The following is a 115,343-nucleotide window of genomic DNA, read 5'->3' as shown; positions in this document are numbered from 1 at the left end:
AGCAGCGGCTCCAGCAGCGCAACCAACAACTTACCGCGAACATGGCATGACGATCACTCAAGCCCCATTTTTTATTGCCTTGCGCGGCGAGCAGCCCAACGAATTGTTGGAACTGTGGGAGCGACTGGCAGTTGAGGCAACAATCATCGAGCCAATCGCCCAATCGCCATGGGCGCAGCTCTTTGGGATGCTGACCGACCAGTTTGGGGTTACATGGAGCTTTGATGTCGCCTAAACGGTAATCATCAAAAGCCCCTAAATTAAAGGCTCCTCGTTATAGACGAGGGGCCTTTGGCATACCGCCTACAACAAACGACCGATATTCAATTCATTGCGCTCTGCTAAATTAGATTAATAATAAGATTGGCGAAGGAGAAAGTCTCATGGATACCCTCACACCCGACCACTATGCGCTGATTGAAATCTTGCAAGCGGCTCCTGATGAAGTATTACTAGCAATCCTGCAACGAGTTTTTGCAGACCGAACCTTAACCGGAACCGATGTTCCAATTGTCCAATCGCATTTTTTCCTAGGAAGCGCAACCCGGCTTTATGAGCAAATGCCCGATGGAACCCTTGCTTGGGAGCCATGGGAAATCCACGCGATTGCCTATCCTGATTTTGCCACGTATAACGAAACATATAACACACAGGTAGATCCAGCATGGGTTGGCCCTGATTATGGGTTTTGTCAATTCGCGATCTGCCGCACCTGTGGCACGCAACTCTACTGTAATCTCAAGCAGGGAATCTGTCCGATTTGCAATACCAGTGTCTATCTGACTTAACCATGCAGATTGCGCGCTGAAAATTATTCAAATCCTATTGGCTAAGCTGCTCAATCGTGCTCAGATAAATACCAAGATTACACAACTAAGCATTATTAGCACAAGAACAAGATTAAATAGAGCAATGCCTCGGAGCAATGCGTAATGGGCTGGAGTTGCCTGGCTGGGGTCGCGGAAAAAAGTCAGTTGAAAAAATAGCTTAGGATAGCGAAGTTGCAGTATTGCTACCACGCTAAAAACTAGAATTAGCAGCATATCCCGCATGAAAAAAGACTCCTATTCAGATCAAGATTGGGTATTTCAGGATTTTTTAATTATTCTATTGACAAAAATATGATCATGCTAGTAGTATGTTTTTGAGAGACTCCAGCCTTACATCCTCCACTTTCTCAAATCAATCGCTGCATGTTGATGAAGAGACGGTTTGATGTTATTTCAACTATTTAAATTTTTAGCATTAATTGGCCCAAATTTATACATAACCTATGGTTCTAGTTATGCCTTCAAGGTAATTTCGCCAGGAACATTGAAAGCTGCCTGCTGGAATACAAGTTCAAATTCTATAACCGCAAAATGTGATTATTTTGATGCCGAAACTCGATAAAAGGATGGGTTTATGCTACGTTCACGCAAACGCGAAAGCATTCAAATTACTACCATTTTTAGTCTTTCTATCGTTGTGATTGGAATTATAGGTGTCCTTGCGCTAATCCCAACAAATGGTAGTTCTGCAACTTCGGGTAAAGAGCTGCCACAGCCTCATATAGCTATTTTGCAACGCCCTATGACCAATCGCGATAAACTTCCTGAGGGGTTTCAGCAACTCCCAGTCAATGATCGGCTTCAAGATGTGTCGCGGGTACGGCTGGCGATCGCAGATGCTGAGCGCCACTATTATATAGCCCCAGCAATCAACGATGAGCTATGCCTATTATCTACATCTGGGTCGGGGGAGCAACTTATGGCTTCCGGAACATGTGAGAAATCAGCTCGACTGGTCACTTCGGGCATCTATCTTGGTGAAACCGATGCTTCTGGGTTGGTCAAGGTAGCAATGATTGTACCTGACGGGGTTACAGCTATCCGTACCGATCAAGGGAATATATACGATGTCAAGAATAATGTTGCCCTGATTCCAGCGAGTAGTCCAAAGACGCTGCAATTTGTCGGTGGCGCATTCGATGGCGTTATGTTCAAAACCAATTTCGGCGGCGTGCCAATCGAATCAAAATGAGCACTTAACCAAAAACGCACTGCTCACTTAATCACCTGAGCAGTGCGTTGCTTGATAGATATACTTAGGCTATTGGTAGCTCGGAACTCATGGTCGGAATGCAAATCGTAAAGCAACTGCCGATGCCCTCTTGTGATTCGACTTCGATGCTGCCACCGTGAGCCGCCACAATTTCCTTCACCACATACAAGCCAATCCCAGAGCCAGAAATCATATTCATTCGTTCTGAGGGCACGCGATAAAAACGTTTAAACACGTGTGGCATGGCTGTTTTAGGAATCCCAATTCCTTGATCGTGAATTTGGATGCGAACCTCGTGGGCGTACATTGTTGCCTCGACAGTAATTGTGCCACCGTCGGGGCTATATTTAACCGCATTTTGCAGTAAATTCACCAACACCTGCTCTAAGCGCCGCGCATCGCCATACACCATCATCGAGCCAGGCGCTGAGACTTGGACAATGTGATGGCGGGTGGTCATGGCTTGCATCGCAATCAACACATCATCAAGCAACGAACCAAGGTCGACTGGCTGACGCTGGATTTCGAGTTGGCCTTCGGTCAGGCGCGAAATATCAAGCAACTCGCTCAGCAAGGTATTTAGCCGATTGCCTTGTTCGAGAATCATCGTCAGATCGGCTTGCATCTGGGCGAGCGGTGCTGAGCGTGCCATGCGCCGTTGTAACAATTGGGTGCGCCCGAGCAACCCAGCCAACGGATTTTTGAGTTCATGCGAAGCAATCGATAAAAAGGCTTCACGATCGGCAATTGCGGTTTGGGCATCGCGATAGAGCGCCGCATGCTCGAATGCATTGGTTAGGCGCAAGCAAATCTCTTGCAGAAACTGCGGCTCAATCGTACCAGGCTCAAGCGGTGCTGGCTGATAAATACCAAATATCCCATAGCAATGATGGGCTGATTGCAAGGCAAACAGTTGGCTTACGCCATCAACTGGAAAAAGCGTGGTTGTGCTGACCAATTCCAGACTATCGGATGCCAGAATAATGCGCGTTAAGCAGCCTTGAACATGGGGTTCGCTTGCATAAGCATGCATCATTTGCGCGCCAACTGTTACACAATCGGGAGCACTCGCCAGTGCCAGTTCAGGCAACCATTGCTCATCACGATCAAGCAGGGCAACAAAACAGATCCAGCCTTGGCCAAGCGTCTGAATAATTCGTTCTAATACGCCAGTAATGCTGGCTGGGTCGGTTTGCAACCGATACAGAAGCATGCCAATTTCGGCCAAACAGGTAGCTTGGGCCTCAGTGCGGGCTTGGATAATTAACGCTTCGCGCAATTGCTGATTGGTTGCCTGTAACGCTGCTTGCTGGGCCACAATTTGCCGCCGCAACTGCACCCGCTCGATCGTTTTCTGCAACGTAATCACAAATGTCTGATCAAGCGCCGTCGATTTTACAACGTAATCGTAGGCTCCATGCTTCATGGCCTCAACCGCAACCTGTTCGTTGCCAACGCCAGTGAGCATAATACAGGCCACTTCATGGTCGTGTGGATAGGCAAGAATCTCCATCAACACTTGCAGGCCATCGGTCGGCGGCAGCGAATAATCAAGAATCAGCACATCCAACGCAGTTGTCTGCCAAATCTGCCGCGCTTGGTCAGCAGTTTCGGCTTCGAGCAGCCGATAGGTCGCGGCCTGATCGCGCTGAATCAAGCGCCGATAGCGATAACGATCAGCCTCCTGATCATCAAGAATCAAAATAGTCCAAGCATGTGAATCGAGCATTCGTTACCGTCCATAAGGATGACACACGACCTCAAACCAATAACGATAGAGGACATGCATCGTCTGTTGAAAGCCTGCGACATTAAGCGACTTAACCAGGTAGCTATTGGCCCCATCCTGATAGCAACGGGTGATCGCATCAGGATTAGCCGAGGTGGTGAGAATAACAACCGGAATTTGGCGCAACACTGGTGAGGTTTTGATCTTAGCTAAAACCGTAAACCCATCCATTGCTGGCAAATTCAAATCCAAGAGAATCAGGTCGGGCAGCGTGCCACGCGGCAGCGCCACCGATGTTTCGTGCAAAAAATGGAGTGCTTGATCGCCATCGGCACACCGCACAATCTCCAGCGCAGCATTAAAGCGCGAAAAACTGCGCTCAATCAGAGCACAGTCTTCATCACTATCATCAATGACTAAGAGTTGGCGTTTGCGTAATGCTTGGTACATACTAGGCTCCACGGAGGGTAAAGGTGAAGGTTGTGCCCTTCCCGAGCGTTGATTGCACCCCTAATATACCACCATGACGCTCGATGATCTTTTTTGCAATAGTCAGGCCAACGCCCGTGCCGCCGCCAAAATGATCGCGTCCGTGGAGGCGTTTGAAGAGCCGAAAGATCGTTTCATAATGTGCTTCAGCAATCCCAATTCCATTATCTTGGACTGCAATCCGATACCAAGGCTGCTGCTCTGCATCCAATGGCAGGGCTATGGCGGTAATTTCAACCCATTTTTGGGCTGCTTGCGAATATTTGAGTGCATTGCTCAGCAGATTTTGCATTACCTCGCTCAGATGCAGCGGATCGGCAAACAACATCGGCAACGGGCTAGGAATCCGAATTTCAAGCATGTCTGGCTGGATCATTAAGGTATCACTAACATCGTGAATTAATGTAGCTAGATCAACTGGCTGAAATTGCAATTCAACCCGCCCAAGCCGCGAATGATGCAGCAGCGAATCGAGCAAGGCATCCATGCGTTGGGTCAAGCGCAACATCGTTTGCAGCTTAGCTTGGCCAGCATCATCAACTTTATCGGCATAATCTTCGAGCAGAAAATGGGCATAGGTGTGAATGCCGCGCAAGGGTTCTTTTAAGTCGTGCGAGGCGCTATAGGCAAAGGCATCAAGCTCGGCGTTGCTTTGCTCCAACGCACGATTAAGCGTTGTCAAGGCGGTAGCTTGTTGTAAAAGCAGGGTCCGAATCGTATCGCGCATTGTCCGTGCAACAGACAGCTCTGCATCTGTCCACGCAACACTATGCAAGGCCCGCTGCTCTTTCCATTGGGCAAACGATTGACGCGGGCTAATTCGAATGCCATCGTCGGCGATTGTGACGGCTTTGGTTGGTTCGCCAGCCCAGGTAATCGTTTGAATCTCTTCTGGGCGAAACCAGAGCAGATATTGATCAGTTGCGCCAACCAAGGGAAATGCCAGCACGCCACTGGCCACCGCAGCCAAAGCCGCAAATGGCGGATGCTTGCTTGCCAACGAGGCAGTGTGATAGCCATCATCAATCGTTGCTGGCTGCGCCCGAATCCAGCTAATAATCGCCCGAATATGTTGGATACTGGGCGTGTGGCCAAGCACTACCAGCTCATCGTTGGTATGAATCGCAACTCCACCAGCGGCAATTAAATCCAGTAGCGTATGTTGGCCTTCAACCAAGCCATCCATCCAGCGCTGAGCGGTCGTCATCTGCTGAAGCAAGCTGGTTTGAATGCCCACGAGCTGCTGGGTAGCTGCATGATCGTGGTGGTGAACTTTACTGGTAAGCGCCAACGATACCGACTGGCCTAAAACCTCGCACGCAGAACGTAGGGTGCACGAAAGATAGTGTGGCTCGGCATGATGACAGGCAATCAAGCCCCATAACTGGCCTTCATAAACCAATGAAACCGACATCGAGGCCCGCACACCCATATTGGCGAGATATTCGCGATGCACTGGCGAGACGCTGCGCAAAACGCTATAACTCAAATCAAGCGGCTCATGGTCGGGCTTAGCTGCGGCCACAATCGCAACTGGCGTATAACGCGCATCGGGAATTAGCCGCAGCCAATTGCGCAGATACAACGCCCGTGCTTGGGGTGGAATATCAGAGGCCGGATAATGCAAACCGAGAAACGATTCTTGGTTGGAATCAACCGCTTCGGCAATCACTGTTCCATGGCCATCAGCATCAAATTGATAGATCATCACCCGATCAAAGCCAGTCAGTTGGCGCACTGCGCGCACAGTTTCATCGCAAAATGGCTGAAACTCAGGAATCTGTTGCAAACGGGCAACGATGCTGCGCACCATGCGGTAACCATCGTGTGGCCCCGTACCGCTGGTGAGTGCAGGCTCGAATTCAAGAATCAGCTGCCCCTGATGGCGGTGTAAAATCCCGTCACATACCTTTTGCGTGGCTTGCAGCGGAACCGTCCAAAGATAGAGCGGATTTTGATCAAGCTGTTCGTGGGCCACAACTGAGCGCAAATACTCAAGTTGCTCGCTGGTAATCAGCAACGCTAACGATTGATTTAACAGCTGTTCAGGCGTATAGCCAGTAAAATCCAAACTATTAGCACTAATTTGCAGAATCTGAAAATCCGGCTCGCTCAGCACCAGCAACAAGCCATGCGCCTGAATCATGCCTGGAATATGAATGGGTTCGGTTGCACACTGGTCGAGATCGCTTACGGTCATGATCTATCCTTTCAGCAGAGAACCTACCCCTAATGCTAGCACTAGTTTGATCATACGCTAGATTGCATTCAGTTTTTATCCTCGCCCAATCCCATCCGCCGATTGCGATTGAACCCTCGTTTGGGCTATCTCGTCTTAATAGCATCGGCAGATTTATGGGGAGCAAACGATGGATATTCAGATTAAACATCTGGTTAAACAATACGGTAGCTATCGCGCATTGGATGATATTTCGCTCTCAATTGGCGCGGGAATGTTTGGTTTGTTGGGGCCAAATGGCGCTGGCAAAACCACATTCATGCGCATTCTGACCACTCAACTTGTGCCGACCTCGGGCGAGGTTGTGGTTGGCGGAGTAGACGTTGAGCGCGAACCAAGCACAATTCGCCAGCAGCTTGGCTATCTACCGCAGGAGTTTGGCTTTTATCAGAGCCTGAGTGCATTTGCGATGCTCGATTATGTTGACGAGCCAACAGTTGGGCTTGACCCAGAAGAACGGATTCGCTTTCGCAACGTGTTAGCCCGCATTGCGGGCCAGCGCACAGTGGTGTTATCGACCCATATTGTGGCCGATATTGAAGCCAGTTGTAGTGGCGTTGCGGTGCTCCGACGCGGCAAATTGCTCTTCAGTGGGCCGCCTGCCGAGCTTGTGCAAGCAGCGACGGGGCGTGTATGGCAAGTTGTGGTAAGTTCAGCAGAATGGGAGCGCTTGACGCAACAGCTGCAGGTAATTTCGAGCAGGCCGCTGGGCGCACAATTGCTGGCGCGAGTGGTGTCTGCTGAAAATCCGTTTGGGCGGGGCGAGTTGGTTGAAGGCACTTTAGAAGATGGGTATATGGCAGTGATGGCGCAGGGGGTGGCTCATGCATAAGCGCATTACTCGTGGCCTGACCGCCATGCGGCTTGAGTTAGGCTTAATCATCGGTCATTGGAGCTTTTGGCTGATAGCTGGGTTGTGGTCGGCATTTCTCGCGTATACCGGCTATAGTCACCAATTTGGCACGCTGCAAGCAGCCTTGAAAGCCGATATCGGCAATTTTGGCATTGGCTTGCTCTCGCTGGTGGCGCTCTTTCTGACTGGAGCGAGTGCATCTCGGCCACAACGCATACGCTTTAGCGTGCTAGATGCGGTGTTGCCAACTGGGGCTGAGGTGTTGATTGGCCGCTGGCTTGCTAGCCTGGCCGCGAGTTGCCTCTTGCTGCTTCCGGTGGTTGTTGTTGCGATATGGCGCGGCTCATTGGTTGGATTTTGGTCGAGTTTGCCAGTATTTGCTGCTGAGTCAGGGCTGACCTTGGCATTTTGCACAGCGGCAGCTTATTGGCTTGTGACCAGATTTAGCCAACGCCGTTGGGTGTATCCGTTGCTCGGGATTGGCTGGTTGCTGTTTCTGGCGCTGCCTCATTTACCGCTCTTTGACCGCACCAGCACCGGAATGCGCGGCATGACCTTGCTGAGCTTTATGCGCATGGAAACCGTCACCTACGATGAGTTGTGGGGCCAGATGGTTCACGGCGGATTGCCTACATGGTTCAATGGATTTTATCTTGGGTGCACTGCGCTGCTGATTGCTGGCGTTATTCGCTACGAACAGCAAAACCGCAGGCGGCGTACTGCTGCTTGGACATGGCTCGCACTAATCGTTGCGGTGAGCGTTGCCGGCGGCAGTGCAGTCGGTTTTTGGCAAACGACCGCGGCCTTAGCCAGCCATGAAAGTGCCAATTCACGCTGTAGTGACCCGTTGATCGCAAGCACAGCCAAACCGCCTGTGCAGATCGCGGCTTATACAATTAACGCCGATTTGCGCGAACCAAGCGCGCCAGCCTTTCGGGCCAAACTTGTGCTGAGCAACCAGGCAGCTACGCCGATTAATGAGGTTGTGTTGACCTTGCAGCGTGATTTGCTGATTAGCGAGGCAAGTGTTGCCTTTGAACAACAGGATGATCGCCTATTGCTTCGTTTGCCTACACTACTAGCCGCCAATCAAAGCCTAGAGGTTGATCTGGCGTATGCAGGGAATGTGCTGCTGACTGGTAGTTTTTCGGGGCCACCGCAAGCGATTTACTTTAGCAATGAGCAGGGCGTGCGGTTAGCTTCGGCTGGGGCTTGGTATCCGTTGGTTGGCGAACAATTGCTTCAGCCGCTGTGCCGCAATGGGTTGCATGCCCCCGCAGTGTTTGAGCTAGCGGTGCAAGCGCCCAATGATTGGCAAATTGTCTCCAATCTTGATCAACAGCAGCCGAACCTGTGGCGCTCGAACAACGCCCAATGGGCCTTCTTGCTGGCAGTGCCAGGCTTGGTCAATGAGCAAGTTGGCAGCGTAAACGTCATCACCATGCCCGAATATCTGGACTTGGTGCGACCCTATGCATTGCGCTATCAAGCACGGCTTGAGCAGTTGGCACGCTTTTTCCCCGCTGCGGCGCACGATCGCATGACGCTCGCCGTGCTTGATGCTGGCGAAGGCTTGCCAATGAATGCGCCAGCTGCCGATCATCCGTTTATCTATCAGCGTTGGGAGCGTTTGAGTGAGCATGCCCAAAATCCAGCCAATGAAGAACTCTATCTGACAACGACGCTGGTCAATAGCTTGTGGCAACGCGATCCAAGCCAAGCTGGGAATGGCGCACGGATTAATCCAATTCAGCGCCAAGTTGACACCTTTTTAGGCCAGTTGCTCAGCGGCGACCCTGCAAAAACGCGGGAGCGAGTCGACGCATACTATCGCACTTCAAACAAAGATATTGATCCGGCGTTATACAACCCAATTGTGTTTGGCTTGGTCGATAGCTACGAACAACAAGGAGCGCAGGGTGTAATTCGCTTAATAACCAAACTTCAGCAGGAACAAAACCAACTATTGCGCCTTTCGCAAGCACAGCTGGCCGAGTGGCTAGAGCAGGCCAGCCATGAAAACTAAATCATTGGTGTGGTATGAGTTGCGCATTATTTTTGGCTTATCTGCGTTGCTTCCAGCGCTCTTGCTGCCGCTTGGTGGGCTGCTGGCATGGTTGGTTGGCGCTGAACTTGCGGTTGAACAGCGGGTCGTTGAGCTGAGCAGAGCCTTTGAACTAGTTGTACCGCTAACCAGCGGGCTGGCAGTTTGCCACTTGATGGGGGTTGAGCGTGAGCAGCATTTTGCCGAGCTACGCGCGACCTATCCCGAAAATCCATGGCGATTGCCACTCATGCGCATTGGCGGGGCACTCGGCGTGCTGGCACTGATCGTGATCCTGAGTACGATACTCTTGCTGGGCGCATTTGGCACGTTCGATCTGCAACGTGTGGTCGTGCCTGCATTCGCCCCTGCCATCTTGCTGATGGGCTTGGGCCTCTTGATAAGCAGTATCAGCGGTAGCTACTGGGCAGCTACGGGCGTTGTGATGAGCTATTGGTTTATTGAACTGCTGACCAAAGGCGGACTGAGCGGCCCAATCTTCCTGTTTGAGCGAACCTGGCCAACCAAAACCCATGCCTATGCAACCAATCGCTGGCTCTTAATCAGCATCGGCATGGGATTGCTAATTGCGACGGTTGTGGTCAGTGTCTGGCGGCGCATTTCGCGCATCCAGATCCAAGGCCAGCGCCCGCGCGTGGGTTTCGATGCACCCAGCAACCAATAAAGGACGATAATGGAACCAAGTGACGAATATCTGTATCAACGCTTGCAGGCTGGTGATGAGGCGGCGCTTGAACCGTTGCTGAACCGCTACCATGGCCCAGTGCTGCAATTTTTCACTTGGCAGCTTGGCAACCAAAGCAGTGCCGAGGATGTGTTGCAAGAAATGTGGACGCGCATCATTACTTGGAATGGTGCGCCGCCCCAGCGCTTTAAAGCTTGGATGTGGAAAATTGCCACCAATCTGGCGCGTGATTATCTGCGCTCGGCAGCTTATCGACGCGAACACCCGCATTATGAGTATGCCAATGATGCAGAGTACCCGCCGCTCCACATGCAGGCAGAGCCGACCGACGAGTGGTTATTGCGCAATGATGATCGGCGCAGCGTGCAACAGGCATTAGCCCAGCTTTCGCCAAATCACCGCGAGGTTGTTGTGTTACGTTTTTATCAGGAACTGAAACTCGAAGAAATTGCCGAAGTCGTTGGAGTGCCGCTTGGAACTGTCAAAAGTCGGCTTTTTCACGCGCTCAAGCAGCTCAAAGCTGTGCTCGAACAACATAAAGGATGGGTTTATGATGCCATGGCATAAACTAACCGATGGCCTTGATGCCACACAACAACGCGAACTGGGCGATTTGCAGGGTGTTGCCGAACAGCTGGCAAGCGCCGCTGGCCCCACCCCAAGCGCCGCCGATCGCGCGCGCCTTTTGGCTAACCTGCGCCCGTTGGTCGCTGCCCGTGCCCAACATGCCGCCATCTGGCCAACTCCAACCCCGCCAAGCATCCGCTCTTGGCTAAGGCTGATCATGGCCCAAACCAGCTTGATGGAGCCACTCTTTTGGTGGTTGAACGTCGCGCTTTGGGGCCTTGGCTTGCTCGTAGGCATGATCAGCGGCGCTGATACGCTGATCACCGTGTTGGTGGTTGGCTCGCCAGTGCTGACCGCAACCGGCATTGTTTATCTCTTTCGGCCTGCTACGCGCTCGTTGCGCGAGCTAGAAACCACTTATCCAACCAGCCCGCTTGAGTTACTGTATGCGCGGCTCTGCTTAATGATGGGCCTGAATGGAATAATAGCAGTGGGCTTTTTGAGTATCATTTGGCTGCAAACTCCAAGCCTTATCCTTTGGCGGCTGGTGATCGCTTGGCTGGGGCCAATGCTTGGCATCGCAGGCCTTGCCTTGGTTACCTCGGTGCGCTGGGGAACGCTGGTTGGTAGTGCTGCACCAGTAGTCGTATGGATTGGCTTGGTGCTACTCGGCTGGCGTTCATTGGATAATGGCCTCGTGCAAGCTCAGACCAGTTTGCTGGGGGAATCAGTCAGGGTAGCGATTAATCAGTCGAATACAGTGCTATGGGGCGGAATTTTCGGCTTAGGCGTGGGCATTGGCTTGCTGATCTATGCTGGGCGCTTGGTCGGGAAGGAGCAAAGGTGGAACTTCGGGTCAGCAATTTAAGCTATTGTTTTGGCAACACGCAGGCCCTACAGAAGGTTTCGTTTGCTTTTACAAGCGGAATTATTGGCCTGCTTGGGCCAAATGGCTCAGGCAAATCGACCTTGTTACGCTTATTGGCAACGGCATTGCCGCTTGGAGTAGGGGAAATTTGCTTTGCTGGGCGTTCCTATCATGCTGATTTGCGTCCGCTACGCAGCGTGCTTGGCTATAGCCCCCAGCAAATCGAATTACCAGATCAGCTAACGCCGCTGCGCTTGCTTGAATATATTGCCAAGCTCAAACAGCGCGCCAAGCCCGATTGTGCTGGGCTGCTTGCAACCCTAGGCTTGGCTGAGGTTGCAAGCCAGCCACTGAGCCAGCTTTCTGGCGGCCAAATTCGCTTAGTTGGGATTTCACAAGCCCTGATCGGCGCGCCGCGCTTGCTGATTCTTGATGAACCAACAGCAGGCCTTGGGGTCGAAGAACGGAGCTTGGTGCTGCAAGCATTGGCTCGCCGTGCTCAGGAATGTTTAATTGTGCTTAGCTCGCATGTTCCTGCTGAAATTGAAACAATCGTGACCAATCTGCTGGTGCTCAACCATGGGGCTGTGAGCTTTGCAGGAACCGCCGCTGAGTTGGCAAGCCCAGCAGTTGGCTTGGTGCACGAAATTGTTGTGCCAATTGAGGCAATTAACGGCTGGCTGGAAAGCGGGCGAGTCAGCAGCATAACCCAGCATGGCGCAACCGCAACCTTGCGCGTGCTGGGCGAGCCACCACTGGGCAGCGTCGGAGTCGAGCCAACCATGGAAGAAGGCTATTTGCTGCATCTGCGCACCCAAACCGCGCGGCGATCAGCCAGCAGTGATTGAGGATGCTTTAATTAGGTGCTGTCATTGGCATCGGTGCCAGCGGGTGCTGTGCCAGGGCTTGACCAACCATCGAGCAAATCGGCCCATGGCGGCGTGCAGCCAGCTCGTTCCCATTCGGCAGCATAGCGCGCCAATTGGTCTGGTCGATGCTGCTGCATCCAACGCAGATTCTCGATCATGGCGGGGGTAATTTGGTTGCGGACAGCTCGATACGCCTCCTGAACGGTCATCCCCGCCTGCATGAGGGTTTCAAGCATTGGCATATGCATTCCTTTCTGTGCAACGATTAAGCGCTTTAGCCAGACCATAGCAAGAAAATCGCGCTGCGTCAATCACCATTTTAAGGTTAATTAAGACATATTTATTATGTAAAATAAAATTAGCTTTTTATGCATCCCATTCCTGTTTGCCAAAACAGGCCTAAAACCACAAACAACCCCCGTGGGAGTCGTTTGTGAGCGCACTATGCAGGTGATGGTTTAAGCTGGGATTGCCGACGCAAATTCGGCAGGCTCCCAGCCGAGTTGGTCGGCATTGGCAACAACTCGGCCAACCCCAGGAAATGGAAAATGATACGCCATCAGCATGGTATTGGCAGCGGTTGGTTGGGCAATCGTTCGCCGCGTCGCAATTGCCTGATCAGCATCAGCATCATATTTCAGAATTGCATCGACCACATTCAGCTGGAGCGGCACATGGATCGCATCGACAACGTGCAACAGGCGTGCGCCTTGCGGTTCAAGCAAAACACCACTATGGCCGAGGGTATGGCCGGGCAAATCCACGTAGCTGATGCCTGGCACAAGCTCCTGATTGGCAGCAAGCGGCTCCAAGCGCTGCCCATAAAACTCAACGATTTGGCGCAAGAAGTTTGCATTACGCGGTTTCATCTTCGCCAGCGATTCCTCGCTTATGGCCGCTTCATGTTCACGCTTGGGCACAATTAAACGGGCATTCGGAAAACATAGGTTATTGTCTGCATCGAATAATCCGCCAAGATGATCGCCGTGATAATGCGAGATGATAATTGTTTCAATTGCCGTAGTTGGAATTGCCAGCTTGGCCAGCAGCTCGCTCATGTAACCAGGATCATTCGGATCGATGGAGCCTTGGCCGGTATCAATCAGCACATACTTGCCAGCATGTTCCACCAATAAAACATTGCGGCTAATCGAAAGTGGGCTGGATAGCGCCCGAAATCCGCTAATTAGCTCGGCACTATTGCTTAAGAAAATTGATCTAAGCATTGGTTCGGCGATTGGACTTGTGCCATCACAAAGTACGGTGCAGGTAAAATCGCCAAGCTTAAACTGAACACTTGCAGGAGTCATGCTTCCACCTTTCATTAACACGATTCGTCAATCAGCGAAAGGCCGTGCCCAATCAACCCGTCTGCAAAACATCGTTGGCTACGCGCCAAATCAGCTCGGGCAGCGTCTTGAGCAAATAGGGCATGTAGACCCGTTCCAGCCGCTGATGATAATCGCGGCCCCAAGGCCCAATATTGATTGTAGGCAGATTGAGCGTGCGCACAAGGTTGTAATCAAATTTCAGGCGTGAACCCCAGAGCGGCGTGTTGGCAGCAACAATCGTTTGATCGGCGTGTTCCATCGCGCTACCATAAAAGCTCATATCCGAAATTCCAGCGAAAAATGGCCGCAGCTTAATGGTGGTGGCATGGTCGGCGGCCAGCGCTTGAGCGTGGCGTTCGCAGGCGGCTTGGAGGTGGCGTTCACGCTCGTTATGCCCAGCAACCAAACTATGTGGATAATGCAACGAGCCAAAGCAGACCACCGCTGCCGGACCACTCAGCCCAGCGCAACGCCAAAGATAGGCAACCAGTTGGCGGCTAAAATTCGGGGCATCGAGGGTGCGATCAGCCTGCAACTGAGCAGTGAATGCTGCCAAATTGCGAGCAAATGTAGGGCCGCTATGCTGCTGCGCGCGCACCACAAGGTCGGCATAACTCAGCACCTGCGCTTGCCAACGTACTGGTGCAGCCGAGCCAACCAACGCTGCATAGCGCTGGGCCTGCGCAAATTGGGTTGCGAGCACCGCATCGAGGGCTTCGCTAGTCACAGCCATAAATTGATCGAGAACGAGGTTCGCTGGGCGGCCATGGGTCAAATAATTAAAATAGCACCATGCAGTACTTGGGGTTGTCACATCGTAGAATGTTTTGAGGTCGCTCTGTTTGAGGCTAATTGGTGGAGGTGCAAGCTCACCCTCGGCCTCATCGCAGAGATCGATATTACACTCAATTGCTTGGGTTACTGCTGCCGCCATGCGATTAACATTAATGCCATCGAACGGATAGCCAGCGTGGGTTTCGCGCCCAACTAAATAAATTAATGGCAGAAACTTGCCCACCGTGCCCAAAAATATCGCTTGGCCTTGCTCGCCAGCAGCTTGATCGCTGGTAGCATCAAGGTTAATTGCTGCTGCCAGCTCAAGGCCCCACTCCTTGGCCAGTTCATGCAAGTGTATCGCCGCTGAGCGCGCGCCATGCGAGGCTTCCTCTTCGTCGGGTGTGGCAATAAACAGCAAATTACCACGCCGCTCTGGTTGGGCGGCAAAGTGCAGCAGCACCGCTAAGCCAACCGCCAAGCCGCTCTTCATATCCAACGCGCCACGCCCAGGCAGAAAATCGCCTGAACGCAAATCCTCAAGCGCCAGCTGGTCGCTTGGGCTAGAGCCATTGGCCTCTAAGCTGGCAATCAAGCGCGGCAGCAACGCCTCTGGATCAGTCGCCCATTCGGCTAAACTGGCATAATTCTCGATACTGACCACATCATAGTGGCCAGCCAAAACAACCGTGGTTGGGCCAGTCCCCCGCACGAGTGCATACAGATTCGAGCGCTCATAACCATCGTCGACGGTGCGCTCTAGGCGCAGCTGGCTCGGATGAGCGGCAAAATAGGGCTGTTGGCCCAACCATTCTGCCAACTGCTGTGACCACTGACACTCACCAGCGGTATTGGTGACACTCGGCCAACCTACGAGCTTAAGCGTAAGCTCGCGGACAATCTCAGACCATGCGTCCATTGCGATCTTCCTTTGCGTCAACGCCCAAACAACAGCGTTTGGGTTCAGGGTTTGCATCAAGCATAGCGCTTTTTGCGAAAGCTGGCTATTGGTTGGTACGGAATGTGCCAGTAGCGCTGTAAGAGAATTCGGTTATAACCACATAGGAGGAAGCGCAATGGCACACCGCCGCGTTGGACGATTGCTTGGCATCGCGAGTATTGCACTGCTGCTGAGTATGCAAGGCCACGTTTTTGCCGAAAATGCACCCCCACCCCCGAATGGCGAAATTGTGGAGCCAACCAAACTGCCTTTTGACCCAGCCCTAGTGCAGCAACTGCGCGTGCCAGCTGGATTTTGGATTGATGTCTGGGCCAAGGATGTTGGTAATGCCCGCATGCTGGCCATGGCTCCCAATGGCATTCTTTACGTGACTCGCCGCGAACAAGGCGATATTTTGGCGCTTGAAGATAGCGACCAGAATGGCCAAGCAGACCGCATTTGGACGGTCGCAAGCAACTTGCCCCTCGCCCATGGGCTGACGATTCATGAAGGCTGGTTGTATCTTGCCACCGATAAAACCGTGCAACGAGCAGCCTTGCGCGCTGATGGCTCGCTTGGCGAATGGAACGTGTTAATTGATGATTTGCCTGATGCAGGCCAACATCCCAATCGCACGCTGGCGGTTGGCCCCGATGGCAAGCTCTACATTACGGTTGGCAGCACATGCAATGCCTGTGCCGAACCAAATCCTGAAAGCGCAACGATCCTTGTTGCCGAACTCGACGGCAGCAATCGCCAAATTTATGCGAGTGGGCTGCGCAATACGATTGGCTTCGATTGGCATCCTGGCAGCCAACATCTCTGGAGTTTTGACCATGGTTCTGATTGGCGTGGCAATGATCAGCCACCAGAAGAGTTGAATTTGCTCCAGCAAGGCGGCAATTATGGCTGGCCATGGTGTTTTGCCAACCAACAAATTGATCCCTATATTCCCAATGCCCCAAAAGATCAATCCAAGGCTGAGTTTTGCGCCAAAACCCAAGCGCCGATTTTGACGTACACCGCCCATAGTGCCCCAATTGGCATGGCCTTTTATGATCAAACCCAGTTTCCTGCTGAGTACCATGGCGATGCCTTTGTGGCAATGCGTGGTTCGTGGAATCGCAACCCACCAACGGGCTATAAAGTGGTGCGGGTGCGCTTTCAAAATGGCTGGCCAGTGGCAGTTGATGATTTCTTGACTGGCTTTTTGCTGGAGCAAAATGGCCAATATGCCCAATTTGGGCGGGTTGCTGGCATTACGCTCGCGCCGTATGGCTCGTTGTTTGTGAGCGATGATATGAATGGAGTTATTTATCGCATTTCGTGGGCTGGCACACCATAAGTTGCTATAAATTAATGAATTTATCAAACCAAGACAGGCATAGACACACGGCTCTATGCCTGTCTTGCTTAACAATTTAATCAACCAGCAAAGGGCAAATGCTGCCTAACAATTGGCTAATTTAAGTTGCATTGAGCCTAATTTACCCGCTATACTATCCTCACGAAAGCGATCCCATGGTGGCCAATTCACCGTTTTAGTCATTCGTTTTAGCCGATCGTGAGGATTCCATGGACCCTTCCATGACGATGTTGCAAACCTGTCTTGTTTCCTATCGTACCTTCCTTCAGCGTTTGCCGCCAAGTCAGTACACCGACTTTTGCCGCTGGGTTTTGCAACCTGCCAATCCGGTCTTAACTGAATTTCTCCACCTCAGTAGCCTCACCCAAATGTGCTCACTCTTTACCTACCTCTTTGGCCCCGCCAGTAATGATCTTGATCGCTGGGATCATCTGTGTGCTGAGTTTAGTTCGTTGCTGCTCTACCAACGCTATGAAGTTGTTTCGGATAACCTCGCCATGGGCTTGGCATTAAGTAGCGCTGCCCACGGCGAGGTGGTTACAACCTTCAATACCATGTTAATTGATGTGCTAACCGATACCGCCCCAATTGTGCTCCCGCGCTTACAACAGATTGTTACCGCGATTCCATGGCTTGACCATCACCTTGCAGCAGATCGCTATCGAGCGATTGTGCAGGCCTTCCGTGCTGATGCCGATCTTGAAGCGTGGGTTGCGCTTTCGGCCAATATCGTGGCCTGCCGTGATGTGCTAAACCAGATTTTGCATCCAGCCGCCAATGCACGCATTCGCCAAACCTTGATTGCACGCTACTATGCCATGAACACGTTGTGTAGCCCTGGTGTACGCAGTATTCAGGAGTTGCTTGCCCTGCAAACCGCAACGATGCTAGTCATTCCAACCTTAGAGTATTGTGTCAATCTGTGGAGCCAGATCTATCTTGATGATCGCACGGCCCAAAATCGGATTGCAACTGATCCAAAGTTGCGGATGTTAATTAACGATGCTAATAGCTTGGTGCGGTGTCTTAACGATTGTGGTCCGTTGCTACTCAGCGCCGATGCCCAAACGATTGCCCAGCACTACCGCCGTTTATCCCAGAGCGTGCCAGCCCGTGACGATGAAGATTGGATCGCATGGTTTGTGCGTGCTGCTGATCGCGTGCCCCACTTTTTCCGTTTGCATAAAGATGTTACCTTCCGCGAGTTTAATCTCCTGTTTGCAGCAATTACTGCTGAGCAACCGATTCCAAGTGTGATTGAGCAATTAATTATCAACACCCAAACAATTGCCCAGCACTACCAAATTATCCTGCGCCACTTCGAGGCTGCCAGCCAGCAACTTAACCAAACGCCACTGTATAGCATTCCAGTAGGCATCATCACCCGCATGGTTAGCTTCCACCAGCAGTTATATGCCAACCACTATGGCGATATTATGGGCGAATATGCGGTTGCCGCTGACTGAGCCACACTAGGCTCGGCGTTCAAGTCGCTGCGGAAAAGCCTTGGCCGGAAGCATTGTGGCGCACATTGGCCGCCACTCAACCGTAAATGCACCCTGATAGCCAAAAACCGGTCTCCACAGTGGATTCGTCACCACCACATTAATGCGAAATTGCGCCGCTGCCTCGTCGTACCATTCGCAAACCTCGGCATTGCCCGAGAGGATGCGCGGGAACTTAAAGCCCAACCAGCCTTCGTAAAACCGTTGTGCGCCTGAGCGCAAACACATGCCGCCGCGCTGATCAACCCACATGGCTAAATCGACAGCAAAATGCTGATGCGTTCCAAGATAATCGACAATACAAGCCCGTTGGTCGCTATAAACCATGTAGGCATCGAAGCGGCGCTTGGTCTGCGGATTGACCTGAAATGTGCGTAACCATGTGACTGTCTCGCGCCCTGCCGCATCGCGATAGGCATAATTTTCAAGCGTAAACGGAATCTGCGCGCCCCATTCAGCAAACATGATGTGGCGCGCTTGCCCAGCGTGCAACAATGGCCGCAGTGGCAGGCCACCATTCCAAATCATGCTCATCTGGCCTTGACCAATCGCCGCCATTTCGCTACTGCTAGTCAGCCCAAAGCGGCGCTGAATTTGCGGATGCAGGCGCTCAAAATCAGCACCTAAAGCCTGTTGATAAATTGATTGAGTTTGCATCTTAGCGCTCCTTGTAGCTCCAAAAACAATGCTTTGCCGCAGGAATATGGGCTGAATGGGCTTTGCGCCGCCACGTCATGCCAACTGCCAGCAATACAGCGCACACCAAGCCAAACTGCCAAGCAACCCACGCGAAGCAACTCAATAGCAGGCCAAATGCGCCAAGCCCAACAATGCCTTGGTTAAGCCACATGCGCAAGGCAAGCGCTGGATCGATCTGCTGTTCGAGCCACAAGCGTAGGCGATCGAAACTCCATGCCGTGGCCCACGCCATCAGCGGGCGAAACAATAAGCGATCAATCAGCCACCCCAGCAGCCCAAAGCGGGTCTGATAATCGTAGCTGGTCGAAAAATCAATCCCGTCGCTCGTTGGGGTGTAGAGCCAATAGCCCGCTCCAGCCCGAATCAGCGACAGCGGATGGTCAGACCAAAAACGCAAGGCTGAGATCATTCGGCCATCGGCGAGTTGTTTGGTGCTCGTTTCGCCGCGGCCTGTAATCTGGAGGCCAAAGCCAATCCGCGTGGTATAGAGAAAGGCTTGGGGTTGCGCAGGGTCAGTCCGCGTGCCATATTCAATCGTCGAAAAGCGTAGATCCCAGCGCTGATGCATATCCGGCTGTTGGGTTGCTGCCCATAGCGCGGCAAACGGGCCACGAATGTGGGTTTTAATGATTATCGCCATCTGCACAGCTCCGCATAAGCACCATCCTCTGATGGGGTTAGCATAGCGAAGCGATGTTACAAGCGCGTTACAATGGTTTTTAACAAACGATGCCGACGATCAGATCGATCATCGGCATTCTTGAAAATAAAATGCGGGTTATTGCCTATGGCTCAAAACGCAGCTTAATCTGCACAACTTCGGGAACCGTGCCAACCCGAATTGGCGGTCCCCACGTGCCAAAGCCCGATGAAACCACCAAGTTGCTTGGGCCTTTGCTCAATTGGCCCCATTGTTGCTCATAGCTCAGGCCAGTAATTAACGTGAAGGGGAATAATTGCCCAGCATGGGTATGCCCCGACACCTGAAGCGCGGCTTCAACCGCAACCGAATCATCAAAGCGGTTTGGGTTGTGATCCATAATCAGCAGCGGTAACGAGCGATCAGCGCCTTGCAGAATCTCAGTCAAGGGCACGCCAACGACATCGCCAGAGGTTCGTGGCCCGCCAATGTCATCGCGGCCAACCAGCAGCAAGCTATTATCGACCGTGACCCATTCGTCAACCAACATCTGAATCCCAGCCTGCGCGAGGTCGGCCCGAAAGCGTGCCAGTTCATCGGCGCGCACATCGTGATTGCCCATAATCGCGTAGTTGCCCAGCCGCGACTCAAGCTTGCTTAGCTCGTTCGCCATCGCTTGATCATTAAATGGTTGCAAATCGTCGTCAATAATATCGCCAGCAATAAGCACAAGATCGGGCTTAAGTTGATTGACCATCGCCACCATTGCTTGCACGCGGCCAACACTATTGCTGTAGCCAAGGTGAGTATCCGACACCAAAACGATGCTTAATTCACGCTCTGGCCCAGCCTGTTTGGGCACGCTAATCGTATATTTGGCCACGACTGGAGTGCGTGCACGCCAGGTTCCATAGCCAATTAAGCCCACCAGCAGCCCAATCACCGTTGCGCCCGTGGCAAGCAACGTGCGTCGCGAATAACCCACACCCTTGGGAGCGCTACTAGTCAACCGCAACAGCCAACGAATCAGATCAACGAGGCCGAGTATCATGCCTGCATAGACAAAAATGCTCATCCAATAGCCACCGATCGGCGTAAGTAGCGCCATCAGGCTCGTTGGAACGCGGCCTGCTACGAAGCGGCTTACAAATGGAGTGCTAGCGAGCAGCCAAAAGCTTAGCCAAAAGAGCCAGCGCGGAATTCGCTGGGGAGCAATAGCCTGCAACCATTGCCATGTCCGCCGACCAATATACAAATTGATACCGCTGTACAGCACGAAGACGAGCGCGAAGAAGACGAAGGTCATGCCAATACTTTCTCACTGATCGCCATAGGCCTATGGCGATGCAAATAGGCCAAAAAAACGCAGCTGATTCAGCAGCCGCAGCGCTGAGCAACATTCAATCGAGCTCGATCGAACATGCTACAAGAATGATAGGCAGGTGCAGTAGGGCTGTCAATGCAATCGCATCCTCAATTTCGTCCTTGGAATGGGATGTGCTTTGCAGTGCTTCAGAACAATCAACCTAGCTACAAGGAGTTTTGGATATGTATACGGTCAACAGCTTGTTTGGCAAACCAGTCATCGCCCAAGCAACCGGCGAGCGCATCGCCAGTGTGCAAGATGTTGTGCTCGATCAACCGCCAACGAGGGTTGTCGCCCTGCTGATCGATATTGGTGGCTTGTTATCGAGCGCTCGGGTCATTCGCTGGGAACAGGTAATTAGCCTTGGCGATGTTGTGTTGGTGAGTGGCGATCCGCTCTATACGACGATCAAAGAAGATCCTGAATTAGCAGCGCTGATTAAACAAGCCCATCAAATTACCGGCACAACGATCATCACGGTTGATGGAACCCAAATTGGCACCGTTGCCGATTTATCGATCGATGAGCGCGGCACAATCCTTGGCTACCAAATTAAACAAGGCTTCTTTCAAGATTTGCGCGGTCGCAGCCTGCTGCCCGTTGAACAGGTGCGCTCGTTTGGCAACGATGCGATTATTGTTGAACAGCCACCGCAAGCCTAAACTGAAAGTTCTGTAATACAGATCAATTTGACCTGCCATGCTCAGCCCATGGCAGGTTTTGTTTATTGCGTAACCTCAACATACCAACTCATAGTTAATCCATCCATCTGCCACGACTCATCAGGAAAAAGCAATTCCCAAGCATGGCACAAAAATCCATCAGTTGCTGCCAAACCTGAAGAAAGTCATAATCCATCCGCTCATCATAAACATTGAGACAATAGCGCAGCGATTCCTTCATATGATATTGGGCACGCACTTCGGCAGGATTCGTGGTAGGCGCAAATTCTGGTTGAAGATAGTGACGAATAAACAGCGCTTGATTCTCGCGGTCGTCAAGATAGAGTGAGCGATTGAGTTGCGGGTCTGAAAGCGTCAATGTCCGAATCATCATTGAATAAAACACCCAATCGCGATCAACCTTAATCTGTCTCATTCCCATTGCTGCTCCCTCGTTACTCCACTGATTGACTCAAATGAGTGTAGCATAGGTGGGTTATGCAGCAAACATTACTTACGCCTCAAATGTGCCATTTGTACCGCAAGTAGAAGTGAAAAACTAGCAATTTTGAGCAATTTTTGAAATTCGTTTGCATTGTTGAAATGCTAGGGCATGCTTATTCGTCTTTAAAGGCAATTCTTTTGATCTGGATGTAAGGATTGTGTATGGTGGTTGACTCAGTGCCTCTGGCCGAGGCTGCCGTGCGAGAACGCTTGGCCGCGTGGTTTGACCAATATAACCTCGCGATCTTTCGCTACCTCGTGCGCTTGATCGGCGATGAGGAACAAGCGGCTGATTTGCTGCAAGAAACCTTTACCAAGGCGCTTGTTGCCCTCCGCACCCAAGCCTTGCCAAATAACCCCTATGCTTGGCTTTGCCGCATTGCGGGCAATCTGGTGATTGATATGCTGCGACGCAAACGCCGCTGGAGCTGGCTGCCATTTCAGACCAGCACACCTTCGCATGAACACGCGATTGCAACCGCCCAAGATGTACGCGATTGCTTGGTTCGGCTCAACCAACGTGAAGCAGAACTCTTAGTCATGGCGCATTGCGTTGGCCTTAGCCCCAGCGAAATCGCCGAGTTGCTCAGCGAAAACGTCTCGACCGTGCGGGTGCGCCTGCATCGTGCCCGCCATCGCTTTCGCGACTTGTATACCGGGGAGAGTGAATTGTGAATTGTGCTGAGATTAAAACCATATTGGCTCAGGCTGCGGATGTGGCTCCAGCGGATGCCGCCGCTTTTGAGCAGCACCTCGCAACCTGTCAGCAATGCAATGCGCTCTTGGCCGAGCTAGAGGCCCAAACCGAGCAATCGTTTGCACTGCTGGTGCAGAGCGATGCGCACCCGCCAATCGCAACCGTCGCCGCAATTCACGCCCAGATTCTGGGCCAAACCCAGCCAACCCGCTTTTGGCAACGTCGCTCTGCGCGCTTGCTCCAACTGGCGGCAATTGCCATGCTTTTAGCATGGTTCGGCATTGAAGCCCTCAATCAAATGCCAATCAAGCAGCCTGCAACGATTGCCCAGCTGCAAACACCATTGGCAAGTGCATCGCCCGCTGTTGCAGTCGTGCAAGCCACGCCAACATTGGGTGTAGCTGAGCCGAGCGCCACCAATCAGCCAGTTGCAACACGTGCAACCAGCCAACCAGCGCTCACGCCAACCCAATCGAGCCAACCAACCATGGTTGCCAAGCCACTGCCAAGCTCAATCCCAGTCGTGCCAACCAGCGTTCAGGTGCAACCAACCAGCGTGCCAACCAATCCGCCAACAATTCCCGTGGCCTCACCGCCATTGGCCACCACCATTCCAGTCCCAACCAATGAGCCAGTGCCTTCGCCGCAAGCGACCAATGCGCTGCCATCAGCCACGCCCATGCCCGAGGTGAGCACCGAGCCGACTGACGTTCCAGCGCCGACCAAGGAAACTGGCCCAACCCGCGTGCCACCAAGCAGCACCGTACCAACAACTGGTTCGCAGCCGACAGCAAGCGCAACCCAAGGATTCCCAACCATGCCGCCGATTGCAACCACGGTGCCAACCCAAGGCCCTCCCGAAACCGTGATTCCAGGCTCGCCAACGCCGACCGAACCGTCGTTGCCGCCGCTGACTGCGATTGGCACCGTAGGGCCGCCAGCGACTGCAACCCCAACAGCGACCAGTGTTGCGCCAACGCCAACCGATAGCTTGCCACCAACGCCGCCGCCAACCAGCACGCCGTCGTTACCAACCGCAACACCATAATTTTATTGTAATTGTTATTAGGAGGAAGCCCAATGCACAGCACTCATTTCATCAAGCGCCCATTGCTTCGCGTCTGGATCATGATGGCCATTATTGCTCTTGGTGGCGCGTTTATGCGCATGCCAGTGGCCCACGCCACCAACCAAGCTAGCCCATTCGCTCCGCTCAATTGCCCACCAGGCGAGACCGAAGAGCTGATTGAACCAACCTTGCTCACCCTCACGCCAAGCAATCCGCTGCCAGGCGAAACAGTTCAAGTCACCGGTTATGGCGGCTATATTCGTTGTAGTGGTGGTCTGTATAACGAATCGGCACGCTCGTTTGACTTAACCCTCGATGGTGCGGTTGTCGCTCAACTTGGCTGCTATGCCAATCGCTGCCAAACGACGTTCGTCGTGCCAACCACAATCAATCCCGGCAACTACCAAGTCTCGACTGTTGGTGGCTCGCAGCTGCGGCTCGATGTGCAAGACGAACGGCTAACCTTCCTGCCAACAGTGTTCAACGGGCTAGCAACCAGTGCGGCCTTTATGCCACCAGTCGGCGGCCTCAGTGGTTGCCCTGCTAACGAAACCGCAACCCTGATTCCACCCAGCTTAGTCAGCTTGAATCCAAGCAGCGTTGCGGCTGGTGGCTCGGTGGAGGTCGTTGGAAGTGGTGGCTATATTCACTGTAGTGGTGGGCTGTATAACGAATCAGCGCGCTCGTTCGACTTAATGCTCGATGGCACGCTTGTGGCTCAACTTGGTTGCTATGCCAATCGCTGCCAAGTGACGTTTGTTGTGCCAACCACGACCAATCCGGGCAGCTATCAAGTTTCAACTGTAGGTGGCTCGGAATTGACCTTGGTCGTGGAATAAGCTTGAAGCTACACGCCGCGTACTTGATTAAACCAAGTACGCGGCACTGCACCATAATAATTATGTCAATTTGAATGTCAATTTCGATAGCTTCTCATCAATAATCCGCGTACGAACAGCTACAGTTATGCTGCTGCGAATTAATAGTGATAGGATCGTCGTTCGCCCGTCTGCCACCATACGGGCTTAGTCGGGTCACGATTCCAGCACCCCATCATTTTCCACAGGCTCTTGCTGATAGCTTTAATGATCTGCTCGACCACTTTATCACCCAACAACTGCACTGAATTCATTGACCCGCCACTGATCGGGCCGCCCATCCCGTCGCGCGTACAAGCTCAGCCAGCTCCAAATGCGACCATTCTACGCTTGACAACAAGGCTTACAATAGAACGGATGAGCTTATTTGGAGTGTTAATGATGAAGTATCTACTTACTTCGGCAGGCATGACCAACCCCAGTATTCATGCAGCCCTCGTTAGTTTGCTAAACAAACCAATCGCTGAATCAAACGCACTATGTATTCCAACCGCAAGCTATGCCAATCGTGGCGGCTTCGGCCAAGCTTGGGCCTTCAGCAGCGGCAACGAGCCACAAACGCCGATGTGCGAATTGGGCTGGAAATCCTTGGGAATTTTAGAACTGACAGCCTTGCCCAGCCTTGATCGGGCACATTGGCTGCCACAAGTTCAGGCCTGTGATGTACTTTTGGTTGGCGGTGGTGATCCACTCTATTTACACTATTGGATGCAGCAATCGGGCTTGGCTGAACTACTCCCAACATTGAGCGAAACCCTGTATGTTGGGCTGAGTGCTGGCAGCATGGTGCTGACTCCGGCGATTGGTCAATTTTTTGTCAATTGGACTCCGCCGCATGGGGGCGACGACAAAACCTTGGGCTTGGTCGATTTTAGTATCTTTCCACACCTTGAGCATCCAGCCTTGCCCCACAATACTTTGGCTAATGCGCAAACATGGGCCGCCAGCCTGAATGGGCCAAGCTATGCAATCGACGATCAAACAGCAATCAAAGTCGTTGGCTCGGCGGTTGAGGTTGTTTCTGAAGGTCAGTGGCAACAGTTTGGTTAATCAGCACTCGTCCATTTTTTATATTTATTCTGTTCAGCATACTATTTTGTGTAATTAAATATTTAAGTGAATAGCCCCCATTTCCTAATCAACAAGGAAATGGGGGCTGGATGATCATTACGATCGTTATTGCAAACTGAGCGCGAAATTAATCAATTCTTGCTTGGAGAGGTTGCTTGAAGAAAGCATATACGAGATATCACCCACCTGCCAGCGCAGGGTTTTATTGGAATAGGTCGAATCCCACTCAGCAACAGTCCCTTTATTAATAAAGCCGCCTTGGAAATATTCGGCACTGGCAGTGCCCACTTGAATGACCTCAACCTCAGCGGTTGCGCCAATCTGAAGATAGAGCGGGCCCTGGTGGGCACTCAACGAGACGCGACTATAGCCACCTACATCGAGATAATTGATGGTGGCAAACATATGTGATTGTTCGCCATCGACCATAATTTGGGTGCCATGGATCTCAGGTGGAAGTTGGGCTGGGGTCAGAATATCAAAGCCAACTAGGGTCTCAGCTTCTGCGATCGTTGCCACCGTTGGTGGCGTAAGGAATGGCCCACTCGCTGATTCAACCGTATCTGATGGGGCGCGATACAAGCCAAAGAATTCGTTCAGCGCTGCAACAAAGCCGCTTGGAGCAGCAAACCAGAGCGTTACGAGCAACAACGTCAGGCTCGCCATCAGCATACCGCGCCAGCCAAAGGGTCGGCGTTGTTTCGGCGCGCTGGCTTGCATCCATGGTGCATCAGCGTGACGGGCATGAAATTCCTTACTTGGATGCTCGCCAAAGTCACGCAACAATGCGCTAATCGCTTGCTCGGCTGCTGGGTGAACCTGGTCGTTTAATTGATTATGCATCATGGAACAACTCCTCTGCTAACGTTGGATAGCGGTTTTGCAGAATTTTCAAGGCACGATGGATACTGACCGACACTGAACTCTCGGAACAGCCAAGGTGTTGGGCGATTGTCTGCACGCGCCAGCCTAGAAAGTAGCGCATAATCAGATGATCGCGTTGGGCTAATGAAACATGATTGAGCAGTTCGAGCGCCAACTGCTGCCGCTCACGCAACAGGGCTTGTTGTTCAGGCGTGGACGGCAGATCTGCATGGTCTAGTTGGTGCGTTGCTGCGCTCGAAACTCGCCGTTGTTGATCAATGACAATCCGCCGTGCAATCGTAATAATCCAGCCAAGCGCTGCTTCATCGTTGCCACTGAAGCGATGGCGCTGCTTCCATGCGCGGGCAAACGCCTCAGCGGTGTAATCTTCGACATCGCTTTTGGGCGAGCCATGCAACATATACACATAGCGAAAAACCACGGCATGGGTCTGCTGATAGAACAGCGCAAAACTGGCTGGGTCTGCCAGCGGATGAGCCACACCAAACACATCACGAACCCGCGTTATAAGATCCATAGGCGCTCCTTCTCGGATGCATTGAGTCGGTTATATAAAAGGAAACGCAGCAGCAACAAAAATCTTACATAGCAGCCCACCCAAAAAGAAGCAGGCAGCATTACCACGTGGTGATGCTGCCTGCTTCGCTTATTAACCACCATAAACCGACCCAACCTTGATACGTTTTAGCCAAAACTCCTTCTTTCTTGGCGAATCCAGCAATGGATGGCTGATTGAAAGGAGTTCATTGATGAAACGCCAGATCGTACGTGGGTTGGTCATTGGGTTGATGACCATTGGGGCAATCGTTAGTCAAGTTGCGATCAAGCCAAGCAACCAACCAAGCTTGGATGCAGCTCAAACAACAAGTTTTACAGCTGATGAGCCAGTATTGATGGCTGATCCTGGTGGCGCAAACGGTGGAAATGGTGGCGGCTAGGATCTAAAGTTCAGGCACGGTTGGCTTAATCAGTGGACGTGGTACCACCACTGATTAACGGAGACCTGCTTAACGCTCAATAACCGACCAGCCACTCCAGATGGCTGATGATTGCTCAGTCGTTAAATCGCGTTGTTGCTCAATCCATTGGCGTTGGGCATAGGCTAACGCCGTTGGCGCAGCATAGCCCAAGCGAAGCTGTTGATACAGCCGATCCATCATTGCGACCGCATACTCATCATCAACCCACCACAAATGACAAATAACCGCCGCAGCACCAGCCCCTAAAAATGCCCGACTTAAGCTTAATACCTCAGCGCCCGGTAACACATCACCATCAGCGCCATGACAGACCGACAGAATAACTAAAGCATCGGCTATTTGCAGTTGCAAAATTTCATCATAGAAGATAGCGCCATCATGAAGTTTGATGTAGGCGCGTAAGCCTTGTTGCGAGGTCATCTGGCCATGGGTTGCAATATGAATATGGCTATAATTGCCCAGCGTGGTTTGCGGCGTAGGCTGCACAATGCGTTGCCGTGATGCACTTTCATCCAACAAAATTTCGATTGGATACTGCCAATGCTGCTGAACCTGTTCTAGCTCATCAAGCACATAGGTTAATGGAGCGTCACTGTCGCGAAAGCTACACCCAATAAATAAGAGGTTTGGGCTTTGGCCCGCTCGCTCAATGCTTGGTATGCGTTGTAAGGCAGGAATCTGGTGTAACACGGCATGTTGGCATAGGCGTTGCGATCGATAGGCTAAGGCAGCCCATGGCAAATCGTGCAGGCACTCATCGGGAAGCAACAAGAGGTGATGATCTGGATCGCTTAATTGCTCAATGTCGCTTGGCAATAACAAGGCTTGGGCTTGGCGCAAAATTGACCAACGTTCGGCACTGCGTCCATGCGCATAAGCATAATCATCGTAGGTAAATTCGCGATATTCTGGTTTGGTCAGTTGGTTTAAAAGATGACGTGCTTGGGGCGTGATTCGCTGTTGAGTCATAGCCAAACTGGTCGTGGTTAAGCTGAATATCAGTAAGTGCTCGCCATAAAAACTATAGATCAAGCAGATCCACGCCGTGCCATAGGCCAGATCAAACTGCTGCCGAATGCGATCAAGCTCAAAGCGATCCGCAATTGGCGTTGCTGGCACGAAGCCAATATGGCGTAATTCAAGGCTCAGCAAGAGATATTCCTGGAGTGCCTCGTTAATATTATGCTCAGGAGCAGCCGCGTTAATTAAGTGTTGTAAGGTCTCGCGGCGTTGCTGATACAGGTGGCGCAGGGTTAATGGCATATGCGCCGCTGGTTGGTTGAGATAGTGCTGCAAGGTTACTGCCCGCTGTTGTTCAACAACTTCTAAAACAGCGGCGGCATCGCCAAGGGTCATTGTAACGCTCAGACTATCGCCATAGAGGGCTTGAGCTTGGCTAAAGAAGCCACTTGAGGCATGCTCGCTTGGCACCGAACGCCGCATATTAAGCACAATCGCCTGCGCTTTTTGGTAATACATACGCGCCTTTTTAAGCTGCCCTTGCGCGTGAGCACAACGCCCAAGACCATACACCGCTAACCACATATACATCGGGCGTTTTTGGAGCAAGCGCTTGGCTCGTTGAAAATAGTCGCGGGCTTGACCATACTTATTTAATAGTAGCGCAGTTGTTGCATACTCCAGCAAACATTCGCCCATTGCGTCAGCATGCTGAATTGCAGTGAAATAGGCGTAGGCTTGTTGGAGTGCGTCCAGTGCTTGCTCATGTCGCCCTTGATCATTCCAACATTGGGCTTGCGCCTGAAAAATAGCCGCCAACTCGCCAAGATCATTGGTCTGCTGGGCAGCTTCAGCTAAATGTTGCAGGAGCTGGAGTGCTGCCTCAGGCTGGCCTTGACGACGTACAATTAATGCTTGATTGCGTTGGACGATCAAGAGATCATGGGTTTTATCCAACGCTTGATAGCTGTTTTGTGCCCGGCGATAGAATGCTTGGCTAAAATCAAAAAGGCCATAATAATAGAAAATAATCCCAAGGTTATGATCACACTGAGCTGCTTGATCTGGGCGTTGGTTGGCAATAAATAAACTTCGGGCAGTCACCAAAAGTTCGATCGCTTGTTGATAATAGCCCAATCGACTATAGATAAGGCCCAAGCCTTTCTCACATTGGGATTTGAGCAACACTAATTCATGCTGGGCAGCAAGATCAAGCGCTTTTTGGAGCAGCGAGATTGCCTGGCGATATTTGCCCCTTTGTTCAGCCAGGCGCGCTTGTTCAAACAGGCATTTGGCAATTTCAGATTGCCAGTTTAAACGGCGAAATGTTTGCAACGCCCCTCGATAGTAGCGCTCAGCAGTTGGAAAATCGGCTTGATTGAGGTAGGCTGCTCCCAAGATTCGCTGGAGTCGGGCGAGGCTACTCGGTGCGAGATTATGTGAAGTATTACTGACCAATGTAGTTAATTGAGCAATACTGCGGGCTGTATCGCCAAGCATATTTAAATGCGCAGCTTGATAGATTTGTAATTGAGCAACCGCCTGCTCATCGCCACGCAGCTGATAGGCATCAACCAAACTCTGCCATTCTTGCTGTAAACTACGACCTGTGCCGCTCATCCAGCCAATAAAAACCTGGCCAACTCGGCAATGGAGCAGCCCAGCAGCATCCTCTATGGAGCGAAAGCAGGCAAGCGCTTGTTCAAAATACGTGGCTGCCTCACTTAAGCGTTCCCAGCGAAAGAGTGTCCAGCCCACGCTATAGAACGCCCAAGCTTGCGCCAGAGGTTCAGTGCTGTTTGTTTGCAATAGCCCATGCTTGGCGTGCAGCACCGCTTGCCGAGGGTTGGTATCTGCAAGCTGTAAACCGCTCCGATAGGCCGATGGAACAGAACTTGGGATAAACATGCAGCATCCTTCTATCCTGACGATCAGGCACTTAATAGCTCTGGATCAAGCGTTATGTTTAAGTCTGGCCCATCGATGAGCAATAAATGATCGGGCGCAAGCTTGTTCAGGCTCGCGCTCCCAGCCTGATCAAATTGCTGGCGATACTGTTGCTGACCAAGCTGAACCGTTAGCCAACCAGTGAATTGTGGTTCTAAGGTTGCAACCAAACTCCACCCAACTTGGCCTATTTTGAGCAAAACTGTGAAGTGATACTGCACATCGCCAAGTTGGAGCTGTGGGTTATCTTCTAAGATTTTGACTGTTTCAGCATGCTCGGATCGATAGCGCCGCATCGTCGGTTGCTGGCTAATCTGGAGCGCACGATTGAGAAATTCGCGCTCGAACGTAATGCTATAGGTTGGCGACGCTGCTTGCATCAATTGACCAGCAAGCGTTGCGGGCATGCTTGGTTGGTTGGCGCTAAATAGCGGTGGCGTAGCTAGCGCGCCTAGCGCTTCAGCATGATCCACAATCCGTAAACTTGTATACAGCGCGGCACATTCCTCGCAGCTAAGTAAATGCCACCACACAGCTGGAAACTCATGAACCGCTTGATGGGCATCAACGCGTTCTGTCTCAATAAAGAGTTCCAGCTCATCGCATGCATCATCACAGCTCCAAGCCTCAGGGCTAGGAAAAAGCTGTGGATACGTTTGGGTTACTAAAATCGTCATCCCACGACAGTGATCACATGTAGCGATATGCTGATACAACTGTGCTTGCGGCTGGTGAATGGCCTGCTCCTGAATTACGTGTTCAAGCCATAGTTGAAGCTCTTGATGAATTGATGAATTGATCATGCCATAATTCCTATCAATCGATATACGCTGGTTTGTCTATCGGCAGTAAAAAGCCCAACATCGTTTGATCGCGCCCCGTTTAATTGAGCGCTTCATCAGGTGCTGAATCTGGATTATACCAGTCGCGGATCGTTGGATGCTGCTGGAGCAAATGCCGAGCTTGTTTGAGCAGATCGGAGATGCGCCCAGGGCTTAATTGAAATCGCTGCCCAATTTCGGTAACCGTCAGATCAACTTCCTTGGCCAAGCGAAAAATTTCTGGCAAGCGTTGATCGCTATGTTGCTGCAAAACCCGATAAATTAAGCTTTGCAGCGTATTCGCCAGCGTCTGCTCGGCAGGATCAGGGGTGTGGCTATCGGCAACTTGAAGGCTGGCCTGATGATTGATGCTTTGATCGAGCGAAAGGATTTCAGCTGTCCGTTTACTTGCCTGAAAGAGGCGTAAATGTTGGAGCACACTCCGCAGAAACACCTTATAAGCCCACGTTTTAAAGCGACTACGATAGCAATAGCTTGGCAAGGCTTCGAGCAAGCCATTGAGCGCAATTTGCACTAAATCTTCGCGGCTAGTGGCAATTTGGCGACTCCAATCGAGGCCATTCTTCGCCAATATGGTGCGAACCGTTTGCAGCCATTCCTTCCAGTCCTGCTGATCAAAGCCATGGCCAGTCTGGAATTTGGCCACGATCGCATGATCATAATGATAGTTGGCGAGCATTGAGTTTAAGCGCTGTTCCCCTTCGGTAGCAAGCAAGCGCGGCTTTAATTGTTGCAGATAGTGCTCTTGTTCGGTTTGGGTTAATTGCCAATGGTGCTCCCGATTCAGTGTAGCCAAAAGAACCCGATACTGGGATAGATCATCGGTTTGGTTTACAATCATGGGTTATCCCTTGTCAACATGCAGATGTGGTTTAATCATGCATAGTATAGCTGTTATCGCAAGGCTGAATACAATTCAATGGTTGCCAAATCGCTCGCAGCAATTGTTGGGTATAATACGCCAGAATAGCCGATAAACCAAAACTGCTGTCATGCAAGCGTAGTTAGGATTGATTGAGCCGAGGATAGCCTGATGCTTGATTTGTTTGCGATTATTCGTGATGCATTGCTGCACCCAACCCAGCTGTTGCTGAATCTCCATCGCCAGCGCTATCGCTATCGTCAACTAGGCTGGGCAATGGCGTTGTGGCTTGGCTTTTGGTTGGTAACGATTGGCGTTGGATTGCTGCTGATGCTTGACACTCCGCCGCTTCTTTTCGGCATCAGCCTGGTTTTGCCCCAACTTTTTTTGGTTGTGATTTGTGCCTTGGCGATCGTTATGGGAACCAGCAATGCGTTTCGTTATCGGGTTGCCGATGGGCTTTATTTGAGCGAGCCGGTTTTTTTGCAGCGTTCGTATTATGCTTTTTGGCCACTGCGCATGCAGCTTGCATGGGTTCCCGCATTTTTTGGCCTCTCGACCGTGATGTTGCAATTTTTGCAGACCAATGATCCCCGCTTGTTAATGCTCTTTTTGATCGTAACTGGCTGCGCACTGGGATCGTTATTTGTGACAACCCATATTGCCTTGCCCACGATGTTAACGACGCGGATTTGGCTTGGTTTGATGTTTCTATGGATGCAGTTTGGCTTAATCCCAATGATCGGTACATTGTGGTTTAGCTTGGCTTTTTTTGCATTTGGTTTATGGATTGGTATTGTGCGGCCTATAAGTTGGCTCTGGCAGTCGCTCGTCAGCATCGGAATTGGCTGTTTGGTACGGTTTTCAGGCCAGGCTTGGCGTTGGTGGCGCTATCATCCAGCGCTCTACGATGAATTAGCCCTATTGCCCTTGATTGGTTTAAGTTGGAGCTTACGCCAGCTCTATCAGCTTGATCCGGCTCGCGGGTTTAAGGCATTAATCGCGGTTTATCGCCTAGGCGCGCAACGCCCGGTTGTCCGCCGCACCATTCAGCAACTCTTGCACGATCAACGCTTTAGTGCCAGTGTATTTTGGCAACTTAGCTCCGACCAACACGGGATTCTGCTGCTCCACCAACTTAATCGGCGGGCACGCAGCGTACACCCATTAATCAACCACATGACCGCCTGTAGCCAGATTACAGAACCACAAGCATGGCCACTGGTGATTGCCAAAATGCAGCCTGCCCTAACAGCCTATGCCGCCAACCCTGCATTCCGCCAGCTCAGCGCTTGTCTGCAACTGGTTGCCACAATTCTTACCTGTAGCGAAGCCCAACCAGCCTATGCTGCACTTCAGCGCTATCCTGCTGAAGCGCAGAGCTTGCTTGAACAGGCGATCAGCGAGTTGCAAGTGAATGCTCTGCGTGCCCCTGACCAGCCGCACCTGCTCCCGCCAACTGGTGCGTTGTTGAGTGGCTGGCCACGCCATGCCCTGCTATCAACCATCGAACAGCTGAATTTTCTCCAGAAGCAAGCCAAGCAGCAAGGATAATCGATGCAGATTGAAGAATTCACCCTAACCTTCAAGCGACTGAGCGATCCAACGAGTCCGTTGCCCTATAACGTCATTACCAAACACTCATGGATTCCGGTTGTTGGCGGCTTATTCCAGGCAACATCGCAAAAGGCCTTTCGGGCCGATCAACTGCATGCGATTCAACAAGAATATAGCCAATATCTAGAACTGGCCCATAGTCTGCAAATCGATTCAGCAGTTCCTCTAAGCACACCCAGTAAGCACGACCTGTATGCATTTGGCAATCGGGTTGCCAGTTTATTGCCAGCGGCAACGCGGCGCAGTTTGGCCCAAGCAATTAATCGCACCCATCGAGTCAAGCATCAGCTGCGGATTGTCTTGAATTTTTATCCCGATGTTTTAGAACTGCTCGCCGTGCCGTGGGAATTAATCACCACAGCCTTGGATTTGGAGGATGCTGCGAGTGCAACGCTCAACCAGATTGATCAATTCGTTGAGCGCGATTTTTTGTTGCAGAACCCACAAATTAGCGTAGTCCGCCAGATTCAGGGGGTTGGCGTGCAAACGGATAGCACAATCGTGCAGCCTTTTCCGGTTGAGGCCATGCTTGCGCACCCGATTGGCGCTCCTCGCATTATCAATCACGCTGCAATTCGCGCGCTATTTGAACCTGAGCATTATTTTGACGAAGCTGGCAGCCTCGAAGGGTTACTTCAACGTATGCAAGCCCATCAGCCGCGGGTGGTACATCTTGTGGCGCATGGTGGGCCAGTTGAAATCGAAGCAGGGTTGACGCGTTATGATTTATTATTGACCCATCAAGCAGGCTTTGTGCGGCGCGTAGGGGCTGCCGATTTGGCTCCGATTCTCAGCAATAGTGCCGAGCTACGCTTGGTGGTATTGCATGCCTGTTATGCAGCAACCCAAGCTGCTTCAGCAACCGATGATGCTAGCTTAGAGCAGCAACGAGGCGTGGTTGAAGGTGTGGCGTTAGGCTTGATTCGGCGGGGAATTCCGTTTGTGGTGGCGTTTCAAGGTGAAATTCGCCAAGATGCTGCGGTTATTTTTAGCCAAGTGCTCTATCGCCAACTTGATCGTGGGGTTCCGCTCGAATTTGCAGTAACCCAAGCTCGTTTAGCGATTACAGCGCATATTCCTGCAGCGGTGGTCGATTGGAGCTTGCCGGTCATTTATCGGGGTGCGATTCTAAATGATGCCTACACCAACTATATGCGCTTGGGTGATCGCAGCCAACGCCTTATAGAGCGCCCGCAAGTGCTGCATTGGTTTCAAACCAGCTGGATTGGCGTAGCGGTGCTTGGATTAAGCATCGCGATCGTGATTCCGTTCTACTATCCAAATGCCAGTTTGGTGCAGATTGCGGAGAGTGCATCGACCACGATCAATACGCTTAGTTGGCTTGGACTGATCATTCCTACAATTTTGGCAATTTTTTATCGGCCTTATTTTCAGCCGAGCTATATGGAACCTGCAACCAGCCGATTTTTACGCATAACCAAATTTTTGGGCGCTTATTTTGGCTACGGGTTGAGTTATATTCTGCTGGTTGCAGCCTACAGCTTCAGCTTTATTATGTTTGGCCAATCGATCGGCGTAAAGCCCTATAACTATCTGCTGCTGCTGTTGCTTATAAGCTGCAATAGTCTTGGATGTGCTATTTTTATGCGCCGCTTTACCCGCAATCAATGGGCTTTAGGTACCTATGATTCGCCGCAAACTCAAACGCTCAACCACATCATTATTTTGTGTATGACGCTCGTGTTTCTGGTGCTCGTTCCGGTCTTGTTTAATTATGCACTCAAACATCTTCAGTGGATGCTAGCAGTGCCATCCTTGGCAATACTGATGTCACTGCTAAGTTTATTTATGGTTTTAAGCACGATGGAAGACGAGTAGCCATGCTTCGAGTAAAGCATGGCTACTCGGTTTAGAGTTCAGTGCAGGTTAATACAATACCTTGCATTAATTCTGTTGCAGGAATCGTTGTAAACTCAGCGTTGCCTTGCGCATTCGTGGTTTGGCTATAGCGCTGCTGGGTGGTTTGTACAGTGACCTGCCATTGTTTGGGTTGTGGTTCGCGTAAGGTTACCTTGAGTACTGGCGGGTCTTGGGTATCGATCAGCGCCACAACGAAAAATGGTTTGCCTGTAAATTCGGTTAATTGGCTATTGTACAGCGCAGTTGTCGCCATTGTTGGCAGCATCGGCTGCAGGCTGATTGTGGGCAGGTTTAGCTCAAGCTGGCGTTTGGCTGCTTGCCACAGTTTCAGCCACTTTTTCGAATCTTTGCGCTCGGCGGTTGGGACTGGCTTGGGGAAAAATGTGCGCTGCTTTTGCAATTCAACCGCTTGAGGCTGGTTGGCATATGCACGCAGCATTGCCACAACTTCTGCATATTCCTCGGCGCAATCGAGACAGAGATCAAGGTGTTCAAACAATTCGCTAAACCGAAGCTCGGTATCAATATCAACCTCATCAGCCTCTAACTGGGCTGCTTGAAGCAGCAGGTCATGATAGTTGGCGCATGGCTCAGGTTTGGCAGTTAAGCGATTATACAACTGCTGCATACGCGCATTTTGGTTCTGAGAATCTTGGTAGCTCATACTAACCTCATTGGGTATAGACAGGATTATCATACACGATCGAGCAAGCGCGCAAGCGCTATGATTCCACCAAGAGGTGCTCAAACAGCTGTCTAACGTGGGGATGCTCACGCAATTTTTTGAGTGCCCGACTTTTTAGCAACCGCACTTGTTCTGGTTTCAGCGCCAATGCGGCGGCAATCGCGCGCGGTGTCTCAGCGGAAAAGTAGCTGCGATAGATAATTTCAAACTCGAGCGGATTGGGCAAGCTTGCTTTGAGCACCTGTTGCAAGTCATTTTCGGCTATTGCTTGCTCAACCTGCTGGATCGACTGATCAGTATAGCTATTGCTGCCATCATAATCATCATTGAGACTCACGCTCTTTGGTTCTTTGGCTAAGGCCTTTGGTGCATTGCGCATACAGGCAAACGCATAGGCCAAAATGCGTTGCGGCTGAATCTCGCCCAGTTTGCGAATCACAATCATCACCGCATCGGCGGCAAACTCTTCTAATTCGTCAGCTGAATAGTTTGAGCGTCGTCCTGCTTGCATACACGCTCGTTGCAGATCGCGGGCTGCATCCTCCGCCTGATCTTGCATTCCAGCGTAGAGCATTTCGTTGTAATGCGCGATTAGTCGCCGCCTGATGATTGTTGGGTCATTAATTGATTCGCTCATGCACCATGTATTCATTTGTTCGATGATGGCGCTGGCGTGAGGGGTGTATTGCCAGTGATAATCGTTGACAAGCTGCTGCCAGATTTCTGCTATTTGAGCTGCAAGATTGCTAGGCATCGCTTCGACACTCCTTCAATTTCAACACGATACGACGCTTGGGTAGCTACTTGCTAGGAAAGAGGGCGTTTGAGCAAAAACGTAGCAAGCTTGCGCATCAATTTGGCCAGCAAAGCCATTATTGAACAATTGTCGTGATATTGCCTAACAATACCATATATTGAGATTTTGCAATAGAGCTGGCTCGTCGATTGTTATTGAGATTTTGCAATAGAGCTAGCTCGTCGATTGTTTAGGAATAACGCTGGAGTTGCTGCTCGACCCATGGCAACGAATCGAGCAAGGCCGTGCCAAGCCAGCGCTCGCTGGGCAGCAATGGCAAAATCGCTGTACTCAGCGTCCAGAGATCGTAGGTATGGCGACACCTACGCCATGCCACTTGAAGCGTCTGCATTCGCGCCGCCCATTGCTGCTGGTCACTATAGACGCGAATGATCTGTTCAACAACTACTGATCGTTCTTCTATGTATTCAAATTCATGGGAAAACGTATAGGCTTGATCAAGCTGATCGCTCTGAAGGCAATGGGCAATCAGTTGGTTTAATGCCTTATCTTTATGGTACGAAGGCCCAAGCCCTGCGATCAGGGCATAGGCGTGCGCAAAATCCCCTTGTTCTATGTAGACCAAAGCAAGCTTACAAGGCACATCCTTAAGATCAATCATCGCATCATTATTCAGATTATGTTCGCGTTGCAAAATCTGGGTAATGATCGTTTGGACGACTGCATGATCGCCAGCCACTACATAGGCCTTGGCAACCGTTGTCAGAGCATTTGCAGCATCCCATGGGTCAGGAATCGTGAGCGCAATCTGATACGCCTCTGCACGAAAGCGTGGCTGTTTTTGGTGTGCATAATGCGCGTAGCTCTTACTTAATACCATCAAGGCAAAGCTTTGATCACCGCGTTCGGCACAAATCTGGGCCACACCACAATGCTCTTCAAGCAACGCTTGAATTGCCGCATCATCAGCATAGGCAAGATAGGTTTTGGCCAGCGTTTCATAGGCAAGGCTGACCAAACGTGCCCGCGCCGAGCGCACAGCCTGTTTTGCAACGCTATGCGCAAGGTGAAGCCACTCGGCAAACGCCGTATGATTGGATTGTTGTGCATACACTGCCGCGATTTCGCAGAGTGCCATAACATGAGAATACAGATCTACCGTTTGAGGATCTGTTGTGCGCAATCTATCGAGCAACAAAGGCAAACTTGCATCACTGCCATACGTTAACTGATTAATTGCTAAATTTTTTAACATATTTAATCGACCAAGCACATGCGTATAGTCATCAAGTACAAACATCAGTTCAGCACACGTTTGGGAGGCAAGCTCGATCTGGCCCTGTTCGCGGGCAGCGATTGCAATGCTATGCAGCGAGAGTTTATATTGATCGCCTGCGGTTTGGTAGTGGGTCAGGATATAATAAGCTTGGTTGAGATCTTGAGCCTCAATATAATGGTCAATCACTCGCTCAATCAAGCGCTGATAGTGCTCTGGGTCGTGGATCGATTGGGCGATTGCAAGCGCTTCGGTCGCGTTCTGCTGAGCTTGGTAACTGTCAATCAAATCATTTGCTGCATACACCTGACGCTCCTGAGGAAGCTGGGTCAGCAACTGCCTGCCCTCAGCCATCAACAACTGGTTCAGGTCGGTTAATCCCAGCGACCATGCTGTGGTAGCCAACATCCCCAACAATTCAATCTGCTCAGCCTCATCTTCGCTGCCGCGTAACCGTGAATGGGCTGTATGCACATAGTGCACGGCTTGGGTTGCTAATTGGTCAGCATGGGCAATCAGCGCCAATTCTTTTAATGCATTAACCGCTATTTTCGTGGTACGAATAGCCTGGATTAACTGCTCAGCCCGCGCAAACTCGCCATAGTTCGCATAGCATTGGGCCATTTTGGCCAGCGCAGTAGCATAGTGAAACTCTTCTTCGCGGATAAAAACCACCTTCAGAAGCTGATCATAGAAGGATGGATAGCCATAGCGCCCAATTACTTGCGCAAATTCAACCCATTCGGGCAGCCCTTCTTGCCGGTGCAGCGAGAGCCGCGCAATCAAAGGGAAGACACGGGCCAACACTGCGCAGGCTTGATCATCAAATCCATAGCTTGCATAGAGTTCAGCAATACCTATTAACCCATAAATATCATCATCGTTGGGTGCAGTATCGATGGTCATGGTTAAGGTTGCTTCAAACGCTACAAATTGCTGGCGCTCTGCATACGCCCGCGCCACAATACAGGCAGCCTCATGCTGGCTGCCTGCGGAGAGCATTAACGAAAGCAGGGTTTGTGCGCTCTCAAAATCAGCTTGCTGGCAATACCATTCGATGAGTTTCGTATGGGCCGAATTACGATAACCATCTTTGTCAATCATTGACGCATACTTGGCGGCTGTTACGCTATCGCCATGCTTGAGGTAGAGGGTCGTGAACAAATATCGATAATCGTTTGTGCTCTCGGCTAAGCGCTGAGCACTGGCTTGATCTCGATGGGTTAAGTAGGTATCCATGATCGAATCAAGACCATCACCATACGCCCATTCGGATAGGTGTTGAAGGCCAGCTTCGGCCTCAACAAGCAGCGCCTGCGCTTGCGGATCGTTCCCCGCATGCCAATGCACATTCGCCAACAGACATTGAACTTTGATCAAATCACCTTCATCAGCTAGCGGGAGTACCTGCGTGAGCAAGCTATAGGCTTGCTCATGGTCGGCTGTGGCGATTAAGTGCTTGGCAATCAGGATCGCACTTTTAACCTGATATTTTGGCGCTTCAATCTGAGCCATAACCATGTGCGCTTGGGAAATATCACCATGCTCAAGCCGATTCTGCAAGAGACTATACCGCCATGAATCACGAAAATGCTCAAGTGTCAGCATAATCGAGTAGCCAAGCGAAAACAGCTCCTGTTCGATATAGGCCATCGCAACACTGCCAAGTGCCTTATCGCGCTCGTCGGCATCGCGCAGGCTACGTGCCACCTGCTCCATGCGCTGAATGATGGGCAAACGTCGCTCAGGAGCAGCATAGGTTAAGATACTTTGCCATAAACGGACTTGGCGTGAGGGATCAGAGCAAATTTCAATCTGGGCGAGAGCTTCGGCGATGAACCCACTAGCCGCGACAATCGCAAACATATCATCGTGCCATTGATCGGCATGGGCGGTGAGGCTAGTACGCAGTAGGCTATAGCGCCAGAGCCGAGGCAAGGATGCCAGCTGATCGTCAACAGCTTGATGCTGGTGGGCAACAATCACACTTTCGCGTGCCCGATCCAAATCGAGGCCATAGAGTCTGGTGCTTGGGTCGAAACGCACTTTCTGCGCACCATAATCACCAGTATCTACCAGCTGCCAAAGCGCAGCCCATTGCTCGGCCAGCGCTAAGTGGGTCATCATATGGTGACGTGCATACCAGCGGCGGGCTTGCTCCGCAGGTGTAGGGCTATCTTGCCAAATCGTATCAAGCTCAACACCACACCATGTTGCAAACCGCTGATGCCACGCCCGCAGTTCTGCGCTACTGAATTCAGCTTGCACGAGATACTCATGAAACAACAAATGGCGTAGCGCCAAGCGTTGATCCACCGCAGCAGTTACCCAATCGTTCATGAGATCAAGCGCTTCGATAACCAAATCGGCTGGTTGTTCAATGAGGATGGCAATCGCTGAGGGTAGCAACGGCTCTTGCGTCACCACCAACACAGCCAGCAGTGGGCGAATCACGCTCGACCATTGAGTCGGGGATTGATGTTCAATCCGCTTCAAGCTTAGGCGAAAAAGGTTGCTTGGTTCACGACCGACCTGCGCAATCAACGAGCGCAATTCGGCTTGGTCGCATTGAATGATTAAACTTGCAGCAAGTTCGACCATTAAAGCGTTGCCCGCCAGTGCGTTGGCAAGCTGCTGCAACGCTGCTATTTCAACTGAGGGCTGTACCTGCTGCCAGCGCGTAATTACATCATCAGTGCTCAGCGCTGGAACAGCATAGTTCACTCCATGCTCAAGTCCCAAGCGATCAATCCGCTCATCAGGGCGTGAACCAAGCACGATCACAATTCCAGGCGGCAACTGCAACGGCAGAAAGCTAATATCGCGCGTTCCATCAACCTCAGGCTGAAGTTGATCCAAGCCATCAAGATAGATCGTTTCGCTGATGCCACGCGTGGAGAGTTCGTGGACTATTTGGCCAAATTCTAAGCGCAACGCCGAATAATTATCAGCAGGAAAATAGCGCTGTTCCAAGTGATGTTTGAGCATGAGCTGGGCAACGACGCTTCGCAGCAAATCCAACTGATAGTTGCGCCCAGGGGTCAGGGCAATAAAGTGATGGGGAGTTTGGGCCAGCCCAGCGCTCACAATGAGTTGGGCAATGAGGCTGCTTTTGCCTACACCAGCGCCACCCGTGACTAACACATAGCCGCCACGTGGTCTGGTTTGCTCAATCAAGGCCTGAATAGCTGCTTGTTCGGTCGTGCGTCCAACAAAGCCATTTAGGCGTAGCTGCAATAAACGTTCGCTCTCAGCATGCTTGGCAGCTGCCAGTAAAATGTCATGCTCAGTGGGTTGCAGATTCATCGCCATGCTCCTCAATCAACCAATCAGGCCTGAGCATAGCATACTCATCAAATAGCCACAAGCAACCAAAGTCTGAGGCGAGCGTTGCCAGTTTAATGAGCTATTGGGCAAGGGTGCTGTATGCTATAGTGCATCAAGCAACCCAAAACGTGGCTTGCAACTCATTGATTGAGCAGAGATTGAGGTTACCATGCAGCGTATTAGCACTGAACTATATCAAACCCGCTACACACGCGAGCCACATCTGATGCTGCTGGTCGACGGCCAGCCGCTCGATCAGGTTCTCGCTCTGTACTGCTAAGCCCCAACGTAATGCCGACCTCGCGACTTGATCCAATTAAATGGATGGATACCGCTCCAACTTGAGCTCACAGTGTACTAGTTCATCACGTTAACCAGAGTATTCCCTCTGAATCCCTCACCAGTTCGATGGAGAACCAACCAGTCCGTGCTCCCCTCGCCCGCGTTCAGTGGGAGAGGGGCTGGGGGTGAGGGCATAACCATTGACCACCGAAAGGAAATAATTATGTCAAAAAAATATCTGCGTTGGCTGAGCCTTAGCTGCTTGCTCGTGAGCCTGAGTGCTTGCCAACCTCACGAGCAAGCACTTCCCGCAACGCCCTCGCTCGTAACCGTACTTCCAGCAGCGCTATTTCTGCAACTGCAACCAAACTTGCAATGGCCAGAGCCAGCAGCGCTTACGAGTGGCGTGCTAAAAGTTCAGGATGGCTGCATGCGCCTCGTTTCGCCCCACAATCCCCAAGGCTATGCGGTAATTTGGAAAGCAAGCATAGCCTTTGACGGCAGCAACATCAGCGATCTGCAAACGAAGGTTCAAATCCAGCTTGGTACGGCAGTAACCCTCGGCGGCGGCAGCGTGGGTGCTGATTATTTTGCTCATGTGCAGCCGCATAATCCCCCATGTCCGCCGCCGTATTGGTTTGCCACCCACATTCCAGCTAGTAACTAATATGCTGTATAGCAATCAATTAAACTAGCTGCTTAGCAAAGCACCTCAATCACAAAGCCGCCAGGCGCAGTGAAATAGAACGTCCACGAGCCGTGGGCCTTGTGTGGTGCTTCAACCTCGAAACCATCATCGCGCAGGCGTTGGTTGATCTCGTTGACGCGCTCCTCGCTTGGCTGAATAAAGCCGATGTGGAACGAGCCAGGATAGCGAACTTCGCTTTCCTTGGCCAGTTTCATATGCGTCAGCGAAAGCACCATTCCCGACTCGTCAGCCAGAAAGCCCATATTCTTGTTGGTGCCAAGGTCTTGGAGGCCAAAATAGGTTTGGAGAAACTGGTGAGCCGTCGTTACGTCATCAACCGTCAGATTCAGATGATTGAGTTTCATCAGCGTTTGTCTCCTCATAGATTTCCAGGGTTTGGCGCAACTGGTGCAACGTATCAAACGTCTCGTTTAAGTTGGCGAGGTCTTGGTTTGCCACCACAGCACTAGCCCATTGGGCTTGGCGTTGAGCCACATAGTCCAGCGCTGCCCGACCTTTGGGTGTAAGCTCCATCAGCCGCGAACGGCGATGATGCGGGTTATCCGCATAGACAATAAAGCCGTCTTTGAATAAGCCCTCGGCGGTTTGGCGCACAGTTTGCCGCGTCAGCCCCATTGTTCGGGCCACATGCGCCACTGAAATTGGGCCATGTTCGACCACTCCAAGCACCTGCCAGCGTGCGCTGCTCAAGCCAACCGGCCCAGTCAACCGATCGCCAACTGCCAATAATACCCCGTTCAAGCGAAATAGCTCAAGAATGAGGTTGGTAAAAACTTCAGCTTGTTGATTCAAATCTGCCATAATGACAATATTTTACCATTACGACAGTTTACTGTCAATATAAATATCATGCTCAAGCTGCAAATTTGGTATACTCAGCTGGCTATCCAGCACATGAGTCAGTAAATTGATGGGGAAGGAAATGCTATGTACAACGTACCGCAAAATGTTGAAAAACCAAGCTGGCTGCTCTATCTCCTTGATGTGCTAACGCCCGTGGTGGTAATTCTCAGCCTCATCATCTGGGTATTGATCGAAGATCGACGCTGGTATGGGATCAATTCAAAAGCCCTTATGGGGGCAGAGTTGAGGTACTATCAACAATGGCATTATGTAAAATATTGTGAATTAGGTTTAACGATTTGCTTAGCTGGTTATTCATTCGCCAAACGGCGCAGTTTGTGGCTACGCGAACGGCTCTACTGGCTCTTGCCGATTCCGCTACTTTGGCTCTATTGGATGCTGCTGCGCTAAAAGTGTCGCAACTTGAAGCAAAAACCAAATTGAAGTATTTGTTGATCATTGTTCGATTTTTGACCAAACATCGCGAAAAGCCATCATTTGGCCTTTAATGGCTGCCATATGTAAGATTTTGCCTCTTTAATTGCGCTGTTTGGCTGATTTACTTCACTGAACAGTGTTCGATTACTGACTATCTATCGGAAAGATTAACAACCAGCGCCAACTGAGCTTGTTGACGCTGGTACGTTATTTATTTGGTTGTAGCTTGAATATGCTCAAGCGCTGGGGCCAGATCAACATCGCCAGGCTTGCGATTGGCAGTAATCAAGCGAATTGCTTGATCATAAAAGAAGTAATTGTAGGCCCAGTTGATTAAGACGACCACGCGATTGCGAAAGCCAACCAAGCTCATCAGGTGAATGAACAGCCAGACGACCCAAGCAGGAAAGCCCCAAAACTGAAGCCCAAAAATATAGGCCACCGCTGCATTGCGCCCAATCGTCGCCATCGAGCCACGATCACGATAGACAAAGTTGCTGGTTGCGCGACCTTCGCTGTGTTGCAGAATGTTTTTTGCCGCCGTCACCGCTTGTTGAATCGCCACCGGCGCAACTTGGGGCAAGGGTTTGCCTGCCTGCTCGATATAGGCTAAATCGCCAACAATATAGACCGCTGGATCATTGGCGAGGCTCAGGTCGGGCTGCACTTGCACCCGATTGCCGCGCGCCAAAGCCAATTCAAGGCTGTGGGCCAACGTAACGCCTTGCACCCCAGCCGCCCAAATTAGGGTGTGGGTAGGAATCACCTCGCCACCTTTAAGTTGCACCTGATCGGCACTAGCGCCCTCAACTGCCGTATTTAAGCGTACATCGACACCCATTTGCTCCAAGCGGCGCAAGGTTTTGTGCTGCAAGCGTTTTGGAAACATGCCCAGCACTTTATCGGTGGCTTCGAGCAAAATCACCTGGACTTGGCGATTTTCGAGTTGGGGGAAATCGCGTACCAAAACATGCTTAACCAATTCGCGAATCGCGCCAGCCAATTCGACTCCGGTCGGGCCGCCACCAACCACCACGAAAGTGTGTAAAGCTTGGCGCACCTTGGGGTCGGCTTCGTAGGCAGCGCGTTCGAAGGTGCTTAATAAATGGTTGCGCAACTGCTCAGCATCGTTTAAGTTTTTCAGGCCAAAGCTATATTGCTCAAGCTCGCGATTGCCAAAAAAGTTGGTTTGGCCGCCAGCAGCGACAATTAAATAATCATAGCTAAAGCTGCCCATGGTTGTTTGTACCTGTTTGGCACTGCGGTCAATGTGCTCGACGCGGGCCATCAAAAAGCGCACACCCGGCCAATTGTGCATAATGCCACGCACGGGGTAGGCAATTTGCTCTGGCTCCAAGCCAGCAGTTGCCACTTGATAAAGCAGCGGTTGAAAACAATGATAATTTTGTTGATCGATTAATAATACATCGAGGTTTTTGCCCGCTAAGGTTTTGGCAGCCCGCAGGCCAGCAAACCCAGCCCCAATAATAATCACTTTTTGCATTTTGGGCCTCCTGTTGTTACCGCACGTTATCGATTCTACACCTTTGTGAAGTAAATAACAATAGGTAATTTGTACGATTTTTCACATAATTTGAGCACAATATCGGCTCGTGTGCATTGAACAAGGCATTTTTTACGCCAAGGAGCGCTATACTGAGGCTACTACGCTGAGATAAATGAAGAAGGGAGCAAGAATGCGCTGGTATTACCTTGGAATACTGCTGTTTGGGTTAGTTAGTGGCTGTGCTTCGGAGCGCGATCGGGTTGCGCCAATTGTCATTCCTAATGTCCATGTCGGTGTCTGCGCGCTTTCGCCATCCCACCGCTATGTGATTGCCCATATCTATGAACCCAATGACGATGGCTATAAACGTGGCTATGACAGTCAGATTATCGATCTGACCACCACCAAGGCGATCACGATTCCGCTTTCCATCACGGATCGTGGTGTCCTTCCAGGAGTGCGTTGGTATCCCGATGATGTTATCTTGGTAGATCAACGCTGGTTGTATGACATCCGCATGGCATCGTCACCGATACCACTACCTTGACACATCCACTCCCACCAACCACCTATAATTTTGATGTGCCGCTCTGGAATCCCTCACCCAATGGACGGTACGTTGCCAATGGCTCACAGATTTGGGAACGCGATCCGGTGACTGGCGGTCTAGGCGGAATGGTGATTGATCTGCCATCCGGGTACTATACAACGGGCTGTTTGAACGCATGGAGTCCCGATAGTCGCAGCTATTATTTTGCGGATTGGGAAATAGTAGGGCCGCGCCAATCAGCGCCAGGGCCAATTCGCAAAATTACGCTACCTTAATAAAATAAGCAACCGCTACAAAGGCAGAGACACCACTCATCGACTAGCTTGTGGTATCCTCTTAACGAAAAAATCGCTGCGCCGCCCATTGTACGCTGATACATGTCCAGAACCTTGGTCATTTCCATGAGAACGGCAATCCTGTTATCAACGTCTTTTCGAGGAAGGCTCTACTGGAGAATGCCGCATGGTTGCTGATTTGTTGTCGCGCACTATTCGGACACTGCCTGATCTGCTGCGAGCTAGCGCAGAAACCACCCCTGACCAAGTAATTATTCATCGCACCGCAGCTGACCACGAACAGGCGATTAGCTATCGCGAACTGTATATAACAGCGCAAGAAGTTGCTGCGGAGCTTGAGCGCAATGGGCTGGTTGCAGGCCAAGTGCTGTTAATTGCGCTCGAAGCAAGTGCCGATTTTCTGGCTGGTTTTTGGGGTGCAATCCTCGCTGGCTTAATTCCCGCCCCGCTGGCCGCCGAACCAGAGCGCATTCTGGCAATCTGGCAGACGCTTGAGCAACCAGCGCTGCTTGCCAGCGCCGCCGTTGGTGAGGCATTAGCTGCTCAAGCCTCGATGTTGCAACACGAACAGCACACGCTTGCTGGGCCATGGTCAACTGCAACAGTTCAATTGTTGCGCTCACGCTCATCGAGTTCAACGCCAGCAGCAGTAGGCGATCTCGCCTATCTGCAATTTTCCTCGGGCAGCACTGGCGAGCCACGAGGCATCGAGTTGACCCACGCTGGACTACTAGCAAATTTGCGTCAAATGGGCAGTGCATGTGCAATCAACGCCGACGATTGTGTCGTCAGTTGGATGCCCTATTATCACGATATGGGCCTGATTGCCGCTCACTTGTTGCCGCTGGCTGCTGGCATTAAACAGGTCAAACTTGATGAATTTTATTTTGCTCGCCGCCCAGCCAGCTGGCTAGAACAGACCCATCGCCATCGAGCCACGTTGTTGACGGCAGCTCCGTTTGCCTTAGATTTAGTGACGCGACGAGTTAAACCAGACCAGCTGACTGGGCTTGATTTGAGCTGTGTACGCTTGTTGATTGTTGGCGCAGAGCCAATTGTGGCCGAGCGTTGTCGGGCGTTTCTTCGCCATGTGGCTGCGACAGGTTTTTCGGCACAAGCTCTGTTGCCAGTGTATGGGTTGGCTGAAGCTAGTGTTGGGGTTACGCTATCGCCGCTCGGTAAAGGGATGCAGACCCACCTTGTTGATCGCCAGATTCTGATTCACGAAGAGCGGGTAAGGATAATCACTGAACAGCCCAATTCAAACGATCAAACACGCTATTTAGAGCTGGTTGATGTTGGCGTGCCGATTCCTGATTGCCATGTGCGGATCGTCGATGCTGCTGATCAGCCGCTTGCTGCTGATCATGTTGGCCATATTCAGGTTGCAGGGCCGCAGTTGATGCGCGGTTATTATCGCAGCAACGATCCAGCGGCAGCATTTTGTGCTGGTTGGCTGCGCACTGGCGACCTTGGTTTTCTGCACAACGGACGCTTGGTTATCACTGGGCGCGCCAAGGAAATTGTGATTGTTAATGGTCACAAGCACCATGCCCCCGACCTCGAAGCCCTTGCAACCAGCATCAAAGGGCTGAATCCAAAACGCATCGCCGTCTGTGGTGTTGATGGGCTGGGCAATCGCCAAGAGCGCGTCATCGTTTTTTTGGCGCTGAATGCTTGGCAATCAGCCTTGCCAGCGATTAATCAACTGATTCGTGTCATGCGTCGCACCACCGGCACAACCGCAATTGAGATTGTGCCGCTACGCGCCAGTCAGTTTCCGCGCACAACCAGCGGCAAAATCAGGCGCACAGAGTTGCGCCAACGCTATGAAGCAGGCGAGTTTAGCAGCCTAATTGCTGCCGTCCAAACGGCGTTGGCCGAACACAACCAGCCAGCATCCAGCATGGCTCCGGCCAGCATCGAACAAACCATCATCACGCTGTGCGGCCAGATTATCGGCATTGATCCAAGTCAGATTGGGTTACACGATTCAGTGTTTGATTTAGGCGCTACTTCATTGCAATTGATGGATCTGTTGGCGGCGCTTGGTGAGCAGTTTAATGTCGAGCCTGATGTTGCGGCGCTGCGCCAACAGCCAACCCCTGCTGGCCTTACTGCTTGGCTGCAAGAACAAACCAAAATTATGTCAAATCAGAATACGACACAGGAGCCAATCCAGCGTGAGCGTAGCACCACACCTGAGCCAATTGCCATTATTGGCATGGCATGTCGGCTGCCTGATGCGGCAACGCCTGAAGAATTTTGGGCCAATCTGGTGGCTGGAGTCGATAGCGTCGGGCAACTGCCCCGCCAACGGCTCGATGGCCTCGCCAGCCCTGCGCCGCAAGGCCATGCCTGGGGCAGCCAACTGGATGCGGTGAGCTATTTTGATGCCAGCTTTTTTAAGCTTAGCCCTGCTGAAGCTGCTGCGATGGACCCGCAACAGCGCATCCTGTTGGAATTGGCTTACCACGCCTTAGAGCACGCTGGCTATGCCGCCCAGCGGCGGGAAAATCGGCGGGTTGGCGTATTTATCGGGGTTGGCGAGGCCTCGTATCAAGAGCTGTTGCTGCCACTCGTCGCCAATAGCGAACAATTACACCCATCGGCGGCAACTGGCAATATGCGCAACCTGATTGCCGGACGAATTGCCCATTGTCTTGATTTGAACGGCCCAGCCATAGCGATTGATACCGCCTGCTCATCGACGTTGGTTGCACTGCATATGGCGCGCACCAGCCTCTTAGTTGGTGATTGCGATCTGGCGATTGTTGGCGGGATAAACCTTAATCTGACTGAAACCCCATTTCAGCTGCTAGAGCGGGCTGGCGCACTCTCGCCAAGCGGGCGTTGTCGGGCCTTCGATGATGCAGCCGATGGCATTGTGCTTGGTGAAGGGGCTGGGGTTTTGATTATTGAACGGCTCAGCAAGGCTCAACATTATGGTGATAGCGTGCTGGCACTCATTCGCGGCTCGGCAATTAATAATGATGGCCGCTCGCTCAGCCCAATGGCTCCCAATCCGTTACGTCAGGCAGAAGCCCTGCGTCAAGCCTACGCTGAGGCCCAGATCGATCCAGCGAGTGTCTCGTATATCGAGGCTCATGGCACGGGCACCGCAATTGGCGACCCAACCGAGGCACGCTCATTGGCCCAAATCTTTCCCCCTGCGAGTAATGCAGCGCCACGTTTAATTGGTTCGGTCAAAACCAATGTCGGCCATTTGCTCAACGCTGCAGGTATTCCTGCGCTGATCAAAGTGATTTTGATGCTGCAGCAGCGCCAAATTCCGCCAAGCCTGCACTATTCAAAACCCAATCATCGTTTCGAACTGGAGCCTGCTGGCATGGCGATTAACACGACCCTGCAAGCATGGCAGGGGCCGCACCCACTGCGCGCTGGAGTCAATAGCTTTGGCTTTGGCGGTACGAATGCGCATATCATTCTTGAGGAGCCGCCACCGATACCAGTCGCTGAAAGCACTGAGGCTGCGCTCCAGCTCATTCCCATTTCAGCGCGCAACGAACAAGCATTACGCGAACTTGCTGCTGGGTTGGCTGAACAGATTCGATTTGATCACTCGTTATGTGTAGCAGACTTGTATTTCAGTTTCGCAGAGCGCGAAGTGTTTGCCCAGCGGGCAGCCATCATCAGCGCTGATCTGGCAGCGGTGGCCACAAGCTTGGAGAATTATGCTGCTGGCACTACTGAACAAAACCTGCTAGTTGGGCCACTCGTCACCAAACGGCGCAAAGTAGCGCTGCTGTTTGCCGGCCAAGGCGCGCAATATCCGCAACAAGGAGCGTTGCTCTACCAGCGGGAAGCAGTGTTTAAGGCCACCTTCGATGCAGCCTCGGAGCAACTTGGCCTGATCAAAGGTCGAACCCTGCTTGAATGGTGTTTTGCAGCAGATGTTGAAAGTGCAGAGTTAGCTGATACCGAAGTTACCCAACCGCTGCTGGTGGCCTTTGAAGTTGCCTTAGCGCGGCTGGTACTGAGTTGGGGACTCAAGCCCGATGCAGTTGTGGGCCATAGTGTTGGCGAGCTGGCGGCAGCATGCATTGCAGGCGTGCTGAGTTTTGAGGCAGTTTTGGAGCTGGCGCGAGCGCGCGGGCAACTCATGGCAAGCTTGGCAGAGCCGGGCATGATGGCGGCAGTGTTTGCACCCGAAGCGTTGGTTGCGGTGCTGGTGGCCCAACAAATAGATCCACTAAATATTGCTGCCTACAACACCCCAAATCAAGTGGTTATCTCAGGTACGAGCAGCGCAGTCAAACGGGTGCTAGAACAGTTAGCGCGTGATGGCGTTCATGCAGTGATCGTTAATCACAATCTGGCCTATCACTCGTCCTTGACGCAACCCGCTGTCCAAGCCATTGCCGAGGTCGCGAGTGCGCTTGAGCCAGCTAATCCGGCTATTCCATTATTGAGCACCGTCAGCGTGGAATGGATGCGCGGCCCTGCTAAACTCGACGCTGATTACTGGGCTGCCCAAGTGGTTGAGCCAGTGCGTTTTGCGCCTGCGCTCGAACGGCTGATTGCTGAAGGCTTCGATAGCTTTATTGAGATTGGCCCGGGCAGCACCTTGGCGGCTTTTGCGCGCCAAATGCTGGCAGGTCGCGCGCCTAGCTGGAATGTTGAGGCCTTGTTACGGCGTGGCGAGGATGATCATGCCACAATTCGCAACGCAATCGGGCGTTTGTGGGTCCATGGCGTTGATTTCGATTTGCCAGCACTGGCAATCGGAGCTGGTCGCCGAGTGCGCTTGCCGAATTATCCCTTTGCCCGGGAGCAGCATTGGTTGCCAACCGCCCAACGGCTGCTGCCCAAAGAGCAAGCGCTTGAACTACAGCCAGCAGCCAACCAAGCAACCCATTTGCACGGCCAGCAGATCAGTACAGTCAGTTTGCAAGCAACTCCAAACGGCTATCGCTTGCAACTCAAGGCCGCCGATGGCCAGATATTGCTCGACCTAAGCGATTTGCGCAACGCTGAAGCCCCGCAACCAAAGTTTGCGCCAGCCTTATTGCAACAGCTAGTTTGGCAACCGACTGCACTTCCAGCCACAGCTGAACAGCCAATCGAACGCTGGATTCTCATCGCCAATCCGGATCATGAGCTGGCTAAGCAGCTGGCGGCAATGCTCAACGCCAATAATCAAACCTGCGTGCTGACCAGTAGCGAATCGCTGGCAACGCAGCTGGCAACATTCAACATGCAGCGCTATGGCCTGATTGTGTTGACAGATTGGGAGGCAACATCCGATCAGCCATCGACTGCCGGCGTATTAGGCCTCTTAGCACTCAGCAAATTGCTGTTGGCCCAGCCCAAAACAGCTCAGCCAGCTGGTTTGTGGGTTGTTACTGCCGGAGCTTACCCAATTGAGCAGCAAGAGCAACTTGCCCCAGAACAAGCATTAATTGCAGGTTTGGCGGCGGCCTTGCCCGATCAGCACCTTAGAATTCCATGCGTGGCGCTTGATCTGGCGCTGAATGCTGAGGCTGCGGCGCAACTCCAGGCGCTTGCCCATGAGTTAAAAGCTCAACCAAGCAATGGCGTGCTGGCATGGCGTGGCGGCCAGCGCCTAAATCGTCAATTAGCAGCCTTGCCAGCGATCACAACCAGCAGCAAACCCACCGAAACGCCAGGCCGCGTAATTGTGATCGTTGGTGGTGCAGGCGGCGTTGGCGCACAGCTGGCGCGCCATTTAGCCAGCAACAACCAACCAAGATTAATCCTGCTTGGCCGCTCGGCGCTTGATCAAAAACACAAAACCTTGCTTGCGGAGCTTGAAGCCTTGGGCGCAAGCGCGCACTATCGCCAAGTTGATATTTGCAATTCCCACGAGGTCGAGCAGCTTATCGCTGAGCTGGCAACAACCGAAACCGGAATTTTTGGCGTAATCCAAGCAGCTGGCATTGTCGATGTTGCTTCGCTGCACACCAAAAGCGCTGAGCAATTTTCGGCGGTGCTTGAGCCAAAAGTTAACGGCACATGGCTCTTGGCGCGGGCACTTGAGCGGCATCAGCAAAAACCAGCCTTCTTTCTTAATTGCTCGTCGATTGCGGTGGTTGTGCCGGGCCTTGGTGGGGGCATTCCCGATTATGTGGCGGCCAACGCCTTTCTCGATGCATTTGCGGTCAGCGAGCGCCAGGCAGGTCGGGCCATGACGGCCCTGAATTGGGGTGCATGGGATGGCATCGGCTTAGCGGCAACCCCAATGTTGGTCGAGCATCTGCGCCAACGAGGCTTGTCACCGCTGCAACCCAGCCAAGCGCTGCACGCCTTCGAGCAGGTGCTGTATGCAGATCAGAGCCAGATTGTGATTGTGGCTCCTGCTGAAACCAACCCGCAGCCCCAAGCAACCATTCAACCACAGCGCCAACAATCATCGGTGGCAAGCATCAATTCAAGCGAGCTTAGCCAGCAAATTCAGGCCTTGGTTGCCAAAGCCCTCAAATTGCCAGCAAAGCAGATTGCTGCTGATGCCTCGTTTCTGGCGCTGGGCCTTGATTCGCTGCAAGCTATCGATTTGGTTAAGCAGCTTGAGCAAGCCACCGGCATGGTTTTGCCCTTGACGTTGTTCTTTGAATTTCAGACGATTCGCGAGCTTTCGGCGCATTTGAGTACGCTGATCGACGCTGAACAGCCTGCAATCCAAACTATTGATACTGCTGCGCAGACCATTCCGCAAATCAGCAATGAAGCAACATTTCCGCTTGCCCCAGCCCAAATTGCCTTTTACGTTGGCCATCAGCTCTATCCAGAAAGCCCAGCTTTTACGTTGATTCGCCAGCAAATTGCGGGCTGGCTCGATCCTACGCTTTTGCAGGCTGCGTTCAGCTATTTGGTGGCGCGGCATCCCATGCTGCGGGCCAAATTCGAGCCTGTAGATAAGGCCCAAACTGAACCACGTCAACGCATCATCGATCCAAATCTGCTGCCACCTAGCCTGTGGTTTGAGCAGCGCGAGGCTCCAGCTGATCGGGCAGCATTCGAACAACGCTTGGCGCATTATCAATTTGATCTGCTTAACCCGCCGCTGTTTCGGGTTGTGTTATGCAGTGATGGAGCCAAGCGTTGGCATTTGTATGTGCTGTTGCACCATAGTATTGCTGATGGCTGGAGCACCAGCATTCTGCTTGATGAGCTGTGGCAGGTCTATACCAAGCTGGATCAAAAGCAGCCAATTGCGCTGCCAGCACTCACTGCGAGCTTTGAACAATACGTCATCCAAACGCTGCGAACCGCCACCAGCCCACAAGCAAGCGCCGATCGTGCGTGGTGGCAAGCATTGTTGCATCAGCATAGCGCCGCCCTCGCCTGGTCGCTGCCAAATGATGCACCTGCGGGGAACGCAAGCGACCACCAGATTGGCAGCATCTATCGCCAATTGGATGCAACAACGAGCATGCAACTGCGCCAACATGCAGCCAGCATCGATGTTTCGCTCTTTCACCTATTGTTGGCAATCTATGCCCGCCAATTGGCTGCTTGGAGCCAAACCAATGCCATCGCGATCAATGTGGCTGAGCATGGGCGAGCCATTCGCCTAAGCGGAATCGAGCAGATCGTTGGCTGTTGCGCCGATCATTTGCCCTTGCCCTTGGAGCTTGCAGCCAACCAGCAGATCGACGATCTTGCGATCGTCATTCGCGATCAATGGGCGCAAATTCAACAGCATGCCACAGTTTCTGCGCTCGATTTAGCACGCTTGGCGGGAGTTCGGGAGCAGACAGGGCCGCGTGCGCCAGGTGCTGCCTCATTCAGTCTGGCCCGCTTTCCTGCAAGTTTGCCCAGCGATTGCCCAATTGCCATCGAAGCCCTGACGGCCAGCACGGCCACCGCAGCAACCAAGCTCTCGTTGCTTATTTCTGAAGTCAATGGCCAGCTACAAACCACGTGGATGTATGCAACCGCAGCATTTCAAACCCAAACCATCGAACAGCTTGCCGATAGTTATCAACAGGAACTTGCGGCGCTTGGGCAACCAACCACAATCCAGCAAGCATTCCAGCCTGCTGCACTAGAATTGCTGCCGCAGATTGAGCCAAGCTTGCTGACTCCAGCCCGCATTCTTGCCCAATGCTTGCGCCAGCCGGAGCAAATCGCGGTCAAGGCCGAGGGCGCAACCCTGACCTACGCCCAACTAGCAAGCAGCGCGATTCACGTTGCGCGCTGGCTGTTGGCCCATGGTGCGCGACCAAATCAGCCAGTTGCTTTGCTAACTCAGCCGACAATCGCCAGTGTTGTTGGGATTGTGGGCGCACTCTGGGCTGGCGTGCCATGGCTGGGCTTGAATACGAGCTACCCATTACGTCAACTTGAAACGCAGCTTGATCAAGCAGCAGGGCAACTGTTGCTCTACCACCAGCAAACTGCCGAGCTAGCCCACAAACTGCAAGCCAGCGCAGCAAACCAACTTGCGTTGCTTGATCTCGATCAGCTGCTACAAGCGCCGCTTGAGCCAGCTTTAACGCCCGAAATCGCCAGCTCCAAACCAGACGATCTAGCATATGTTATGTTTACTTCTGGCTCAACGGGAGCGCCAAAAGGCGTGCCAATTAGCCAGCGTTCACTTGCCAATTATCTCGCTTGGCTGGTAGAACGCTTTGATTATGGCCCCAACGATCGCCTACTCCAGACCGCTGCCTTGAGTTTTGACGCTGCAATTAGCCAAATGCTTGGCCCGCTCACTGCTGGCGGCAGCGTGATTATGCTTGCGCCGCAGATCGTGCGTGACCCAATTGCTTTACTCGAAGCGCTTGAGCGTGAGCGGCCAACGATCTGGCGTTCGGTGCCAGCGCTGTGGGAAAGCCTGATTACGACGCTTGAGCGCAGAATCGCCGAGGGCCAAGCGCCTCCGGCTTTGGCCGAGCTACGCTTAATTGGCGTAGGCGGCGAAGCGTTGCCCGCCAGCTATGTGCGCCGCTGGATGAATATGTATGGCCAACGCCAGCAGATTGTGAATCATTATGGGCCAACCGAGGCCACGATCAACGCAACGGCCTATCTGGTTGAACAACGGCCTAGCGTGGCGAGCACACAGATTCCAATTGGCAAACCGATCAGCGGAGCCATCACACGGGTGCTTGATCAGCAAGGCAACCTCTGCCCAGCCTTGACCACTGGCGAGTTATATATCGGTGGAATTGGGCTGGCGACAGGCTACCTTGGGCGGCCCGATCTCACGGCATGCCAATTTGTGCCCGATCCATTGGATTCAGGCGTGCGCTTGTATCGCACTGGCGATTTGGTGCGCGAGCTTGCGGATGGCAATCTGGTGTTTATTGGTCGCGCCGATGAGCAAATTAAGTTGCGTGGCTACCGTATTGAGCCAGCTGAAATTGAAGCAGCGCTACATGAGCATCCTGCGATTGCCAAGGCCGCCGTTTGTCTCACAACTGACGCTGAGCAACCGGCCCTCGTCGCCTATGTGGAGACCAAGGCAAGCTTGCCAAGCGAGGTTGAGTTGCGGCGCTGGTTGGCAAAACGCTTGCCGCCGCAGATGATTCCGCAGCGTTTTGTTGGATTAGCGACCTTGCCAACCACCAGTTCAGGCAAGATCGATCGTGGCAAATTGCGCCAATTGCCAATTCCTGTGCCAAGCAGCGTGGAGCATGGCGCACTGCCACAAACACCAAGCGAGCTGCTGGTTGCCGAAATTTGGCAAACAGTGCTGAAACTGCCAAGCGTCAATCGCGATGCTGATTTCTTTGAATTGGGCGGCGATTCGCTGCTGCTACTGCAAGTATTGACTCGTTTGGAAGGCCGCGTGCCAGTGCTGCCACGGGCGGCCACGTTGTATCAACACAGCACGCTCGCCAGATTTGCCCAAGCTTTAGATGCAGCCCAGAGCAATCAGCAGCCCCAGCAACCTGTGCCTTCTGCGCAGGCTGAGCATGAACATTTTGCGCTTACTCCAGCCCAAATTGGCTTTCTGCTGACCGAAGCGCTCGATCCTGCGGCACCAACGACGTGGTGCGCACGGCTAGCAATCAATGGCCCGCTCGATCGCAGCCTGCTTCAGCAAGCCTTAAACATGCTCGTACAGCGCCACCCGATGTTGCGAACCCGAATGTTGGTCGCGCAACGTCCACCGCGCCAACAAGTCGAGGCCTACGCTGAACCAATCCAAATCAGCTTCAACGACTTAATGCCAGCGTTGGCGGCTGGGGGGAATGCAACTCAGCTGATTGAGCATTATTGGCACGCAGAACAGACAGAACGCTTTGAACTTGATCAATTGCCACTGCTGCGAATGCAGGTGCTGCAACTCGCTCCAACGCGCCATATCTGGCTGATCGCAGCCCATCATATTATTGGCGATGGTTGGAGCGCATGGATTTTTGGCCAAGAATTGCTCCAAATGTATGATGCACTTGTGGCTGGCAAAACCCCAAATCTGCCAGCGTTACGCTCAAGCTTTCGCGATTATGTCAATCTCATTCAACAATCAAGTAATGTTGCGGCAGCTACCTATTGGCGCGCCATATTTCGCCAAGCCTATCAGCGGCCACTGCTACAAACAAGCAATGTAGCTCAAGCAAGCGCACCATTGATTGAGAGCCATATACTGCCAGCAGCAACCCTCGGCCAACTGCGTCAAGTGGCAGCAGCAGCGGGAGTAACGCCATATCTGGTGCTGTTGAGCGTGTTTATTCACCAACTGCGCCAATTAACTGGCGTTGACGACCTTGTGATCGGCACTGCCCATGCTGGCCGCGACCAAGCCCTGCCCGATATTGAGCGAATATTTGGCTGTTTTGCGACTGCGCTGCCAATTCGTTTCAGCCATAGCCAGCCTGCTGAGTCGGCACAGGCTTTATTGATCCCAGTTGCGCAGGCCTTCCGCAACGCCTATCAGCATGCGCTGGCCCCAAGCGAGATCGCGCGCCTCATTGGCACGAACAACAGCAATGCAGCCATCACCGCGACCGGCGCACAATTCTTCTTCACCTTTCTCGATTTTGATGCGCTAGGAACCCTCAGCAGTGAAACCCTAACGCTCGATTGGGGCAATTCGCAAACCGAAATTCAACCGCCGCTCGGTGCAACTGAGCTGCTGTTTGCCGCCCGCGCTGCCAATGGCGAGTTGCGGCTGAACCTACAAGCAGCCCCAAGTAAGTTGGATGTCGCAACGCTCCAGCATGTGTTGGCTGGCATGCTCGCCGATATTCAGCTGCTAATTGCCCAACCAAGCCACAGTGCCAGCAGCATGATTCAATTTGCTAATCTCCAGCGCAATGTGCAAACTGCACCCTTAGATGCAGCGTTAATCGGCTATTTGCCGCCGAGCAGCAGTATTGCCGCGCTCCTCGGCCTCAAAGGCGCTGAATCAACAATTCGCGCCCAACTGCGCAAGTTGCTATTTGCCGATGGTCAGCCGCGTTGGGTTGAACTGCTTGAAACTCCAATCGGTGCTTCGGCCATGCTTTGTTTACCTTGGTTTGCCGAGGATCTACGGCCAGAGTATGCCGCCAATCTCGAAAGCACGATTGCAGCTGGCATGCTGCTCGCTCAAACGCGGGGCGCGCGCTGCGTCTCGCTGGCTGGGATGTTGCCAGCATTGACGGGCTATGGCTTTGGGGTGTTGCGAGTGCTCGAAGGCGACCAACAAGCACGGCCAGCATTAACCACTGGCCACGCGACAACCGTGGTTGCAGTGAGCCAAACCCTAGAAGCTGCGCTCAAGGCAAGCGGACGAGAGCTAGCAGACAGCAACTTGGCCATGCTTGGGCTTGGTTCAATTGGCCAATCAGTGTTGCAGGTGATCTTACGCAGCTTGCCGCATCCACGCTCGTTGGTGCTCTGCGATACCGCAGCCAATCAGCAGCGGCTGGTCGATTTGGCGGCGCAGATTCGGCAAACAACCGGCTATACAGGCTCGATTGAGATTGTGGCCGCCGCGAGCGATGTGCCCGAGGTCGTGTATCAAGCCCAAATCATTGTTGCTGCCACCAGCACGGCGGGGATTATCGAGGTTGAGCGCTTGCACGCAGGCACGATTCTGGTCGACGATTCGTTTCCACCATGCCTTGACCCCAAGCGAGCGATTGAGCGCATGCAAACCCGTGGCGATGTGTTAATTGTTGGTGGTGGGCAACTGGCCTGTGGGCCAAGCCAACGTACGATCGATCTGCCGCTTAGTGACCAAACCGTGCGCGAGCGAATTTTGGCCGAGATTGTGCCTGATGCCGCCGCAAGTTGTCAACTCGAAGCCTTGTTATGGGCAGCCGATCCGACGCTGCCATTGACGAGGGGTTTGGTTGAGGTTGACGCAGCGCTGCGCTATCGCGACGCAGTGATTAAGGCTGGGTTTGGCCCAGCACCCTTGCATTTACAAGGCTTCTTGCCCAACCCGCAGCTGCTTGCGGAGCGCGAAATTGCCCAAACCAGCGACCAGCAGTAACCAAAAATATCAGCCAGATTAAAAAGAACAGTTGGGCATGGAAAAACTCCATGCCCAACCTTGCTTATGCCTTCTTCAGGCCATAGCGATGGACAGCAACGCCACCCTCAAACGCTTGATGTTCAAGCAATTCGAGCTGAACTGGTTGGGCCAAGCCAGCAAAGAGTGGAATGCCTTGACCAATCATAACCGGATTAACTTTGAGCACCAGCTCATCAATTTCGCTGATCAAGGCACTGGCCAAGGAGCCACCACCACACAGCCAAATATCGCGGCCATTTGCTTGTTTCAGGCTCTGAACCAAGCCCAGCGGATCTTGGGCGACCAGCGTCACATCGGGACTATCGAGCTTGCCGAGCGACGAGGAAATAACATACTGGCGCAGATGCGCATAGGGACTGGTCACACCTTCATTCAAGCCAACCGCATAGGTATGCCGTCCCATTAGCACCGTATCAAAGCGCTTTTGCTCAGCTGGAATCCCCAGCATGGTCAGTAGATGGGTTGGCATAGTTTCAGGGTATTCTTGGCGAATGTAATCCAAGTGGCCGCCAGTCATCGGAAAGAAATCAAAGCCACCAGCTTCGTCAGCAATAAAGCCATCAGCGGTACATGCCACAAAATAGACTAATTTACGCACACAACCTCCTTAACAACTAGGCTTCTGTGGTTTGAGTATAGCATGGCGAATGCTTAAGCTGTGGTTGATTGGGCGCGGGTTTTGGGTAAAAGTGCTAAGCAGTCACTTCAACGCGAGTATAAATTATCTCAACCGCTTTGGTTTCAGCTTCGTCAGGTTGGCGATTGTAGGCCGTAATCAACAGCCGATCTGCGCCATCAGCAACAATTTCGGTGCGCCAACCCCAATCGCTGCTACCTTCAACCGCATAGCTCCCAAGCACATTGAGCGTGGAATCGGCGGGGTTGCCAGTGCTGAGCATAATGTTGGTCGGCATATGAAAGCTATCAACCCAAGCCCCCTCAAAGCTAGCGGTCAATTGATTGTAGCCATAAATCGCTGCCCCATGCAGTGGTGTGGCATCAAACGCACTTTCGTATTCGTGAAGAACAAAGTGACTGGTTCCAATTCGGCGCAAACTGCCGCGAATTGGCGATTCGTCGGCCAACGTCTCTGGCCCAAACCATGTGCGGGCAACTCCCTGCCACTGCCCAACCACGCTTTGCAAAATCTGTTCGATCACCTGAGTTCGTTCATCAGTCATCATTATGATCCTTGCACGAGATTGCCAGTTTGAGCTATGACAGCCCAATTCTCCTAGACTAGCAACCAAAAACTCCACAAGTATAGCACAAATGTTTGCATTTCATACTATAGATTAATGATTTTAATTCTATTGAAGCCAATTTTTGCGCTGCATGAGACTTTTTAGGCCCACGATGAGACTTTTCGCACCCTGCACTCCGTTATGCTAAAGCCAATCAAGAGTATGGTTGTATGGAGGTATGTATGGACGTTCGACGACTAAGTATGCGGATTGTGGCGGTTCTCAGCCTGATGGCCCTCAGCATTTTGCCTGCTGCGGCCACCGCCGATTTCGACCTGTTGGATAGCCAAAACGCAACTGCGGTTGATAATGTCTCAACCGCCAATGGCGGGACGTACAATGGTGGCCGGGTTTATGTGGCAGCGACCAAACAAACCAGTAACAACAATGCCCTACGGATCAATGGGATTTACACAGATGCCAATGGTGCGATTAGTACCAACTACGTCTTGACCGCAGGCCCAGTGCAAGATGTTGATGTGACGGAATATCGCGATAACATCGTCGTGGTTGCTGCAATTACCAGCGATCAGCTCAAATTGATTGCCTTCAAAACCAATGGCACGGGGGCAAATCGGCTGGAGCGGCTTGGTGATACCGCTGGCGTGGCCACAATTCCCGCCAGCGTCAATTATGTTCACGTTGTGCGCGTTGGCCCAACCACCAATCCATCAATCGTATCGGCTGTTCAACTCAGCGATGGCCGCGCCCGCTTTGATGTATGGGGCCTCAGCTCCGATGGCCAGACCTTTACCCATAAGTCAACCAAGATTTCGGTTGGCCAAACTGGCCGCATCGCGATGAGCGCCGATTATATCAAGAGTTCGCGTAACTTTGCGATGGCCGCCCAAGATGCCAACGACAACATGATCGTGACGCTCTGGCAGGTCGATGTCAACGGCAATCTGATCAAATTGGCGCAAAGTGCTCGTGGCGTGATAGTCTTTGCCGATATTACCTTATCAGGCAATCGGATTTACACGGCGGCAACCAACACCGCCTCGCCATTAGCAACCGCTGAAGTTGCTCGCTGGACGGTAGCAGCAGCTGGCAGCGGCGCGCCACTACCAAATATCTTGGTCTACGAAGATGAAGCAACGCTGCCAGTCTACTTCTCAGGTAGAGTCCAACTTGTCGACCAAGGCAACGAAGTGGTGGTAGTTGGCCAAACTGCGAGCGCAACCGACGACAACGATTGGCAAACGATGCGCTTTATCACCTACACGTTCGATGGCAGCAATCTGAGCCTGGCAAATCCTATCAAGACCCTGACCAACAAAGCTGATGACTTCGATTTGGTCAAAAACGATGATCGCTTCTTCTTGATGATTGACGGCTTTGTCAATGGCCAAGATAGCCATCAACTGTGGCAATATAACTAGGTTCAACCAAGTCTAAGCAATCACAAACGAAATCACACAACCACGCGGGTCTGGCAGTTCATGCTCGGCCCGCGTGGTTTGGCGCTTTTCAGTCGTCTGGTCAACCGACGAGCCAAGCTGTCATGCTCCACGCCCAACCAGCAGCAGAAATTTCACCTTCATTCCGCAAGCAAATCGTTAAAATCAAGTTTGCTGCCGTGCTTGTTTTTTTGAAATCGCGGCAGCATTCGTTTAAGCTGACAGTTGCTGCGCGGTCAATACCACTGGCGCTAATGAATCGAGCGCGGTATTAATCCGAAGTTCAATCAATAGCTCAGTATCAATGAAATCCAGCGTCAAGCTATAGACAAATGGCGTTTCGTAGAGCCGCACCTGCATTGTAAAACTCGCCGCGCTTGTCCATGCCCCGCTGGCCACAAATGGGGTGTGGCCAAAAAATTGTTGCTGAAACAGCGCCGTCGCCCCAAACTGCCAAACCCCATAACCACAAACAAGCGTTTCGACCCTCATCGCAGTATCAACAAGCATGCGACAACCAGCATCGCTGAAGCGCAACTGGATGCGTTCCAGCCCCAGCCGATTGGCCGCAACCTGATAGCTACGGCCAGAAACCAGTTCTGCCAGCGGCGAACGTGCTTGGCCTGCAACTGGAGGATGTTGCAAACTTGCTAGTTTTTCAGTTAGCGCGCGCTGTGCCATAGGATCGGCGGCTAAACTGCTAGCGCCCATGATCGGCAACAACAGTTGCCATACCAAATCCAAAGGTTGCTGCATTGCAAACACATCAATCCCGGCGGTTATTGCCAACACTGCATCCTGCGCTGGCAGCACAAGGCAATATTGGCCAAACACACCATCGCCACGATAGGCTCCATGGCGGCAACGCCAAAATTGATAGCCATAGCCTTGTGCCCAATCAGAATCAGGATCATCACCATTCGCTATTTGTAGCGCCGTGGCTTGCTCGACCCAAGCTTCGGATAGAATTCGTTGTTTGTTCCACAGACCTTTTTGCAAATACAACTGGCCAAATTTGGCCACAGCTTCGGTGGTTAAACTCAGGCCAATGCCGCCAAGCGTAATGCCTTGCGGCGATTCTTGCCAATGCATTTGCTCAATCCCCAAGGGCGCAAACAAACGCGGCTCAAGATAGGCGCTCAAGCGCATGCCAGTCGTTGCTTGAATAATCGCCGAGAGCAGATAGGTCGCTCCGGTGTTGTACACAAACTGGCTGCCAGGCGCAGTCGCAATTGGATACTCCAAAAAGGCCTTAATCCAATTGCCATCAGGCCGCTCATTCATCGCTGTCCATGGGTCGCTTGCATGGCCAGTTGCCATCGTAAGCAGATGTTTAACCTGCATTGCTGCCAAAAATTCGCTCACCACCAGCGGCGTTTCAGCAGGAAAAAAGCTAATGACCGGATCATCAAGCGTAAAATAGCCTTCGTCAATTGCCAGCCCAACCGCCGTTGCGGTAAAACTTTTGCTCAGCGAAAACAACAAATGCGGTCGTTCAGCCACGTATGGCGACCACCATGCCTCGGCCACAACCGCACCATGGCGCACGAGCATCACACTATGCAGCTCGTGAATCTGGCTATCAAGCGCTTCGATAAAGCGCAACAATCCGAGCGAGGAGATAGCCTGTTGCTCAGGCGCTGTCCGTGGCAAGCAATTTTCGTTATGTAAAATCATCGTAACAAACTCCATGCACAAGCCATTTCAATCTGCTTGGTATAGTAGCAGTAGGCGCAACGAGCATGAAGTTTTTACGCGCTTAAATTGGTTGCCAAAGCGCTGGCACAATCTGCGGTTCCCAGCCGGGCAATGACGTGTGGGCTTGAATACAGCGATAACGAATGCCATTATGTTGGACAAGGCTGCCAACGCTATAGCTGGTGTAGGCCTGCCAAGCATTAATTCCATGTTGGGTTGGCGATGGCGGGGCCATGGTCGGCACGAGGGTTGGGGTGGCACTCGCGGGAATTGCTGTTGGAATTGGGATGTTAGTGCTCGTTGGAAGCTTGGTTGCCAGCGGAGTTGGCGAGTTGGTCGGCATACTTGTTGGCGTGTTGGTGCTGCCTGGGCTTGGTACATAGGGAAATTGCTGATTGCCAGCCACATCGCCTTCAGCGCGCAACGGAATATTGCTATCGGTCACAACATTGCCATAGACATCGGTAATCCGAAACGTGAAGGGGCCAATGCCCATGCCGCCAGGCACCAGAAAATAGTTATAATGCGCCCGCTCAACAGCTTGAAAAACTCCTTGTGGATTGCGAAACTCAAATTTGGCAATTGCATTGCGATGATTGCGCACTTGAACCCCAGTCCACCATTGGCTACTACCTTCTTTGTAATTGTAAATCAGCTGGCCACTCAGATTAGGCGCGCTGATTAATTGCCATGTAATTGACACATTTCCAGCCTCAAGCGCGGCAATTCGCTCGAACGCCTGCTGGCTAAGGTCAATGCCGCCAACCACGCAACCAGGGCAACGATCGATAATTTTGACCGTAACGCTGCCGCGTGGCCCATTGACCGTAACAGAGGCCCCGCAATAATCGGCCAAGCCATAATCGCTGGTATTGATTGCCGCCACAAGCAGATCGCTGGGTAGCGGCAAGCTGCAATTGCCCATGCCAACTGTTGGATCATAATGGGTGGCTCGTCCAGTGCGCATAGCCCATGGATTGCTGATTTGAGCATTGCTTTTGGCAACCAGCAAAGCCGAAGCCAGCAACATAGCTAACATCAACCACAGGCCAATAATCATGCGTTGAGCTTGAATCCGCGCCATACCATCCTCCAAACTGTAGAAAAACACGCTGGTGATTTCATCATTGGTTAGAATGTTAATAAATTCAATGAAATTACAAACAACACTTTAAGTAAATTTTTACAAATGTCAAGCTTCGAAGTGGCTCAATGGGTGGATTGATGGTTGGAGTTCTACCAGCACGCGATTATCATCAACACCAGCTGCCGCCCATGCAGCGAGATTGGGCAAATCACTAGCTTTGCTTAGCTCAATGAGATTGGCATTGGTACTTATCCACAATGGAGTTTGGGGCTGCCAATGGAGCGTCTGCAAATGCAAGTTTGTTGGAGTCGAAAAATTGGTTGCGATGAGACGATAGGCAATCCGATTGCGCTGGTTGAAGCCTGCGCCAATCGCCCCTTGGCTAACGAGATCTGCGGGGGTAGCAAGCAGGCAAAGCTGTTGAGACTGTTCAATAAACAAGCTTATTCGGCCACTCGTAAAAATGTGCCATCCATCAGGCTGCTCATCCACAATCCCTATTTCACACATAAATTCGAGCATCGGGTCATGATCATGGTTAGGCAGATCAAACCCAACCAGACTTTGGGCAAGTGCAATCGCGATGGTAGATTGCTGTACCTTGGGAGCCTGCATCACATGCATTATAAACGTGCTCATCGCCCGATCAAGCTCAAACGGATCAACATGGGCAACCATTGGAACCACTAGCATAAACCGCATAGGGCTAAGCTGAAGATAACAACAACGATGCTGGGCAATCATGGTTGTGCAATGCATGAGTAAACCTTTCTAGTGTATAGATATACTGATTGATTGGATTGACAACGAGAAGCATGCCCTCACCCCCAGCCCTTCTCCCACTGAACGCGGGCGAGGGGAGCACCGACTCCGTGGTTCCCCTCGCTCGTGAGCGGGCTAGGGGGCTAGATTTCAAGGGTAGGTTGTTAAGATCCCCTCACCCCAACCCTAGCCCACGCGGCGGGCGAGGGGCTTAACATGGTGGATTTAGCATGATTCGTCGGAATCCACGGAAGCTTCCCCTCGCCCGCGTTTTCGTGGGCGAGGGGGTTGGGGGATGATGGAACGCTCCACCGCCGACCAATCGTTCAAAACCTATCCTTGTAAGGGCTAGGGGATGAGGGGAAATCGTCGTTACGCAATGTACCAGTACAATCAGCCATTAGCATTACAACCTTAAACGCAGGCCAATACCAGCGCTACGCCAACAAAAATGGAGCGACGAGCTGGGCGACGAGCGGCGTTGCCATCAGCGTGTAATGGGTTGTGCCAGGCACAATCGCTAGCTGACCAGCTGGCCGATCAGAACCATCCATGCCGCCATCGCGCTGGCCACCGCCCAACTGACGGTAGAACGCAACAATAGCCTCAGGCTGCCAGCAGTCTGCATCAGCAAAGACCAGCATTACGGGCATCGGCAGTGCCGCCACCGCCTTCGAGTAGTCATAGTCTTGGGCTAGCATCTCGCCGAGCTTGGTAAAGAGCCGCGTCCAATCGACCGCAGGGTAGAGCTGCGCCAACGGCGACTGTTGCAAGGCCTCACCGATCTGCGGTGCGTTAGCACCCATGTTGTTAAAGCTGGTAATCACCTCAGGGTAGGCATCGGCGCGGCGCATGGGCGTTGAGACCAGCACCAAGCGCCGCACAAGCGCAGGATGCTGAATCGCCAGTTGTAACGCCACCGCAGCTCCCATCGAATAGCCCATCACCAGTGCTTGGTTAAGCCCCAACAGCTCGATCAGCGCTGCCACATCAGCGGCCATAAACTCACGGCTCAGCGGTCGATCAATATCGGGCGTGTGGCCATGGCCCTGCAAATGCACAGCAAACACTTGGTGCGTCTTGGCAAGTTCTGTCAACGTCGGCCCAAAGGTATCGCTGGGGTTAGCGCCGCCGTGCAGCAAAACGAGCGGCGCACCACTGCCATGAACTTCATAGTAGAGCTTGAGTCCGTTAAGCTCGGCGTACTGGCCTTGAACCGCGTTTGAATCAGCCATAAATCAGATTCCTTTCCGAATGAGCCGCTGCTGGGCTGCGGGTTCATATCATTCTTACGCTAACCAACCCAACAAGCTTGGCGAAATTCGAACATCTATGCTATTTTATAGCTATCATCGCGCAAAATCGTTTGATCTGCAACCCTGCATTCAACGGGCGGTTATCGGCTATGATGGCCAGCGCACGCCAAGAGCCACGAATTACCCACCCAATGCTGGGGGTTAATTGTGAATTGGTGTTGCAGCTCATCAGGGTGATCAGTCCCGCCACGCTGGTGATAAAGCAGATTCGATTGCAGTTCGAAAGGATATGCTGTGAAGATCCAACGTCCGGCCAATCTTGGCCTGATTCTCCTCGCGTTTATTGCTTTTGTGGCGCTTGGGTTGCCCGATGGGCTGTTGGGAGTTGGCTGGCCCTCGATTCGAGCTAGCTTTGCTCAGCCAATCGATGCGATTGGTTTATTTTTGAATGCATCGGTTATTGGCTATATGGGTTCGACCTTCCTCAGCGGCAAATTGTTGGTACGGCTGGGTGTAGGCTGGATGCTGGCTATTAGTTGTTTGCTCACCGGAGTTGCATTAATTGGTTATACCCTCGTGCCTGCATGGTGGATGATGGCGGCGCTTGGGATCATCGCTGGCATGGGTGCTGGCGCGATCGATGCTGGCCTCAACACCTATGTAGCAGCCCATTTTAGCGAAGGCCTGATGCAATGGCTGCATGCAAGCTGGGGCGTTGGGGTAACGCTCGGCCCAATCATCATGACCTTGGGGCTTGCGAACCTGAATACATGGCGCTTTGGCTATCTCGTGGTCGGCTGCTTCCAAATTGGCTTGGCGCTTTGTTTTGCCCTGACCAGCCCCATGTGGAGCCGCCATGCTGCGGCAGCCAGCGCCGAGCCGGAAATTCGCTTGACCGATTATAAAACGCCGATGGGCGCAACCTTGAGCCAGCCGCGGGTTTGGCTCAGTATTACGCTGTTTTTCCTGTATGTTGGCGCTGAAGCGTCGCTTGGCACATGGGCCTACAGTTTGCTGACCGAATCGCGCGGCGTGGAGCCAACGTTGGCGGGCTTCTTTGCTGGGAGCTATTGGTTCAGCTTTACAATCGGGCGGATTGTCGCTGGTCTGATCGCCACTCGTTTGGGAGTTCATCGGCTGGTGCTTGGTGGCTTAACTGGAGCATTTCTTGGTGCAGTATTACTCCTGTGGAATCCCTCGCCGCTCGCAAACGTGATTGCAGTGGCAATTATCGGCATCGCAATCGCGCCAATCTTTCCAGCGCTCATGTCGGGCACTAAAACTCGGGTGGGCGACCATCATGCAGCCAATACCATCGGCATGCAAATGACCGCAACTGGCTTTGGCATGGCGGTCATCCCCACTCTTTTGGGCGTGCTGGCTCGCTACATCTCGCTCGAAATCATCCCAATCTGTTTGCTCGTCGTCTATGCTGTGATGATTGGAGTGTATATCGTAGCGGTACGGGTTCAAAAGCCCACAAGCATGGCCAGCAATGTAGAAGCAAAGCATTTGTAGCGCCAATCTCAAATCCAGCAAGAACGCACTATGCTGATTAAATGCATAGTGCGTTCTACTTTTAGACCCAGTTACTAGCCCTAAACCATGTTTATTAGCGTTCGCCAATTGCAAAGGGCCGCCATGTTGCTGGCCAATCCTCAGGCTCATAGATGTCATAGCTGATGCGCTGTTCATGCGCTGGTGAATCGTGGATAGCACGCAGTTTTGCTAAGCCTTCATCGTCACAGCTCCACCAACCTGCTGGATCGATCGCAATCACGCCTGTTTGATAGGCTGCAAGGTAGGTCGCAATCATTGTAGCGATCGATGAATAATCAACCTCTAGAGTTGGATCATGCGAATCATTCCAGAGCACCGGCGAATGATCGCTGGCTTGCTCAACAAGGGCAATTAAGCGCCTGTCATAGCCTTCACAAATTGGAAACCAAACTGTACACCAGCTAAATTCATCGCCCATTTCGTTATAATCGCGATAATTTGCCAGCGCTTCTTGCAGCGGCAGAAAATCGAGATGCCCAAACAAACGAGCGCCATGGGTTGTGCCATTATGCCAACGATAGAGCGTCGCTACATCGTCGGGCAGGCGCAAGGGCGCAAGCAAAGCGTTGAGTTGTTCAAGTTGGGCCTCGCTGATTCCAGGCTTAAGTTCGGCAGAGAGATCAGGTGCATGCTGGGCAAGGAAGTGTTCGAATTCAGCAAGTAACTTTACCAGTGCTGCTTGAGCTGGCAGAATCGGCTGCTTTTGGGGGCGTGGTAAGCGAACTGGTTCAGCTAGCGCCACTGCCGCCGCTGCCCGCGAAGCAAGATAGGCTTGGTGATTGGCAAGATCGCGGCGTACCTCGGTGCTGCCGCGCTTAGCAATAATAGCTCGCAAGGTTGGGTCGGCTATGCTAGTGCCCATCCAAAAAGCTGGGCGTGAAGAATAGCCCGCTTGGGAAATTGGTGGATAATTGAGCAAATAGCGTGGGCAGTTTTCCAGACACGCCTTTTGAAAGCGCCAAAGGTCTGATTTGGGAACAGCTGGCCGCAGAAAAAGGATCACAAAGCAGAATTGGGCTTTAAATGGTTGGGGAATCAGCTGACTTCCAGCCAAGGTAGTGTACTGATAAACCATTGGCATGGCTAAAATGGCCGTATACATGCGCTCAGCCTCGCTGACACTGCGGGGAATTGCTAAGCGATACAGAAATGTTACTTCTATCTGCTCCACAAGGAAATCATCATACACTTGAAGCTTGAGAATTTCATCAAAATAAACCAGTGGAATGAGCAACGTAACGATGTTGATCAAAGCGCGTGCAAGCTGACGTTTGGCCTCGAACGAATCAACAGCCTGCATCAATGCCGCCAATTGAGTATCAATCATGTGCAACCACTCGCGGTCGATCGCTGGCGGTGGGTAGGCCAAAATATGCCGATTAAGCTTGGCGATGATTGCTGGATTGAATGAATACTCAATCTGGATACAGTGCAATAGTTGTTGACGCTCCTGTTCGCTCAACTGAAGGCCGGTTGTATCCCAACGCTCAAAAATCAAGTTCGCGATCGAACTGATGGCTTGTGAATTCTCCATAACAACACCTCTCCTTTTTCATGTGCTTTGTAGCCGTATTCTAGCAGCAAGCAATGGTATAATCCAAGCATGCCCCAACTGCAATAAATCTGCGCCACGATGCTCTATCTACTAGGCAATTAATGTTAAAAAGGAGTGCTTTGATGAAGCCTGAAGACATTGCCAAAAAAGTTCGCGAAGCCGCTGAAGATGGGTTGAAAAAAGCCCAAACCACTAGCGCTGACGATCAACTTGATCATGCAAGCGACCAGCGTGATCGCCGCCCAGCCAAAGAAACCGACGAACATATTACCTTGCGCAAACGCCGCCGCCCAAGTGGCAACGACAACGAATAATCACCAGCTCACAATTGGGTATACTCGCCGATTTTTGCACTTTGTAGGAGTGTTGTATGCAGCAGATTGCGCCGCGACGCTGGCGTTTGACGCGTTTTAGTTTCGTTTTACTCTTGCTCTTAGCCGCTTGTGCCGATCTCTCCGAACCAACTCCGGTGGCAAAACGCACTCCAATTACTGGCCAAGCCACGCCTGCCGCTCCAACCCGCACCCCCGCTGGCCGCGATGATCAGACGTGGCTGATTATGCTCTACTCCGATGCCGACGATGAGATTCTTGAGGAAGATATGCTCAACGATCTCAATGAGGCCGAATTGGTTGGCTCGACCGATCGAGTGCGCGTGGTCGCCCAAATGGATCGCTACGATGGTGGCTACGATGGTGATGGCGATTGGACCAGCACCAAACGCTTTTACATCGAGCAAGACGACAACCTTGAGCAAATGAACTCCAAGGAACTTGCCGACCTTGGCGAGCAAAACATGGCCGATGCCGATACCTTGATCGATTTTGTTACATGGGCCGCCAAAGCCTATCCCTCGGATAAATATGTGCTGATTATGTCGGATCATGGCTCGGGCTGGCCTGGTGGCTGGACCGACCCCGAGCCTTCGACCCTCGGTCGCCACGATATTCCCTTGGCCCAAAGCTTTGGCGATATGCTGTTTCTGATGGAAATGAGCGAAGCTTTTGAACATATCATCGCCGAAACAGGCATTGGTGAATTTGAGCTGATTGGCTTTGATGCCTGTTTGATGAGCCATGTTGAAGTGTATAGCGCAATTGCGCCCTATGCCCGCTATGCAGTAGCCTCGCAAGAGGTCGAGCCATCGCTTGGTTGGGCCTATGCCGCCATTCTTGGCCGCCTAACCGATAGCCCTGAGATTGATGGCGCTGAGCTTTCGCGGGCAATCGTCGATAGCTATATCGAGCAAGATCAACAAATTCTCGATGATGATGCCCGTGCCAAGTATGTTTCGCGCACCTACGACTTCGATGGCGAGGTTTCTGCCGAAGAAGTGTTAGTGCAAGAACGCAAGGCCATTACGCTGACGGCGGTTGATTTGGGCAAATTGCCAGCGGTTATCGATGCACTTGATCGCTTGGTGATAACCTTGGCCGAGGCTGAGCGCAAAGATATTGCCGCCGCCCGTCGCTATACCCAAGCCTTCGAGAGCGTTTTTGATAGCGATCAGCCTAAGCCCTATATTGATCTTGGCCACTTTGCCCAATTGCTCAAGCAAAAAGTCAATGTGCCAAGCGTCAATAAAGCTGCCGACGACTTGATTAAGGCCATCGACAAGAGCTTGATCGAAGAAAAACATGGCGACGAAAAAGCTGGCGCAACTGGCATTTCGATTCACTTTCCCAATTCGAAGCTCTACACGAGCGCCGATGCTGGCTATAAATCGTACAACACGGTTGCGGTAAGTTTCGTTAATGATTCATTGTGGGATGAATTTTTGGCCTTCCAATACGCCAAAAAGCCCTTGCCAACCAGCGTTGAACAACCAACTGCCACCATCGAACGCCAGCCAACGCCTGAGCCAGTCGATGTCGGCGAGGTCGAAGCTCCTGGCGCTGAGCCAATTACGGTTGCGCCGATTCAGCTTTCATCCACTACTGCCAGCCTCGATCGGCCTGTTGTGCTCAATAGCAGCATTACTGGCGACAATATTGCCTTTGTCTATATCTTCATCGGCTACTACGATCAAGAATCCGATGCAATTCGCGTATTGGATATGGATTATCTTGATGCTGAGCAAACCCGCGAAATTGGCGGGGTCTTTTATCCCGATTGGGGTGCGGCCTCGACGATTGATATTGAGTTCGAGTGGGATACCCAAGTGTTTGCCATGCAGAACGAAACTCAATCGAGCTTAGCCTTGTTCAGCCCCGAAGATTATGGCGCATCGCCAGAAGAAGCAACCTACACGGTTGAAGGCATGTATACGACTGCCAAAGGCAAAAAGAGCCGCCGTGCCTTGTTGCTCTTCAGCAATGGCGAGTTGGTGCAAGTGCTGGGCTACACGGGCAAGGAAGATACCGGCTCGTTGCGCGAAATCAACCCCAAGCCCGGCGATAAATTTGTGCTGCTCGATACCTGGCTCGAAGAATCGCAGCAAACTGGCGAGAGCGAATTCGTCAATTACGAAGGCGAAGATTTTGTCTTTGGCACGGATAACTTTACCTGGCAGCTTGAACCAGCGCCAGCAGGCAACTACTTGGTTGGGTTCTTTGCCGAAGATTTTGATGGCAATGTCTACTCAGCCTACGAAACCTTGATCGTCGAATAACTGCTTAAACACACAAGGCGCTGGTTTTATATCAGCGCCTTGTTTTATTTTAGCTCGCTGAATACGCTACGGAAGCCAAATTAACCAGACTTCGCTATTGCCATAGACCGAGCCAGCCACATCGCGGAAGGTAATCGTCAGCGGTTGATCGAGCCATGTTTGCAACTCGCTACGCGAAACTTCAACAATTTGCGGTGTGGTCAAAGTCTTTTCATACAAAATTTGATTATTGGCCCAAACCGTCATGCGATCATCAACCCGTACTGCGGCCACCGCATCGCGGCGCGACGAGAGATAGAAACGCCCAGTCGTTGGCAATGGGCCATTGATCCTTAAGGTCGTGGTGTAATAAATTTGGCCTTGCTGAGTAATCGGATTCAAAGCTTGGGCAATTGGATTGATCACAATTGGAAAGATCTGGCGCTGATTCGTGACCAACGGCAAGAATGTCAGCGAGTTGCCAACACCTGGCGTAACGCTTGGCTGCACCGTTGGCATTTCGGTTGGCGTTGCAGTATTGGTTGGCGTGTTCGTTGGCATTTCGGTTGGCGTTGCGGTTGGTGTATTCGTTGGTGTATTCGTTGGCATTTCGGTTGGCGTTGCGGTTGGTGTATTGGTTGGTGTTGCGGTTGGCGTACTCGTTGGTGTTGTGGTATTGGTTGGCGTGCTGGTTGATGTTTCAGTTGGTGTTGCAGTATCGGTTGGTGTAGGAGTTGCCATCGAGCGACCCAAAAGAATCGAGATATCATGGCTATGATAATTAGATGTTGCTAAATCAAGCAAGCTATCGTTATTGAAATGCCCAATCACAAGCGCTGAGGGATTTGTGCCTGTTGCAAAGCTTGCTGGTGCATCAAAATTCAAGTTCCCTTGACCCAGCAATACGCTCACGGTTGCAAGAAACGAGCTTGGTTGGCTATTTGTAATCGCCAAATCGATGAAGCCATCACCATTAATATCACCTGCTTCAATATCATGGCCAGCAGAGACATTAGGAATGGTCGCATGCAATACCAATGCGCCGGTTGCAGTTCCACGGAAAATAGTAAGGCTACTTGACCCCCAATTAGTAACTGCAACATCAGGAAACGTATCGCCATTGAAGTCGGCAACCGTACTTTCTTGTGGGGTTGTGCCAACGGTATAATTAACTGCTGTAACAAATGTCCCGTTGTTCGAGCCTTTCAGCACTGAAATTGTGGTAGCATTGACATTGCTGACAATCAAATCTAAGTTACTATCACGATCAAGATCAGCAACAGTGATGCCTAGTGGTCCAAAACCAACCGCGTAATATTGATTAGCTTGAAAATTTCCATTGCCCAATCCAAAACGAATTCCAATACTACTGCTTGACTCAAAACTTAGCGCAAGATCAAGGTTATCATCTTTATTAAAGTCGCCCAAGCGAATTTTCATTGGCCTTCCGCCGGCAGCTACGGCGCTATGATATTGAAACGTTCCATCACCCACCCCAAGGTAGGTTATAAAAGCGTTGCTGAGGCGACTTGCAACGACCAAATCAAGTTTGTTGTCATTGTTGATGTCACCGGTGTCGATGCCCCATGATTGACCTAGGCCAGTTGTGTAATTATTGGCTGGATCGAACGTTCCATCGCCATTACCAAGGTTCACACTAATCGTGCGGCCAGCCCAACTGATACTTGCCAGATCTTGCACCCCATCGCTATTAAAGTCACCACTAACAACTTCACGAGCGTTAAACGAGGTTGGGTAATGAACTGGAGCAGCAAAATCAACTGCTGGGGGTGGTAATTGGACAGCAGAAGTGGCTTGACTAACAATCATACCGCCACCAAGTCCAAAAGCCAGCAAACCAAACATTGAGGACGTGACCATACGCTGGAATGGTTTTCCCATCACTAATCTCCCTAAAAAATTTAGGATTGAGGTACACAAGGCCTTGGTTGAACATCCTAGCAGGCGTTTATTACTTAATTGGGTTTAAACAAACAGTAACTAATACAATATAATCATAAGTGGCATGATTTTTGGCTGCGCAACCTTAAGTCGGCTAACTTTACCTGGCAGCTTGAGCCAGCGCCAGCAGGCAACTACTTGGTTGGGTTCTTTGCCGAAGATTTTGATGGCAATGTCTACTCGGCCTACGAAACCTTGATCGTCGAATAACTGCTTAAACCACAAGGCGCTGGTTTTATATCAGCGCCTTGTTTTATTTTAGGGCAATGAATGATTTATGGAAGCCAAATTAACCAGACTTCGCTATTGCCATAGACCGAGCCAGCCACATCGCGGAAGGTAATCGTCAGCGGTTGATCGAGCCATGTTTGCAACTCGCTACGCGAAACTTCAACAATTTGCGGCGTGGTCAAGGTGTTTTCATACAAGACCTGATTATTAGCCCAAACCGTTATGCGATCATCAACCCGTACTGCGGCCACCGCATCGCGGCGCGACGAGAGGTAGAAACGACCGGTTGCGGGCAAGGGATTATTGATCCTTAAGGTCGTCGTGTAATAAATTTGGCCTTGCTGGGTTACTGGAATCAAGGCTTGGGCAATTGGATTGATCGCAATCGGGAAGGTTGGTCGACTATCAGTTACCAACGGCAAGAAGATTTTGTTCTCAATCGATTCATTCAACAAAATACTCAAGTCATGGCTATGGTAGTTAGCGGTTGCCAAATCAGGCAAACTATCATTATTGAAATGCCCAATTACAATCGATGAGGGATTTGTACCCGTTGCAAAAGTTGCTGGTGCGTCAAAATTCAAGTTACCCTGACCCAGTAATACACCCACGGTTGCAAGATACGTAGTGGGCAAACTATTGGTCATGGCAATATCGATGAAGCCATCGCCATTAATATCAGCTGAAGCAATGTCATGCCCAGCATTAACGTTAGCGATTGTCGAACTGAGAGTTAAGGCACCAGTTGCGCTTCCGCAAAAAATACTAACATCACTCGAACCCCAATTGGCAACTGCAACATCAGGAAACGTATCGCCATTGAAGTCAGCAACCGTACTTTCTTGTGGGGTTGTGCCAACCGTATAATTAACTGCTGCGGCAAATGTCCCGGTGTTCGAACCTTTCAGCACTGAAATTGTGGTAGAACTGGCATTGCTGACGATCAAATCCAAGTTGCTATCACGATCAAGATCAGCAGTAGTAATGCCTAGTGGGCCATAGCCAACTGTATAGAACTGACTAGCTTGAAAATTCCCATTGCCCAATCCAAAACGGACAGCAATACTATTCGTGAATTCAAGACTAAAAGCCATATCAAGGTTATCGTCTTTATTGAAGTCACCCAAGCGGATTTTCATTGGATTTCCGTCAGCAGCTACGGCGCTATGATATTGAAATGTTCCATCGCCCACCCCAAGGTAGGTTGTAAGATAACCACTGAGCCGACTTGCAACGACCAAATCCAGTTTGTTGTCATTGTTAATATCACCAGTGTCAATGCCCCATGATTGGCCTAGGCCAGTGGTATAATTATTAGCTGGATCGAACGTTCCATCGCCATTACCAAGGTTCACACTAATTGTGCTACCAGCCCAACTAATACTTGCCAGATCTTGCAAGCCATCGCCATTAAAGTCGCCATTAACGACTTCACGGGCATTGAATGAGGTTGGGTAATGGACTGGGGACGCAAAATCAACCGCGGGGGCGGGTAATTGGGCAGCAGAAGTGGCTTGACTAACAAGTATGCCGCCAACAAGCCCAAAAGCCAGCAAACCGAACATCGAGGACGTGATCATACGCTGGTATGGTTTTCCCATCGCTAATCTCCCTAAAAAATTGAGGATTGAGGTACACAAGGCCTTGGTTGAACATCCTAGCTTGTTTCAAACCTAAAAAACAAACTGGATATGCGAAAACGATAGTAGCCTTGATGCACTCTATTCTATGCTATCATAAGTTGTTGTAATTGTACAGTCTAGCAAGGAGAAGTTTACCAATATGGTTTTTATACGTTCTAGCCAAAAATTTCTATCGAGTTTGCTCAATCATCGCTTCTTTCTCCCCAGCTGTTTTATGCTAGCCTTCATTATCCGAATTATCTATATTATGTTTATTACAACGATTCCTGATGTTGCTGATAGTAAGTGGTATTATGATCGCGCATTAAGCATTATTAATGGAAATGGTGTTGCTACCGATGGAAAATTAACTGCTTATTGGCCTGTTGGCTATGCTTTTTTTCTAGCGGGACTCTTTAAGGTTTTTGGTACTTCGGTCTTTTTAGCTAAGCTTGCCAATATCATTATGTATCTACTAAGTATGTTTTTTGTCTATAAAATTGCTAAAATCTCATTTAATCAAGAAAGTATTGCTAGGGCAAGTATTTTGGTAATGGCACTGTATCCGAATCATATCGCCTACAGTGCTGAGTTAATGTCAGAAATACTCTTTACCTTTCTTTTTCTAGCAGGGATTTATCGATTAATTAGTTTTAAACAAACGGTGACCAATATAATCATAAGTGGCATGATTTTTGGCGCTGCAACATTAGTAAAATCACAGGTTTTATTTATCCCAGGATTATTATTAATCTGTATTTTCTTTCCACTGTATAAAGAGCAAAAACGACGTTTTTTCACTTCAATCATTAAATATGGCTTTATCTGTTATGCAGGATTATTTTTGGTTGTAGCACCTTGGACATATCGAAATTATGTTGTTTTTGACACTTTTATCTTAGTTAATTCAAATGGCGGCTTCAATTTATATTTAGGCCATAGCCCAGAGGTTAAAACCCAATTTGGCTTGCCATTAGCTCCACCAGAGGTATTAAATAGCTATGGCCAACAAGTTGCCCAAGATGAAATTGCTGCTGATAATGCAATGCGGGAAGTGGCAATAAGCGCAATTAAACAAAACCCTTTTGCCAGTATTAAGCAGATTCCACATAAAATTAAAGATATGTGGCTCATGGATGTTGATGGCGGGCGTTTAAATGAACGTGAGATGTTCAATATCGGTGACGCGACCAAACGCTTCTTCTACTATTTCAAAATAGGATCGCAAGCCTACTATATCCTCATTTTGCTTGGTTTTGCAGGATTTTTGTGGAGTATGCTCCGAAAAAAATTCGCACTTCAATCAATTCAATTGATCGGTCTGATCAGTATTAGCTACTTTACGATCATTTCTATGGTCTTTCATGGAGAAAGTCGCTACCATTTTCCACTGATGCCATTGGTTATTTTCAATGCCTGCGCTGGAATCTTTTACCTTCTTTTCCCTAAAGCAAACAGCCAAACTTCACCTGAGCAGCAAGTCTAACAATTCCCACCTGCTTGCTTACGAATTGGCTGTTTATTGAGCTATTTGCCACGCAACTTGCTGCAAGTATTGGGCTTGGGCATCGGGCAAATCAGTTAAATTCGGCAAACTTTGGCTTGGTGGCCGCAAGAGGGTGGTATAAAAAACGCAGGCAGTTAAATAGGCACCGTTTAATGTTGCGTGGTTTTGATCTGGCTCGTAGAGGGCGATTGAGCGCTCATGTTGGCGCACGTATTGCCAAGCAGCGCCAACCTTAACCAGAATTGCCTGTTGCCCAGCAGCTTGGGCATAGGCCGCATTAAGCTGTGATTGTTGCTCTGGCGCATACTCGCGCGCCCACGTCACAAAGAGCACTGGGGTTGCCCCTTGCTGGTGAATCGCTTGCAGCCAACGGCTTGTTGCCTGTTGAAACCCCTGCGGATCTTCAATTGGCCCAAGGCTGCGCTCTTGCAACACAACATACTGCCATGTTTGGCTTTGCAAGGCTTGCAAGGCTGCTCCATCATTCCAATGCTTAGCCAAACTTGCGCCGCCTTCAACTACGGTTTTAATTTCAAGGCAATAGCGCGGCTCGCCAGCAGCAGCCAATTCCGCCAACAAATTAGGCATGTCATGGCCATAGGTATGGCTATTGCCAATAAAAAGCAGGCTGACTTTTTGGCAATTCTGCTCGTTATTAATCCAAATCAAGGCTCCAACACCAACCGCCACAACCGCAATTAAGATCAAAACTTGCGCAAGCCAACGTTGCATCGATCCTCCCCATAATCATTCAGTATTCGCTACTCGGTTGCAGCCATTATCTAAAAAATCTAAGCAGGAAACAAGTATCTTTCTGGCACTTGTTTCCTGCTTGGATGTGCTCAAATAGCAGCATTCGAGTGGCTATTTGTATTGGTTCATTGCATTGCCCGAGTCCAGTGGGTGAGGGGGTTGGCGGTGAGGGTAGGTTGCTAAGATCTCCTCATCCCAACCCCTCTCTCGGCCAACGGGCGAGGGGCTTTAACGCGCTGGTTCGTGCAAAAATCCTTGGTAAACACGGGTGCTCCCCCTCGCCCGCATCCAGTAGAAGAGCTGGTTTGGGGGTGAGGGAATGAAACATGGTTGCCAACCTAATGAACCATTACAGCTAGCCCGTCCAACGGGCGAGGGGCTTTAACGCCGTGGTTCTCCCACAATTCCTTGGCGAAAAATGGTCGGCTCCCCCTCGCCCGCGTCCAGTGGGAGAGGGGGCTGGGGGGTGAGGGAACGTTCCACCACCGACTAATCACCCTTGTAAGGAGGGGGTTGGGAGGCGAGGGAACATGGTTGCCAATCATCAGTACAACTATTTGGGCCAAACGAAATTTAGTTTGCCAAGCGTTGTTGACGTTGTGCCCACCAACTTTGTGGCCAATTCGTATAGCAAATATGAATAATAATCGCCAACGGCAGAATCCAAGCAAAGCGCATGGCAGTTGAACCAGCCAAGGGAATAAACAAAACCCACACATACGATAACGGAATCGTCCACCATTTGGGGTAGAACAAGACCAAAACCATGTAGGTGTAAATACCGAAAAATGGCGAGGCGAGGGCCATCACCGCAATACTCAGCACAATTCGCAAATCACGCTGTTTGAAGAGCAGGGGAATCCAAATAAAGGGCAAACCAAAACGCCAAGTATCCAAGGCCGAATAGCGCCACATATGCACTGGCAACGATTCAGTATTGGTCAGCCAACGCACTGGCCAATCGATGCCAAACACCGCAAAACTGAGCAAGGCCAGAATGATCGGCGCGACCAACATTCTGGCTAAAACAGGCAATGGTTGACCAATGAGCAAATAGAGCATTGCTAAAGCCATAATTTGCGGCTTAATTGCCAAAAAACATAAGCCAATTCCATTAATCAATGGATTTTCGTGCTTGAGAATTAAATAAATCCCAATGCATAAATAAATATCAACTTGACCTAACCAAAATTGACCAATAACTGCAAACGAGGCTACGATTAATGGATTAACATCCAGCGTATAAATCAGCCAAAATAGAATTGCAAACAGCACAATGTTCCAAAGTGGCCATTCAATTGAATTATGTGGGAGAAGCGCTAATGGAGCCAAGAACCAACGCGCATAATAAGGAACATAGCCACAATCAAGGCAACCTTTGGCAAATGGAATATAATGATTATATAAATCACTGCCATATGGCAGCACAAATGAGATTCCAATATAAAAGAGCACCATCACAATCGAACTAATCCATGCAATTCTTCGCCAATTGATGGTTGGTTGTTGGCTCATCGGTTGCGTTCCTCAATACTTCAAGGATATTTGCTTGGCTGAAGTGCTGCGCCACTTGTTGCAGCATTCGCAGCGCAGCAAAAGCTACTTAATACGGAGATCTAATGGGTGATTCAATCGGCATGATTCCAGTTACTCGTGATCCTGAGATGGCTCAGGGGTTGGCAGAATATGGGATTACGCTACCAACATTACACGCTGATAGTCGCTATCCCAGCGTAGCCGAAATGCGAGCCTTCTTCCAGCGTTTTCCTGAATATACAGTCAGCGAAATGATTAATGATAAGGTTTGCGATTTGTATATTCAAGGTCGCGAAGCCTATCAGTATACGCCAATCTGGTTTAGTGACTTCAAGGGCGACGAGCACGAACCACTCGATATTCATTTTCACAAAGGGAATTATGAACTCGTCTTATGGATTGTGCATCAAATCGCCGCATGGTGCGGCCCAATGATTGTCTTTACTGGCAGCGTGGGCATTCCCATGCTCATTACCCATGATATGGTCTTTGATCAAAGCTTGATCGATCGATTTTATGCCTTGGAATGAGCGCTGTGGTTACCACAGCGCTCGTTTAATCTACTAAGGCACGTTTACGGTGCGGGCTGCTGCCAGCAGATGATACCATTCTTCGCGATTGAGTTCGATCTGCAACGCTTCTTTGGTGGCGGCAATTCGGCCAGGGTTGGTGGTGCCAATGATCGGCAAAATCTGGGCTGGGTGACGCAACAACCATGCCAATTGAATTGCCTCAGAGCTTACGCCATACTGTTCAGCTAATTGATTGACCAAGACCGCCGTGACCTTAACATTGGCTGGAGCATCATCTTTGAAATTAACCAACTGGCCACCAGACAATGGCCCCCAAGCTTGAATTTGAATCTTGTGCAAACGACAATAATCGAGCAAGCCAAAAGCTGCATTGAACGCCAAATTGCTGCGATTGGTATCAATGCCTTCGCTAATTAATTGATGGTGTAATAAGCTCAATTGCACTTGATTAACCACCAACGGCTGGTCAAGCGCCGCTTGGGTTAGCTCAATTTGGGCTGGCGAATGGTTGCTGACCCCAAAATAGCGCACCTTGCCGCTTTGTTGCAATTGATCAAACGCCCGCGCAATTTCCTCTGGCTCGACCAGCATATCAGGGCGGTGTAACAACAACAGATCAAGATGATCGGTGTTGAGCCGTTTAAGGCTGCCTTCAACCGAGGCAATAATATGTTCGTAGCTGAAATCGTAGCGCTGTGGCGAGCCAGCAGGCTCATCAGCAAAGCGAATACCACACTTCGATTGCAAAACGATCTGATCGCGCAGGCTTGGTTGCTCAGCCAAAAGCTCACCAAAAATTCGTTCAGATTTGCCGCGCGTGTAAATATCAGCATGATCAAACAGCGTAATATCCTGCTCCAGGGCGGCAGCAAGGGCTTTGCGCCCAGTTTCATATTCGCTACTGGTCCATGGCTCGTTGCTCCAATTACCCCCAATCGTCATACAACCATAGCCAATTGGCGACATCTGAAGATCGGTTCGTGAAATCGTGTACGGGTTTTTCATACGAGCATCTCACACTATCCAAAGCCTTGGGCTAGGCTTCGGCTCCGCTTTAGGGTAACACATTTTTACGCCAAATAGCATTGGGAGCTATCCTTTTTATTTTGTATAGCAGAATATTAGCTAACAAAAATTTGGCAACATTTCAGTGCCAACCAATATTTTATGTCAATAAAAAAATTATTTATTCGGATCAAGATAGTGCTGAATTTGGGCAAGCGAGCCTTGCCACATGGTTTGAGCCAGATAGGGCTTGAAGCCCAAGGCTTGGTTGATTTTCAGCATTGGCGCGTTCGAATTGGCGTTGGTTGTGCGCACAACCTGCACCATTGGCAATTCACGCCGCATATAATCGAGCATTGCAGCCTTAAGCCAACGGCCTAGCCCGTAATTACGATAGTGCTCAAAAACACCGGTATCTCCTTGCTGAACAACATGCGGTCGTTCGCGATGCCAAAAAATTTCAGTATAGCCTGCCAAAGCGTTGGTTGCTCGCTCGCGCACATAACACGTCCAGCGTTGCATGCCGTTGGCCAATTGGGTTTGCTCAAGCTCACGCAGTTGCTCAGTGGTAAAATGCAACGGCTCATAATCCAAATCATCGTAGGGCTGTTGATTCATCACCTCATACAAGGCCACAATCGCCGCCAATTCGGCCTCAGGATACGTCCCCTGCCACATACCCAACTCAAAGCGCTCGCTTAATTGCTGATTTGGTTGCAGCCATTCTTGCAATAGTTGTTCGTCGATTTCAGCCAGCACTAATTGATTAATTTGGGTTTTTAGCCGCGCTTCAGCGCCGAGCTTTTGGGCAAAAAGCTCACCAGCAGCAACCGCTTGGGTAGTGGTACCAACAATCACCATGCGCTCTGCTTCAATCACAACGGGCAGCATTTCGCGCAATAAGCGGCGTGCCAAGCCACGCCCACGATAGCCAGGCAACACGGCGAGATTCAGGTCTGCAAGATTGCGATTGGTATCGAGCAACAACATATGCAGCATGCCAGTCGCCACAATCTGCCCTGCATCCCACAAGGCCCACACTCGATAATCGACAAAATCGGGAATGCTTTGCCACATATTGACCAAAAAGGCAGTCGCCATCAATGGATCATCAGGCGTGCGTTCGTGGCGAATTTGCTGCTCAAAGAGCGCCAACGCGTTATAATCGGCCTCGGTTGCATGGCCAAATCTGAAGCTTGTTAAGTGCATAAAGGTTCCTCAGCTTATTTAATGCGATCAGCCAGGGCTGCCTTAACCTCAGGGCTAGCCCGCAATGCGCCATACACCTTGATCGATTTAATCGTCGCTTGGGCCAATTCAACTGAAATATCGTTGCTGAGAATCAGCAAACCCACCACCACAATTCGCGCTTGCTCGTTATGTTGCTGCATGCGCTGCAAATCCTCGCGATCAAAGCTAATCACGCCCAAAACCGATGCAGTACGCACAACTGCTTGTTTAATTGCTTCATCGTGGCCGCCAAGCTGCGTGCGCACTGCCGCCCGAAAAAAATCAGTTCTGCTGGAATAAAAGCCTTGATCAACTAAAAGGTCAATCTGGCCCAAATCGACTACGCTCAAATTGATCGATACTTTTTCAATATCCGCCATCTATCCTCCAAATATAATCCCTATGGAATACAAAGAGCATACATCTGGAGCATATACTTGTCAAGCAGCAACATTCATCAGCTCTGTAATGAGCAAAAATCTTGTATTATGTCAAATAAAAATACTATCCGGTTAAGCACTCCAACCAAACAAGGTTAGGCAGATCTGCACAGCGCTATTGGCGAAAAGCTTAATTAATTATTACTATTCAGTCATCGAGCGTAACAAACTTAGGCAATTTAGCCAACAAGGGCTTGATTGATCTATTTGTACAACATGCACAATTAACAATCAATTAAGATCGTGCAATTTGCTAATTCAAGCCCATATTTGGATCGGCTATGCTTAGTGCTAACCAAGTTTCAGTCATCATATTGCTGCCAAGCAAGCCAAAATCGGTTTTTGTTTGTACGTTTTGTACAAGTGTCCAACAAAAACCAACTTCAACCATTCAACCATCATCCACAATCCGATGATCCCCAGCGCTGCGGATCACGAATGTTCAAGCAGGTAGCGTCCGACATTCAGCACAAGTTAGGGAGACCCGCAGCATGGAAATGATTAACGGAGCCGATACCGTTTGGGTGCTTCTCTCAGCCGCCCTGGTTATGTTGATGACCCCCGCCTTAGGGCTTTTTTATGGCGGGATGGTTCGCAAGAAGAACGTGCTTTCAACCTTGATGCACAGCTTTTTTATGTTGGCCTTAATCAGTGTGCAATGGGTGCTCTTTGGCTATAGTTTGGCTTTCGGGCCTGATGTTGGTGGCGTGATTGGCAGCCTCGATTGGGTTGGCCTGCGCAACGTGGGCATCGAGCCAAATCCAACCTATGCCGCAACAATCCCCCACCAAGCCTTTATGATCTATCAAATGATGTTTGCGGTCATTACCCCTGCCTTGATTTCAGGTGCCTTTGCCGAACGCAAGCGCTTCAAATCGTTTGTTGTGTTCTCATTGGCCTGGTCAACCTTTATTTACGCGCCAGTAGCGCACTGGGTTTGGGCTGATGGCGGCTGGTTGCGCTCATTAGGCGCATTGGACTTTGCTGGTGGCACGGTTGTGCACATCACGTCAGGGGTTTCGGCCTTAGTTTGTGCCTTGGTGTTGGGCCGCCGTTCAGGTTATGGCAAAGAAGCAATGGAGCCACACGATACTACAATGACCGTGATTGGCACCGCTTTGCTATGGTTTGGCTGGTTTGGCTTCAATGCAGGCAGCTCGTTGGGTGCTGGCGGCTTGGCAGTTTCCGCCTTTGTCAACACCAACTCAGCAGCAGCAATGGCAATGCTGGCTTGGATGACCGCTGGCTGGATTCAACACAAACGCCCAAGCGTGCTTGGCGCTTCGGCAGGGGCCGTCGCTGGTTTGGTCGCAATCACGCCTGCTGCTGGTTTTGTGACCCCAATGGCCTCATTGCTAATCGGCTTCTTGGCTGGTGGCATCTGCTACTTTGTGGTCGAAAACTTGGTACGGGGTCGGGTTGACGATGCGCTTGATGTGTTTGGCGTGCACGGGGTTGGCGGTTTGCTAGGGGCAATTTTGGTCGGCGTTTTCGCTACCAAGAGCATCAATCCCGCTGGCGCTGATGGCCTACTTGCAGGCAACTGGAGCCAACTCGGCGTACAAGCGCTCACGGTCGGGATTGTGGCAGTCTATGCTGGCGCAATGACCTGGGGCATTCTCAAAATTGTTGATCTCTTGTTTGGGATTCGGGTTACTGAAGCCGAAGAAGAACAAGGGTTGGATAGCAGCCAACACGGCGAAATCGCCTATCGGATGGGTGCCTAATTGGTTTGAATCTCTATCGCATTCGTTTATAAGGAGTTACACCATGGAATTCATCATTGCTTTGGTCTTGTTCGTCGCGATGGTTGCTGTTTGGTTGCGCATGCCAAAGAGCGCTCAAGCCTAAGTCGGTTCGTTCAACCCGAGCTATGGAAAAATCCATAGCTCGGATTTTTGTTTAAGCATATCATCGCCGAAGCTCAATTCGTGGTGCTCTTTTTGCATACACAACACCTCAGTTAAGATCAATCACGATCAATCGCGGTTTACAATGAGGTCAACCATGCAACGACGGCATATCGTTTGGATGTTCGGGCTGGGTCTAGGATTTGTCGGTTTAAGCCAACTCTGGCAGCGCCGTTTCAAACGCGGCAAAACAACCCAACGCCCACAAGCAGGTAGCGGCTCGCTCTATCGCCGCCGTTATTGGGTCGATTTTGCAGCACCCAAGCAAACACCAGAAAGCTTGGTCAAACATATCAAGGCCAATCTGCCCGATTTCAGCCCTGGCTTATTTGCCGATTTTCGTAAAGCCACTGGTGATGAGCGTGTAATGCAGGTTGGCGATGAATATGATATTGCCATTTTGGGGCCGTGGAATGGCACGGTGCGCGTGCGCGAAAGCCAACCGTTGAGCTTTAGTTTTAGCACCCTCGAAGGCCACCCAGAAGCGGGCCAGATTCACTTTGAGCTTAAACCACACCCTGAGCAAGCCCAAACTTGGCGCTTTGAAATTGGCTCCGAGGCCCGCTCGCGCGATGGCTTGGTCGAAATGGCCTATACAATCGGCAAGGCAGTGCAAACCCAAGTTTGGCGCACCTTTTGCGAACGCGTGGTTGAATATGCCCAAGCAGAGCAGCTTGGCGAAATTCAAACCAGCACCATTGAACAAACAACTGAGGGCGAGGTAGTGATCCATGACTGAAACACCTTTATGGCAACAATATCGCCAACAAATTGAAGCGTATCGCGATGCGCAACTGAATTTCGATTTGCAGCGCGTCCACGAATATACCAAGGAAAATGGCTGGAATGTTGATGATTATGAAGCTGAATTGCCGCCAGAACAGCCAGGCGAACCGCAAGCGCATGGCTCGTGGCAGGCAGCCTGCGCGGTGCTGCGCGAATATCGCTTTCCGCCACCAGATCTAATCACCGGCATTTTTATTCCCGATCAGCCGCTAGAGCAGCGAATTATGTTGCTGCGCGGCACATTTTTGGGCTTTACCTTCTATTTTGGGGTTAAAATTGGCGGCGTGATCGACGAAACTCGCCAGACCGACCATGGTACTGAGCGAGTTTGGGGCTACAACTATCAAACTTTGCAAGGCCATTTCGAGCGCGGCCAAATTGATTTCAGCATTGTTAAAATGGTCGAAACTGGCCAAGTGCTCTTCCGAATCCATGCCTTCTCGCAAACTGGGCGCATTAGCAACCCGATCTATTGGATTGGCTTTAAACTTTTTGGGCGGCATTTGCAGTTGCGTTTTGCCCGTGATGCGATGAAGCGTATGCAAACCTTGGTTCAGGAAGCCTTAGCTGGTGTGCCAAGCCAAGCCAGCGAGCAAACGCCCATCCAAAGCACCGCCAACAATCCCGAGGCTGCCGAACAATTGGCCGAGGTCGTCGAAAAACAATGATCAGCAAATTAGGCTTCATTCATACTGCCGCCGTCCACGTGGCAACCTTTGATCAATTAATTGCTGAAATCGCACCAAGCTGTGCGGTTGCGCACGTGGTTGTGCCAGCCTTGCTTGAACAAGCACGCCACGAAGGCTTAAACTCAGCCATTGCTCAGCAACTCGTACAAATTATTGGCGATTTGCAAGCCCAAGGCATGCAGCAAATTCTGTGCACATGCTCGACCCTTGGAGGCCTCGCCGAGACGCTCAACCCTAAGGTTGTGCGGGTTGATCGCGCGATGGCCCAGCAGGCAATTGAGCTTGGCTCACGCATAGCCGTGGTTGCAGCACTAGAAAGTACACTTGAGCCAACCACGCAACTCTTACACAGCCTTGCTCAGGCTCAAGCCAAGCCAATTCAGATCGAAACCTACCTTTGTGCCGCTGCGTGGCAGGCCTTTTTAGCCAACGATCAAGCCAGTTATTTGCAGCAAATTGCCAGCCAGCTTGCGCAGATTCAGGCCGCCGATGTGATTGTTTTAGCCCAAGCATCAATGGCCGCTGCCATAAAATTATGTCAACAAAAAATCCCTATTTTGAGCAGCCCACGCAGCGCGATTGAAAGCCTGTTTGCAGCCAACGATCGAGCGTAGTTAAAAAATGGTATTGATACGCTGGTTATCAAAGCACCACCAAATCGCTATTTAAGCTTCATTGACAGCTGGTTAAAATGTAACTATACTTGTTTCATATTCACAATGAGGCAAAAAACCATGAGTGCAAGCAGTCGATTCGCTGTAGCGGTGCATATTTTGGCACTGCTTGAAACCAATGCCAATCAAGCTCTTTCCTCAAGCTCAATTGCAGCCAGCGTCAATACCAACCCAGTGGTTATTCGACGAATTTTGGGCCGATTGAACAAAGCGGGCTTAGTTCACACCGAATATGGTGCCGACGGTGGCACGCGTTTGGCGCGCTCTGCTCACGAAATTACCCTCAACGATATTTATCGTGCCACCGAAAATTGCCGTATTTTACCGTTGCATGCCAGCTCGCCCAACCAAGATTGTCGCTGTGGGCGCACGATTCAGCCAGTGCTTAGCACGATTTTTAGCAATGCCGAAGCAGCGATGCAACAAGTGCTGGCCAATAAAAGCCTCGCCGAAGTTGTGCGCGAGATGCAGGCCCAAGCCAAGCCACAAGTAGGTCAATCTTCGGTCTAAGCACTCTAGCGTTGCATCAATCTACTCAACACTTGCTGATTGTAAAAATCGAGCTGCTGTTGAGCTAGATCAAATGGTTGATACAAACTATTGACTACGGGGGCAAGACAAGCTAAGCAGCGCGTGATTTAAAGGCCAATGGGTATGCAGATGAAATCAAGGTCTGCTTGCAAATGCAAGCCCACAGCGGGTCATCAGGAGATTAAGCACCGAATCCTCTGCCCCAAGGTAGAGCACAATAATGTTCTTACACTGAAAAAAATGTGGATCAGCAATCCAGTCAGTTTGACCAGTATCAGCAGTGGGAGGGATCATTTTAGCTGCAGCAGTCGCATCATCAATACTTGCATAGGTGTGAATATGGAGCCATCCTGTGCCTAGGCTATATGCCGCCCCTGGAGCAGTGTTCAACCATTGCACGCTACTGTTACCCGAAAGCTGGGGATTAAACCCATCACGCCGAAAATCTTCAAGCACTTCTTCAGCTGTCACCTGATTATTTGATGTCACTGGATTAATCGTTGCTATATCCATATTAGAAACGGTTGATCCGCAGGAGCATAAGACTACCACGATCATGCATTTGAGTAGATGTTTCATCGATGTCTCTCTATATTTCTTTCAGATACGATTAACAAACCGGAACATGATAGACGATCATTATAGTTAATACCCCATATTATTCTATGGATATGCGCTTGGGCTTTGTTGCCGCATGCTTTAATTGGTTGTTGCAGCCGACCTATGGCCCATTATCGTTGCTTGATTGTGTGCTTTGAACGAGCAACAATGGTTATCGAGAAGCCCAATCTGTTAACGCTCGTGACAATCCTTGTCGTGAGCTAAACCTACATGCTATGATGCAGCACGAAGAGAAACTAGCGGTAGGAATCCAACATATGGCAGAAACACGTCGCTGGCCATGGGGCCTTGTTTGGACAGCCCTGATTATTTTTCTGGCCGCCCTCGACCAAACGGTGGTGATCACCGTCTTACCAAATGTGGTCAGCACCTTGGGTTTGAGCGTTGATCAAGCGCTTGAGCAGGGCATTTGGGTTATTACTGGCTATCTGCTTGGCTACACGGTTGCCATGCCCTTGCTTGGCCGCATCGCCGATGCCTACGGCCATCGCCGCTTGTTTTTGGCAGCTTTAGGGGTTTTTGTGGTTGGCTCAATTGGCTGTGCCTTGGCCAATAGCGTTTGGGCATTGGTTGCTTGGCGCATCGTTCAGGCCATTGGTGGAGGCGCGGTCTTGCCAATTGGGCTTGCAATCGCCATGGATGAAGTTAAGCCAATTCATCATGCTACTGCCTTGGGCATTATGGGCGCTGCTGGTGAAGCTGGCGGGGTGCTTGGCCCAGCCTACGGCGGCCTAATCTCGCAAATTCAACTCTTGGATGTTGATGGTTGGCGCTGGGTTTTCTGGCTGAATGTACCCTTGGGGGCAGTATTGGCATGGGCGATTATCCGGACGTTGCCAAATCGGCTAGGCAACCACGGGGCTGTCGATTATGTTGGCGGCGGCTTGATCGCAATCAGTTTAACTGCGTTGACGGTGGCACTTTCACGCTCGCTTGGCAGCCTCGCCGTCGAGCCAAGCGCCGAAAGCGGCAATCTCGACCAATATGCAGTCGAGTGGACATCGCCGCTCACAATTGGGCTGTTGCTATTAACGGTGGTTAGTTTTATTGGCTTTATTTGGTGGGAACGGCGCACCAAAACGCCATTAATTGAACTAAGCGCCTTTCGCACTCCAGCGTTTAGCGCTGCCAATATCACCAATTTGCTGGTTGGCATGGCCTTGATCGTCGGCATGGTCAATGTGCCGTTTTTTGTTGGCACTGTGCTCTCAGGCGATGCCCTCAGCGGCGGCTTAACCCTTATGCGCTTGACGATTATGATTCCAATTGGCGCTGTTTTGGGTGGGATGTTGATGCGCCGGATCAGCGCGCGCTTGGTGGCCAGCCTTGGCATGATCATCACGGCAGTCGGCTTTTGCTTGCTTGGTTTTTGGAACCTTGAAACCAACCAATGGATGTTGACGCTCTATCTGCTGCTTACCGGAACTGGCTTTGGTTTGGTGTTACCAGCGTTAAGCGCCGCTGCGATTGGCAACGTTGCCCGCGAATCTATGGGCACGGCAGCTGGTTTGCTCAATGCGTTGCGCATGGTCGGCATTACCTTGGGCGTTTCAGCCTTAGCATCGTGGAGTTTATCCTATCGCAACAGCCTGAACAGTCGCTTGGTATTAACCCTCGAAGATTTAGAGAATGGCAAGGCGCTAGCAGCATTCACCCAAAATGAGATGACGGTCTATCACAGCACTTTTTTTGCTGCTGCCGTCATTTGCTTATTGGCTTTGATTCCAATTTGGTGGCTGCCCCGCGAACGCAGCGAAGGCGATACGCCAATTTTTGCCTAAAAAAAGTAGCCCCGCTCCACATTGTGTGAAGCGGGGCCAATTGAGAGGTTAGTAGGCATTCTCATTGCCGCGAATCGCATCGTAGGCAGTGCGAATAATAATTTTAATATCGAACATGGGCGACCAATTTTCGATATAATACAAATCGTAGCGCGTCCGCTCCTCGATTGAGGTATCGCCACGTAGTCCATTGACTTGTGCCCAACCAGTAATGCCAGCCTTCTCACGATGACGATGCATATAGCGTGGAATTTGTTCGCTAAATTGGGCCACATAGCGCGGTTGCTCAGGCCGTGGCCCAACCACACTCATATCACCCAACAACACGTTGATAAATTGTGGCAATTCATCGATTGAGAAGCGGCGCAAGAAGGTGCCCAACCGCGTCCGCCGATCATCATTTGGCGTTGTCCAGCTGCCCATTTTTTCAGCATCAGTTCGCATCGAACGAAATTTGATCATCTTAAATGGCCGACCATCGCGGCCAACCCGCTCTTGAATAAAAAACGCTGGGCCTGGCGAATCAATTTTGATCAAAATGCCAATTAACAGCAACAACGGCGAAAGCATAATCAAGGCCATCGCCGAAACCGCCACATCAAGCAAGCGCTTGATCGTGCGGTTCAATTGGCGATCAAGCGGCACAGCTCGCAAGGTAATCAGCGGCAAACCACTCAATTCGCCAACCGAAACTTCATTATTGGTGATCAATTGAAAGGCATCGGGATAAATTTTAATCGCGACACTTTCATCATCGATTTGCGAAACTAAAGCAAAAATATCGTTATACGATGCCCCACTAACCGCAATAATCACTTCATCGATCGCACAAGTGCGCACTGCTAAGCCAAGTTTAGCGCGTTTGCCCAAGACTGGCACATCATCAAGCACTTGCTGGCCAGTTGGCGTGTCGTTGGAGAGGAAGCCAATAATTTGGTAGCCCAAGGTTGGCACTTTGCTCATCTGGCGATAGACCAATTGACCAATTTCGCCAGCGCCAACAATTAAAACCCGCCGCGTATCATAGCCGCGCAAGCGCAACTGGCCAATGCCCTGATGATAGAGCAAGCGCAAGATCGTGGTCAGAATAATCGCCAAAATCCAGCCATAGACCAAGGTTTGGGTGGTGATATTAAGCAATGGGAACAGGGTATTGAGCGCGATAAACATCACCGTGCCAATCGCAATTGCCCGAAAAATATGGTAGCCTTCGTCGATGCGTGAGCCACCACGCTGCATGCGATAGAGTCCGTTGGCCGTAAACAGTGTGCCAAACAAGGCATTCAGCACCGCCAACGTCAGCAGCACTTGACCAGCACTTGGCGGCTGAAATTCGCGCACAATCGCATCGAGATTAAGGTAGTAGGCTAAGAAAAAACCACCGTTCACGCCAATAATATCGCAGCTAATCAGCAGCAATAGCACAACGTAGCGATAGCGGCGCGTAACGACGGTTGTTTGATTAAGCATTCTTGTTGTTGCCATGCATTGCTCGCCGAGAGGCCAACGGACGCAATCGATTGCGCACTAACGCTTGCCATTCTTTTAATCTAATGCCGAGATAAATCAACCAATTGAGCGGTGCAAGTGTCGTCGCCTCATAATGCTTGCGATGAAAAATCCGCATCGCATCATAAAATGCCCGAATCGATGGCACTGCGCGGCGCGTGCTCGAAACCCGTTTATAGTGCAAAATGGTTACCCGTGGGTCGTACCAGACTTGCCAGCCATAGCTCTTGGTGCGATAACACCAATCGAGATCTTCGCCATACATAAAAAAGGCTTCATCGAGTAAGCCCACATCGCGCAAGACTTCAGTGCGCAACAACATTGCCGCGCCGACAATCGAATCGACTTCGGTTGTCACATCAGGATCGAGATAGGTCATATTGTAGCGACCAAAGCGCGGCGAGCGTGGGAAAAGCATCGATAAGCCCGTCATGCGGTAGAGCGCAACCTCTGCAGACGGAAACGAACGCCGACACGCAAGGTCGAGCGAGCCATCGGCTAGCACCAATTTTGGCCCGACAATTCCCGCTTTTGGTCGTTCAACCAAGGCCGCAACCAAGCCAGAAATACCATTGCTTGGCACAACTGTATCGGGGTTGAGCACCAAAACCGCCTCAGGCGTTGGGGTTTCGGCCAAAATCTGGCGCAAGGCGAGATTGTTACCCGCAGAAAAACCAATATTTTCTGGCGATGCAATGAGGCGCACCCAAGCAAACTGCTCACGCACCATCGCCACACTGGAATCGGCTGATGCATTATCAACCACCCAGACATCAAGCCGACCATCCCAATCTTGCTCTGCCAATGAAGCTAAACAGGGTTTCAAGACATCGCCCGAATTGAAATTAAGAATCACAACAGCAATATGTTTCATAGCGTGCCAATTATACTGCATAATATCAAGCGCAATTGTATCGCTTGCGTAACAATCAGCGTTGGTATAATGGGCAAGCACTCAGCATCCCAAGCGATGCGCCATGCAACGTTCTAGCGAAAGGATTGTGCTGTGACGACTCAAGCGTTCCCAATCGAATCGATCAATGCCTGCCCTATCTGTCAGCACCCCGAGGCGCAGTTTGTGGCCCATTACCCAGAGCCGCATCTTGAAATAGGCGTAACGCTCAATCAATGCCTTGGCTGCTCGGTGGTCTACCAGAATCCACGCCTGAGCTTAGCCGGCATTCATATGCTCGAAGATCAAAGCGATGTCTATGAGTACGATGCTGAGCAACAAGCCCAAGCCGTGGACGACCGCGATGAGATCATTGCCTGGCTTGAAACAATGACCGACCTCAAGCCGCGTTCGATTCTCGATGTTGGCTGTAATCGCGGCTATTTGTTGGCGGCAGCAGCCCGCCGCGGCTGGCGACCAAGCGGGGTGGAATTATCGCTGGTTTCAGCGGCAGCGGCCCGCGAACGCTTTGGCTTTCCAATTTATCCCAATCTCGAAGCCTTGCCAGAAGGGCAATTGTATGATCTGATTACCTGTTGGCATGTGGTCGAACATCTACATCAGCCAGTCCAGATGCTGCAACAACTCTACGATTTGCTCACGCCTGATGGCGTTTTGGCGATTCAAGTTCCCGCCTACAGCTTTGCCGATGAATATCTGCGCCGCGGCCATGGCTTGCATATTTTTTGTGCCTCGCATCCTGTTCACTATACTGCTGCAACCTTAACTATGGTCTTGGAAAAAGCTGGCTTTGAAGTGTTGTATAGCGATGAATCAGCAGAGTATTTGTTTCTGACGATCTATGCAGCCAAACCCTCGCGCAATGCCCATCACCGCCATAATGCCGAGTTGCAAGCCCAGCTTGAACAAACCAGCCAAAAGCTTGCTTGGTTCGAGGCTGATCATGCTGAGATTGCCAAACAACTTCAAAGCATGAATCAATATATTCGCCGCCTCGAAGCCACACTTGAAGTTAAAAATCAATATCTCGAACACCTTGAGCAACGCCTCAACGCGGTTAATAATGGCCGAGCCATGCGCATGCTCAATAAACTTAAGCGTTCATAACTTGAAGCTTAAGCCATTTGCGCTACAATGAGCATAGCTCAGTTTTGAGCCAGCATAGGAGTTCCGCGATGATTGATAAAAAGACCCAAGCCACCGAAGCCAAACGGATCTTGGCCCTGAATCCGCGTGAGCTTTCACTGGAGATAGCTCGCTTGGCAGCCCAAACCGGCCTACCACAAACCAAAATTCTCGAATTGCTCCGCCGACAGGCCGCCGAGGGCGAACAAAAACGCTAAACTAAACAAACGATCTGATGTGCTCGGTTTATCCCTACACATCAGATCGTTTGCTTATGAATTAAAGCGACCATACTTTTGGGCCAAGGCAGCTTGTTGCTGAAAATAGCGCTGTTCTGCTTGGTGCAGATTTGGCTTTGTGCGCTGCAGTTCCCATGCTATTAGGATGAAAACAACTCCCATCGAAACGAAGGACATTCCGTTTAACAGGGCGCTTGAATAGTTCCAAGCAAGCCAAATGCCCAAGCGCAATACCCCAAACCCAATTAATAAAGTAAACCAATTGTTCAGCTCAAAGCGGATTGTATACACGCCATCGTCATCGGGAAGCTCTGGATGATAGGTATAGTAAGGTTTGATATTCTGATAGCGCAACCGCTCATTGAGCCAACGCTGCTCTAATTGCACCAATTCCGTCAGGTAGGCTTGCTCAGCTTTTGGTGCATCAACAATGATCCGTTGGATGCGTGCGTGATAGTGTTTATCGCGCTTAGGCTCAGCATAATGTAATTCTTGCAGCGCATAGATTTGTTGTTCGGCAGCAGTCCATTGGCTGGATTGCTGGTTGGTTGGCGAAGAGATGCGTTGTTTGGGTGTTAATGGCTGCGATTTGCTTGGCCGATTCAGTGCTTTAGCTAAGGCTGCTCGCTGTTTAAGATAGCGGCGTTCAGCCAAGCGCAGACGAATGCCCGCTCGCAATCCGAATAGCAGCACAACACAAAAGCCACCAATCACAAAGCTTCCCAGCAAAAAGCGAAGATCAAGTTGGTTAATTGCCTCGCGCAAGGACATTGCCCCAAACATCAGCAACATCCAGAGTAATGCGCCCATCATTGGAATGCTGAGAAGCTTAATCCGTGGATCAGCACTATATTCGCTAACATAGGTAACCCGTTCTTGCTCCCATTGCTGATCAAGCGCAGCTAAGGGATCAAGCGTTCCTGGATTGTGCTCGAAACGAGCAGCATGGTCGGTTATTGGATCAATTGGAGTTGATTGCGCCATCGATTAATCCTCATTTCAAGCAAGCGCACAATATCCAATTATTTAGCGCCCATAATCGTGGCTCAGCTGTTGGCGTTGGGCAAAATAGCGTTGCTCTGAGGCAACGAGCGCAATTGCCCGTTTGCGGATTGAAAACGAGCCAAGCAGCATTGCCAAGCCAAAAATAGCACCCAGCAGCGCATAGAGTGCTTGTGCAGCGATAGTTAGCAGCATAACCCCAAAACCCATTAATCCCAGTCCCAGCCCAAAGATAAACCAAGCTCCAAAGACACTCGGGGCTTGCTGGGTTTCCAGCTGATTAACAAAATGCAACGAGCCAAAACGCTCTTTAAGCCAGCGCTCTTCTAATTGGGCTAATTCGCTGAGATAGCGCTGATCGGCTGCTGGAGCATGGGCAATAAAGCGTTGCAACGTCGCATAATAGGCTTGATCGCGGCAGCCTGAATCGTAGTATTCAGCCTGCAGCTCATGAAAACGGCTTTCAGCTTCCGAACGGCTCTTTTTTGGCCAAGCATAGCGTAAGCGCTTGCCTGAAAGCAGCAATTCTGCACTTGGGCTGGGGTCGCCATAGTGTTTAACCAGCAACGCGCGTTTTTGCAAATAGCGGCGTTCGCCAAGTACCGCTTTGATAGCATTTGGCAGCGCCAAAAGAAACATGAGGCTACAGCCAATACAAAAGATTGCTGGCGCATACAGAATCCAACCAGCCAAGCTGCTTGCTTCACGCCACAACATAAACCCAACCCCAAAAAATGATAAGGAGAAGGTGATGATAATTAATGGCCCTGCGGCGGAAATTGGGCTGGTACTATCCACGATACCAACATACGTTGCGCGTTCTTTGCGCCATGCTTGGTCGAGTTGAGTTACAGGGTCTGCATTGGGATCTGGTTCTAGCGATTGTTCAATTTCACGTTGGGTTTTATATGCTTCTCCAAGGATGGCAGAAAATTCATTTAATGTTGCCATTGGAGATTCCTTAATATTCAGATAGATTTTATTTTTAGCTATTTAATCACGAAAAACCTTCCTGCTAGAGTATACGCCACGCTAACAGGAAGGTTACGCCAGATTAATGATCGACATTTCGTAATATTTAAAATGGAGCTTGATCGCGAAAGCGGCCATGGAGTTGCTTGCGCCGCTCAGCATACCTATCTTCTAAATCGCGATATGCTTTGATGCGTTGATTTGAATGCAAGGTTGTGATGGCAATGATCGTTGGAATTATAAGCACTCCCAGCACATTAACCCAATTGCCGGTTGCGATCCCATTCACAATCCCAGCGGCAGCAAAGAAGAAACAGACCCCTAAAACAAACCATAGATTCGCCGGACGATTGGCGCGTTGTTGGCGACGACCATTTTCAAAGCGCACATACTTAAGCCGTTCTTGCACCCATTCCGATTCGATGGCAGCGAGTGCCTTGAGATACGGGCGCTCATGCTCAGGTGCATGGGCAATAATGCTCAAGACCGAACGCCGATATTGTTCCTGATCATTAATACTATGATAGTGATATTGCAATTGGCGAATTTGCGTTTCCGCAGAGGTTGTTACTGATGTATGGATCAGCGGTTTTTCAATCACTGGGGCTGGCGGAACAGCGTCTGGTTTGATGCCTAATTGGCTAATTAATGCAGCGCGTTGGGCTAAATAGCGTTCTTTCGCTTTTGCAAAGCGCAATTGGTTACGGATAGCAAAGCCAGACATGACCACAAACAACATAAAAAACAGGCTAAAACAATACAGCAGCGGCATCTGCGATCGAAAGCCAATAACCATTGTCACGATCATCGCAACCACAAACCCACTCGAGATTACTATCAAGACCATTGGATTTTGTTGCACAGGTATGCCATTGCGTGATGTTTGCATCCCGGTATATTTGACACTTTCTTTTGCCCATTGTTGATCGAGGTATGTTAAGGCATCGGCATTAGGATCAGGCTCCAAGGCCTCCATTGCAGCTGCATAATCGCGTTTCGCAAGATCAATAAACTGGCTAATTGAAGGCCGACGGCTACTATTAATATCCCATTCCTCGTCCATACAAAACCCCTTTATGCGTTAATCGTTTAATCAGCAATCAAATACTATGCTTGGCAAGCTGTACGGTATACCATACAAGAATGTTACATGATCACAGCGCTTCAGCCTAAAACGAAAATTCCCTCGCCCATTGCACGAACGAGGGTTTGGGGTGAGCGTAGCTTATTTAGGCCTGCATCCATTCGCTGGGCACACGCACAGCCAACACCGTGCCAGTTGCACACAGCTGATCGCCTGCGCTCAATGTACAAGTTACCAAGGTTTTGCGTTCATTTTGCACATCGAAGCGGGCGCGTAAGGCAACGCTTGGGCCAAGCGGGGTTGGTTTATGGTAAGCAATTTCGAGCTTGCCGGTAACATACCAAATTGGCGTGGGGCTGCTGAGTGCAACCCCTGCCTGTTGAGCAGCCAAGGCCATGGCGCTGATAATTGAATGGCAATCGATCAATGCGCCGATAATCCCGCCATTGAGCACATGGGTTGGTGAGGCACAATGCCAAGCCTGCGGTTGCCAATGGCAAATAGCCTCAGCATCATCCCAATAGCTTTTGATCTGCAAGCCATGCGGATTATCTTTGCCACAACCCCAACAATGATTGCCCTGCAATTGATCTTGAAAGGCTGGTTGCGTCGTTGAAACCATCAGTGCTGCTCCTTGCAATGCAATTATTCGCTATAGCCGTGAGGATGTTGTTGATGCCAAGCCCAAGCACTTTCGATAATACTTTCGATGGTGGCATAGCGTGGTTCCCAGCCCAACTCATTGCGAATCGTATCCGATGAAGCAACCAAGGTCGCTGGGTCGCCAGCGCGGCGCGGCGCAACAACTGCCGGAATCTCGTGCCCAGTGACGGTGCGCACAGCTTGGATAACTTCTTTGACACTGAAACCACCGCCATTGCCCAAATTGTAGCGGCGGCTAGCACCACCATTGAGCAACGCTTGCAAGGTCAGAATATGCGCCGAAGCCAAATCGCTTACATGCACATAGTCGCGCACACACGAGCCATCAGGCGTTGGATAATCGTCGCCGAAGATTGCGATTGATTCGCGTTGGCCCAAGGCAACTTGCAAAATTAAGGGAATCAAGTGGGTTTCGGGGTCGTGATGCTCGCCAATCGTGGGTGTGCAGCCACAGGCGTTGAAGTAGCGCAAGGCTCCATAACGAATGCCATGGACACGTTCATACCAATAGAGCGCCCGTTCCATCCAGGCTTTCATCTCACCATACGGCGAGCCAGGCACGATCCGCTCGTTTTCGTCGATTGGCATTTTGGCAGGGTCGTCGAATAAATTGGCGGTTGAAGAAAGAATAAACGCTTTTACGCCATGCTCTGCGGCCACGGTCAACAAGTTAATCCCAGCCACAACGCTATCGCGCAGATAATATTCAGGGTGCTGCATCGACTCGCCGACCAAGGTATGCGAAGCAAAGTTTAAAATGCCATCAAAGGGGCCATGCGCTTCAAAGGCAGCGCGAATTTCGGCAATATTATTGAGATCGCCTAAGACAAAGGTCGCAGCAGCAGGAACCGCTTGGCGATGGCCTTGGCGCAAATTATCAAAGATTACAACATCGTAGCCAGCATCAAGCAATGCGGCACTGGTTACGCTGCCAATATAGCCAGCGCCACCGGAGACCAAAATACGCATACAAACTCCTTTTTACACGGCAAGAGCGTCGTGTAGCGTCGAATTCGCTGGCTATTGTAGCCGAATCAGCTTAATTGTGGGTGAGAAGTTGAATAAAGGATGAAGGATGAGGGATGAAGGATGAACAATACTCTTTGGCCTAGCCGAGTGCTTGTTCATGGGGTATACTAGGCCTAACAGCCAAACCATACGAATCAAATAAACTCTTGCCTTCAGCATTGCTTCCATTCATGCAGAGTTTTTTGGAGGAGCGATCAATGCATGTAGGAAGAAAAATCATTGCTGGTGGCCTGCTCGTTGCTAGCCTCGTCGGACTTGGCCAACTTCAAGCGCCCACTGTTCATGCCCAAACGCCCACGCCAACTCCAACCGACCCCGGCTACACCACGACCAATATTGGCTCGCTTGGTGGCCACGATGGCTACGCCTCCGATATTAACGATTTTGGGCGGGTTAGTGGCTACGCTGAGAACGAATCATCAGATTATCACGCTTTTATGTGGCGGCGCGGCACCAAGACCGAAATTTGGCCAGTTAATACGAGTGAAAACGATCGAAGCTATGGGTATGGCATTAATGATACTGGCTATGTCGTTGGAAAAAGTGGTACCTCCTCACAGTATCAAGCCTTTTTTTGGAACGGCGACGACATGCTTGGGCTTGGTACGCTTGGTGGTACGAATAGCAGCGCCAGCGATATTAGTAATGGCGAACGGATCATCGGCACAAGTGATACGGCGAATGGTGAAAGCCATGCCTTTATGTGGTATCGCGGCACCATGACTGATCTGGGCACACTCGGCGGCCCAAGCAGTGCTGCCAACGAAATTAACGATCATAAAGTCATTGTCGGCACGAGCACCAATGCCAATGGCCAAAAACGCGCCGTGATTTGGAAAAATGGCCACATTATCGACCTGAATGTGGCAGCACCCAATAGTTATGGCTATGGGATTAATAATCATGAGCAAATCGTTGGCACCATGGTCTTGACCGATGGAATTCCACGGGCTTTTCTGTGGGACGATGGCGTAACCACCGATTTAAGTACCAGCCCTGATAGCTATACCTATGCCTATGATATTAACGATGCGGGAATTATCGTGGGTTCTACCTATGATTCGGAAGCTAGGAAGGCCACCGTTTGGCACAATGGCACGGTTCTGTATCTGTGGCCAGGTGAAGATGGTTGGGCTGATTACGACACAGAGGCAGTTGCGATTAATGACTCAAATCAAATTGTTGGCTATCAGGAGTATGACGATGGTTGGTTTTTCTTTACCGATGCAATGCTCTGGAAACTGACTGAATAACGCTTCGCTTGAGGCTAACAACGCTCCTGCTTCAATTCACACTCCAGGAGCGTTGTTTCGGGGTATAATGGCAGCATACGAACCTCAAAGCCATAGGTTTTGTTGATGAAAACCGACCTGAGCCTACAATGGACACCAACTAATATTCAAACATTGCTGCAAAACCCGCAGCGGCTGCTTCAGCATGCTCAGTGGCAAACAGCAATTCAACACTTTGGTGGCTTAAGTGGCTTTTATCAATATCTGCAAAACTTACGCTTAAGTGAGCGTCAATTAAATCTTTTAACGGTCATTACAGCTTATCCAAAAGCCAGCGTTATCGAATACTGCGAGCGCTTGCATATTCATGCCGCAACCTTCCATCGCCATCAACGCGACCTCTGGCAAACCCTCAGCATGCAACTAATCAGTGAGGTGCCGCTTAACTACGTTCAGCACCATCAAGCTAGCAGTTCGAGCCAACCAAAACGGAGCCGCCTGCCGTATCCGCTCACACAATTAATTGGACGTTCCCAAGAAATCGCATTTATCCATAATGTATTGCAGCAATCGGTTCGGCTCATTACCCTAACCGGAATCGGCGGCATCGGCAAAACCCGCTTGGCAATTCAGTTAGCCCATGAATTAGAGGCTGAAGCAAACCAAAAGGTTTATTTTTGCTCATTTGTTGACATTCGTGAACCTGCGGCAGCTTTGTCCTTTTTAGCTCGTCATTTGGGGCTAAACTATAATCCACAAACTGATGAATTGATTGAATTATTAGCTGAATATTTTTCTGAACAGCCAAGTATCCTTATTCTAGATAACCTTGAGCATATTTTAAGTATTGCATCGCTGCTTAGTCGATTATTGCGACAAACATCAAACTTGAAAATTATTACGACCAGTCGAATTCGATTAAATCTTTATGGTGAACACATCCTACCGATTCAAAGCCTCAGTGTTGCTGATCCGCAAACCCAATTAGCCATAAGCGATATTGATAATTTTGATAGTTTAAGGTTGTTTGTTAGTAGAGCACAAGCAATTAATCCTTTTTTCCAAATTAACCAGCATAATCTTAGCCTAATTCAGGCTATTTGCCATAAACTTGATGGCATTCCGTTGGCACTTGAATTTGCTGCTGGCCATTGCAATCAATTAACTATCGATCAAATTATGCTTGGATTAAATAAACGCTTTGAATTATTAACTAATAGTACCAATGATGCAGAAGATCGCCATCAAACCTTATATACAGCTTTAGAATGGAGTTATCAGCTGCTTGAATCAGAAACTAAATATATCTTCAATCATTTAGGAATTTTTCAAGCTCCATGGAATTTTGAATTGACCTATGCGCTCTTTCCACAATTGAGCCATGCGTCTATCAATCAGCAACTGCATCTGTTGCTTGAGCATCAATTTATAAAAAGAATAGTGGTTAATGGCACAGCAACCTATATGATGCTGGAAACGATTCGTGATTACGCCCAGCAACAACTAGATAATGTGCAGAATTTAACAACAATCCAACAATCATTAATTAACTATTTGCATCACTATCTTCAAGCAAATCCCTATACTGATTCGAATAAAGACCAATGGGTTGAACAAATTCAGTTTTATTATCCACATATTTTGCAAACATTAGGTTGGTTAGATCAATCAGTTTACGACAACCGCTTAGCTGAAATAGTGTATGCAATTATCCCATACTTGCTTAAAAAAAGTTATTATAAAGACGGTTTAGATTGGTGCAAAAAGGTTATTGATTCTAATCATCAGCATAATATGATTTATGCAAAAATACTTTATTATTTTACTGTATTTCATGGAAACTATTGGAATTCTCTTATTGAAGATATGCATATTTTAGATAAATATTTAGAAACATCGATTAAAATAACAAAAAAATATCCGGATGAGATATTATTTCTTGCAGAATTATACAACCGTTCAGGGGTTATCCAACCATCTAATAATAAAGATACTGCACTTAATTATTGGAGGAAAAGTTTAGAAATTTACAAAAAATATTCAATGTACACTGATATTGGCAGGGTTTATAATAATATTGGTAATATTTTACGTATGGGGGATAGTTCCGAAAAAGCGCTTTATGTTTACCAAAAAGCTATTAATGCTTTTCGTTTAGCGAATGATACGCATAAGTTGTCAATTGCGTTAGGGAATTATGCAGCTTCGTTAAACGCAGTTAATCGAATTGATGAGGCAATCGAAGCGTTAAATGAGGCTTTAGCACATACAAAAACTAATAACGATCTGCAAGGAATGACACTCAATTTAATGTATTTGTTTGATGTTTTTTGGGTAACCAAGCAGGTTGATGCCGCCACAGCAGTTCTTGAACAGGCCAAAGCTAACCTTAAGATTCTGCGAAGTAGATACTTTGATCACTGGATCAATCGATCAGAACAACGGCTAGCGGAATTGCTCGAACTCTAAAAACCTTGGCTAGGTTGTCTCAAACGCCACAACTGGCCCTTGCACGCTCACCGCAACCCGTAAATTTGGTGCAAGATCAAGCCGTGGCCCAGTTCGCGCCGCCAGTTGCAACGCGCCAATTTGAAGGTCAAGCAGTTGGTGATGACCATAAAAGCGTTGGCCGAGAATCTGACCATTGCCCGTTGGATCGGGGACAAGCTGGAGAGCTTCAGGTCGAATCATCAAGGTCACAGGGCCATGCATTGGCTTGGTCAGCAACAATTGGCCCAATCCACACTCAACACTATTATCACGGGCGATGCCAACCAAAAAGTTGGCTTCACCCACAAATTGGGCTACTGCTTGGCTGGTTGGCCGCAAATAGAGTTCGTGTGGGCTGGCGCTTTGCATAACCTTGCCCCCAAGCATCACCGTCACTTGATCGGCCAAACTCAGGGCTTCTTCTTGATCGTGGGTCACAAATAGGGCAGTGGCCCCAACCTGGCGCAAAATCTGCTTGGTTGCACTCCGTACTTGGTCGCGCAAGCCTGCATCGAGATTGGAAAACGGCTCGTCAAGCAGCAAGAGTTGCGGATTGGGGGCAAGCGCACGGGCCAATGCGACTCGTTGTTGCTGACCACCAGAAAGCTCATGGGGCATGCGTTTGGCCAAGCCGGCCAAGCCAACCAATTCGAGCAATTCATCGATGCGCTGCTGGCGGGCCTGCCGCTCTAAGCCATAGCCAACATTTTGGCCAACAGTCAAATGCGGAAACAAGGCATATTCTTGAAAAACCATGCCAATCTGGCGTTGTTCGGTTGGCACATGGGTTTTGGCGCTGGCAATTTCGCGCTCGCCAAGCCAAATCTGGCCTTGATCGAGCGTTTCAAAGCCAGCAATTAAACGCAACAAGGTGGTTTTGCCACAGCCAGAGGGGCCAAGTAATGCCCCCAAACTGCCGCTTGGCAATTGAAAATCAATCTGATCCAGAACCTTGGTTGCATTGAAGGTTTTGCTCACGCCACGGCAATTAATTGCAAATTTGGTTGGTTCATGCATGGTTGTTATCTCAGGTCTTGCGTTCATTCGCCAGCAACAGGGCCAAGGAGCCACAGGCGGCCAACATCAATAATAAAGCAGGCAGCGCGGTTTGCGAAAAGCGCAGTTCGGTGGTGTTGTTCCAAATATCGGTTGCCAAGGTATGAAACCCAGTCGGGCCTAAAAGCAGGGTCGCTGGCAATTCTTTCAAGGTCGAAAGAAACACCAAGGCGGCTCCCGAAACAATGCCAGGCCGCAGCAACGGTAAGGTAATGCTGAGCACCACCCGCCACGGCGGTTGGCCCAACGAACGGCCAGCCTCCTCCAAACGCGGGTTGATTTGTAACAAACTGGTACGCAAACTACCGATAGCTTGCGGCAAAAAGCGCACAGCATAGGCCAAAATCAACAAGCCCAAGGTTTGGTAGGCCCAAGGCAGATAGTTAGCGCCCCAGAAAACCAAAGCTAATGCGACGACGATGCCAGGCAACGCATAGCCAACATAGGTTGCGCGTTCGATCAGGCTGGTTAGGCGGCTTGGATAACGCACGGCCAAAAAAACCACCGGAAACGCCAAAACAATCGTTGCGAGGGCAGCCAAACTCGCGGCCAGCAACGAATTGCCAAGATCAGCCAGTTGTAAGTTCCAAGCTTGGCCAGAGCGAATGCCGATAATCAGCCAAGCCACAATCGCCACGACGGGCAAAACCACCGCAAATAGCACCACAATCGCGCAAAAAATTAAGGCTGGCCAACGCCAAGGCCCAAGCGCAACAACTTTTGCTTGGCGACTAACGCCAGCAGACGAACGATAATAGCGCGCCCGACCGCGGCTGAGTGCCTCGGCAGCCAATAAGCCACAGGCTAAGCCAACCAGCAACAACGACAACACCGCCGCGCCAGTTCGATCAAACGAGGCTCGATATTGCAGATAAATCGCACGGGTAAACGAGCTATAGCGCAACAACGAAACTGCGCCAAAATCGCTCAAGGCATACAGCACGACCAACAAACTGCCAGCAGCAAGCGCTGGCCGCAACTGAGGCAGGGTAATTCGCCAAAAAATCTGGCCAGAACGTTGGCCAAGCGATCGCGCCGCTTCTTCCAGCGATGGGTCGAGCTTGCGCAAAGCAACCCGCACATTCAACACAATATAAGGATAGCCAAACAGAATTAACGCTCCGGCTGCACCCCAAAAGCCATAAACTTCGGGCAAGCGCTCAACACCCAACGGTGCCAACCATTGTTGCACCAAGCCGCGTGGCCCAAGCACGGCAATAATCGCCCAAGCTCCAATATACGAAGGAATCGCCATTGGCAGCATAATTAAGCTGAGCCAAATTCGTGCGCCAGGTAAATTGGTGCGGGTGGTCAGCCATGCCAAGGGCAAGCCGATCAGCAGCGAGCCAGCAGTGACCGTAATCGCCAGCAAAGCCGAGCCAGTAAAAACGCGCAAGGTGGCGGGGCGTTGTAATTGCGCCCATGCAGCATCACCAGCCTCGCTGGTGCGCAAAAGCAAATAGCCAAGCGGCAACACCATCATTAACGCAATGAGGCCAGCACTGATCGTCAAAACCAGTGCTGGCCAGCGGCGTGGCCGAGTTAATTGAAGCCGTTTAAAAAGCATAGTGCCAACAATCTTCCCAAGCGCACACCGAACATCAGCGCATTATTGAATTGCGCCAACATCTTGCAACAATTCCAAGGTACCTTGGAGATCTTTCAAGTTGCTCAGATCGATCTCGGGGGTGGTGATTTCGCTCAATGGCTTGATCGCTGGGTTGGTGGTGATGCCAGCAACCAAGGGATATTCATTGGTTTTTTCGGTAAAATAATTTTGGGCGGTTTCGCTCAGTAAGAAGCTTGCAAAGGCTTGAGCTGCTTCTGGGTTCTTGGCGGTTTGCAAAATGCCCACGCCAGCAACATTGACCAACGAGCCAATATCACCATTGCTGAAGTAGTGATTAGCAGCCTTAGCATCTGGTTGGTCTTTTTTCAAGGCAAACAGATAGTAGTGATTGACCAAGCCTGCATCAACTTCGCCATTAGCAACAGCTTTGACGATTGCTGAGTTTGATTCGTACACTTTGATTTCGTTGGCAATCAAGCCTTCGAGCCATTGTTTGGCAACATCTTCGCCTTGGCTAACGCGCAAGGCAGTGACGAATGCTTGCAATGAACCGTTGGTTGGAGCCCAAGCCAAGCGGCCTTTCCACTCTGGTTTGGTCAAATCGAGAATCGAAGCTGGCAAGTCGGTGCTGGTCAAGACATCGGTGTTATAGACCAAAACCCGAGCGCGGCCCGAAGCGCCAACCCATTTGCCTTCGCTTGAAGCAAAACGTGGATCAACCAAGCTCAGCAAGCTGCTATCGAGTTGAACAAAGCGATCGCTCAATGCGCCCAATGCGCCAGCATCTTGGCCAAAAAAGACATCGGCTGGGCTGTTTTCGCCTTCTTCGAGAATTTGGGCGGCCATTTCGGCGGTGTCGCCGTAGCGCACTTCAACCGCAATGCCCGTTTCTTTGGTAAACAGCTCCAACAACGGAGCGACTAAGCTTTCTGAACGACCTGAGTACACCACCAAGCTGCCGCCTGCTGGCTCAGTTGTGGTCGTGGTTGGGACGGTTGGCGAAACCTCAGCAACGGCGGTTATTTCGACGGTAGCGGTAGCCTCGGCTGCGCTAGCGGTGGTTGGGGTTGCTGCAGCGGTGGTTGGTGCTGCTGGTGCAGCCGTTGGGGTTGCTGCACCACCACAGGCTGCAATAACCATGCTCAAACAGAGCAACAGCATCAAAGAACGCACAAGTTTCACGAGCTACTCCTTAAGCCTGCTTGCTCGCCAATTGAGCAAGTTTTGGCAAGTATTAATCAAATGCTAAAAACTATTTTATCTGGAAAAACAGTTTTTATCAGCCGGAAGTATAGCCTGAGCAATCGGCCATGTCAAATAATTAATCGGAGATTTATTTTTTATTCTAGCGCTATAATAATTTAATTAATGTATTTCAATCAATTTTTGCTTGCTAATTTCATTTCATGTAGGTTCATAAAAGTTCATATTTACTAAATTATGCTTTGGGCATAATCAGCAAGAATCAGCTCAATTTCGGCCGAGAAGATTGCAGCAGCGGCAGCGTGTTTAAGTGGTTGCAAGCAGCTAAAATGGCGTATAATCAACAAATACCTAATGCAGCAGAATGGAGCGCCCATGCACTATGATGCCGATGTGGTCATTGTTGGAGCAGGTTTGGCCGGACTAGTCGCCGCCGCCGAGTTGGCCGATGCCGGCAAAAAGGTCATCTTGGTCGATCAAGAGTCGGAGCAGAATCTTGGTGGTCAAGCATTTTGGTCGTTTGGTGGGTTATTTTTAGTCGATTCCCCAGAACAACGTCGCCTCAAAATCAAAGATTCCTATGAACTCGCTTTGCAAGATTGGCTTGGAACTGCGGCGTTTGATCGGCCAGAGGATTATTGGCCGCGCAAATGGGCCGAAGCTTATTTGGCTTTTGCTGCTGGCGAAAAACGCCAATGGCTCTATGATCAGGGCATGCGCTTTTTTCCGGTGGTTGGCTGGGCTGAGCGCGGCGGCTATGGCGCAATTGGCCATGGCAATTCTGTGCCGCGCTTTCACATCACATGGGGAACTGGCCCGGGCGTAGTTGCGCCATTTGAGCGCCGCGTGCGCGCAGCAGCCCAAAAAGGGCTGATTACGCTCAAATTTCGCCATCGCGTTAATCAATTATTGCTCAATGGCGGGGCTGTTGCTGGCATCGAGGGCGATATTTTGGAGCCAAGCAGCCTAGCGCGCGGCGTGCCAAGCTCACGCAAGGTCGTTGGTAGCTTCACATTGCAGGCGCAAGCGGTGATTGTGACCTCTGGTGGCATCGGCGCAAACCACGATTTAGTGCGCAAAAATTGGCCTGAACGGCTTGGCCAAGCGCCAAAAACCATGGTTGCAGGGGTTCCCGATTATGTTGATGGCCGAATGTTGGCAATTACTGAAGCTGCTGGCGGCACAATTATCAACCCCGACCGCATGTGGCACTACACCGAAGGCTTGCAAAATTGGAAGCCAATTTGGACGAACCATGGCATTCGAATTTTGCCTGGGCCATCGTCGTTGTGGTTCGATGCGCTTGGCCAGCGCTTGCCAGTGCCGCTGTTTCCTGGCTTCGATAGCCTTGGCACGCTCAAACATCTGATGCACACTGGCTACGATTATAGTTGGTTTATTCTGACCCAGAAAATTATCGAAAAAGAATTTGCGCTCTCTGGCTCGGAGCAAAATCCCGATTTGACCAACAAAAGTGTGCGCCAAGTGTTAGGGCGGGTTCTGCCCGGGGCAACCCCGCCAGTTGAGGCCTTCAAGCGTCATGGAGCCGATTTTGTTGTGCGCGATAATTTGACCGATTTGATCAAAGGCATGAATGCGCTCACCCCAGAGCCATTGCTTGATCCCGCCTCGATTGAACGCGAAATTCAGGCCCGCGACCGCGAAATGAGCAATCCATTTACCAAAGATATGCAAATTACCGCTTTGCGTGGAGCACGCAACTACCTTGGTGATAAATTGATTCGGGTTGCCAAACCGCATCAAATTCTTGATCGCAGCGCAGGGCCATTGATTGCAGTGCGCCTGAATATCCTGACCCGCAAAACGTTGGGAGGCCTGCAAACCGATCTTTCGGCGCGGGTGATTGGCCAAGATGGTCAGCCGATTAGTGGCTTGTATGCTGCGGGCGAGGTGGCGGGCTTTGGTGGCGGTGGCATGCACGGCTATCGTTCGCTCGAAGGCACCTTCCTTGGCGGCTGTATTTTTTCTGGCCGCACCGCTGGCCGCGCAGCAGCCGAAGCTTTGGCCTAAACCTATTGGGCGGCGGTAACCATAAGAGTTGCCGCCGCCCAATAGGTTAAACATCAACCTGAAACACTTGCTCAAGTGGCTTAGCAAAAAGCAGCGCAATCCGAAAAGCCAATTCAAGCGAAGGATAATATTTGCCTTGTTCGAGCGCAATCACGGTTTGGCGGGTGATGCCAACATGATCGGCCAGCGCCTGCTGAGTCATTTCGTCTGCTTCAAAGCGCAGTTGGCGAATCCGATTGTGAATCAAGAGTTTATCCATGAGCGAGTTTCCGATACCCCACCACAATGCTGGCATAATAGACGCAATTGGCCAGCACAAAACTAGCAAATAGCCAATGGACAGCGGTTAAAGCCTGAGTTACAGGTATGCGAAATTCAGCCAAATTGCTTGGCTCGCCACCAGCGCTCACACCCCACGCCATCACAGAAATCATCGCGAATAAACACCACGTCAGCACCGCGCATGCCAGCACAAAGCCTGCATATTTTGCTGCGCGCAACTCAATCATGCGATCAAGTTCATCGATTGGTGGCGTAACGCCACGCTCACGAATCAATTTGCTGCTGATAGCATTGATCACGTGAAAGGCTGTCAAAATTATCACTAAGGCGATGACCGCCACCACCAAGATGCCAAACGCTAACGGCTGACGCAATACAATCACCAGGTATGGGGTAAAAACCACGCCAATTGCCAGCAAACTTGCCCAAGCACTTTTTTCGTGAAAGCTCATCACTACATCCTTAATTAAATAGTTCTTTTGTAATGTATACGTTACATGATGTAATTTATAGTATACTCTATGTAATGTCAAGCATACATTATCAAACGCTATAATGTGAGGATGAGGATCAAGTGTTAAGCACAAGGAGCAGCAACGACGGGGCTTAATGTGGCAACAATGAGCACGGCGAGCAGCAATGGCGAACTAATTGCGAGTTATGATCGTTCAGTGAAAATTATGTCAATTTCAAGCCCACTAGCCCGCGAATGGGCTTATAGCATCAATTTCGATACCTATGTCAGCATCGATTTGGATGCTCAGGGCTGGATCACCAATATTGATCTGCTAACCAAGCCGCGCTTAACTGATCAGCTTACAATCCCCGATTCAGCTACGCCTGGAGCAGTGCAATGGGTGATTCCACCAGCAGCAGAGTGCTTTGTGGCAACGCCAATTATGGTTGAGACCAACCGAACCCGCCGCATTATTCGCATAACGTTTGGACCAATCCTCGATGGTAGCGCACAAACTCAAGCAATCAAGACCTCTGAACCGGTCTATCTCCAAATACAGCAGGCGCAACTTAGGGCAATTTTGGTAGATTTTGATCAACAAGGCTTATGGGATTAAGCTTGATCGTTACCATGTTTCTGGCACTGCCAAGCATAGCCCAACAGCCAAACAAGGCCGAAAAAACGGTTCGAGCGGCAGTTTTTGGGCAAGGCAGCGTTGCAATTGCGCAGCACAAAGCTGGGCGATCGCTTGCGGCGAAGCTGGCCACCCAGCTAGTGGCGCAATAATCTCGTAATCGGGGTACTGGACACATTCGCTGAAGCGGCCCTCATTGGTTGGCGGGCCACCAAAACCATGGGGACAGCCATACAGCGCCCGATTGGTTGGCGTAACATGACACCACCACGAAAGCGCATAGGTTGCAATGCCCAATTCAGCACAGCTTTGAATTAGGCTCGCAGCCAGATCGCGCATCACGATCAGCTCGTGCAACCCTGTGCTTGCAGGCGTAGCTGGCGCTAAAAGCTCGCGCAGGGTCGGTTGAATTGGCGCAGCGTTGATGTCAAGTGCTGCATAGTACTGTTGTGGGAACCATTCTCCATCCATGGGAAACCTCACTTAATTACTAGAATTCGACTATAGAAGGAGTAGCAAGGCTATGGATCGGGCCAAAGCAGGATTGGCATGAGCGGCATTGTGGGTATACCATGCTTAATCATTTTACGCGCAGAGGATGTATGTGTACCAGTTTTGCAATTAACCAGGCCCAAGCCTTGGTGGCGATGAATTTTGATATTGGGCCGCGCCCAATCGCCTTGAGCATGCCCAATCCAGCCCAATTATTGATTGTACAATCGGAGCAGGGCCAATGGTTGCCAGCAATTGGCCTCACCAGCGCTGGCCACTTTATGAACTTGCAAATGCTGCCTGCCACAGCTGCCGGAGCCTATCGGCGCAGCAACAATGTCATTCATATTATGAAAATTTTTGAGCAATTTCTGGCCGGAGCAATTGATTTTGCTGCGCTACAAAACCAACAGATTGTCAATGTGCCGAATCATAGCGTGCATAGTTTGCTGCGCGATGAGCATGGCCAAATTGGCATTTTAGAGCCAGGCCAAACCGGGCTAGTCCAACACGAGCAGAGCCTGATTCAGACCAATTTTTCGTTGCATAGCACGCCAGTAGCCAGCTTGAGCCAACAACCAAGCGCCGATCGCTACCTAAACTGTCAGCACTTATTGGATCAACAGCAGCCAGACGTTGATCAAGCCTTTGCTATTTTGGCTGCAACCCAACAAACCGCAGGCGATTTTCCAACCCAACTGAGCCTAGTCTTTGAACCACAGCAACACACTGTTTGGTTTGCCCAACCAAGCCAATTCAGCCAGCGCTGGCGCTTTACGTTTGGCAATCAACAGCTGGTCGTTGGCGAGCAGGCCTATCAATTGAGCAAAAAACGCCTGTTGCTTAGTAGTCTCAGCAACGAATTTCATTAGCGCAAACCTGAACAAAAATGAATAATTGTTACCAAGACTTGCAGTTAACCCTACGGCAACTTGTATTGTGCATAGAGTCCTTGAAATGGGAGTAAATGTATGCAACGAGCAAGTTTGATCGGCCTCAAGATGGTGTTGGTTTTAGTGGGTTTGTATAGTTTGTATATTAGCCTCGATTTTGGAATTGGTGGGTTTGAAACGCTTGGCTGGCAAGGTGCGCCGCCGCAAGTTGCCGACGCAAATAATCTGCGCTATGGCGTGCAAGATAGCCATTTTCGATTTTTGGCTGGGGTTTTTGGCACTTTAGGCGTGTGCATTCTGCTAGCAGTGCGCGATTTGGCTAAATATCGCTTGCTGCTGCAAACGATATTCAGCACCTTTATTGTCGGTGGGTTATTGCGCTTCAGCGCCAATAATTTCGCCGTGTTGTTCAGCAGCGAATTGCTAATTGCGTTAATTGCCGAAATTGGGCTGATGCTGGGATTACACTGGTGGTTGAGGCAAGCCTTGAAAAGCGATCTCCTCGCCACAACCGCTCAGCCACGCGCTGGGCAAGAGGTTGCGCATCCATAATCGTTTTTTCATGCGCTCTCGCCTACTGAACACGGGCGAGAGCGCATGAAAGAATTAAAATTCGCCTGGCTGAGCATAGGGTTGCAGCCACAGCGTAACGTGCAACACTACCGCTTTAAACCAAGCAGCATACATCTGTTCAACCTCTTCTGGGCTATGGCCGCCAGCTTTGAGAAACTCTTTGATCGTGATCGTAATTGGCACAATAAATGCAACCATATAGCGCAGCGGAATAATCGTTGGCGCTCCAGCAGCAGCATCGGTATGATTTTTCTTCTCAGTATGGTGGCGCAAGCCGATTTCCATTTGATAGTTAAGCCAGGTCTGATCATACTCGCGCTGGGTTGTGTCGCGAATCCATTGGGCAAATCGGGCACGAACCCGCGCTAAATAATCGGGAAGAACAGTGCCCTGAGTGGTTGAAAAATAGGCGACCAAATGCGGATGCGCGCCCACAAACCCATACCAAACATCCAAAATCGCCTCAACTTGCGGTTCGAGCACAGTGCCGGCCATGCGCAAATACGTCACGTCAGCTTCAGTAAAAAGCAGCGTCTGTTTGAGAATGGCAAGATCGTCTAAGCGAAATGGCGATTCGGCCAGCTCAGCGCTGCCATAGGTATAGCCAGGAATCGATGCTGTCGAAGGCATATGGTTCTCCAGAAACAACGCCATTCAATGGCGCGAACATTCAACACCACGATTCTAGCCCGCCTGCTATAATTAGTCTAACAGATAGATCTTATCCTTTTGATAAGCTGAGGTGATGATGGAATTACGTCAACTACGCTATTTGGTTGCGGTTGTGCAGGCGGCCAACTTTACGCGGGCCGCCGAAACGCTGTTCATTTCGCAATCAGCGTTATCGCAGCAAATTCAAGTTTTAGAGCAAACAGTTGGCACCGTGCTGATCAATCGCTCGAAACGTGGTGTAAGCCTGACCGCAGCAGGCAGCATTTTATATCAGCATGCAGAGCGGATTTTTGGCGAGTTGCAGCAAGCAGAAACGGCAATTCGCGAGCTGGCAGGCTTGCAACGAGGCGAATTAACGATTGGCGTTGTGCAAACAGTCAACGATTATTTGATTCCCGCGCTCGCCGCCAGCTTTGCCAACCGCCACCCACGGATTAAATTGTTGATCGAGGAAGCACCAGCAGACACAATTGAACAGCGTTTGGTCGCAGGCGAGTTGCAGCTGGGCTTGAGTTTTGTGCCAAGTTCGCACGAACTTTTGGCTAGCCAGGAGTTGTTTGAGGAACGCTTAGCCCTGATTGTGCGCAGCGATCATCCGCTTGCTAGCCAGCAGGAAGTGGCAGTTAGCGCGCTTGATACAATGGAATTGGTGCTGCTGGCCAAGAGCTTTTGTACCCGCCGCCTGTGGGAAGAAAGCGCGCGCTTGGCTCCCGCCCAGCCCCGGATCGTGATGGAACTCAACACGGTGAGCAGTATTTTGGCGGTGGTTGAACGCACAGGGCTGCCAACTGTCTTGCCAGCCTTGAGCCTGAATGATCGGCCAACAGCAAACTTGGCGCGCATTCGATTAATCAACCCAACGCCTGCCCGCAAAGTTGGCTTGCTCTGGCAACGCGATGTCTACCGCTGTCATGCAACCCAAGCCTTTAGCGAGCTTGTGCAAACGGCGACTGCCCACCTGCGTGAGGCTTAAGCGTAGCCTTGTTCGCCAGCATAGGCCTGTTGCAGTGCTGCCAGATCCAATTTCTTCATGGCGAGCATGGCTTGGGTAACCCGCGCAATTTGCTCTGGATTAGCGTTTTCGAGCATGGTATTCATAGCTTTGGGAACAATTTGCCATGACAGCCCATAACGATCTTTCAACCAGCCACATTGCTCGGCTTCGGGCACTGCTGAAAGTTTCTCCCAGTAATAATCGACCTCGGCTTGGTCGTCGCAATACACCATGAACGAGATCGATTCATTGAATTTGAACAACGGGCCAGCGCTAATCGCCCTAAACGGCTGGCCCAGAAGCGTAAACGTAACCGTCGTCGCATCGCCTGAGGGTGTATCTGGCAAAGTGGTATTGCTGGTAAGCTGCGAATCGGGGAAGATTGAACAATAGAAATTTGCTGCCTAGACCGCTTGGGTATCAAACCACAGATGCGGAACGATTTTGTGGGCAATAGTTGCCATCAGGCTACTCCTTTCGTTGCATCAACAACGAGCACAATTTTCCAGCATAAAGCATACCAACCACAGGCCAATATGCCGCTATTGGCTGCGATAGCCGACTTGAAATCCATCACGGCGATAAAGAGCCGCAGGATCGGTAGCCGTGTTATTCCAAATCGGCCCATTTGCCTGCGAAACAACGACCAAGGTTTGGCCTGGAGCCAACGTGCCACTCAGAATTGCATGACGCTGATTGCCAGTCATTGAACAAATCCACCAGTTGTTTATGTCGACAGGTTGATTCGAGGTATTGCGAATCGTCACGGTTTCTGGATTGCCAGCCTTGTTGACATTGGTAATCGCAACGGGATAGTTCGGAGGGGAAGAACTGGCCGCGCCATCACAGCTTGGATTGACCGTGCCCAATGTTGGCGTTGGCGGAATTGTGGTTGGTGGAATCGGCGTAGCAGTTGGAATCGGTGCTGGCGTAGCGGTTGGCGGTGGCGGCGCTTTGACCACAATTGGCAAGTAGTTATCAAGGCTGATTGGCGCGGCAGTTGGAATTGCGGTTGGTGTGAGCGTTGCGGTGGGAGTCAGTGCAAGCGTAGGGGTTAGGCTTCCACCACCAAGGCTAACCATTGCTGATGTTGAATTTGGGCTGGATTGATCAGCAAGCACCTGCTGAATCAGCAATAATCCAGCAAGCAAACTTAAGCCGACGACAACAAAACGACGAAACATGTGAACCTTCCTCGATTGCATACCATTGCGGGATACAATCAAAAGCCCACGCAGCATGAGTAAATGGTGCTGCGTGGTGTGCTAACTGTAAGCGTCTGTATTCTAGCGCATAAAGCCAGAGCAAATGTGAGCTTGCTTAATGACCTCGGGCTGCAAGAAACGAACCAAAGCCATCATCGATATTGAGATTGGTCGGTGGCGGAATTGGCGCAAAAAGCATAGCTTGCTCAGGATCAACCGGAATGATTGCCCCACCAGCCATGATAAAGGCATAGCGACTATCCGAACTCCAAAAAATGCCCTTATAGGAATATTGATAGGGAATGCTCAATGTGATTGTTGAAGACGATTTGATGATCGTCACAGTACTTTGCTTCAGCAGATTATCGTTTTCAATCAGCAAGGCTTGGCGCAGATCAGGCGATGCCTGCATGGTTATGGTTTTCGCATTGCCCATACCGTCCGTCGTTGTAAAAGGCTCAGAATAGTGAATAAGCTCAGCAGTAGCAGGGAAATACTGATTAAGCTGGCGTAGTCCTTGCTGATCGTTGAGCAAAAACCAGCGTGCTGGATCGATCTGCCCAGCAATAAATTTCCCTTTGATTCGATACTCTGGCGGTTCCAGATCATCAATTGCAACCTGCCATGTTTCAAAAGCACTCGTCCCTGCTACGCGCCCGATACAAAACACAAGATTGGTCGAATCCAACCAATGAATGTCGAGATTGTAATAACCCCAATCAGTAATCGCAAACAGTTCTTTGGTTGTCAGATCGTAGCCCCAGATCGAAGTTTCGTTCATCGGAGCAGCCTTGCGCATTTCTGGATATATTTTAATAAAGGCTAGTGTGTTGCCATCGGGTGCAGCCACAACGTCACTGCGAAATGATATAAGTTGATCGGCAATTTGACTATGGGTTTGGGTTTCAAGGTTGACTAAGTATAGACGGCTATCGCCACGAGCATTGATTTTGAACGCAAGTTCTTGGTGGTTGGGAATCGAAAAAATATTAACATCATCACAGCCAGCTTCCGCAAAGCATGGAATCGTATATATCGGGCTGGTTTCGC

97 protein-coding genes and 1 pseudogene (2 of these 98 running past the window's edge) are annotated in these 115,343 nt (G+C 50.7%); 45 read left to right on the top strand and 53 right to left on the bottom strand.

Annotation, left to right across the window (positions count from 1 at the left end):
- From ACFMKP_RS09390 to ACFMKP_RS09380, 3 genes are all read left to right on the top strand, one after another.
- Positions 1 to 235, top strand: partial view of a VOC family protein gene (locus tag ACFMKP_RS09390; protein ID WP_382291224.1) — the 3' portion only. 212 nt of this gene lie to the left of the window's left edge; only the last 235 of its 447 coding nucleotides appear in the window; its start codon lies beyond the left edge, outside the window; it ends in the stop codon at positions 233 to 235.
- Between the two features lie 148 nt (positions 236 to 383).
- Positions 384 to 788, top strand: a complete 405-nt coding sequence (locus ACFMKP_RS09385; RefSeq protein ID WP_382291222.1) for a hypothetical protein — start codon at positions 384 to 386, stop codon at positions 786 to 788.
- Between the two features lie 616 nt (positions 789 to 1,404).
- On the top strand, positions 1,405 to 2,022 hold the full coding sequence (locus ACFMKP_RS09380) for a hypothetical protein (RefSeq protein WP_382291220.1): 618 nt from the start codon (positions 1,405 to 1,407) through the stop codon (positions 2,020 to 2,022).
- A 64-nt stretch (positions 2,023 to 2,086) separates the two neighbouring features.
- Here ACFMKP_RS09380 and ACFMKP_RS09375 read toward each other — a convergent pair whose 3' ends face one another.
- Genes ACFMKP_RS09375 through ACFMKP_RS09365 form a run of 3 tightly spaced genes read right to left on the bottom strand, consistent with a single transcriptional unit; the run spans position 2,087 to position 6,461 of the window.
- Entirely contained in the window at positions 2,087 to 3,772 is a 1,686-nt protein-coding gene (locus ACFMKP_RS09375) for an ATP-binding protein (protein ID WP_382291218.1), read from the bottom strand.
- A 3-nt stretch (positions 3,773 to 3,775) separates the two neighbouring features.
- A complete protein-coding gene (locus tag ACFMKP_RS09370) occupies positions 3,776 to 4,222 on the bottom strand; it encodes a response regulator (RefSeq protein ID WP_382291216.1) in 447 nt (148 codons plus the stop codon).
- A 1-nt stretch (position 4,223) separates the two neighbouring features.
- On the bottom strand, positions 4,224 to 6,461 hold the full coding sequence (locus ACFMKP_RS09365; RefSeq protein WP_382291214.1) for an ATP-binding protein: 2,238 nt from the start codon (positions 6,459 to 6,461) through the stop codon (positions 4,224 to 4,226).
- Between the two features lie 169 nt (positions 6,462 to 6,630).
- Here ACFMKP_RS09365 and ACFMKP_RS09360 point away from each other — a divergent pair, with 169 nt between their 5' ends.
- Genes ACFMKP_RS09360 through ACFMKP_RS09335 form a run of 6 tightly spaced genes read left to right on the top strand, consistent with a single transcriptional unit; the run spans position 6,631 to position 12,386 of the window.
- Positions 6,631 to 7,332, top strand: a complete 702-nt coding sequence (locus tag ACFMKP_RS09360) for an ATP-binding cassette domain-containing protein (RefSeq protein WP_382291212.1) — start codon at positions 6,631 to 6,633, stop codon at positions 7,330 to 7,332.
- Positions 7,325 to 9,379 carry a hypothetical protein gene (locus ACFMKP_RS09355; RefSeq protein WP_382291210.1) on the top strand — a complete coding sequence of 685 codons (2,055 nt, stop codon included), beginning with the start codon at positions 7,325 to 7,327 and terminating at the stop codon, positions 9,377 to 9,379. Before ACFMKP_RS09360 ends, ACFMKP_RS09355 begins: the two co-directional genes overlap by 8 nt.
- Positions 9,369 to 10,082, top strand: coding sequence for a hypothetical protein (locus ACFMKP_RS09350; protein ID WP_382291208.1), 714 nt, complete (start codon positions 9,369 to 9,371; stop codon positions 10,080 to 10,082). The genes ACFMKP_RS09355 and ACFMKP_RS09350 overlap by 11 nt, the downstream gene beginning before the upstream one ends.
- 9 nt (positions 10,083 to 10,091) lie before the next feature.
- The gene (locus ACFMKP_RS09345; protein ID WP_382291207.1) at positions 10,092 to 10,670 is read left to right on the top strand and encodes an RNA polymerase sigma factor; all 579 of its coding nucleotides are present in this window, start codon (positions 10,092 to 10,094) and stop codon (positions 10,668 to 10,670) included.
- The gene (locus ACFMKP_RS09340; RefSeq protein WP_382291205.1) at positions 10,654 to 11,538 is read left to right on the top strand and encodes a hypothetical protein; all 885 of its coding nucleotides are present in this window, start codon (positions 10,654 to 10,656) and stop codon (positions 11,536 to 11,538) included. The genes ACFMKP_RS09345 and ACFMKP_RS09340 overlap by 17 nt, the downstream gene beginning before the upstream one ends.
- Positions 11,514 to 12,386, top strand: a complete 873-nt coding sequence (locus ACFMKP_RS09335; RefSeq protein WP_382291203.1) for an ATP-binding cassette domain-containing protein — start codon at positions 11,514 to 11,516, stop codon at positions 12,384 to 12,386. The genes ACFMKP_RS09340 and ACFMKP_RS09335 overlap by 25 nt, the downstream gene beginning before the upstream one ends.
- 11 nt (positions 12,387 to 12,397) lie before the next feature.
- Here ACFMKP_RS09335 and ACFMKP_RS09330 read toward each other — a convergent pair whose 3' ends face one another.
- From ACFMKP_RS09330 to ACFMKP_RS09320, 3 genes are all read right to left on the bottom strand, one after another.
- Entirely contained in the window at positions 12,398 to 12,649 is a 252-nt protein-coding gene (locus ACFMKP_RS09330; RefSeq protein ID WP_382291201.1) for a hypothetical protein, read from the bottom strand.
- Between the two features lie 216 nt (positions 12,650 to 12,865).
- Complete coding sequence (locus tag ACFMKP_RS09325; protein WP_382291199.1) at positions 12,866 to 13,717, bottom strand: MBL fold metallo-hydrolase; 852 nt, start codon at positions 13,715 to 13,717, stop codon at positions 12,866 to 12,868.
- 52 nt (positions 13,718 to 13,769) lie between these two features.
- Positions 13,770 to 15,431 (bottom strand): M20/M25/M40 family metallo-hydrolase, encoded by a 1,662-nt coding sequence (locus ACFMKP_RS09320; RefSeq protein ID WP_382291197.1) that lies wholly within the window; start codon positions 15,429 to 15,431, stop codon positions 13,770 to 13,772.
- Between the two features lie 157 nt (positions 15,432 to 15,588).
- On the opposite strand from ACFMKP_RS09320, the gene ACFMKP_RS09315 reads away from it, so the two are divergent.
- Together ACFMKP_RS09315 and ACFMKP_RS09310 are read left to right on the top strand one after the other, a co-directional pair.
- The gene (locus ACFMKP_RS09315) at positions 15,589 to 16,797 is read left to right on the top strand and encodes a PQQ-dependent sugar dehydrogenase (protein WP_382291195.1); all 1,209 of its coding nucleotides are present in this window, start codon (positions 15,589 to 15,591) and stop codon (positions 16,795 to 16,797) included.
- A 242-nt stretch (positions 16,798 to 17,039) separates the two neighbouring features.
- Entirely contained in the window at positions 17,040 to 18,284 is a 1,245-nt protein-coding gene (locus tag ACFMKP_RS09310) for a hypothetical protein (protein WP_382291193.1), read from the top strand.
- Between the two features lie 6 nt (positions 18,285 to 18,290).
- On the opposite strand, the gene ACFMKP_RS09305 is transcribed toward ACFMKP_RS09310, so the two are convergent.
- From ACFMKP_RS09305 to ACFMKP_RS09295, 3 genes are all read right to left on the bottom strand, one after another.
- Complete coding sequence (locus ACFMKP_RS09305) at positions 18,291 to 18,980, bottom strand: DUF4166 domain-containing protein (RefSeq protein ID WP_382291191.1); 690 nt, start codon at positions 18,978 to 18,980, stop codon at positions 18,291 to 18,293.
- A gap of 1 nt (position 18,981) precedes the next feature.
- Positions 18,982 to 19,662, bottom strand: coding sequence for a hypothetical protein (locus tag ACFMKP_RS09300; protein WP_382291189.1), 681 nt, complete (start codon positions 19,660 to 19,662; stop codon positions 18,982 to 18,984).
- 145 nt (positions 19,663 to 19,807) lie between these two features.
- On the bottom strand, positions 19,808 to 20,968 hold the full coding sequence (locus tag ACFMKP_RS09295) for a metallophosphoesterase (RefSeq protein WP_382291187.1): 1,161 nt from the start codon (positions 20,966 to 20,968) through the stop codon (positions 19,808 to 19,810).
- Between the two features lie 242 nt (positions 20,969 to 21,210).
- Here ACFMKP_RS09295 and ACFMKP_RS09290 point away from each other — a divergent pair, with 242 nt between their 5' ends.
- Positions 21,211 to 21,690: a PRC-barrel domain-containing protein gene (locus ACFMKP_RS09290; RefSeq protein ID WP_382291185.1), complete on the top strand. Its 480-nt coding sequence runs from the start codon at positions 21,211 to 21,213 to the stop codon at positions 21,688 to 21,690.
- A 94-nt stretch (positions 21,691 to 21,784) separates the two neighbouring features.
- Here the strand turns inward: ACFMKP_RS09290 and ACFMKP_RS09285 are convergent, their stop codons facing one another.
- Positions 21,785 to 22,126, bottom strand: a complete 342-nt coding sequence (locus tag ACFMKP_RS09285) for a hypothetical protein (RefSeq protein ID WP_382291183.1) — start codon at positions 22,124 to 22,126, stop codon at positions 21,785 to 21,787.
- A 230-nt stretch (positions 22,127 to 22,356) separates the two neighbouring features.
- Here ACFMKP_RS09285 and ACFMKP_RS09280 point away from each other — a divergent pair, with 230 nt between their 5' ends.
- The 4 genes from ACFMKP_RS09280 to ACFMKP_RS09265 all read left to right on the top strand — a co-directional run bounded on the left by ACFMKP_RS09280 (position 22,357) and on the right by ACFMKP_RS09265 (position 25,888).
- Complete coding sequence (locus tag ACFMKP_RS09280) at positions 22,357 to 22,869, top strand: RNA polymerase sigma factor (protein ID WP_110514504.1); 513 nt, start codon at positions 22,357 to 22,359, stop codon at positions 22,867 to 22,869.
- Positions 22,866 to 23,939, top strand: a complete 1,074-nt coding sequence (locus tag ACFMKP_RS09275; RefSeq protein ID WP_382291181.1) for a hypothetical protein — start codon at positions 22,866 to 22,868, stop codon at positions 23,937 to 23,939. Before ACFMKP_RS09280 ends, ACFMKP_RS09275 begins: the two co-directional genes overlap by 4 nt.
- Before the next feature lie 32 nt (positions 23,940 to 23,971).
- Positions 23,972 to 24,799 (top strand): hypothetical protein, encoded by an 828-nt coding sequence (locus tag ACFMKP_RS09270; RefSeq protein ID WP_382291179.1) that lies wholly within the window; start codon positions 23,972 to 23,974, stop codon positions 24,797 to 24,799.
- 420 nt (positions 24,800 to 25,219) lie between these two features.
- Positions 25,220 to 25,888, top strand: coding sequence for a Type 1 glutamine amidotransferase-like domain-containing protein (locus ACFMKP_RS09265; protein ID WP_382291273.1), 669 nt, complete (start codon positions 25,220 to 25,222; stop codon positions 25,886 to 25,888).
- A 126-nt stretch (positions 25,889 to 26,014) separates the two neighbouring features.
- Here the strand turns inward: ACFMKP_RS09265 and ACFMKP_RS09260 are convergent, their stop codons facing one another.
- Both ACFMKP_RS09260 and ACFMKP_RS09255 read right to left on the bottom strand, forming a co-directional pair.
- The gene (locus ACFMKP_RS09260; protein ID WP_382291177.1) at positions 26,015 to 26,755 is read right to left on the bottom strand and encodes a hypothetical protein; all 741 of its coding nucleotides are present in this window, start codon (positions 26,753 to 26,755) and stop codon (positions 26,015 to 26,017) included.
- Positions 26,745 to 27,311: an RNA polymerase sigma factor gene (locus ACFMKP_RS09255; RefSeq protein WP_382291175.1), complete on the bottom strand. Its 567-nt coding sequence runs from the start codon at positions 27,309 to 27,311 to the stop codon at positions 26,745 to 26,747. The genes ACFMKP_RS09260 and ACFMKP_RS09255 overlap by 11 nt, the downstream gene beginning before the upstream one ends.
- A gap of 232 nt (positions 27,312 to 27,543) precedes the next feature.
- On the opposite strand from ACFMKP_RS09255, the gene ACFMKP_RS09250 reads away from it, so the two are divergent.
- Complete coding sequence (locus ACFMKP_RS09250; protein WP_382291173.1) at positions 27,544 to 27,732, top strand: hypothetical protein; 189 nt, start codon at positions 27,544 to 27,546, stop codon at positions 27,730 to 27,732.
- 69 nt (positions 27,733 to 27,801) lie between these two features.
- Here the strand turns inward: ACFMKP_RS09250 and ACFMKP_RS09245 are convergent, their stop codons facing one another.
- From ACFMKP_RS09245 to ACFMKP_RS09235, 3 genes are all read right to left on the bottom strand, one after another.
- Positions 27,802 to 30,642 (bottom strand): CHAT domain-containing protein, encoded by a 2,841-nt coding sequence (locus ACFMKP_RS09245; RefSeq protein ID WP_382291171.1) that lies wholly within the window; start codon positions 30,640 to 30,642, stop codon positions 27,802 to 27,804.
- Between the two features lie 23 nt (positions 30,643 to 30,665).
- On the bottom strand, positions 30,666 to 31,484 hold the full coding sequence (locus ACFMKP_RS09240; RefSeq protein WP_382291169.1) for a hypothetical protein: 819 nt from the start codon (positions 31,482 to 31,484) through the stop codon (positions 30,666 to 30,668).
- 79 nt (positions 31,485 to 31,563) lie between these two features.
- Positions 31,564 to 32,364: a sigma-70 family RNA polymerase sigma factor gene (locus ACFMKP_RS09235; protein WP_382291167.1), complete on the bottom strand. Its 801-nt coding sequence runs from the start codon at positions 32,362 to 32,364 to the stop codon at positions 31,564 to 31,566.
- 192 nt (positions 32,365 to 32,556) lie between these two features.
- On the opposite strand from ACFMKP_RS09235, the gene ACFMKP_RS09230 reads away from it, so the two are divergent.
- On the top strand, positions 32,557 to 33,939 hold the full coding sequence (locus tag ACFMKP_RS09230; protein ID WP_382291166.1) for a hypothetical protein: 1,383 nt from the start codon (positions 32,557 to 32,559) through the stop codon (positions 33,937 to 33,939).
- 3 nt (positions 33,940 to 33,942) lie between these two features.
- On the top strand, positions 33,943 to 35,841 hold the full coding sequence (locus tag ACFMKP_RS09225) for a CHAT domain-containing protein (protein ID WP_382291164.1): 1,899 nt from the start codon (positions 33,943 to 33,945) through the stop codon (positions 35,839 to 35,841).
- A 31-nt stretch (positions 35,842 to 35,872) separates the two neighbouring features.
- On the opposite strand, the gene ACFMKP_RS09220 is transcribed toward ACFMKP_RS09225, so the two are convergent.
- The 3 genes from ACFMKP_RS09220 to ACFMKP_RS09210 form a co-directional block, all read right to left on the bottom strand.
- Entirely contained in the window at positions 35,873 to 36,547 is a 675-nt protein-coding gene (locus ACFMKP_RS09220; protein ID WP_382291162.1) for a hypothetical protein, read from the bottom strand.
- A gap of 58 nt (positions 36,548 to 36,605) precedes the next feature.
- Positions 36,606 to 37,322, bottom strand: coding sequence for a sigma-70 family RNA polymerase sigma factor (locus ACFMKP_RS09215; RefSeq protein ID WP_382291160.1), 717 nt, complete (start codon positions 37,320 to 37,322; stop codon positions 36,606 to 36,608).
- A gap of 232 nt (positions 37,323 to 37,554) precedes the next feature.
- Positions 37,555 to 41,907, bottom strand: a complete 4,353-nt coding sequence (locus tag ACFMKP_RS09210; protein ID WP_382291158.1) for an AAA family ATPase — start codon at positions 41,905 to 41,907, stop codon at positions 37,555 to 37,557.
- 526 nt (positions 41,908 to 42,433) lie between these two features.
- Between ACFMKP_RS09210 and ACFMKP_RS09205 the strand changes: the two genes are divergently transcribed.
- Positions 42,434 to 42,877: a hypothetical protein gene (locus ACFMKP_RS09205; protein WP_382291156.1), complete on the top strand. Its 444-nt coding sequence runs from the start codon at positions 42,434 to 42,436 to the stop codon at positions 42,875 to 42,877.
- Between the two features lie 32 nt (positions 42,878 to 42,909).
- Here ACFMKP_RS09205 and ACFMKP_RS09200 read toward each other — a convergent pair whose 3' ends face one another.
- Together ACFMKP_RS09200 and ACFMKP_RS09195 are read right to left on the bottom strand one after the other, a co-directional pair.
- Complete coding sequence (locus tag ACFMKP_RS09200; protein ID WP_382291154.1) at positions 42,910 to 43,263, bottom strand: VOC family protein; 354 nt, start codon at positions 43,261 to 43,263, stop codon at positions 42,910 to 42,912.
- Complete coding sequence (locus ACFMKP_RS09195) at positions 43,232 to 43,720, bottom strand: MarR family winged helix-turn-helix transcriptional regulator (RefSeq protein WP_382291152.1); 489 nt, start codon at positions 43,718 to 43,720, stop codon at positions 43,232 to 43,234. Before ACFMKP_RS09195 ends, ACFMKP_RS09200 begins: the two co-directional genes overlap by 32 nt.
- 126 nt (positions 43,721 to 43,846) lie before the next feature.
- Between ACFMKP_RS09195 and ACFMKP_RS09190 the strand changes: the two genes are divergently transcribed.
- Complete coding sequence (locus ACFMKP_RS09190) at positions 43,847 to 44,173, top strand: hypothetical protein (protein ID WP_382291150.1); 327 nt, start codon at positions 43,847 to 43,849, stop codon at positions 44,171 to 44,173.
- Between the two features lie 238 nt (positions 44,174 to 44,411).
- On the opposite strand, the gene ACFMKP_RS09185 is transcribed toward ACFMKP_RS09190, so the two are convergent.
- Positions 44,412 to 45,704, bottom strand: coding sequence for an NAD(P)/FAD-dependent oxidoreductase (locus ACFMKP_RS09185; protein ID WP_382291148.1), 1,293 nt, complete (start codon positions 45,702 to 45,704; stop codon positions 44,412 to 44,414).
- Positions 45,705 to 45,897: 193 nt separating this feature from the next.
- On the opposite strand from ACFMKP_RS09185, the gene ACFMKP_RS09180 reads away from it, so the two are divergent.
- The 3 genes from ACFMKP_RS09180 (at position 45,898) to ACFMKP_RS09170 (ending at position 58,968) form a co-directional block, all read left to right on the top strand.
- Complete coding sequence (locus tag ACFMKP_RS09180) at positions 45,898 to 46,254, top strand: hypothetical protein (protein WP_382291146.1); 357 nt, start codon at positions 45,898 to 45,900, stop codon at positions 46,252 to 46,254.
- Positions 46,251 to 46,532 carry a hypothetical protein gene (locus ACFMKP_RS09175; protein ID WP_382291145.1) on the top strand — a complete coding sequence of 94 codons (282 nt, stop codon included), beginning with the start codon at positions 46,251 to 46,253 and terminating at the stop codon, positions 46,530 to 46,532. The genes ACFMKP_RS09180 and ACFMKP_RS09175 overlap by 4 nt, the downstream gene beginning before the upstream one ends.
- A 187-nt stretch (positions 46,533 to 46,719) precedes the next feature.
- On the top strand, positions 46,720 to 58,968 hold the full coding sequence (locus ACFMKP_RS09170; RefSeq protein WP_382291143.1) for an amino acid adenylation domain-containing protein: 12,249 nt from the start codon (positions 46,720 to 46,722) through the stop codon (positions 58,966 to 58,968).
- Positions 58,969 to 59,032: 64 nt separating this feature from the next.
- Here ACFMKP_RS09170 and ACFMKP_RS09165 read toward each other — a convergent pair whose 3' ends face one another.
- Both ACFMKP_RS09165 and ACFMKP_RS09160 read right to left on the bottom strand, forming a co-directional pair.
- Complete coding sequence (locus ACFMKP_RS09165; protein WP_382291141.1) at positions 59,033 to 59,608, bottom strand: dihydrofolate reductase family protein; 576 nt, start codon at positions 59,606 to 59,608, stop codon at positions 59,033 to 59,035.
- A gap of 94 nt (positions 59,609 to 59,702) precedes the next feature.
- Positions 59,703 to 60,191 carry a DUF1579 domain-containing protein gene (locus tag ACFMKP_RS09160; RefSeq protein ID WP_382291139.1) on the bottom strand — a complete coding sequence of 163 codons (489 nt, stop codon included), beginning with the start codon at positions 60,189 to 60,191 and terminating at the stop codon, positions 59,703 to 59,705.
- 245 nt (positions 60,192 to 60,436) lie between these two features.
- Between ACFMKP_RS09160 and ACFMKP_RS09155 the strand changes: the two genes are divergently transcribed.
- Positions 60,437 to 61,636 (top strand): hypothetical protein, encoded by a 1,200-nt coding sequence (locus ACFMKP_RS09155; protein ID WP_382291137.1) that lies wholly within the window; start codon positions 60,437 to 60,439, stop codon positions 61,634 to 61,636.
- Positions 61,637 to 61,867: 231 nt separating this feature from the next.
- Here the strand turns inward: ACFMKP_RS09155 and ACFMKP_RS09150 are convergent, their stop codons facing one another.
- The 4 genes from ACFMKP_RS09150 to ACFMKP_RS09135 all read right to left on the bottom strand — a co-directional run bounded on the left by ACFMKP_RS09150 (position 61,868) and on the right by ACFMKP_RS09135 (position 66,436).
- Complete coding sequence (locus tag ACFMKP_RS09150) at positions 61,868 to 63,331, bottom strand: serine hydrolase domain-containing protein (RefSeq protein WP_382291135.1); 1,464 nt, start codon at positions 63,329 to 63,331, stop codon at positions 61,868 to 61,870.
- Positions 63,332 to 63,413: 82 nt separating this feature from the next.
- Positions 63,414 to 64,436 (bottom strand): expansin EXLX1 family cellulose-binding protein, encoded by a 1,023-nt coding sequence (locus ACFMKP_RS09145; RefSeq protein ID WP_382291133.1) that lies wholly within the window; start codon positions 64,434 to 64,436, stop codon positions 63,414 to 63,416.
- 108 nt (positions 64,437 to 64,544) lie between these two features.
- The gene (locus ACFMKP_RS09140) at positions 64,545 to 65,198 is read right to left on the bottom strand and encodes a hypothetical protein (protein WP_382291131.1); all 654 of its coding nucleotides are present in this window, start codon (positions 65,196 to 65,198) and stop codon (positions 64,545 to 64,547) included.
- A 440-nt stretch (positions 65,199 to 65,638) separates the two neighbouring features.
- The gene (locus ACFMKP_RS09135) at positions 65,639 to 66,436 is read right to left on the bottom strand and encodes an alpha/beta fold hydrolase (protein WP_382291129.1); all 798 of its coding nucleotides are present in this window, start codon (positions 66,434 to 66,436) and stop codon (positions 65,639 to 65,641) included.
- 315 nt (positions 66,437 to 66,751) lie between these two features.
- Here ACFMKP_RS09135 and ACFMKP_RS09130 point away from each other — a divergent pair, with 315 nt between their 5' ends.
- Complete coding sequence (locus ACFMKP_RS09130; RefSeq protein WP_382291127.1) at positions 66,752 to 67,975, top strand: MFS transporter; 1,224 nt, start codon at positions 66,752 to 66,754, stop codon at positions 67,973 to 67,975.
- Positions 67,976 to 68,069: 94 nt separating this feature from the next.
- On the opposite strand, the gene ACFMKP_RS09125 is transcribed toward ACFMKP_RS09130, so the two are convergent.
- Positions 68,070 to 69,551: an SMI1/KNR4 family protein gene (locus tag ACFMKP_RS09125; RefSeq protein ID WP_382291125.1), complete on the bottom strand. Its 1,482-nt coding sequence runs from the start codon at positions 69,549 to 69,551 to the stop codon at positions 68,070 to 68,072.
- A 143-nt stretch (positions 69,552 to 69,694) separates the two neighbouring features.
- Here ACFMKP_RS09125 and ACFMKP_RS09120 point away from each other — a divergent pair, with 143 nt between their 5' ends.
- Positions 69,695 to 69,886 (top strand): hypothetical protein, encoded by a 192-nt coding sequence (locus tag ACFMKP_RS09120; RefSeq protein WP_382291123.1) that lies wholly within the window; start codon positions 69,695 to 69,697, stop codon positions 69,884 to 69,886.
- A 56-nt stretch (positions 69,887 to 69,942) separates the two neighbouring features.
- The gene (locus ACFMKP_RS09115) at positions 69,943 to 72,183 is read left to right on the top strand and encodes a clostripain-related cysteine peptidase (protein WP_382291121.1); all 2,241 of its coding nucleotides are present in this window, start codon (positions 69,943 to 69,945) and stop codon (positions 72,181 to 72,183) included.
- Between the two features lie 66 nt (positions 72,184 to 72,249).
- Here the strand turns inward: ACFMKP_RS09115 and ACFMKP_RS09110 are convergent, their stop codons facing one another.
- Together ACFMKP_RS09110 and ACFMKP_RS09105 are read right to left on the bottom strand one after the other, a co-directional pair.
- Positions 72,250 to 74,064 (bottom strand): FG-GAP repeat domain-containing protein, encoded by a 1,815-nt coding sequence (locus tag ACFMKP_RS09110; RefSeq protein WP_382291119.1) that lies wholly within the window; start codon positions 74,062 to 74,064, stop codon positions 72,250 to 72,252.
- A 335-nt stretch (positions 74,065 to 74,399) separates the two neighbouring features.
- Positions 74,400 to 75,956 carry an FG-GAP repeat domain-containing protein gene (locus tag ACFMKP_RS09105; protein WP_382291117.1) on the bottom strand — a complete coding sequence of 519 codons (1,557 nt, stop codon included), beginning with the start codon at positions 75,954 to 75,956 and terminating at the stop codon, positions 74,400 to 74,402.
- A gap of 181 nt (positions 75,957 to 76,137) precedes the next feature.
- On the opposite strand from ACFMKP_RS09105, the gene ACFMKP_RS09100 reads away from it, so the two are divergent.
- Positions 76,138 to 77,463 (top strand): ArnT family glycosyltransferase, encoded by a 1,326-nt coding sequence (locus tag ACFMKP_RS09100; RefSeq protein ID WP_382291115.1) that lies wholly within the window; start codon positions 76,138 to 76,140, stop codon positions 77,461 to 77,463.
- A 33-nt stretch (positions 77,464 to 77,496) separates the two neighbouring features.
- On the opposite strand, the gene ACFMKP_RS09095 is transcribed toward ACFMKP_RS09100, so the two are convergent.
- Together ACFMKP_RS09095 and ACFMKP_RS09090 are read right to left on the bottom strand one after the other, a co-directional pair.
- Positions 77,497 to 78,216, bottom strand: coding sequence for a hypothetical protein (locus tag ACFMKP_RS09095; RefSeq protein ID WP_382291277.1), 720 nt, complete (start codon positions 78,214 to 78,216; stop codon positions 77,497 to 77,499).
- A gap of 594 nt (positions 78,217 to 78,810) precedes the next feature.
- Entirely contained in the window at positions 78,811 to 79,752 is a 942-nt protein-coding gene (locus ACFMKP_RS09090; RefSeq protein ID WP_382291114.1) for a glycosyltransferase family 87 protein, read from the bottom strand.
- Between the two features lie 104 nt (positions 79,753 to 79,856).
- Here ACFMKP_RS09090 and ACFMKP_RS09085 point away from each other — a divergent pair, with 104 nt between their 5' ends.
- Positions 79,857 to 80,303, top strand: a complete 447-nt coding sequence (locus tag ACFMKP_RS09085; RefSeq protein ID WP_382291112.1) for a hypothetical protein — start codon at positions 79,857 to 79,859, stop codon at positions 80,301 to 80,303.
- A gap of 33 nt (positions 80,304 to 80,336) precedes the next feature.
- Here ACFMKP_RS09085 and ACFMKP_RS09080 read toward each other — a convergent pair whose 3' ends face one another.
- The 3 genes from ACFMKP_RS09080 to ACFMKP_RS09070 all read right to left on the bottom strand — a co-directional run bounded on the left by ACFMKP_RS09080 (position 80,337) and on the right by ACFMKP_RS09070 (position 82,921).
- A complete protein-coding gene (locus ACFMKP_RS09080; RefSeq protein ID WP_382291111.1) occupies positions 80,337 to 81,311 on the bottom strand; it encodes an aldo/keto reductase family oxidoreductase in 975 nt (324 codons plus the stop codon).
- Positions 81,312 to 81,488: 177 nt separating this feature from the next.
- Positions 81,489 to 82,520: a GNAT family N-acetyltransferase gene (locus ACFMKP_RS09075; RefSeq protein ID WP_382291109.1), complete on the bottom strand. Its 1,032-nt coding sequence runs from the start codon at positions 82,518 to 82,520 to the stop codon at positions 81,489 to 81,491.
- Between the two features lie 14 nt (positions 82,521 to 82,534).
- On the bottom strand, positions 82,535 to 82,921 hold the full coding sequence (locus ACFMKP_RS09070; protein ID WP_382291107.1) for a CopG family transcriptional regulator: 387 nt from the start codon (positions 82,919 to 82,921) through the stop codon (positions 82,535 to 82,537).
- Between the two features lie 551 nt (positions 82,922 to 83,472).
- Here ACFMKP_RS09070 and ACFMKP_RS09065 point away from each other — a divergent pair.
- The 5 genes from ACFMKP_RS09065 to ACFMKP_RS09045 all read left to right on the top strand — a co-directional run bounded on the left by ACFMKP_RS09065 (position 83,473) and on the right by ACFMKP_RS09045 (position 87,550).
- Complete coding sequence (locus tag ACFMKP_RS09065; RefSeq protein WP_382291105.1) at positions 83,473 to 84,708, top strand: ammonium transporter; 1,236 nt, start codon at positions 83,473 to 83,475, stop codon at positions 84,706 to 84,708.
- Positions 84,709 to 84,988: 280 nt separating this feature from the next.
- A complete protein-coding gene (locus tag ACFMKP_RS09060; RefSeq protein ID WP_382291103.1) occupies positions 84,989 to 85,630 on the top strand; it encodes a DUF1990 family protein in 642 nt (213 codons plus the stop codon).
- Complete coding sequence (locus ACFMKP_RS09055) at positions 85,623 to 86,345, top strand: DUF1990 domain-containing protein (RefSeq protein WP_382291101.1); 723 nt, start codon at positions 85,623 to 85,625, stop codon at positions 86,343 to 86,345. Before ACFMKP_RS09060 ends, ACFMKP_RS09055 begins: the two co-directional genes overlap by 8 nt.
- A complete protein-coding gene (locus ACFMKP_RS09050) occupies positions 86,342 to 86,980 on the top strand; it encodes an arylsulfatase (RefSeq protein ID WP_382291099.1) in 639 nt (212 codons plus the stop codon). Before ACFMKP_RS09055 ends, ACFMKP_RS09050 begins: the two co-directional genes overlap by 4 nt.
- A gap of 120 nt (positions 86,981 to 87,100) precedes the next feature.
- Positions 87,101 to 87,550, top strand: a complete 450-nt coding sequence (locus tag ACFMKP_RS09045) for an Rrf2 family transcriptional regulator (protein ID WP_382291097.1) — start codon at positions 87,101 to 87,103, stop codon at positions 87,548 to 87,550.
- A gap of 156 nt (positions 87,551 to 87,706) precedes the next feature.
- Here ACFMKP_RS09045 and ACFMKP_RS09040 read toward each other — a convergent pair whose 3' ends face one another.
- A complete protein-coding gene (locus ACFMKP_RS09040) occupies positions 87,707 to 88,150 on the bottom strand; it encodes a hypothetical protein (RefSeq protein WP_382291096.1) in 444 nt (147 codons plus the stop codon).
- A gap of 299 nt (positions 88,151 to 88,449) precedes the next feature.
- On the opposite strand from ACFMKP_RS09040, the gene ACFMKP_RS09035 reads away from it, so the two are divergent.
- Positions 88,450 to 89,973, top strand: coding sequence for an MFS transporter (locus ACFMKP_RS09035; protein ID WP_382291094.1), 1,524 nt, complete (start codon positions 88,450 to 88,452; stop codon positions 89,971 to 89,973).
- A gap of 48 nt (positions 89,974 to 90,021) precedes the next feature.
- Here ACFMKP_RS09035 and ACFMKP_RS09030 read toward each other — a convergent pair whose 3' ends face one another.
- Positions 90,022 to 91,458, bottom strand: coding sequence for an undecaprenyl-phosphate glucose phosphotransferase (locus ACFMKP_RS09030; RefSeq protein ID WP_382291092.1), 1,437 nt, complete (start codon positions 91,456 to 91,458; stop codon positions 90,022 to 90,024).
- Entirely contained in the window at positions 91,436 to 92,356 is a 921-nt protein-coding gene (locus tag ACFMKP_RS09025; RefSeq protein ID WP_382291090.1) for a glycosyltransferase family 2 protein, read from the bottom strand. The genes ACFMKP_RS09030 and ACFMKP_RS09025 overlap by 23 nt, the downstream gene beginning before the upstream one ends.
- A gap of 132 nt (positions 92,357 to 92,488) precedes the next feature.
- Between ACFMKP_RS09025 and ACFMKP_RS09020 the strand changes: the two genes are divergently transcribed.
- Both ACFMKP_RS09020 and ACFMKP_RS09015 read left to right on the top strand, forming a co-directional pair.
- Positions 92,489 to 93,502, top strand: coding sequence for a methyltransferase domain-containing protein (locus ACFMKP_RS09020; protein ID WP_382291088.1), 1,014 nt, complete (start codon positions 92,489 to 92,491; stop codon positions 93,500 to 93,502).
- A 68-nt stretch (positions 93,503 to 93,570) separates the two neighbouring features.
- Positions 93,571 to 93,738 (top strand): hypothetical protein, encoded by a 168-nt coding sequence (locus ACFMKP_RS09015; RefSeq protein ID WP_164689274.1) that lies wholly within the window; start codon positions 93,571 to 93,573, stop codon positions 93,736 to 93,738.
- Between the two features lie 54 nt (positions 93,739 to 93,792).
- On the opposite strand, the gene ACFMKP_RS09010 is transcribed toward ACFMKP_RS09015, so the two are convergent.
- The 5 genes from ACFMKP_RS09010 to galE all read right to left on the bottom strand — a co-directional run bounded on the left by ACFMKP_RS09010 (position 93,793) and on the right by galE (position 98,449).
- Positions 93,793 to 94,743, bottom strand: coding sequence for a hypothetical protein (locus ACFMKP_RS09010; protein ID WP_382291086.1), 951 nt, complete (start codon positions 94,741 to 94,743; stop codon positions 93,793 to 93,795).
- Positions 94,744 to 94,785: 42 nt separating this feature from the next.
- A complete protein-coding gene (locus ACFMKP_RS09005; RefSeq protein ID WP_382291084.1) occupies positions 94,786 to 95,712 on the bottom strand; it encodes a hypothetical protein in 927 nt (308 codons plus the stop codon).
- A 127-nt stretch (positions 95,713 to 95,839) separates the two neighbouring features.
- A complete protein-coding gene (locus tag ACFMKP_RS09000; protein ID WP_382291082.1) occupies positions 95,840 to 96,796 on the bottom strand; it encodes a hypothetical protein in 957 nt (318 codons plus the stop codon).
- A 166-nt stretch (positions 96,797 to 96,962) separates the two neighbouring features.
- Entirely contained in the window at positions 96,963 to 97,439 is a 477-nt protein-coding gene (locus tag ACFMKP_RS08995) for a PaaI family thioesterase (protein WP_382291080.1), read from the bottom strand.
- A 23-nt stretch (positions 97,440 to 97,462) separates the two neighbouring features.
- A complete protein-coding gene (gene galE / locus ACFMKP_RS08990) occupies positions 97,463 to 98,449 on the bottom strand; it encodes a UDP-glucose 4-epimerase GalE (RefSeq protein ID WP_382291078.1) in 987 nt (328 codons plus the stop codon).
- Between the two features lie 257 nt (positions 98,450 to 98,706).
- Between galE and ACFMKP_RS08985 the strand changes: the two genes are divergently transcribed.
- Entirely contained in the window at positions 98,707 to 99,762 is a 1,056-nt protein-coding gene (locus tag ACFMKP_RS08985; protein ID WP_382291076.1) for an HAF repeat-containing protein, read from the top strand.
- A 105-nt stretch (positions 99,763 to 99,867) separates the two neighbouring features.
- Positions 99,868 to 102,210: a tetratricopeptide repeat protein gene (locus ACFMKP_RS08980; protein WP_382291074.1), complete on the top strand. Its 2,343-nt coding sequence runs from the start codon at positions 99,868 to 99,870 to the stop codon at positions 102,208 to 102,210.
- Positions 102,211 to 102,219: 9 nt separating this feature from the next.
- Here ACFMKP_RS08980 and ACFMKP_RS08975 read toward each other — a convergent pair whose 3' ends face one another.
- Genes ACFMKP_RS08975 through ACFMKP_RS08965 form a run of 3 tightly spaced genes read right to left on the bottom strand, consistent with a single transcriptional unit; the run spans position 102,220 to position 106,039 of the window.
- Positions 102,220 to 103,248, bottom strand: coding sequence for an ABC transporter ATP-binding protein (locus ACFMKP_RS08975; protein ID WP_382291072.1), 1,029 nt, complete (start codon positions 103,246 to 103,248; stop codon positions 102,220 to 102,222).
- 10 nt (positions 103,249 to 103,258) lie between these two features.
- Entirely contained in the window at positions 103,259 to 104,854 is a 1,596-nt protein-coding gene (locus ACFMKP_RS08970; RefSeq protein ID WP_382291070.1) for an ABC transporter permease, read from the bottom strand.
- A 42-nt stretch (positions 104,855 to 104,896) separates the two neighbouring features.
- Positions 104,897 to 106,039: an iron ABC transporter substrate-binding protein gene (locus tag ACFMKP_RS08965; protein ID WP_382291068.1), complete on the bottom strand. Its 1,143-nt coding sequence runs from the start codon at positions 106,037 to 106,039 to the stop codon at positions 104,897 to 104,899.
- A 396-nt stretch (positions 106,040 to 106,435) separates the two neighbouring features.
- Here ACFMKP_RS08965 and ACFMKP_RS08960 point away from each other — a divergent pair, with 396 nt between their 5' ends.
- A complete protein-coding gene (locus ACFMKP_RS08960; protein ID WP_382291067.1) occupies positions 106,436 to 108,091 on the top strand; it encodes an FAD-binding dehydrogenase in 1,656 nt (551 codons plus the stop codon).
- A gap of 46 nt (positions 108,092 to 108,137) precedes the next feature.
- Here the strand turns inward: ACFMKP_RS08960 and ACFMKP_RS08955 are convergent, their stop codons facing one another.
- Together ACFMKP_RS08955 and ACFMKP_RS08950 are read right to left on the bottom strand one after the other, a co-directional pair.
- Entirely contained in the window at positions 108,138 to 108,350 is a 213-nt protein-coding gene (locus ACFMKP_RS08955) for a helix-turn-helix transcriptional regulator (RefSeq protein WP_239583890.1), read from the bottom strand.
- Positions 108,343 to 108,825, bottom strand: a complete 483-nt coding sequence (locus ACFMKP_RS08950; RefSeq protein ID WP_382291065.1) for a hypothetical protein — start codon at positions 108,823 to 108,825, stop codon at positions 108,343 to 108,345. The genes ACFMKP_RS08955 and ACFMKP_RS08950 overlap by 8 nt, the downstream gene beginning before the upstream one ends.
- A gap of 159 nt (positions 108,826 to 108,984) precedes the next feature.
- Here ACFMKP_RS08950 and ACFMKP_RS08945 point away from each other — a divergent pair, with 159 nt between their 5' ends.
- Positions 108,985 to 109,446, top strand: a complete 462-nt coding sequence (locus ACFMKP_RS08945) for a hypothetical protein (protein ID WP_382291063.1) — start codon at positions 108,985 to 108,987, stop codon at positions 109,444 to 109,446.
- Positions 109,447 to 109,455: 9 nt separating this feature from the next.
- On the opposite strand, the gene ACFMKP_RS08940 is transcribed toward ACFMKP_RS08945, so the two are convergent.
- Positions 109,456 to 109,935, bottom strand: a complete 480-nt coding sequence (locus ACFMKP_RS08940) for a hypothetical protein (protein WP_382291061.1) — start codon at positions 109,933 to 109,935, stop codon at positions 109,456 to 109,458.
- 131 nt (positions 109,936 to 110,066) lie between these two features.
- Between ACFMKP_RS08940 and ACFMKP_RS08935 the strand changes: the two genes are divergently transcribed.
- Positions 110,067 to 110,828: a hypothetical protein gene (locus ACFMKP_RS08935; protein WP_382291059.1), complete on the top strand. Its 762-nt coding sequence runs from the start codon at positions 110,067 to 110,069 to the stop codon at positions 110,826 to 110,828.
- 99 nt (positions 110,829 to 110,927) lie between these two features.
- Entirely contained in the window at positions 110,928 to 111,401 is a 474-nt protein-coding gene (locus tag ACFMKP_RS08930; protein ID WP_382291057.1) for a DUF4345 domain-containing protein, read from the top strand.
- A gap of 54 nt (positions 111,402 to 111,455) precedes the next feature.
- On the opposite strand, the gene ACFMKP_RS08925 is transcribed toward ACFMKP_RS08930, so the two are convergent.
- Complete coding sequence (locus tag ACFMKP_RS08925) at positions 111,456 to 112,052, bottom strand: protoglobin domain-containing protein (RefSeq protein ID WP_382291055.1); 597 nt, start codon at positions 112,050 to 112,052, stop codon at positions 111,456 to 111,458.
- A gap of 115 nt (positions 112,053 to 112,167) precedes the next feature.
- Between ACFMKP_RS08925 and ACFMKP_RS08920 the strand changes: the two genes are divergently transcribed.
- Positions 112,168 to 113,067 (top strand): LysR substrate-binding domain-containing protein, encoded by a 900-nt coding sequence (locus tag ACFMKP_RS08920; protein ID WP_382291053.1) that lies wholly within the window; start codon positions 112,168 to 112,170, stop codon positions 113,065 to 113,067.
- Here ACFMKP_RS08920 and ACFMKP_RS08915 read toward each other — a convergent pair.
- The 3 genes and pseudogenes from ACFMKP_RS08915 to ACFMKP_RS08905 form a co-directional block, all read right to left on the bottom strand.
- A pseudogene (locus ACFMKP_RS08915) lies at positions 113,064 to 113,552 on the bottom strand (VOC family protein). The gene ACFMKP_RS08920 and the pseudogene ACFMKP_RS08915 overlap by 4 nt on opposite strands.
- Before the next feature lie 78 nt (positions 113,553 to 113,630).
- Positions 113,631 to 114,272 (bottom strand): lamin tail domain-containing protein, encoded by a 642-nt coding sequence (locus tag ACFMKP_RS08910; protein WP_382291051.1) that lies wholly within the window; start codon positions 114,270 to 114,272, stop codon positions 113,631 to 113,633.
- A 136-nt stretch (positions 114,273 to 114,408) separates the two neighbouring features.
- On the bottom strand, positions 114,409 to 115,343 hold the 3' portion of the coding sequence (locus tag ACFMKP_RS08905; protein ID WP_382291049.1) for a hypothetical protein. Its footprint extends 331 nt past the window's final position; the window shows 935 of its 1,266 coding nt (coding positions 332-1,266); its start codon lies beyond the right edge, outside the window — the gene reads right to left on this strand; the stop codon is at positions 114,409 to 114,411.

The sequence above is a fragment of the Herpetosiphon sp. NSE202 genome (genome assembly GCF_042688385.1).
Lineage (GTDB): Bacteria > Chloroflexota > Chloroflexia > Chloroflexales > Herpetosiphonaceae > Herpetosiphon.
This window is presented reverse-complemented; position numbering and strand designations above follow the sequence as displayed.

Bases quoted from the DNA above. Each gene is read 5' to 3' on its own strand.
- ACFMKP_RS09385 (WP_382291222.1), top strand. From the start codon at position 384: ATGGATACCCTCACACCCGACCACTATGCGCTGATTGAAATCTTGCAA.
- ACFMKP_RS09380 (WP_382291220.1), top strand. From the start codon at position 1,405: ATGCTACGTTCACGCAAACGCGAAAGCATTCAAATTACTACCATTTTT.
- ACFMKP_RS09375 (WP_382291218.1), bottom strand. From the start codon at position 3,772: ATGCTCGATTCACATGCTTGGACTATTTTGATTCTTGATGATCAGGAG.
- ACFMKP_RS09370 (WP_382291216.1), bottom strand. From the start codon at position 4,222: ATGTACCAAGCATTACGCAAACGCCAACTCTTAGTCATTGATGATAGT.
- ACFMKP_RS09365 (WP_382291214.1), bottom strand. From the start codon at position 6,461: ATGACCGTAAGCGATCTCGACCAGTGTGCAACCGAACCCATTCATATT.
- ACFMKP_RS09360 (WP_382291212.1), top strand. From the start codon at position 6,631: ATGGATATTCAGATTAAACATCTGGTTAAACAATACGGTAGCTATCGC.
- ACFMKP_RS09355 (WP_382291210.1), top strand. From the start codon at position 7,325: ATGCATAAGCGCATTACTCGTGGCCTGACCGCCATGCGGCTTGAGTTA.
- ACFMKP_RS09350 (WP_382291208.1), top strand. From the start codon at position 9,369: ATGAAAACTAAATCATTGGTGTGGTATGAGTTGCGCATTATTTTTGGC.
- ACFMKP_RS09345 (WP_382291207.1), top strand. From the start codon at position 10,092: ATGGAACCAAGTGACGAATATCTGTATCAACGCTTGCAGGCTGGTGAT.
- ACFMKP_RS09340 (WP_382291205.1), top strand. From the start codon at position 10,654: ATGATGCCATGGCATAAACTAACCGATGGCCTTGATGCCACACAACAA.
- ACFMKP_RS09330 (WP_382291201.1), bottom strand. From the start codon at position 12,649: ATGCCAATGCTTGAAACCCTCATGCAGGCGGGGATGACCGTTCAGGAG.
- ACFMKP_RS09325 (WP_382291199.1), bottom strand. From the start codon at position 13,717: ATGACTCCTGCAAGTGTTCAGTTTAAGCTTGGCGATTTTACCTGCACC.
- ACFMKP_RS09320 (WP_382291197.1), bottom strand. From the start codon at position 15,431: ATGGACGCATGGTCTGAGATTGTCCGCGAGCTTACGCTTAAGCTCGTA.
- ACFMKP_RS09315 (WP_382291195.1), top strand. From the start codon at position 15,589: ATGGCACACCGCCGCGTTGGACGATTGCTTGGCATCGCGAGTATTGCA.
- ACFMKP_RS09310 (WP_382291193.1), top strand. From the start codon at position 17,040: ATGACGATGTTGCAAACCTGTCTTGTTTCCTATCGTACCTTCCTTCAG.
- ACFMKP_RS09305 (WP_382291191.1), bottom strand. From the start codon at position 18,980: ATGCAAACTCAATCAATTTATCAACAGGCTTTAGGTGCTGATTTTGAG.
- ACFMKP_RS09300 (WP_382291189.1), bottom strand. From the start codon at position 19,662: ATGGCGATAATCATTAAAACCCACATTCGTGGCCCGTTTGCCGCGCTA.
- ACFMKP_RS09295 (WP_382291187.1), bottom strand. From the start codon at position 20,968: ATGACCTTCGTCTTCTTCGCGCTCGTCTTCGTGCTGTACAGCGGTATC.
- ACFMKP_RS09290 (WP_382291185.1), top strand. From the start codon at position 21,211: ATGTATACGGTCAACAGCTTGTTTGGCAAACCAGTCATCGCCCAAGCA.
- ACFMKP_RS09285 (WP_382291183.1), bottom strand. From the start codon at position 22,126: ATGAGACAGATTAAGGTTGATCGCGATTGGGTGTTTTATTCAATGATG.
- ACFMKP_RS09280 (WP_110514504.1), top strand. From the start codon at position 22,357: ATGGTGGTTGACTCAGTGCCTCTGGCCGAGGCTGCCGTGCGAGAACGC.
- ACFMKP_RS09270 (WP_382291179.1), top strand. From the start codon at position 23,972: ATGCACAGCACTCATTTCATCAAGCGCCCATTGCTTCGCGTCTGGATC.
- ACFMKP_RS09265 (WP_382291273.1), top strand. From the start codon at position 25,220: ATGAAGTATCTACTTACTTCGGCAGGCATGACCAACCCCAGTATTCAT.
- ACFMKP_RS09260 (WP_382291177.1), bottom strand. From the start codon at position 26,755: ATGATGCATAATCAATTAAACGACCAGGTTCACCCAGCAGCCGAGCAA.
- ACFMKP_RS09255 (WP_382291175.1), bottom strand. From the start codon at position 27,311: ATGGATCTTATAACGCGGGTTCGTGATGTGTTTGGTGTGGCTCATCCG.
- ACFMKP_RS09250 (WP_382291173.1), top strand. From the start codon at position 27,544: ATGAAACGCCAGATCGTACGTGGGTTGGTCATTGGGTTGATGACCATT.
- ACFMKP_RS09245 (WP_382291171.1), bottom strand. From the start codon at position 30,642: ATGTTTATCCCAAGTTCTGTTCCATCGGCCTATCGGAGCGGTTTACAG.
- ACFMKP_RS09240 (WP_382291169.1), bottom strand. From the start codon at position 31,484: ATGATCAATTCATCAATTCATCAAGAGCTTCAACTATGGCTTGAACAC.
- ACFMKP_RS09235 (WP_382291167.1), bottom strand. From the start codon at position 32,364: ATGATTGTAAACCAAACCGATGATCTATCCCAGTATCGGGTTCTTTTG.
- ACFMKP_RS09230 (WP_382291166.1), top strand. From the start codon at position 32,557: ATGCTTGATTTGTTTGCGATTATTCGTGATGCATTGCTGCACCCAACC.
- ACFMKP_RS09225 (WP_382291164.1), top strand. From the start codon at position 33,943: ATGCAGATTGAAGAATTCACCCTAACCTTCAAGCGACTGAGCGATCCA.
- ACFMKP_RS09220 (WP_382291162.1), bottom strand. From the start codon at position 36,547: ATGAGCTACCAAGATTCTCAGAACCAAAATGCGCGTATGCAGCAGTTG.
- ACFMKP_RS09215 (WP_382291160.1), bottom strand. From the start codon at position 37,322: ATGCCTAGCAATCTTGCAGCTCAAATAGCAGAAATCTGGCAGCAGCTT.
- ACFMKP_RS09210 (WP_382291158.1), bottom strand. From the start codon at position 41,907: ATGAATCTGCAACCCACTGAGCATGACATTTTACTGGCAGCTGCCAAG.
- ACFMKP_RS09205 (WP_382291156.1), top strand. From the start codon at position 42,434: ATGTCAAAAAAATATCTGCGTTGGCTGAGCCTTAGCTGCTTGCTCGTG.
- ACFMKP_RS09200 (WP_382291154.1), bottom strand. From the start codon at position 43,263: ATGAAACTCAATCATCTGAATCTGACGGTTGATGACGTAACGACGGCT.
- ACFMKP_RS09195 (WP_382291152.1), bottom strand. From the start codon at position 43,720: ATGGCAGATTTGAATCAACAAGCTGAAGTTTTTACCAACCTCATTCTT.
- ACFMKP_RS09190 (WP_382291150.1), top strand. From the start codon at position 43,847: ATGTACAACGTACCGCAAAATGTTGAAAAACCAAGCTGGCTGCTCTAT.
- ACFMKP_RS09185 (WP_382291148.1), bottom strand. From the start codon at position 45,704: ATGCAAAAAGTGATTATTATTGGGGCTGGGTTTGCTGGCCTGCGGGCT.
- ACFMKP_RS09180 (WP_382291146.1), top strand. From the start codon at position 45,898: ATGCGCTGGTATTACCTTGGAATACTGCTGTTTGGGTTAGTTAGTGGC.
- ACFMKP_RS09170 (WP_382291143.1), top strand. From the start codon at position 46,720: ATGGTTGCTGATTTGTTGTCGCGCACTATTCGGACACTGCCTGATCTG.
- ACFMKP_RS09160 (WP_382291139.1), bottom strand. From the start codon at position 60,191: ATGACTGATGAACGAACTCAGGTGATCGAACAGATTTTGCAAAGCGTG.
- ACFMKP_RS09155 (WP_382291137.1), top strand. From the start codon at position 60,437: ATGGACGTTCGACGACTAAGTATGCGGATTGTGGCGGTTCTCAGCCTG.
- ACFMKP_RS09150 (WP_382291135.1), bottom strand. From the start codon at position 63,331: ATGATTTTACATAACGAAAATTGCTTGCCACGGACAGCGCCTGAGCAA.
- ACFMKP_RS09145 (WP_382291133.1), bottom strand. From the start codon at position 64,436: ATGGCGCGGATTCAAGCTCAACGCATGATTATTGGCCTGTGGTTGATG.
- ACFMKP_RS09140 (WP_382291131.1), bottom strand. From the start codon at position 65,198: ATGCATTGCACAACCATGATTGCCCAGCATCGTTGTTGTTATCTTCAG.
- ACFMKP_RS09135 (WP_382291129.1), bottom strand. From the start codon at position 66,436: ATGGCTGATTCAAACGCGGTTCAAGGCCAGTACGCCGAGCTTAACGGA.
- ACFMKP_RS09125 (WP_382291125.1), bottom strand. From the start codon at position 69,551: ATGGAGAATTCACAAGCCATCAGTTCGATCGCGAACTTGATTTTTGAG.
- ACFMKP_RS09120 (WP_382291123.1), top strand. From the start codon at position 69,695: ATGAAGCCTGAAGACATTGCCAAAAAAGTTCGCGAAGCCGCTGAAGAT.
- ACFMKP_RS09115 (WP_382291121.1), top strand. From the start codon at position 69,943: ATGCAGCAGATTGCGCCGCGACGCTGGCGTTTGACGCGTTTTAGTTTC.
- ACFMKP_RS09110 (WP_382291119.1), bottom strand. From the start codon at position 74,064: ATGGGAAAACCATTCCAGCGTATGGTCACGTCCTCAATGTTTGGTTTG.
- ACFMKP_RS09105 (WP_382291117.1), bottom strand. From the start codon at position 75,956: ATGGGAAAACCATACCAGCGTATGATCACGTCCTCGATGTTCGGTTTG.
- ACFMKP_RS09100 (WP_382291115.1), top strand. From the start codon at position 76,138: ATGGTTTTTATACGTTCTAGCCAAAAATTTCTATCGAGTTTGCTCAAT.
- ACFMKP_RS09095 (WP_382291277.1), bottom strand. From the start codon at position 78,216: ATGCAACGTTGGCTTGCGCAAGTTTTGATCTTAATTGCGGTTGTGGCG.
- ACFMKP_RS09090 (WP_382291114.1), bottom strand. From the start codon at position 79,752: ATGAGCCAACAACCAACCATCAATTGGCGAAGAATTGCATGGATTAGT.
- ACFMKP_RS09085 (WP_382291112.1), top strand. From the start codon at position 79,857: ATGGGTGATTCAATCGGCATGATTCCAGTTACTCGTGATCCTGAGATG.
- ACFMKP_RS09080 (WP_382291111.1), bottom strand. From the start codon at position 81,311: ATGAAAAACCCGTACACGATTTCACGAACCGATCTTCAGATGTCGCCA.
- ACFMKP_RS09075 (WP_382291109.1), bottom strand. From the start codon at position 82,520: ATGCACTTAACAAGCTTCAGATTTGGCCATGCAACCGAGGCCGATTAT.
- ACFMKP_RS09070 (WP_382291107.1), bottom strand. From the start codon at position 82,921: ATGGCGGATATTGAAAAAGTATCGATCAATTTGAGCGTAGTCGATTTG.
- ACFMKP_RS09065 (WP_382291105.1), top strand. From the start codon at position 83,473: ATGGAAATGATTAACGGAGCCGATACCGTTTGGGTGCTTCTCTCAGCC.
- ACFMKP_RS09060 (WP_382291103.1), top strand. From the start codon at position 84,989: ATGCAACGACGGCATATCGTTTGGATGTTCGGGCTGGGTCTAGGATTT.
- ACFMKP_RS09055 (WP_382291101.1), top strand. From the start codon at position 85,623: ATGACTGAAACACCTTTATGGCAACAATATCGCCAACAAATTGAAGCG.
- ACFMKP_RS09050 (WP_382291099.1), top strand. From the start codon at position 86,342: ATGATCAGCAAATTAGGCTTCATTCATACTGCCGCCGTCCACGTGGCA.
- ACFMKP_RS09045 (WP_382291097.1), top strand. From the start codon at position 87,101: ATGAGTGCAAGCAGTCGATTCGCTGTAGCGGTGCATATTTTGGCACTG.
- ACFMKP_RS09040 (WP_382291096.1), bottom strand. From the start codon at position 88,150: ATGAAACATCTACTCAAATGCATGATCGTGGTAGTCTTATGCTCCTGC.
- ACFMKP_RS09035 (WP_382291094.1), top strand. From the start codon at position 88,450: ATGGCAGAAACACGTCGCTGGCCATGGGGCCTTGTTTGGACAGCCCTG.
- ACFMKP_RS09030 (WP_382291092.1), bottom strand. From the start codon at position 91,458: ATGGCAACAACAAGAATGCTTAATCAAACAACCGTCGTTACGCGCCGC.
- ACFMKP_RS09025 (WP_382291090.1), bottom strand. From the start codon at position 92,356: ATGAAACATATTGCTGTTGTGATTCTTAATTTCAATTCGGGCGATGTC.
- ACFMKP_RS09015 (WP_164689274.1), top strand. From the start codon at position 93,571: ATGATTGATAAAAAGACCCAAGCCACCGAAGCCAAACGGATCTTGGCC.
- ACFMKP_RS09010 (WP_382291086.1), bottom strand. From the start codon at position 94,743: ATGGCGCAATCAACTCCAATTGATCCAATAACCGACCATGCTGCTCGT.
- ACFMKP_RS09005 (WP_382291084.1), bottom strand. From the start codon at position 95,712: ATGGCAACATTAAATGAATTTTCTGCCATCCTTGGAGAAGCATATAAA.
- ACFMKP_RS09000 (WP_382291082.1), bottom strand. From the start codon at position 96,796: ATGGACGAGGAATGGGATATTAATAGTAGCCGTCGGCCTTCAATTAGC.
- ACFMKP_RS08995 (WP_382291080.1), bottom strand. From the start codon at position 97,439: ATGGTTTCAACGACGCAACCAGCCTTTCAAGATCAATTGCAGGGCAAT.
- galE (WP_382291078.1), bottom strand. From the start codon at position 98,449: ATGCGTATTTTGGTCTCCGGTGGCGCTGGCTATATTGGCAGCGTAACC.
- ACFMKP_RS08985 (WP_382291076.1), top strand. From the start codon at position 98,707: ATGCATGTAGGAAGAAAAATCATTGCTGGTGGCCTGCTCGTTGCTAGC.
- ACFMKP_RS08980 (WP_382291074.1), top strand. From the start codon at position 99,868: ATGAAAACCGACCTGAGCCTACAATGGACACCAACTAATATTCAAACA.
- ACFMKP_RS08975 (WP_382291072.1), bottom strand. From the start codon at position 103,248: ATGCATGAACCAACCAAATTTGCAATTAATTGCCGTGGCGTGAGCAAA.
- ACFMKP_RS08970 (WP_382291070.1), bottom strand. From the start codon at position 104,854: ATGCTTTTTAAACGGCTTCAATTAACTCGGCCACGCCGCTGGCCAGCA.
- ACFMKP_RS08960 (WP_382291067.1), top strand. From the start codon at position 106,436: ATGCACTATGATGCCGATGTGGTCATTGTTGGAGCAGGTTTGGCCGGA.
- ACFMKP_RS08955 (WP_239583890.1), bottom strand. From the start codon at position 108,350: ATGGATAAACTCTTGATTCACAATCGGATTCGCCAACTGCGCTTTGAA.
- ACFMKP_RS08950 (WP_382291065.1), bottom strand. From the start codon at position 108,825: ATGAGCTTTCACGAAAAAAGTGCTTGGGCAAGTTTGCTGGCAATTGGC.
- ACFMKP_RS08940 (WP_382291061.1), bottom strand. From the start codon at position 109,935: ATGGATGGAGAATGGTTCCCACAACAGTACTATGCAGCACTTGACATC.
- ACFMKP_RS08935 (WP_382291059.1), top strand. From the start codon at position 110,067: ATGTGTACCAGTTTTGCAATTAACCAGGCCCAAGCCTTGGTGGCGATG.
- ACFMKP_RS08930 (WP_382291057.1), top strand. From the start codon at position 110,928: ATGCAACGAGCAAGTTTGATCGGCCTCAAGATGGTGTTGGTTTTAGTG.
- ACFMKP_RS08925 (WP_382291055.1), bottom strand. From the start codon at position 112,052: ATGCCTTCGACAGCATCGATTCCTGGCTATACCTATGGCAGCGCTGAG.
- ACFMKP_RS08920 (WP_382291053.1), top strand. From the start codon at position 112,168: ATGATGGAATTACGTCAACTACGCTATTTGGTTGCGGTTGTGCAGGCG.
- ACFMKP_RS08910 (WP_382291051.1), bottom strand. From the start codon at position 114,272: ATGTTTCGTCGTTTTGTTGTCGTCGGCTTAAGTTTGCTTGCTGGATTA.